The following is an 81330-nucleotide window of genomic DNA, read 5'->3' as shown; positions in this document are numbered from 1 at the left end:
CCAATTAACCAATTAACCAACCAAAATAATTCGGGTTGCAGGAAGGCGACAAGTGAAGGAGTCCCGATGAGCTTACATAAGTAAGTGATTCGGGTGACTGAGTGAAGCCAACGCACCTGCAGCTCGAAGTATGAAGGGTGATATGACAGAAGAAAGACCCGATCCTGACAGCCTGCTGGCGCTCGCCAATGAGAAGCCACGCGGGCAACTGAAAGTCTTTTTCGGCGCCTGTGCGGGCGTCGGGAAAACTTTTGCCATGTTGCAGGAAGCACAGCGCCTGCGTGCCACCGGTCTCGACGTGCTGGTTGGCGTGGTGGAAACCCACGGAAGGGAGGAAACGCAGGCGCTGCTGCCGGGGCTTTCTCTGTTACCACCGAAACGCATAAACCACCGCGGTCGTCAGGTGCAGGAATTTGACCTCGATTCCGCGCTGGCCCGCCGCCCTGCCCTGATCCTGATGGACGAACTGGCGCACAGCAATGCCGCCGGTTCGCGCCATCCGAAGCGCTGGCAGGATGTCGAAGAGTTACTCGATGCCGGAATCGACGTGTTTACCACCGTCAACGTGCAGCATCTTGAAAGCCTGAACGATGTGGTCAGCGGCGTCACCGGTATTATTATTCGCGAAACCGTTCCCGACCGTCTGTTTGATGACGCCAGCGAAGTGGTGCTGGTGGATTTGCCGCCAGACTCCCTGCGCCAGCGCCTGAAAGAAGGCAAAGTTTATATTCCCGGTCAGGCCGAACGCGCCATCGAACACTTCTTCCGTAAAGGCAATCTCATTGCCCTGCGCGAGCTTTCCCTGCGCCGCACCGCCGATCGCGTTGACGATCAGATGCGCGAATATCGCGACGATCAGGGCGTTAATCGTGTCTGGCATACCCGCGACGCACTATTGCTGTGCATTGGTCACGGCGGCGGTAATGAAAAACTGGTGCGTGTTGCGTCGCGCATGGCCGCACGTCTCGGCTGCGTCTGGCACGCGGTGTATGTAGAAACGCCACGTCTGCATCGTCTGCCGGAAGGCCAGCGACGCGCCATTTTGCACTCCCTGAAACTGGCGCAGGAACTGGGCGCGGAAACCGCCACCCTCTCCGATCCGCAGGAAGAACAGGCGATTTTGCGCTACGCCCGCGAGCATCGTCTGGGCAAAATAGTGACCGGCCGCCGCCGCGAAAAACGCTGGAAGTTCAGCGCCAGTTTTGCCGATAAACTGGCAAATATCGCGCCGGATCTCGATCTCATCGTGGTCGGACTGGAAGATTCTCCGCCCAATACGGCACGCAAAGAACAGGACTCACGCACATTCGCTGACCGCTTCAGCCGCCAGCTCTGGGGCTGCTCGCTGGCAGTGGCGCTGTGTGCGGTGATCACCGTGATGTCGCAATGGCTGGTGCCGACCTTCGATCAGGCCAACCTGGTGATGGTGTATCTGCTCGGCGTGGTGATTGTCGCGCTGTTTTATGGCCGCTGGCCGTCGGTGCTGGCGGCAGTAATCAATGTCGTCAGCTTCGATCTGTTTTTCGTCCAGCCGCGCGGCTCGCTGGCGGTCACTGATGCACAGTATCTGGTGACGTTCGGCGTCATGCTGATTGTCGGTATTCTGATCGGGAATCTGACCGCCGGTGTGCGTTATCAGGCGCGCATCGCCCGTCACCGTGAAAAACGCGCGCAGCATCTGTATGAAATGTCCAAAGGGCTGAGCCAGTCGCTGACGCCGGAAGCCATTGCGCAAACCAGCCGCCACTTTATTTCGTCCAGCCTGAATGCCAAAACCGCCATTTTGCTGCCGCAGGAGAATGGCGAACTGGCACAACCTGCCGGTGAAACCACGTCGATTGTGGTGGATGACGCCATCGCCCGCTGGAGTTTCGATAAAAAAATGCCTGCCGGTGCGGGCACCGATACCCTGCCCGGCGTGCCGTATCAGCTTTTGCCGCTGATTGCTTCCGGTGAATCGCGCGGTCTGCTGGCGGTCGAACCGCCGAATATCCGTCAGCTACTGGTGCCGGAACAGCAACGTCTGCTACAAACTTTCACCGTGCTGATTGCTAATGCCCTGGAACGTCTGCATCTGGCCGCCAGCGCGGAAACAGCAAGACTGGAAACTGAACGCGAGCAACTGCGCAACTCACTGCTTTCAGCGCTTTCCCATGACCTGCGCACACCGCTGACGGTGCTTTTCGGGCAGGCGGAAATCCTGACGCTGGATCTGGCGTCGGAAGGTTCGAAGCACGCCCCGCAGGCCAGCCAGATCCGCCAGCAGGTACTGAGCACCACACGGCTGGTGAATAATCTGCTGGATATGGCGCGCATTCAGTCCGGCGGATTTAATCTGCGCAAAGAGTGGCAGTCAGTGGAAGAAATCACCGGCAGCGCGCTGCGGATGCTTGAGCCGGTGCTGGCTCACGACCACATCGAGATAGATTTGCCGAAGGAAATGGTGCTGGTGAACTGCGACGCCAGCCTGATTGAACGGGTGCTGATCAATCTGCTGGAAAATGCCCATAAATATGCCGGAATTGGCGCGACGATTGGCATAAAAGCCACACCGCTGGATGAGTGGCTGGAGATCGAAGTCTGGGATAACGGTCCGGGAATTCCGGCCGGTGCCGAACACGCTATTTTCGAAAAATTCGCCAGGGGAAATAAAGAGTCAGCTATTCCCGGCGTGGGGTTGGGATTAGCGATTTGCCGTGCCATTATTGAGGTGCACGACGGACGTATTTGGGCGGAGAATGGCCCTGACGGCGGCGCGCGTTTCCGTTTCAGGCTGCCGCTGGAAGCCCTGCCTGAGATGGAAGCGGATATGGACACTGACATCGACGAGGCAACGTGAGCGCATCCCCGGTAAATATTTTAATTGTTGAAGACGAAAAAGAGATCCGCCGCTTTGTGCGCACGGCGCTCGAGGCGGAAGGCTTGCGGGTATTTGAAAGTGAGACGCTGCAACGCGGGCTGATTGAGGCCGGCACGCGTAAACCGGATCTGATTATTCTCGATCTCGGTTTACCGGACGGTGACGGGCTGACGTATATCCGCGATTTGCGCCACTGGAGCGCGATCCCGGTGATTGTGCTGTCGGCTCGCACGAGTGAAGAAGACAAAATTGCCGCGCTGGATGCCGGTGCCGATGATTTTCTGACCAAGCCGTTTGGCGTTGGTGAGCTGCTGGCGCGGGTTCGCGTGGCGCTGCGCCGTCATGCGGGCAGTTCACAGGAAAGTCCGCTGGTCACGTTTGCGGATGTGACGGTAGATTTGATCAACCGCCGCGTGCAGCGAAACGGGGAAGATTGTCATCTGACGCCGATTGAGTTTCGCCTGCTGGCCGAACTGCTGGCAAACAGCGGCAAAGTGATTACTCAGCGTCAGTTACTGAGCCACGTGTGGGGCCCGAATTACGTCGAACACAGCCATTATCTGCGCATCTACATGGGGCATTTGCGCCAGAAACTGGAGGCCGACGCCACCCGGCCGCGTCATTTACTGACTGAAACCGGCGTGGGCTATCGTTTTATGCCTTAGGTTCGTCAGTTTCCGGTTTGGCTTCGCCAAATTCAGCTTCCAGACTTTCCGCAGCCTGCTGCAAAATGGCACTCACCCGCACCACCTGCTCCGGCGTTAAATCCGAACGCATCATGTTGCCGCGCAGCGCGTGACGCAGGCGGTGCATCGATTCATGAATACCTTCTGCCAGATTGTTTTCACGCGGACGCTGAGCGCCAGCCAGACGGGCAAAAATCACATCCACCGCCGCCTGATGCTGCGCCAGTTCGACTTTTCCGGCTTCAGTTATCTGATAGCTTTTACGACCATTACCGGTGGCGACAGGCTCGAGGAAATCCTGCTCTTCCAGCAGCGTCAGCGTCGGGTAAATGACGCCTGGGCTTGGCACATACAGACCGGAAGACGCTTCTTCGATAGCTTTAATCAGCTCATAACCGTGGCTCGGTTTCTTCGCCACCAGCGCCAGCAGCACGCGGCGCAAATCACCGTGTTCAAACAGACGATGCACACCGCGCTCGCCACGACCACCGCGACGGCCTTCGCCACGTCCGCGACGTTCGCGCCCTTCTTCACCACGTTCTTCACCACGATGGCGGCCATCCCGGCGCAACATGTGACGCTCGCTGTGATCGCTGCGATCTGATTCATGACGGCAATGACCACGATGCCCTTCTTCCCGGCAACCGTGACCGCGGTGGCGGCCTTCAAACATTTTGCTAAACATAGTTTACGTCCTATTTAGATATATCGAATTATTTCGATATATCTAAACTAGATCGATTTTCAGAAACTGGCAAGCCGAAAAGCGCATTTAGATATATCTTTTTCGTCTCTGAACTGGCGGCAAGAAACGCGCAAAAAAAAAGCGCTGAATAATCAGCGCCTTTGATGAGAAGCAGAGAACGGCTTATTTGGCGTCGGCAAGAACCTTGCTGACGATTTCTACCGCTTCTTTCTCGATTTGTTCACGGTGTTCAGCACCGAGGAAGCTTTCACAATAAATTTTGTAGGCTTCTTCTGTACCGGACGGACGTGCCGCGAACCAGCCGTTTTTGGTCATCACTTTCAGGCCGCCGATTGACGCGCCGTTACCCGGAGCGTTGGTCAGACGGGCAGTGATCGGGTCACCGGCCAGCGTGTCGGCTTTCACCTGTTCAGGAGAAAGTTTAGACAGCGCGGCTTTCTGCGCGTGAGTTGCAGGTGCCTGAATACGGTTGTAGCTTGGCGCGCCAAAGCGGGCAGCCAGCTCGTTGTAATGTTCCTGCGGGTTCTTGCCGGTGACGGCAGTGATTTCCGCGGCCAGCAGGCACATGATGATACCGTCTTTGTCGGTAGACCACGGGGTGCCATTGAAACGCAGGAAAGAAGCCCCTGCACTTTCTTCGCCACCAAAACCGAAGCTGCCGTCAAACAGACCATCAACGAACCATTTAAAGCCTACCGGTACTTCTACCAGTTTACGGCCTAAATCTTCCACTACGCGGTCGATCATCGCGCTGGAAACCAGCGTTTTACCGACGGCAACCTCTTTGCCCCACTGCGGACGGTGCTGGAACAGGTACTGAATCGCCACCGCCAGATAATGGTTGGGGTTCATCAGACCGGCTGGCGTCACAATGCCGTGGCGGTCGTAGTCAGGGTCATTGGCAAAGGCCAGATCGAATTTATCACGCAGCGCCAGCAGACCGGCCATGGCGGATTCAGACGAGCAGTCCATGCGGATCACACCGTCGTGGTCGAGATGCATGAAACGGAAAGTCTGATCGACTTCATCGTTCACCAGCGTCAGATCCAGTTTGTAATGCTCAGCGATGCGCTGCCAGTATTCGATACCGGAACCACCGAGAGGATCCACACCCAGTTTCAGACCTGCTTTCTGAATCGCGGCCATATCAACGATGTCGGTCAGGCCTTCGATAAACGGCTGAACCAGATCCTGCGCCACCAGATGACCACTTTTCCACGCCTGATCCAGAGACTGACGTTTCACACCCGCAAGCTTCGCAGCCAGCAGTGCGTTAGCGCGTTTCTCAATCACGGAGGTCAGGTTGGTATCTGCCGGGCCACCGTTGGTCGGGTTGTATTTGATGCCGCCATCTTCCGGTGGATTGTGCGAAGGGGTGATGACGATGCCATCGGCCAGCGCGCCGCCGTTGCGGTTGTGGGTCAGGATAGCGTGAGACACCGCAGGCGTCGGCGTGAAGCCGTTGTCTTCCTGCACGATGACATCCACGCCATTCGCCGTCAGCACTTCCAGCACAGAGATAAACGCCGGTTCAGACAACGCATGTGTGTCTTTACCCACGTAGCACGGGCCGGTGGTGCCCTGCTCTTTACGCACTTCAGCAATTGCCTGAGCAATGGCCAGGATGTGCGCTTCATTAAAGCTGTGACGCAACGAACTACCGCGATGACCGGACGTGCCAAATTTCACAGCGTGTGCTGTATTAGCCGGATCCGGTTGCAGAACGTAATACTGTGACGTTAACTGCGCCACATTAATCAAATCGCTTTGCTGAGCAGGTTGCCCTGCACGGGGGTGATTAGCCACTGGCGCTTCTCCCTTACGCTGAAATTTAGAGGGTGCCGCACACTTTGTCAGTCAGTTCCGCCGGGAACTGCATGAGTTGCATGATGTGTTCGATCATGCTGCGTTTGCGACCTGTGTTGGTATTCGTAATAACCCAATACGGCGTTCCGGGAACGTGTTTAGGCTTGGTATGAATGCCGTTTTGCAGCAGGGTTTGCTGGTCACCGGCAAAATAGGTACGCGTGCGGCCTGTTAATGACTCGGTCGCAACGGCAAATTCTTTCGGGTTCAGGCCATACAAGGTCGACAGGATCAACATAAAGCGGTTCACCGCTTTGGTCTGCTCTGCGTATTCGTCAGACAGCAACAGTTCACGGACGGCGCGGACTTTATCACGCGACGTCGGTGCTGCAGCGGCGACAGGTTTTTCCTGTGCAACGGTGCCGGCAATAATGGAAGCATTCACTGTCGCGGCAGGAGCGGTCTGTCCGGCAGTAAACTTCAACATACGGCGTAAAATATCAGACGCACTTTCACCGATAGCCTGCGTGTGGCTGGCAATGTAGCGGTAGAGTTCTTCGTCAACCTCAATAGTTTTCATCTTTATCCAGTACTGTTTTTCTACTTAATTCAAAAGGATTATACAAATTTCTACACAGTAACAAACAGGGGAATTGCGCCGCGAAGCAAAAACCAGACTACTTCCCGTTTTTGCTGCATGCAGGCTCCGGCCTGTTCTTGCTTCTGGTAGTCAAATCCCGCTCAGGCATCTGGCAGAAACTTTCTGTTTTAAAAAATCATCCGCAACTCATGATAACCTAATGGAATCGTTTATCAGTATGAACTTCGCCATGAAATTACATTATCGCATGCAAGAACCTGAAGTCGCTGGCAGCCATGCCCTGCCGGTTTTGTTAATCCACGGCTTGTTCGGAACCCTTGATAATCTGGGCGTTCTGGGCCGCGACCTGAAACAACAGCATAGAGTGTTACAGGTCGATTTGCGTAACCACGGCCAGTCCGGGCGTTCTGATGAGATGTCATACGCCGCGATGGCGCAGGATTTAGCAGAAACGCTGGATGAAGTGGGTTTCCAAAAAATCATTGTTATCGGCCACTCGATGGGCGGCAAAGCAGCGATGGCGCTTACCGCGCTGATCCCTGACCGTATCGAGAAGCTGATCGCCATTGATGTCGCGCCGGTCGATTACCGCGTGCGCCGTCACGATGAGATTTTTGCGGCGATTAACGCCGTCACCGCTGCCGGATTACGTGACCGCACGTCGGCTGCCGCCTGTATGCGCGAGTATATAAAGGAAGACGGCGTGATTCAGTTTCTGCTGAAATCTTTCCAGCAGGGAGAATGGCGCTTCAACGTTCCGGTTCTGCTCAGTGAATATGAAACCATCACCGGCTGGGAAGACGTACCGGCGTGGGATCACCCGGCGTTATTTATCCGCGGCGGATTGTCGCCGTATGTGCAGGACGCTTACCGCGAAGATATTGCCCGTCAGTTCCCGCAGGCCAAAGCCTATGTCGTCGCCGGAACCGGACACTGGGTTCACGCGGAAAAACCTGAGGCCGTGCTGCGCGCTGTTCACCGTTTCATCGATGTGGACTAAGGTTTAACATCCTGGGGATAAATTGTGCAAAAAGCCTGCACAACTTAGAAAGTTATCATGAAATCAGGGCAATCAGGCGTTGTGAACCCCAGGCGCGCCAGTGTATGATTGCGCGCTATAATTTTGCCGCCCCGTTTCACTCAGGCTGAGTCGCGGGGGGTAAATTGGGTCAGGGTTTCTTAGCCCGAAATGTGTGAAACGCTCGTCAGGAATCGGCTTGCCGTTTTCCGATGTAAAAACTTCCCTGGTTGTACCGCTACCTATGGCAAAAGAACAACTGGATCGCACGACGATTGATCTGTTCGCAGATGACCGCCGTCCGGGGCGTCCAAAAACAAATCCGCTATCCCGTGATGAACAGCTCAGGATCAACAAGCGCAATCAGTTACGCCGCGATAAAGCGAGCGGTCTGCGTCGCGTGGAGCTGAAAATGAATGCCGATGCTGTTGATACGCTCAATAAGCTGGCTGAAAAACGTAACATCAGTCGTAGCGAACTGATTGAAGAGATGCTGCTGGCGCATCTTAACGGTCATGAAGGCTGATTAAAAACGGGTAACCTTTCCAGGCTACCCGTTTGTTTTTTCTTACTTATTCAACGCTAACTCTCTTCGCCCTTCTCAAAACGTTTCCCAGTTCTCAGCACTTTTCGCACTATTCGCCGAAAGCAACCCGCCCATCCCGGTATCCGGACGCAGCAACGGAGCGGAAACCGCTTTCGCTGGACGTCCCTTCACGTTGGTTACGCTATCTTTGAGTTTAAACGTGGCCACGGCGTTGTTGAGTAATGCAGCCTGTTCTTCCAGAGAAATCGCAGCCTGCGATGCCTCTTCAACCAGCGAGGCGTTCTGCTGCGTCACACTGTCCATCTGAGTGATCGCCACCGCCACCTGACCGATGCCTTTGCTTTGCTCATCAGATGCCGAAGCGATTTCCGCCATGATATCGGTGACATGCGTAATTGAGCGCACCACTTCATTCATCGTCAGACCGGCGTTTTCAACCAGTTTTGAACCGCTGTCGACGCGGGAAACCGATTCACTGATCAGGGATTCGATTTCTTTCGCCGCCTGGGCGCTGCGCTGTGCCAGATTGCGCACTTCGCTGGCGACCACCGCAAATCCACGCCCCTGTTCGCCCGCACGTGCGGCTTCAACCGCGGCGTTCAGCGCCAGAATGTTGGTCTGGAAAGCAATGCTGTTGATGACCGACGTAATTTCAGCAATTTTCTTTGAGCTGCCGGAAATGTCTTTCATGGTACTCACCACGTCCGCCACAATATTGCCTCCCTTCTGCGCCGTGCCGGAGGCTTCAATCACCAGCTGGCTGGCGTGATGTGCGTTATCGGCATTGTGTTTCACCGTCGCTGTCAGTTCTTCCATGCTGGCTGCGGTTTCTTCCAGAGCAGAAGCCTGTTCTTCGGTACGCGAAGACAAGTCATTATTGCCCGCTGAAATTTCCGATGCTCCCTGATAGATATGGTTAGTACAGTCACGGATCGTCTGCACCGTATTCACCAGACTCGCCTGCATCACATTCAGCAGCGGGATCAGTTTACCGGCGCAGTTTTTACCGAACTCTTCCATATACTGCGTCAGATCACCGCTGGCGATCACCGCGAACTGATCGCGGATTTTATCCAGCGGTTTCACCAGCGCCATCACCAGATAACGATCGGTCAGCAGCAACAGGATCAAACCAATACCAAATGCGCTCAGCTGGATCACTTTGCTCATGTAGGTCAGATGATTGGATTCATTTTGTGCGGCCTGAAAATCAACTGCAATCTGGCTGCTGACTTTTTCCATTGATGAACCAAAAGTGCGGCTCAGCGCCGGAACCGTGGTGTTGGCTAACTGGTTATAGGTGTCGATATTCTTACTGCTGGCAGCATTGAATAACGGCGTAACGCCCTGTGTCAGCAGGTTTTCCCAGCTGGTCTGCAGTTCCTGAATGGATGATTCTTCCAGGCCCGGATGGGGTACTGATTTAAAATCAGCCAGCGCCTGAGTCAGTTCATCAAGAGATTGTTTGGCGCTGTCAAAAATTTCAGGGCCTTTTGACGGGTCAGTCTGAAGCTGTGCAACCGCACGACTCAGACGCGTCACGGTACGGAAATACTGATCGTTGCCTTTGCTGATCAGCGTCATGTTGTTGACCAGTTCGGTACTGTTCCTGGTATTTTGCGTTAATGTGCCAAGTGATGTGACGGTATAAAGGGAAACACCGGCCCACATCACGCAGAAGATGCCAAGAATGGTTAATAAAGCGGCCCTGATGGTAATATTTTTTAAAAACTGCACGATATGCCTCTCTCGAAACAGGACTGTTTCTGGTCTGAGGATTGACGGGGATGCGGAGAATCAAAACAGGTAACCAGCAGGCCTACGCCCCCGGACATGTTTGAACACCTCTCCGGGCATCGATTTCTTTATTATGTTGAGATTGCTCTCGCATCATCTATCGGCGGGACATGCATAAACTTAAGGAAGGAGCCGGTTTATTTCTTCACTTTGCTTATGACCTCAGGAACCCTGTGGTTGATAAGCACACGATGGCGATAACACTTTAAAATATTGCCCGATAAACTTATTCCCCAGTTAAGAAGGCGAGCAGAAGCATATTCTCCGCCTCGCGAGTTTGGTATCATCTTCGCTATTATTGCCTGCAATGCAGGGCACTTCATTTAGAACAAGAGGTTAGATAATCTTATGGCCGTTGTAGGTATCTTCTTTGGATCCGATACAGGTAACACCGAAAACATCGCTAAAATGATCCAGAAACAATTGGGTAAAGATGTGGCTGAGGTGCATGACATTGCGAAGAGCAGCAAAGAGGATCTGGAAAAATTCGATATTTTGCTGATCGGAATTCCAACCTGGTATTACGGTGAAGCGCAGTGTGACTGGGATGACTTTTTCCCGTCGCTCGAAGAGATAGATTTCGAAGGTAAGCTGGTTGCCCTGTTTGGCTGCGGCGATCAGGAAGACTATGCCGAGTATTTCTGCGATGCACTGGGTACCGTGCGCGATATCATTGAGCCACGCGGCGCAGTGATTGTCGGACACTGGCCAACTGAAGGTTACCACTTTGAAGCATCCAAAGGCCTGGCAGATGATAAGCACTTCATCGGACTGGCAATTGACGAAGACCGTCAGCCGGAACTGACCGCTGAACGTGTTGATGCGTGGGTGAAACAGATCACAGAAGAACTCAGCCTTTCAGAAATTATCGGCTAAAACCCTGTTGGCCCTGAGGATTTATTCTACAATTGAAGGGCCAAACTATTACTGAAATTAACAATTTAACCGCTACAAAATTGTAACTTTCGGTCGTATCAAGGTACACTGAGTTCATCTGTTTTTTCTATCGATCAAGTCGTTGCATTATTAATGTGACAGGCAATTTGTGATCTTTATTAACAGGCTGTCGTTTACGAGAATGGGCACACTTCCCTTAAACGAAGAACAGTAAACGAACAATTTTGTGCCGCCGATGCCACAGGCTGCATGCCTCAACTTGATTAGCACATAGTAACAGGACTGAATCCGCATGACTGACAACAACACCGCACTGAAGAAAGCCGGCTTAAAAGTCACGCTTCCGCGCCTCAAAATCCTGGAAGTGCTGCAAGCGCCGGAAGGTCATCACGTTAGTGCGGAAGATCTGTACAAGCAACTGATTGATATGGGCGAAGAAATTGGTCTGGCCACGGTTTACCGTGTTCTGAACCAGTTTGATGATGCTGGTATCGTCACCCGTCATAACTTCGAAGGCGGCAAGTCCGTATTCGAACTGACTCAGCAACATCACCACGATCACCTGATCTGCCTGGATTGCGGTCGTGTGATTGAATTCCGTGACGAATATATTGAAGGTCGTCAGCGTGAGATTGCTAAAAAACATGGCATTAAACTGACCAACCACAGTCTGTACCTGTACGGTCACTGTGAAGCAGGCGACTGCCGTGAAGACGAATCTTTGCACAATGACAAACCTGCGCATTAATTTGCACAGCTTCGATTGTCGCAAATACTCTAAATAAACTAACCGCTGGAAAGCGGTTTTTTTATGTCTGCGTTTCACCCCGAACACAGACGCCGCTTACCGACGTAAAAAACCCCGGCAAGCCGGGGTTTCGCTTTTGATAATGATGATTTTGCCAGCTAAGGCTTTTACAAAAATCTGCTATTAGTTCGCCATTGCAGGCGCGTTATTGGATGTGATTTCCTGCCAGATTTTACCGCAATCCGCCGCATATGCCTGACCATCACCGGTTTTGCGCGCCGTCAGACAGCGCTGGTAATCCAGCACGCGTACTGTTTCCTGTTCCGCAAATTTCTGGTGTTCTTTTTCCTGTTTCAGCTTGTTCAGCAACACCTGACAGGACGCCAGTTTGTCCGGATTACCTTCTGAAGAATTAATACACGCGCGGTAGTCTTCACGCGTTTGCGAAATCTGAGCCTGATCGGCCGTTGGCGCACAGCCTGCCAACAGAACAACAGATACTGCCATCATCAGTAATTTATTCATCGACATAACGACCTCAGAAAATAGTGAATGGAGCAATAACGATGAATTTCACGTCTTTTTCATCCTGGAATATGTTGCCGTAACCCCCGCCCCAGCTCGGAATATCCGAGTGGTTGTCGTACTGGGTGTAATGCAGTTTGAACAGTGTCCCCTTCGCGCGGCCTTCCTGAATGGTGTAAAGCGCATCCAGGCTCCAGGCGCTCTCTTTCAGACGCTGGCTCTGGTCATAAGCGGCGTTGGTACTCGGTTTGGCGTCCCACGCGTAAACGTAAGAACCCCCGACGGCAAAGCCCGGCAGATCCCATTTCGCCAGATCGTAAAGTACGCCGGCGTACACCGCTTTCTCGCCGTTGGCGTTGAAGTCCGAACGGTTATCCCACCACACGTCAAGACGACCGTTGGAGGAGGAATACGTCGGGGTCATACGTTGCAGGAAGTAGCCCTGATTACCTTCCGCTTTGACCATCGTACCTTCCAGCCGCCAGTTAAACTGACCGGTGGTGTAACCGAAAGTCAGCGCCTGCAACCAGGCCATCCCGTCATACAAGCTGTTCGGATCGTTCTTATTGCTGATGCGATCTTCCGCACCGTAGAACTGGTAGCTGGTGGTCAGCGGATTGCCCATCAGATCGATTTTGTAAGACGCTTTGGCAAAATACTGATCGACGTAACTTTTAGCCTGACCAAAAGCGCCTTCCAGCACGAAGTCATTTTTGAAGTCGTATTTCGCTCCAAGAGAGTGGATGTACGAAACGCCCGTTTTCTTATCGTTCTGGCGGAAATCATCCATTTCCAGATGCCACGGAGATTTATATTCGTCCGCCCACATGTAGGAGAAACTCAACTCTCCCGGATCACCGAAGTCATGCTTGTAGCCCGCTTCCGCACCGCGGTAAGTTCCCGGCATGAAGCTCCAGTGCGGCGCAATCAGTGTCTGGCCCGTTGGCTGGATGTAGCCGGCATGTCCCCAGAATCCGCCATATTTAAATTTACCGGCGGCTTTGTACAGGCTGACCCCACTTTTATCGCCGGAGTAATCTTCGTCGTAGGCACGGTTGCTGTTGGAGAAAGCGATTTCGTTGGGATGTCCGCTTTCGCTGCTTTCGGCCATTTCAATCGCCGTAAAGGCTGCGATATCAATACCAAACATGTCCCAGGCATAGCCGGAAGAAAAATCGAGATTCAGGTTTGCGGTAGAATGCGAAAGGTTGGTTGTGTAGTCTTTGTAGTTGTCGCTCGCCGGATCCATATCCTTGCGGTCACGCTCACGCTGCCAGTAATACACACCGCCGGTCAGCGTCGAATCATCAATAAAACCTGCCGCTTTGGCATCTTCAGAAAACATCATTCCGCCACCCAATAAGGTGCCGGCAAGAGAATATAGTGCAGGTTTCAGGTAAGCCGATCCCCTGCCCCTGTTAAGGTGCTTGTGCATAGAAATTCCTCATCTTTGACTAAAAAATACCAACAAAACCCAAACGGGTATTAAAAGCGGCCGCCAAAGGCGTAACCGGTTAAATCACGTTCAAGAGTATTTTTCGCGACGCGAATTATCAATGAGTAATTACTCATTGATCGCTGAAGTATGACAAAGTGCACATAAAGATGAAAAAGTGTAACAAAAGGCTATAGGAAAGAGTTAGGCGGAGGAGTAACTAAAATAAATAACATAATCAGTAAATTGATAATTTTAAGCGTTCATTTAAACGTTTCAGCACACAAAAAACAGGGTTTAAAAGTAAACATCAAAAACACATTAATTCGCGATGAAAAACAAAATCACCATGCACCTGTCATTACTAGCAGACAGAAATAGCAGACATAAAAAAAACGCAGCCGGAGCTGCGTTTCATCAGTCGTTCAAACAAGCCATTCAGAGGCAATTACACGACGGGTTTGCTTTCCCAGGTGTCACGCAGACCAACGGTACGGTTGAACACCAGATTGTCAGCGCTTGAGTAGCGGCTGTCGGCGCAGAAGTAACCTTCACGCTCGAACTGCAGGCTGATTTCAGCCTGAGCAGCCACCAGAGAAGGCTCAACAAAACCGTGAGCAATCACCAGCGATTCCGGGTTGATCGTGGTCAGGAAGTCTTCTGCCTGGCCAGGATTCGCCACGCTGAACAGACGGTCATACAGACGGAATTCCGCCGGTTTACCTTCTGTCGCAGAAACCCAGTGGATCACACCTTTCACCTTGCGGCCATCAGCGGGATCTTTGCTCAGCGTTTCGATATCGTAAGAACAGAAGATGGTGGTGATATTGCCTTCTGCGTCTTTCTCAATGCGTTCCGCTTTGATCACATACGCATTGCGCAGACGAACTTCTTTGCCCAGCACCAGACGCTTGTACTGTTTGTTCGCTTCTTCGCGGAAATCAGCCTGATCGATGTAAATTTCGCGCGTGAACGGCACTTCGCGGGTACCCATTTCCGGCTTGCTCGGATGGTTCGGCATTTTCACCATCTGCACGTCATCACCGGTAAAGTTCTCGATGATCACTTTAACCGGATTGATAACCGCCATGGCGCGCGGTGCGTTTTCGTTCAGATCGTCACGAATACAGGATTCCAGCGCCATCATTTCGACGTTGTTATCTTGTTTCGTCACGCCGATACGACGGCAGAATTCACGGATAGACGCGGCAGTGTAGCCACGGCGACGCAGACCGGAAACGGTCGGCATACGCGGGTCATCCCAGCCTTCAACGATTTTATCCGTCACCAGCAGGTTCAGCTTACGCTTGGACATGATGGAGTATTCGAGATTCAGACGGGAGAACTCGTACTGACGCGGATGGCATGGAATGCTGATGTTATCCAGCACCCAGTCGTACAGACGACGGTTGTCCTGGAATTCCAGCGTACACAGTGAATGGGTGATCCCTTCCAGCGCATCGGAAATGCAGTGGGTGAAATCGTACATCGGGTAGATGCACCATTTGTTGCCGGTCTGATGGTGTTCTGCAAATTTGATACGGTAAATTACCGGATCACGCATCACGAAGAATGGCGAAGCCATATCGATTTTTGCACGCAGACACGCAGCGCCTTCAGCAAATTCGCCGTTACGCATTTTTTCGAACAGCGCGATGTTCTCTTCTACGCTGCGATCGCGATACGGGCTGTTTTTACCCGGCGATGTCAGGGAACCACGGTATTCGCGGATCTGATCAGGAGACAGTTCATCAACATACGCCAGACCTTTATTGATCAGTTCCAGCGCATAGGCGTGCAGCTGATCAAAATAGTCTGAAGAATAGTGAATATCACCACTCCAGTCGAAACCTAACCATTGCACGTCGTGTTTGATCGACTCAACGAATTCAATATCTTCTTTTGCCGGGTTGGTATCGTCAAAACGCAGGTTGCACTGCCCCTGATAGTCTTGCGCGATGCCAAAATTCAGGCAGATAGATTTCGCATGACCAATATGCAGATAGCCATTAGGCTCAGGCGGGAAACGGGTATGAACGGTATTGTGTTTCCCGGTCGCCAGATCTTCATCAATAATCTGACGGATAAAATTTGTTGGGCGGGCTTCTGCCTCACTCATTGTGCAATTCCTCTACGCGATATTTGACTCTACGGATAACCGCTTATGTTCCAACAAGCCACGTAAGGAAACAACCGTTAGTTGCATAAAATCGTGGTTATCTGCATGACTTCTGCTTAGAAGCAATAAAAACGCGGGAAGAGATTACTCTCTTCCCGCGACAGGGCTTTCTACTGTGAATCAATCAACAGAGTTACTTACTCTGGATCTCGAACAGTTTGGTCTGACCGGCAACCACTGAGCCGCTGGCCAGAGAAATCACACCGGTGTAATCGTCGATGTTGCTGACCACAACCGGGCTTATCATTGAGCGCGCATTGGCGTTCAGATAATCCAGATCCAGTTCCAGTACAGGCTGACCAGCGACGACCGTTGCACCTTCTTCAACCAGGCGGGTAAAGCCCTGACCGTTCAGTGCAACCGTATCAATCCCCATATGCACCACGATTTCAGCGCCGGAAGTGGTTTCCAGGCAGAACGCATGGTTGGTATTGAAGATTTTCACCACAGTACCGGCCGCAGGAGAAACGACGATTTTGTCTGTCGGACGAATAGCGACGCCATCACCGACCGCTTTGCTGGCAAATGCTTCATCAGGCACCTGATCCAGCGCAACGATGTCACCGGTTACCGGCGAAACCAGCGTCTCTACGACGGTTTTGACACTGTTCGGTACAGCCTGCGGCGCTGCTTTAACCGCAGCCACTGGCGTAACGACACCGGCAGCAATCGGGCCACGCGCCATCACTTTCTTCATGGCATCTGCCAGAGATTCTGCTTTAGCGCCGACGATAACTTGAATACTTTGTTTGTTCAGACGAACAATACCTGATGCGCCCAGACGTTTACATGCAGCGTCATCAACGGTGCCGGCATCTTTCACGTTCAGACGCAGACGGGTAATACAGGCATCAATACCTTTGAAGTTATCAGAACCACCCAGAGCACCGATGTAGCTCACAGCCAGCTGATTCAGACCTTCTTCAGTGTTGCTGTTTGCTTCAGGCTCACCGATATGATCAACGTCGTCTTCACGACCTGGCGTTTTCAGGTTGAACATACGGATGATAACGCTGAACAGAACGAAGTAGATGATGAAGAAGATCACACCCATCACCAGCAACATCCAGACGTTTTTACTTGCTGCTGGCAGGTTGTACATCAATGCATAGTCGATGGCGCCTGCAGAGAAGGAGAAGCCTGCGTGAATGCCCAGAGCGGTTGCGATGTACAGGCTGATCCCGGTCAGGATGGCGTGCACTAAGTACAGCAACGGAGCAAGGAACATGAACAGGAATTCTAATGGCTCGGTCACACCGGTCAGGAATGCAGTCACCGCGACGGACACCAGCATACCGCCTACTAACGGACGACGCTCTTTCGGTGCAGCGAAGTACATGGCACAGGCTGCGCCTGGCAGACCGAACATCATGATTGGGAAGAAGCCGGACATGAACATCCCTGCAGTGCCGTCACCCGCGTAGAAGCGGTTGATGTCACCGTGGAATATAGTACCTGCAGCGTTAGTGAAGTCACCAATCTGGAACCATGCGATAGTGTTCAGAACCTGATGCAGACCGGTTGGGATCAGCAAACGGTTAACGAAACCAAAGATACCTGCACCGAATGCGCCAGCACCTACGATCCACTCCCCGCCCGCACGGATTGCATCCTGCACCGGAGGCCAGACGTAACCGAAGATAGCGGCCAGAATCAGACAGAAGAAGCCGGTTGCGATAGGAACGAAGCGTTTCCCACCGAAGAAGCTCAGGAAGTCAGGCAGTTTGATATCAGACCAGCGGTTGTAAACCATACCGCCCACCAGACCGGTGATAATACCGGCCAGCACGCCCATGTTTACCGCAGGGTTGATGGTGATCATCGCTTTAGTCAGGATGAAGTAACCAATACCACCGGCTAATGCTGCTGCACCCGCGTTGTCTTTAGACCAGCTGGATGCCACACCAATAGCAAAAATTAATGCGAGGTTATCGAAAATCCCGCCACCGGCTTGCGCGATGAAAGGCATATTAAGAAGATCAGGCTGACCGAAACGCAGCAGTAAAGCAGCGACCGGCAGTACGGCTATCGGCAGCTGTAGCGCTCTGCCTAAACGCTGAAAGAATCCAAGAATATTCACATTTCCCCCTATCCGCCGTCAGGCGAATCACCTAAGTAGTTTAATTAGTATGGTTACTACCTTTACATTTACCGTTCCGATTTAACCAACTGCACTTATAACTAACAGCACTGCGAGTGTAAAAAGATTATTTCGTATCGCAAATTAAAACCTCTCTTTTTGTGAGAAATGTCACCAAAAAGAGGTCATAACATGCCATCAGACTGGTCAACACACAAAACTTATTTTATCATTAAAAAAATCTAGACGGCATTGTGCCAGTCATAAACCGCCGCGGTGGTTTACGCTTAACAAGACCGCCTTTGAACTGACGAACTTAGTTTTTACTTTGACTACGTATATCCGCAGTCATTGACGTTGCAGGAAGGCGGCAATCGAGTGGATCCCGATGAGCTCACACAGGTAAGTGATTCGGGTGAGCGAGAGCAGCCAACGCCCCTGCAGCGTCAAGGACAAAGGATATCAACAGTATATTCAATATTCTGAAACTAGAGGTACGTGATGAGACTTATTCCTTTAAACACCACCACTGAAGTTGGCAAATGGGCTGCACGTCATATCGTTGAACGTATTAACGCTTTCAAACCTACCGCCGACCGTCCTTTCGTTCTGGGCCTGCCTACCGGTGGTACCCCTCTCGAAGCTTACAAACATTTAATCGCCATGCATAAAGCAGGCCAGGTTAGCTTCAAGAACGTCGTCACCTTTAATATGGATGAATATGTGGGTCTGCCGCAGGAACACCCTGAGAGCTACCATACCTTCATGTATAAAAACTTCTTTGATCACGTTGATATTCCACGCGAAAATATTAACCTGCTGAATGGTAATGCACCAGACGTCGACGAAGAATGTCGCCAGTACGAAGCGAAAATTAAGTCTTACGGCAAAATTAACCTGTTCATGGGTGGCGTGGGTAACGACGGTCATATCGCGTTCAACGAACCGGCTTCATCCCTGGCTTCACGTACGCGTATCAAAACCCTGACCCATGAAACCCGTATCGCGAATTCCCGTTTCTTCGACAACGATGTGTCTCAGGTGCCAAAATTCGCCCTGACCGTTGGCGTGGGTACGCTGCTGGATGCGGAAGAAGTGATGATTCTGGTTACTGGTCACGCGAAAGCGCAGGCGCTGGAAGCCGCTGTTGAAGGTAATATCAACCACATGTGGACCATCAGTTGCCTGCAATTACACGCAAAAGCCGTTATGGTGTGTGATGAACCTTCCACCATGGAACTGAAAGTCAAAACTGTTAAATATTTCCGCGAGTTAGAAGCGGAAAATATGAAAAACCTTTAATTAACTGAGTCCCCGAAAGCATTGGAGTTGCAGCAAGGCGGCAACGGAACGAGTCTCCGGGAGCTTATTCAAGTAAGTGACCGGAGTGAGTGAAGGCAGCCAACGCTGCTGCGGCTCAAAGGATTTAGGGGAATGGGGGCATGATGTACGCATTGATTGAGGGCCGGGTCTATACCGGTCATGACGTTCTGGATAACCACGCGGTAGTGATTGCCGATGGCAAAATCGAACGTGTCTGCCCGGTGAGTGAATTGCCGGCGAATGTGGAAACCCGCAGTCTGGACGGCGCCATTCTTGCCCCCGGATTTATCGATCTGCAACTTAATGGTTGTGGCGGCGTGCAGTTCAACGATTCTCTGGAAGCCATTTCAGTAGAAACGTTAGAAATCATGCAGAAAGCCAATGAAAAATCCGGCTGTACCAGTTTCTTACCGACGCTGATCACCTGTAGCGACGACTACATGAAACACGGTATCAGCGTGATGCGCACGTATCTGGAAAAGTATCCGAACCAGGCTTTGGGTCTGCATCTGGAAGGGCCATACCTCAGCCCGGCAAAAAAAGGCACGCATAATCCAGCCTTTATCCGCCTGCCAGACAGCGCCATGATTGATTTCCTGTGCGCGAATGCTGATGTAATTACCCAACTGACGCTCGCACCGGAACAGGTTGATGCGAAATATATCCGCCAGTTGCGTGATGCAGGGATTGTAATTTCCGCTGGCCATTCAAATTCAACGTATGCTGAAGCCCGTGCCGGTTTTGCGGCAGGTATCAGCTTTGCGACGCACCTTTATAATGCAATGCCCGCCATTACCGGTCGTCAGCCAGGCCTTATTGGTGCAATCTTCGATACGCCTGAAGTGTATACCGGTGTGATTGCAGATGGTTTGCATGTGGACTGGGCCAATATCCGTAACGCGAAAAAGCTCAAAGGCGAGAAGCTGGTGCTGGTCACTGATGCCACCGCGCCAGCGGGTGCGAATATTGATGAGTTCATTTTTGCCGGTAAAACAATATACTACCGTGACGGACTCTGTGTGGACGAAAACGGTACGCTGAGCGGCTCTGCGCTGACGATGATCGAAGCGGTGCAAAACAGCGTCGAACATGTCGGAATTGCTCTGGATGAAACGCTGCGTATGGCATCGCTTTATCCGGCTCGCGCCATTGGTCTTGAAGACCAGCTTGGCAGCATCGAAGCAGGTAAAGTCGCCAACCTCACCGCGTTCACTCATGATTTTAAAATCACAAAAACTATCGTTAATGGTGACGAAGTTTAATTGAGCGGATAACAGCATTGATGACAACTGGCGGACAGCAGGCACAAATCGGCAACGTTGATCTGGTTAAGCAGTTAAACGGCGCAGCCGTTTACCGCCTGATTGACCAGCAAGGGCCCATCTCGCGCATTCAGATTGCCGACATCAGCCAGCTGGCACCCGCCAGTGTCACCAAAATTACCCGGCAATTGCTCGAGCGCGGGCTGATTAAAGAAGTAGATCAGCAGGCTTCCACGGGAGGCCGCCGCGCAATTTCCATCATTACTGAAACCCGCCCTTTCCACGCTATTGCGGTGCGCCTTGGCCGCCACGATGCAACGATTACCCTCTACGATCTCAGTGCCAAATCGCTGGCTGAACAACATTACGCCCTGCCCGAGCGCACTCAGGAAACGCTGGAGAACGCGCTGTTCGAGGCTATTGCCCAGTTCATCGAGCTGAATCAGCGTAAAATCCGCGAACTGATTGCCATTTCTGTCATCCTTCCGGGGCTGGTCGATCCTAATAAAGGAATTGTGCGCTACATGCCGCATATCAGCGTCGGTGCGTGGAAATTAGTGGATGCGCTGGAAGCAAAATTCAAAGTCACCAGTTTTGTTGGCCACGATATCCGCAGTCTGGCGCTGGCTGAGCACTATTTCGGTGCGACCCGCGACTGTCAGGACTCGATTTTGGTTCGTTTACACCGTGGTACAGGTGCAGGGATCATCGTTAACGGGCAGATTTTCCTGGGCAGCAACGGCAATGTGGGGGAAATCGGGCATATCCAAATTGATCCGCTGGGCGAACGCTGTCATTGCGGTAATTTCGGCTGTCTGGAAACCGTTGCGGCCAACGCCGCCATCGAAAATCGTGTGCGCCACCTGCTTACGCAAGGCTATGCCAGCAAACTGAGCCTGGAAGACTGTTCGATTTCCGCCATTTGTAAGGCCGCCAATCGCCACGATGCGCTAGCCACCGAAGTCATTGAGCATGTGGGCCGCCAGTTGGGTAAAGGCGTTTCGATTGCCATTAACCTGTTTAATCCGCAAAAAGTGGTGATTGCCGGTGAAATTACGGAGGCCGACAAAGTACTGCTTCCTGCGATTCAGAACTGTATTAATGCGCAGGTTCTGAAGGATTTCCGCCGCAATTTACCGGTAGTGACTTCAGCCCTGAATCATCAGTCTGCGATTGGCGCTTTTGCACTGGTCAAACGGGCGATGCTGAATGGCGTTCTGTTGCAGCGTCTGATGGAAAATTGAGACGTGCTATAGTATCAGGCTGCCAGGAATGGGACTGAAAATGTGGGTTTGGAAATCATGACAATAAAGAACGTAATTTGTGACATTGATGGCGTGCTGTTGCACGACAATACCGCAGTACCCGGCGCCGACCGTTTTCTCGCGCGAATTCAGGAACAGGGAATGCCGTTAGTGATCCTCACTAACTACCCTTCCCAGACAGCGCAGGATCTTGCTAACCGCTTCAGCGCAGCCGGTCTTGAAGTGCCTGAAAGTGCATTTTTCACCTCCGCGATGGCGACCGCCGATTTCCTGAAACGCCAGGAAGGCAAAAAAGCCTATGTCGTCGGCGAAGGCGCATTGATTCATGAACTGTATAAGGCCGGTTTCACCATTACCGATATCAACCCTGATTTCGTGATTGTTGGCGAAACCCGGTCTTACAACTGGGATATGATCCATAAAGCCGCGTATTTCGTGGCTAACGGCGCACGTTTTATCGCAACTAATCCTGATAATCACGGACACGGTTTTGTCCCGGCCTGTGGCGCGTTATGCGCACCAATCGAAAAAATCACCGGACGCCAGCCGTTTTACGTCGGTAAGCCAAGCCCTTGGATCATCCGCTCGGCGTTGAATAAAATGCAGGTGCATTCCGAAGAGACGGTCATTGTGGGTGACAATCTGCGCACCGACATACTTGCGGGCTTCCAGGCCGGTCTGGAAACCATTCTGGTACTGTCCGGCGTTTCCACGCTCAATGATATTGAGGGAATGCCGTTCCGCCCGACCTGGATTTATCCTTCCGTTGCCGATATTGACGTAATTTAACGGCCACTGATAAGTCTATGAAAACGAGCCCGGATTTGACTCCCAGCTCGTTTTTTTTTCGTCTTGCCGCCTGATTTTTATCCACTTTTCTGTTTTTTTGAATCCTCCTCAATTTTTGGCAATTAAATTAATAATTCGCTAATGAAAGCGCCATAAAACTGATGATTCGTTAAAGATCACCCTCCCTCTACCAACTATTTATCAGAATAGCGTTAAACCACTTGCACAACATGGGGGTTTTGACGCATTTTCATAGTCAGCAACGCAACAACCGCCGGTTAAAACTGCAAGAACGGCAACGTTGATCCTCATTCATAAACATAAAAATGACAGCCAGAGAAACGTCGTTAGGGAGAAAGCAATATGTGTTCAATTTTCGGTGTGCTCGATATCAAAACTGACTCCGTCGAGCTGCGCAAAAAAGCGCTGGAACTGTCGCGCCTGATGCGTCACCGCGGACCAGACTGGTCCGGCGTGTTTGCCAGCGATAAAGCGATTCTGTCGCACGAGCGTCTGTCCATCGTTGACGTGAACAACGGCGCACAGCCTCTGTACAACGCAGCACACACTCACGTTCTGGCTGTTAACGGCGAAATCTACAACCACCAGGCTCTGCGCGCAGAACTGGGCGATAAATATGAATTCCAGACCGCATCTGACTGCGAAGTTATTCTGGCGCTGTATCAGGAGAAAGGCCCTGCCTTCCTGGATGAACTGCAAGGCATGTTCGCCTTTATTCTGTATGACACAGAAAAAGACGCGTACCTGATTGGCCGTGACCATCTGGGCATTATCCCGCTGTATATGGGTTACGACGAACACGGCAACATGTATGTCGCTTCTGAAATGAAAGCACTGGTGCCGGTTTGCCGCACCATCAAAGAATTCCCGGCAGGCAGCTATCTGTGGAGCCAGGACGGAGAAATTCGCGAATATTACCAACGTGACTGGTTTGACTTCGAAAACGTCAAAGACAACGTCACTGACCCTGCGGCGCTGAAAGATGCACTGGAAGAAGCAGTGAAAAGCCATCTGATGTCTGACGTGCCTTACGGCGTGCTGCTGTCAGGTGGTCTGGATTCCTCCGTGATTTCCGCGATCACCAAGAAATTTGCGGGTCGTCGTATCGAAGATAAAGATCAAAGCGAAGCCTGGTGGCCGCAACTGCATTCCTTTGCGGTCGGTCTGGAGGGTTCTCCTGATCTCCGTGCAGCTCAGGAAGTCGCTAACCATTTAGGTACTGTGCACCACGAAATTCATTTCACCGTGCAGGAAGGTCTGGATGCTATCCGTGATGTTATCTATCACATCGAAACGTACGACGTGACGACTATCCGTGCATCAACGCCGATGTATCTGATGTCGCGTAAAATCAAAGCGATGGGCATCAAAATGGTGTTGTCTGGCGAAGGCGCAGACGAAGTGTTGGGCGGCTACCTGTATTTCCATAAAGCGCCAAACGCCAAAGAATTCCACGAAGAAACCGTGCGTAAATTGCTGGCCCTGCACATGTATGACTGTGCGCGTGCCAACAAAGCCATGTCAGCCTGGGGTGTGGAAGCCCGCGTACCGTTCCTGGACAAAAAATTCCTCGACGTTGCTATGCGTATCAACCCTAAAGACAAGATGTGCGGCAACGGCAAGATGGAAAAACATATCCTGCGTGAATGTTTCGAGTCTTACCTGCCACACAGCGTGGCATGGCGTCAGAAAGAACAATTCTCTGATGGCGTAGGTTATAGCTGGATCGATTCTTTAAAAGAAGTGGCCTCTCAGCAGATCACCGATCAACAGCTCGAAACTGCGCATTTCCGTTTCCCGTACAACACGCCGACGTCCAAAGAAGGTTACCTGTACCGCACGATTTTTGAAGAATTGTTCCCGGTCCCAAGCGCGGCGGAATGCGTGCCTGGCGGCCCTTCTGTGGCCTGTTCTTCTGCGAAAGCGATTGAGTGGGATGAAGCGTTCAAAAACATGGACGATCCATCCGGGCGCGCTGTTGGCGTGCACCAGTCCGCCTACAAATAATCTCTTCCCTGGTAAATCTCCATGTAACAAACGGGCCTGTTATGGCCCGTTTTTTTGTGGGTAAAGCCACTAAAAATAATGTCTTTTGTCCAATTAATCACCAGAGTGGTTATAAGCCAGACAAATGGACGCCATCAGGGCTTTTTCTCCAAAAAAGGTGTTGACGCAAAACGGTCATATACGCATAATGCGCCCCGCAACGCCGATGAAGGTAGCGCGAAAAAAGATGGCTACGTAGCTCAGTTGGTTAGAGCACATCACTCATAATGATGGGGTCACAGGTTCGAATCCCGTCGTAGCCACCATCTTTTTTGCGGGAGTGGCGAAATTGGTAGACGCACTAGATTTAGGTTCTAGCGCCGCAAGGTGTGCGAGTTCAAGTCTCGCCTCCCGCACCATTTCCAGACATCGGTAGCACAGTTGGGGTATCGCCAAGCGGTAAGGCACTGGTTTTTGATACCAGCATACCCTGGTTCGAATCCAGGTACCCCAGCCATACTTCTTTATGTATAATTGGTAAGCACTTGAAATTTATTATTAAGTTAGTTAAATTAGTGCTTGAAGTTTTGAAGTAAGTCAGTAAAATTTGGCTACGTAGCTCAGCTGGTTAGAGCACATCACTCATAATGATGGGGTCACAGGTTCAAATCCCGTCGTAGCCACCATTTTACTTGCAGTACACTGCTCAAAAGGTAGTGAGAAACAAAATTGGGGTGTCGCCAAGCGGTAAGGCTCTGGTTTCTGATACCAGCATACCCAGGTTCGAATCCTGGCACCCCAGCCACATTAAGAAAGCCCGCCTCGTGCGGGCTTTTTGCTATTTGTCTTTTAGTCAGCAAAAAAGAAAGGCAAACCAGTATTTCTCCGGTTTGCCCTGAGCTGATTAAATCCCTAAAGCATATTTCAGTGCTTTAGTTTTCAGTGCGCCGGCACGCTGTGCGGTCATTAACGCCAGATTACGCAACGCTTTCACCGGTGGCAGATCGTTGCTGAAGGCGGTATAGAACAAATCCATGCCGCTTTGCATCAGCAAATTATCCAGACGACGCTGACGCTGATAGCGTAACAACACTTTTTCACTGCTCCACGCCTCATCATGATCCCGCGCTTTCTCCAGCACAGACAGCAATGCTTCCACGTCACGATATCCGAGATTCACGCCCTGCCCTGCCAGCGGATTAATGGTATGCGCCGCATCGCCCACCAGCGCCAGCCCCGGTAACACGTAACGCTGAGCATGACGGCGAACCAGCGGAAACGCCCCTGCGGACAGGGCTTTCACTGTGCCCAGTCGAGCAGGGAACGCCTGCATCACTTCTGTTGTGAGCTGCTGCATATTCAGCGTTTTCAGATAACGGATACGCTGCGGACTGTCATACCAGACCAGCGAGGCCTGATTGCCGAACAGAGGCAGAAACGCCCGCGGGCCGGAAGGGAAAAATTGCTGCCAGGTGACGTCCTGATCCGGCGTTTCAGTTTCAACGTTAATCAGCATACAGTGCTGGCGGTATTCCCAGCCATCCACGCCAATGCCCGCCAGCTGCCGAACCAGTGAGTTTGCCCCGTCGGCGGCAATCACCAGTTTCGTACGCAACAAATCCCCCGTGGTCAGCTGAAGCGACCAGGTTTTATCATCGTGCTGTAAAAGATGCCGTAACTTTGCCGGACAAAAACGCGTCAGATTGGTGAGTGCGTCGAACTGCTGCCACAACGCAAGCTGCAACACACGGTTTTCGACCATGAATCCCAGCTCCGGCAATCCGAGGGATTGCGCGTCAAATTTCACCTCAGAACCGTCCACTTCCCAGGTTTCCAGGCGGCGGTACGGTACTGAGCGCATTTTCTCAACGGATTCCCATGCGCCCAGTTTCTGTAAAAAGCGAGCGGATGCACAGCCAATGGCGGAAATACGCAAATCAGCCGGTGCCGACGGGTCAAATCCGGCAGGCGCTTCATTCTCTATCAGTGCGACTTGCAGACCTTGTTTTGCCAGTCCCAGCGCCGCGGCTGCGCCGACCATGCCGCCGCCGACAATTACTGCATCAAATGTCTTCTCAGAATTATTCATTTTATTCCGGCTTTCTGTTCAGTTCATTATGCGAAGTGTACCGGATTTTTATGTCAGCATCAGGGCCTAAGCTGCTTTCCTGCACTGGTCAGCACCGGAGTGAGGGTTTACAATAGCGCCCCTGAACTATGCTATGCACTGCGGCATTGCCGATCTCACGTTCCCCGTATTGAGTACTGACACGCTGATGACTAAAAAACTGCACATAAAAACCTGGGGCTGCCAGATGAATGAATATGATTCATCTAAGATGGCTGACCTTCTCGACAGCACCCATGGTTACCAGCTGACGGATAACGCTGAAGAAGCAGACATTCTGCTGCTGAACACCTGCTCAATCAGGGAAAAAGCGCAGGAGAAAGTCTTCAGCCTGCTCGGACACTGGAAATTACTGAAGAAAAAAAATCCGGATATCATTATCGGCGTCGGTGGCTGCGTAGCCTCGCAGGAAGGCGAAATGCTGCGTAAACGCGCGCCTTGTGTTGATATCGTCTTCGGCCCGCAAACCCTGCACCGCTTGCCAGAAATGGTGAACCATGTGCGTGGCACTAAAAGTCCTGTCGTCGATATCAGTTTCCCTGAAATCGAAAAATTTGACCGGCTGCCGGAACCGCGCGCCGACGGCCCGACCGCTTTCGTTTCCATCATGGAAGGCTGCAACAAATATTGCAGCTTCTGTGTGGTGCCTTATACCCGCGGCGAAGAAGTCAGCCGCCCGTGCGATGACGTGCTGTTCGAAGTCGCCCAACTGGCCGCGCAAGGCGTACGTGAAGTCAATCTGCTGGGCCAGAACGTCAATGCGTATCGCGGCGATTCTTTTGACGGCGGCATCTGCACCTTCGCTGAACTGCTGCGTCTGGTAGCTGCCATTGACGGCATCGACCGTATCCGTTTCACCACCAGTCATCCGGTCGAATTTACCGATGACATTATCGATGTGTACAAAGACACGCCGGAAGTGGTGAGCTTCCTGCATCTGCCGATTCAGAGCGGTTCCGACCGCATTCTGACCATGATGAAACGCCCTCATACGGTGCTGGAATACAAATCGACGATCCGTAAGTTACGCGCTGCGCGTCCTGATATTCATTTCAGTTCAGATTTCATCATTGGCTTCCCTGGCGAAACCAATGAAGATTTTGAACGCACAATGGATTTGATCGCACAGGTCAATTACGACGTCAGTTTCAGCTTCATCTACTCTCCGCGCCCTGGCACACCGGCGGCGGACATGGTGGATGATGTGAGCATGGACGAGAAGAAACAGCGTCTGGCGCTGTTACAGGACAGAATCACTCAGCAGGTCATGCGTTTCAGCCGCGCCACGCTGGGCACCGTTCAGCGCATTCTGGTGGAAGGCACGTCCCGCAAGGACATTATGGAGCTGACCGGGCGTACCGAATGTAACCGCGTGGTCAACTTCGAAGGCACGCCGGATATGATCGGTAAGTTCGTGGATGTCGAAATTGTCGATGTGTATGCCAACTCACTGCGCGGTGTGGTTGTCCGCACTGAAGAACAGATGGCGCTGCGCCTGCATGAATCTCCGCAATCGGTCATCGAACGTACCCGTAAAGAAAATGAATTGGGCGTTGGAATGTATCAACCCTGAACCATAGTAATGATGTATGACCCGATATCGACAGGGCGCTCCGGCGTCCTGTTTCTTTTGAGATTTTCGCTAATACCTTCATCACAAGGGTTTAATTTTCCAGCAAAGGCCGCATATCCGGATGAAGGTCCCTGCAACTGCTGCCACGGCGCAGCATATTTTGCCAAGGGCATGTATTATTAAGTCAGGTATGGTTGACGGCTGAAAGCAGTAATCAGCCGGGTGTTTCATAAAACGTACCCGTAATAATTCGAGTTGCATAAAGTCGAGTGAATGCAGCCAACACACTCTGTAGCTTCAGTATGAAGGGTAAACTGGTCCGAAGTGACCCAAAGGATTCGTTTGAACGTTGTAACACAAGAGATTTTACTGGAGCCCGAAGACAACCAGCGTTTGCTGAGCCTGTGCGGGCCGTTTGATGACAATATCAAACAACTGGAGCGCCGGTTGGGCGTTGAAATCAACCGTCGTGATAACGCGTTTAAATTGGTCGGAAAGAGTCTGCCTGTTGCGGCAGCCGCCGACATCCTGCGTGATTTATACGTAGACACTGCGCCGCTGCGTGGTGAAATCCAGGATATCAACCCTGAAAAAATCCATCTGGCGATCAAAGAAAGCCGGGTGCTGGAACAAACCGCAGAAAGCGTGCCGGATTTCGGCAAAGCGGTCATTATCAAAACCAAACGCGGGATGGTGAAGCCGCGCACGCCAAATCAGGCGCAATACATCGCTAATATCCTCGACCACGATATCACCTTCGGGATTGGTCCTGCGGGTACGGGTAAAACCTATCTGGCCGTGGCTGCTGCGGTGGATGCGCTGGAGCGTCAGGAAGTACGCCGTATTCTGCTGACCCGCCCTGCTGTTGAAGCCGGTGAAAAGCTGGGCTTCCTGCCGGGCGATCTCAGCCAGAAAGTCGACCCGTATCTGCGCCCGCTTTATGACGCATTATTCGAAATGCTCGGTTTTGAAAAAGTGGAAAAACTGATTGAGCGCAACGTCATTGAAGTCGCCCCGCTGGCTTACATGCGTGGCCGTACGCTGAACGACGCCTTTATTATTCTCGATGAAAGCCAGAACACCTCTATCGAACAGATGAAGATGTTCCTGACCCGTATTGGTTTTAACTCCAAAGCGGTGATCACCGGTGACGTCACGCAAATCGACTTGCCGCGTCATCAGAAATCAGGGCTTCGTCATGCCATTGAAGTGCTGTCTTCCGTTGAAGAACTCAGCTTCAACTTCTTCCACAGTGAGGATGTCGTCCGTCATCCGGTGGTGGCGCGCATTGTTGTCGCGTACGAAGCCTGGGAAGAAGAAGACCAAAAACGCCGCGATGCGATTGCCGCAGAGCGTAAACATGAACACCAGAACAGCTCAACACAACAGGCCGGTCAATGAATACGGTAATTCTCGATTTACAAATTGCCTGCGAAGAACCCGCAGGTTTACCGTCTGAAAATGACTTTCAAAAGTGGCTCGAAGCTGTTCTTCCGCAATTTCAGGAAGAATCGGAAGTGACCATCCGTCTGGTCGACATCCCTGAAAGTCATGAACTGAATATGACGTATCGTGGCATGGATAAACCGACCAACGTGTTATCCTTCCCGTTCGAAGCACCTCCGGGTATGGAGATGCCACTTCTTGGCGACCTGATTATTTGTCGTCAGGTCGTTGAAAAAGAAGCAGAAGAGCAGGATAAAGAACTTCTGGCCCACTGGGCGCATATGGTGATTCACGGCAGTTTGCATTTGCTGGGCTATGACCATATCGTTGACGAAGAAGCCGAAGAAATGGAATCGATTGAAACTGAAATCATGCAGGGTTTGGGTTATCCGGATCCGTACATTTCAGAGAAAGAAGACCACTGATTTATCAGTAAACTCGCGCAGCGCCTGCCCGGTGAAGGTTTATCATCCGCAGGCGTTTCGCATAATTTTCACTAACTACGAGTAAAAAAAACCAAACGCCATGAGCGATGACCATTCACAAAATAGTGACAGCCCCAGTCCCAAGAAGGGCTTCTTTTCCCTTATCCTTAGCCAGCTTTTTCACGGTGAACCTAAAAACCGTGGCGATCTGGTTGAGCTGATCCGTGATTCAGAACAAAACGATCTGATCGACCCCGATACCCGGGACATGCTGGAAGGCGTGATGGATATCGCCGAGCAGCGCGTGCGGGACATCATGATCCCGCGTTCTCAGATGATCACGCTAAAACGCAATCAGCCGCTGGAAGAGTGCCTCGATGTCATCATCGAATCCGCACACTCACGCTTCCCGGTGATCAGCGAAGATAAGGATCACATTGAAGGCATCCTGATGGCCAAAGACCTGTTGCCGTTTATGCGCACAGAGTCTGAACCCTTCAGCATCGATAAAGTGCTGAGAACCGCGGTCGTTGTTCCTGAAAGCAAACGCGTAGACCGCATGCTGAAAGAATTCCGCTCCCAGCGTTACCACATGGCGATTGTCGTGGATGAATTCGGCGGCGTTTCCGGCCTGGTCACCATCGAAGATATTCTCGAACTGATCGTCGGCGAAATCGATGATGAGTACGACGAAGCGGAAGATCTGGATATTCGCCAGCTCAGCCGTCATACGTATACCGTCCGCGCCCTCGCGCCGATTGAAGATTTCAATGAAGTGTTCCAGACCCACTACAGTGACGACGAAGTCGATACCATTGGTGGTCTGGTGATGCAGTCATTTGGCCATTTACCGGCGCGTGGCGAAAGCATTGAAATTGACGGTTACCTGTTCAAGGTTGCGATGGCCGATAGCCGCCGTATCATTCAGGTTCACGTAAAAATACCGGACGACGCGCCGCAACCGATACTGGAAGAATAATTCTCCATGGCAATTGCCTCTTTATATCAACGCCAGTGGGTTCGCGCCCTGCTGGCGCTCTTTTTCGGTGCCTGTGGCACGCTGTCATTTTCCCCTTATGACTTCTGGCCTGCGGCGATTATTTCGCTGTGCGGTCTGCTGGCATTAACGCTCGATCGCCGTCCGGGTCAGGCCGCGTTGATCGGCTTCTTCTGGGGGATGGGACTGTTTGGCAGCGGCGTAAACTGGGTGTATGTCAGTATCGCCACCTTTGGCGGCATGCCGGAAGCGATTAACCTTTTCCTCGTCGTGTTGCTGGCAGCCTATTTGTCGCTGTACACCATGCTGTTTGCCGGATTGTTCAGCAAACTGTGGCCAAAAACCACCTGGTGGAAACTGGCTCTTGGCGCGCCCGCCCTGTGGCAGATGACTGAATTCCTGCGCGGCTGGGTATTGACCGGTTTCCCGTGGCTACAGTTTGGTTACAGCCAAATCGACGGCCCGCTTAAAGGCCTTGCCCCCATCACTGGCGTCGACGGCATCACGATTTTGCTCACTTCGCTGAGCGGCCTGATTGTGTATGCGGTGCATCAGCGTCGCATCACGCCGGGGATCATTGCTGTTGCTATGTTGCTGCTGCCGTGGCCGTTGCGCTATATCCACTGGTATCAGGAACAGACCGATAAAACGGTCGATGTGGCACTGGTTCAGGGCAATATTCCGCAGTCGATGAAGTGGGATCCAAAGGCGCTGGAAAGTGCATTGCAGACCTATCTGGATCTCAGCCGTCCGTACGTGGGCAAATCCAGCATGATCATCTGGCCGGAATCGGCGATTTCAGACATTGAATCCGATCAGCAAGGTTTCCTGAGCATGGTAGATAATATCTATCGCTCACACGGCACTCAACTCATCACCGGCATTATCGATGCACGCCGTAACGAAGAAGGCATGAAGGTGTATAACAGCGCCATCGTGCTCGGTGGGGAAAAACCGTATCGCTATCCCGACGAAAACCGTTTCAACAAGCATCATCTGGTGCCGTTCGGTGAATTCGTGCCGCTTGAAACAATTCTTCGCCCTCTGGCACCGTTCTTTGATTTGCCGATGTCAGGACTGACCAGCGGTGATTACGTGCAAAAACCGCTGGTGGTCAGCGGCCTGAATCTGACCACGGCAATATGTTATGAAGTGGTCTTCGGTGAACAGGTGCGTGATAACCTGCAACCGGACACTAATTTCCTGCTGACGATTTCCAATGATGCCTGGTTCGGACATTCCATCGGCCCGTGGCAGCATTTCCAGATGGCACGTATGCGTTCGCTCGAACTGGGTCGCCCGTTACTGCGCAGCACCAACAACGGCATTACCGCCGTGGTGAATGCGCAGGGCGATGTGACACACGAAATCCCGCAATTCACCCGTCAGGTGCTGAACGTGAAAGTCACACCGACAACCGGTATGACACCGTATGCCCGGGTGGGCTGGTGGCCGGTATGGTTCGCAACAGTAGTGATGGCGGGCGCCGCCTTGTGGCTTGGCCGTCGTAAATCCTAAGTAAACGCATTTCGCAGTGAAAACAGGCACCTCCGGGTGCCTGTTCTTTTATGTCGCACCCTGTTCTGCCCCGCTCTTCCCGCCCCCTTTTACCTGCTGCCGATTGTTGAGACTGCCGCATTTAGCGCTGCAGGAATGACGGCTAATGAAGTTAAATCGGGCTATCTGGCACGAGTCTTGCTACATCTGATTGAAAGATATCTGTTTAGTGATTTTTTGCGACGGGATGCATCATTTTGATACAAACAGGCTGATCCTCATGCACTTTTTCAGTGCACAGCCATTTGATTGCTTCGAATTGGTGCGCGTCTCGTCTCAAAAAAGAAACAATATGGTTTCATAATATTCACATTCAGCTATTTTCTAGCTTCATATGACGAGGCATTAGTACTTTCTGATCCCTGAGTTTGGATCCCTAATGACAGCAAGGAGTTGGACATGCAATTGCGCAAATTGGCATTATCAGTACTGTTGGCAAGCGTTACCGTAAGCAGCTTTGCTCACGCAGAAGAACTGACCGGTACCCTGAAAAAAATTAAAGACAACGGCGTTATCGTTGTGGGTCACCGCGAATCCTCAGTGCCCTTCTCTTATTACAATAACGAACAAAAAGTCGTGGGTTATTCACAGGACTACTCTGACGCTATCGTCGATGCCGTGAAGAAAAAACTCGACCTGCCAAACCTGCAAGTCAAGATGATGCCGATCACTTCCCAGAACCGTATCCCGCTGTTGCAAAATGGGACCTACGATTTTGAGTGCGGTTCCACCACCAACAACCTGGAACGTCAGCAACAGGCCGCGTTCTCTGACACCATCTTCGTGATTGGTACCCGCCTGCTGGTGAAAAAAGGCTCTGACATTAAAGATTTTGCTGATCTGAAAGGTAAAACTGTGGTGGTGACTTCCGGTACTACCTCAGAAGTGCTGCTCAACAAGCTTAACGAAGAGAAGAAACTGGATCTGCGCATCATCAGCGCGAAAGACCACGGTGACTCCTTCCGTACGCTGGAAACTGGCCGTGCCGTTGCCTTTATGATGGACGATGCCCTGCTGGCCGGTGAACGTGCTAAAGCCAAAAAACCTGATAACTGGGAAATCATCGGCACGCCGCAGTCCAAAGAAGCTTATGGCTGCATGATGCGTAAAGACGATGCGGAGTTCAAAAAACTGGTTGATGACACCATCGTGAAAGCGCAGACCTCCGGTGAAGCCACTAAATGGTTTGAAACCTGGTTCAAAAAACCAATTCCTCCTAAAAACCTGAACATGAACTTTGAACTGTCTGACGACATGAAAGCTCTGTTCAAAGCGCCAAACGATAAAGCGCTGTAAGAAATACCAGACAGACAGGTATAACCAAGAGAAGAGTGAAAAGTGACTAAAATATAAGGCTGGCCCACCAGCCTGTGATGATAAAGATGCGGGGTGGTCGTTCCCCACCCCGCGTTTCTTCCCATTCACTTTAGGCGGAATTACGTCATCACTCAGAGGGTAATTCATTACCCGTTTTACGGAGTTTTTATGTCAATAGATTGGAACTGGGGCATTTTTCTGCAACAAGCGCCCTTCGGCAATACCACTTATTTGGGCTGGATTTGGAATGGATTTCAGGTCACTGTCGCACTGTCAATTTGCGCATGGATCATCGCCTTCTTCGTCGGTTCTCTGTTCGGTATCTTACGAACCGTCCCCAATCGCGTCCTATCAGGCATTGGTACGTGTTACGTTGAGTTATTCCGTAACGTCCCATTGATCGTTCAGTTCTTCATCTGGTATCTGGTGGTTCCTGAATTACTGCCGGAAAATATCGGCATGTGGTTTAAATCTGAACTGGCGCCGGACGTGCAATTCTTCACCTCATCTGTGATTTGTCTCGGTTTGTTCACCGCTGCCCGCGTATGCGAGCAGGTGCGTGCTGCGATTCAGTCACTGCCAAGCGGGCAACGCAATGCGGGACTGGCGATGGGTCTGACCCTGCCACAAACCTACCGTTATGTGCTTTTGCCGAATGCTTATCGCGTGATTGTGCCGCCGATGACTTCTGAGATGGTCAACCTTGTTAAAAACTCCGCCATCGCCTCGACGATTGGTCTGGTCGATATGGCGGCACAGGCCGGTAAATTGCTGGATTACTCCGCGCATGCGTATGAGTCTTTCACTGCGATTACCCTAGCTTATGTTCTGATTAATGCCGTCATCATGCTGCTGATGCACTTTGTAGAACGGAAAGTCCGCCTGCCGGGCAACATGGGAGGTAAATAAGCATGCATGAATTTGACTGGAGTTCTGTTGGTCCCGGTCTGCCCTATCTGTGGCAAGGCATGGTCATTACGCTGAAGATTACGTCACTGGCGATTGTGGTGGGTATTTTATGGGGCACGTTGCTGGCGGTGATGCGTTTATCGACGTTTAAACCGATCAGCTGGTTTGCTTCGGCCTACGTCAATCTGTTCCGTGCCGTTCCGCTGGTGATGGTGTTGTTGTGGTTCTATCTGATTGTGCCGGGCTTTTTACAGAAAGTGCTCGGGCTGTCACCGAAAACCGATATCCGTCTGATTTCAGCGATGGTGGCATTTGCGCTGTTTGAAGCGGCCTACTATTCCGAGATCATCCGCGCAGGGATTATCAGTATCGCGCGCGGCCAGTCTTCTGCCGCACTGGCGCTGGGTATGACGCAGTGGCAGTCGATGAAGCTGGTTATATTGCCGCAGGCTTTCCGCGCAATGGTGCCGCTGCTACTGACACAGGCAATCGTATTATTCCAGGATACTTCGCTGGTGTACGTTCTGGGCCTCGCGGACTTCTTCCGCAGTGCATCCAACATTGGCGACCGCGACGGTACGCTGGTTGAGATGGTGCTGTTTGCAGGACTTATTTACTTTGTTATCAGCCTTTGTGCTTCCTTGCTGGTGCGTTATTTGAAGAAAAGGACCGTTTCATGATTTCACTGAAGAATGTTTCTAAATGGTACGGGCACTTTCAGGTGCTTACCGATTGCAGCACCGAAGTTAAAAAAGGTGAAGTTGTGGTGGTTTGCGGGCCTTCCGGCTCAGGTAAATCGACGCTGATCAAAACCGTTAACGGTCTGGAGCCGGTTCAGAAAGGCCAAATCCTGGTTAACGGCACGCCAGTGAATGATAAGAAAACCAATCTGGCGCAACTGCGTGCCAAAGTGGGCATGGTGTTCCAGCATTTTGAATTGTTCCCGCACCTTTCTATCATCGATAACCTGACGCTGGCACAGGTCAAGGTCCTGAAACGCGATAAAGCCGCAGCAAAAGACAAAGGCCTGAAATTACTGGATCGCGTCGGTTTATCCGCACATGCCAATAAGTTTCCGGGTCAGCTTTCCGGTGGTCAGCAGCAGCGTGTGGCGATTGCCCGTGCGTTATGTATGGATCCTATCGCCATGTTGTTTGACGAACCGACTTCTGCGCTTGATCCGGAAATGATCAACGAAGTGCTGGACGTGATGGTTGAACTGGCAAACGAAGGCATGACGATGATGGTGGTCACACACGAAATGGGCTTCGCCCGTAAAGTGGCTAACCGCGTGATTTTCATGGATGAAGGTAAAATTGTGGAAGACCGTAATAAAGACGATTTCTTCAATAATCCGGAATCAGACCGTGCGCGTGATTTCCTGGCGAAAATCCTGCACTGATCAGACTAGTTCCAGCAACAGGAACAAATCAGCCCCACATTTGCGGGGCTGATTATTGATAATCAAGGCTCAAACGGACGGCGCGTAAACTCTGTATGGCCGCACTTAGGACATTTGCTCAGAATTTCCGGCGTATACACCGCTAAATTGAAATGACAGTTTTCACAGACCAGATTCCCCAGCCCGACCACTTCCCCGCTGTGATAAATCCCGTGATGGCTGACATCTTTAAACACTTCTTTCCATTCCAGCTGGGTTTTGTCGGTCATATCCGCCAGCTCTTTCCACAGGCTTTCTTTAATCACCCGCATAAATACGCTGTCCGTGCCGTCATCTTCAGCTTCTGCTACTGCCTGCTGATTTTCAGAATAACTGCGCGCAAACTCATGCAGGTCGCGTCTTACCGCTGACGTTAGCTGTTCAATCTGGATTTCAGACAGTTTGCCTTCGTTTTGCAGCTCAATACGGGCATCCTGCACCAGCGCGCTGATATCACGTTCCCCATTTTTTAACCGTTCAGTGAGTGAAGCCACCAGCTGGCGGTAAGATTGCGTAATATTGCTCATAATTTCTTCTCCTTGAACTGACGTGATCATTTGCCCGACGAAAGCGCATTGACTTTATTTTAGCCGTAAATCCCTGATCCGTTGCGCAGATTATGTCGTGCCGGCTCGCAGATTATGAATATTGCGCCAATAGCGGACAGAAATCCCCTTTAGCCTTCGCTGGGTGTTGTTGCAACATCCGCTTATCAGCTATGCTATGCGGATCTTTTGATTAAAACTTTTTGAGCTACAGGCGTAGCTGTTTTCACTCACAGGACCACCGGCCGCCATGCAAGAGCAATACCGTCCAGAAGACATCGAGTCACACGTTCAGCTTCACTGGCAAGAGAAGCAAACCTTCAAAGTTACCGAACAGCCTGGCAAGGAGAAATACTACTGCCTCTCCATGTTGCCTTACCCGTCGGGTCGTCTCCATATGGGACACGTGCGCAACTACACCATCGGTGACGTGATTTCCCGTTATCAGCGTATGCTCGGCAAAAACGTTCTGCAGCCAATCGGCTGGGATGCTTTCGGCCTGCCTGCTGAAGGTGCTGCGGTGAAAAACAACACTGCGCCTGCTCCGTGGACGTACGAAAACATCGAATACATGAAGAACCAGCTTAAATTGCTGGGCTTCGGCTATGACTGGGATCGCGAAGTGGCGACCTGCAAACCGGATTATTATCGCTGGGAACAATGGTTCTTCACCAAGCTGTATGAAAAAGGCATGGTTTATAAGAAGACCTCCGCGGTGAACTGGTGCCCGCATGACCTGACCGTTCTGGCGAACGAACAGGTTATCGATGGCTGCTGCTGGCGTTGTGATACCAAAGTAGAACGCAAAGAAATTCCTCAGTGGTTTATCAAAATCACCGATTACGCCGATCAGCTGCTTAACGATCTGGACACGCTGGAAAGCTGGCCAGAGCAGGTTAAGACCATGCAGCGTAACTGGATTGGCCGTTCCGAAGGCGTGGAAATCACTTTTGACGTGGCAGACAGCGACGAAAAAGTGACGGTTTACACCACCCGTCCGGACACCTTCATGGGCGCGACTTATGTCGCCGTGGCTGCGGGTCATCCGCTGGCGCAACAGGGTGCACAAAACAATCCTGCCCTGACCGATTTCATCGATGAATGCCGCAATACCAAAGTTGCCGAAGCAGAAATGGCAACAATGGAGAAAAAAGGCATGGCAACCGGTCTGTTTGCTATTCACCCGCTGTCTGGTGAAAAGCTGCCAATCTGGGTCGCTAACTTCGTTCTGATGGAATACGGCACCGGCGCCGTGATGGCCGTTCCAGGTCATGACCAGCGTGACTGGGAATTCGCCACCAAATATGACCTGCAAATTAAACCGGTTATCCTGAATCTTGATGGCAGCCAGCCTGACGTCAGCGCAGAAGCGATGACAGAGAAAGGCACGCTGTTCAATTCAGGCGAATTTGACGGTCTGAGCCACGAAGACGGCTTTAATGCCATTGCCGACAAACTGGTTGCTCAGGGCGTAGGTCAGCGCAAAGTCAACTACCGCCTGCGCGACTGGGGTGTTTCCCGTCAGCGTTACTGGGGTGCACCAATCCCGATGATCACGCTGGAAGACGGTACCGTTATTCCTACACCAGAAGATCAACTGCCGGTTATTCTGCCGGAAGACGTCGTAATGGATGGCATCACCAGCCCGATCAAAGCCGATCCTGAGTGGGCGAAAACCACCGTGAACGGTATCCCGGGTCTGCGTGAAACCGACACCTTCGATACCTTCATGGAATCTTCCTGGTATTACGCGCGTTACACCTGCCCGCAATATGACGAAGGTATGCTGGATCCGGCTGCTGCCAACTACTGGCTGCCGGTTGATCAGTATGTCGGTGGTATCGAACACGCCATCATGCACCTGATGTATTTCCGCTTCTTCCACAAACTGATGCGTGACGCAGGTCTGGTCGATTCTGACGAACCGGCAAAACGTCTGCTGTGTCAGGGTATGGTTCTGGCTGACGCCTTCTACCACACCGGCAGCAACGGCGAACGTATCTGGGTTTCTCCGACAGATGCCACGGTTGAGCGTGACGAAAAAGGCCGCATTACTAAAGCCACTGATCCGCAGGGCCGCGAGCTGGTTTATGCCGGCATGAGCAAGATGTCCAAGTCTAAAAACAACGGCATCGACCCGCAGGTCATGGTAGATAAATACGGCGCCGATACTGTGCGTCTGTTTATGATGTTCGCTTCACCGGCTGAAATGACGCTGGAATGGCAGGAATCAGGCGTCGAAGGGGCAAACCGCTTCCTGAAACGCGTCTGGAAACTGGCCTTCGAGCACACTGCAAAAGGCGCTACCGTTGCTCTGGACGCAGCTTCTCTGAACGAAGCGCAAAAAGATCTGCGTCGCGACCTGCACAAAACGATCGCTAAAGTGACCGATGATATCGGCCGTCGTCAGACCTTTAACACCGCTATCGCAGCCGTGATGGAGCTGATGAACAAGCTGGGGCGTGCGCCGCAAGAGACCGAACAGGATCGTGCGTTGCTGCAGGAAGCGTTGCTGGCGGTTGTGCGTATGCTTTATCCGTTCACTCCACACGTTTGCTTCACCCTCTGGCAGTCACTGAAAGGTGAAGGCGATGTCGATACCGCGCCTTGGCCACAGGCTGACGAAAAGGCAATGGTTGAAGACTCTAAGCTGGTCGTGGTACAGGTGAACGGTAAAGTGCGTGCTAAAATCACCGTAGCCGCTGATGCTACCGAGCAGCAAGTGCGCGAGCGTGCGGCAGAAGAGCATTTGGTCGCAAAATATCTGGATGGGGTTACGGTTCGCAAAGTAATCTACGTCCCGGGCAAACTTCTTAACCTGGTTGTAGGTTGAGTCAAGGAGGATCTGTGCGACATCCCTTAGTGACACTGCTGCTGACCGCCGCAGTTATGGTGACAGCAGGTTGCGGATTCCATTTACGTGGAAAAACCAACGTTCCCGACGAACTGCAAACAATCGTTTTAGACAGTGGGGATCCGTATGGTCCGATGACTCGTAATATCAGGACTCAGCTGCGTCTTAGCAATGTGACCATTGTTGATGATCCAACCAAACAGCAGCGTAAGGATATTCCTTCGCTGCGCGTGGGTGCAGAGTCAGTAGGTCAAAGTACCGCGTCGATCTTCCAGGACGGTAAAACCGCTGAGTACCAGATGGAAATGAATCTGAATGCAACCGTACTGATGCCGGGTAAAGATATTTATCCAATCCACGTGAAAGTGTTCCGTTCGTTCTTTGACAACCCGTTAACGGCGCTGGCAAAAGATAACGAGCAGGACATCATTATCGATGAAATGCGTCAGCAGGCTGCACAGCAACTGATCCGTAAGTTGCTGACCGTTCATGCGTCTGAACTGCATAAAGCTGAAGATGTCGGCGGACGTGAGGTAGAAGTCATTTCTACCAGTACATCCGCTGCCAGCAAGTCGTCTGAGGATACCAAAGAGGTACCACCAACGACGTCGTCCAGCACGTCTGTAAAATGATCCGAGTTTATCCGGAACAACTTGCCGCGCAGCTCCGTGAGGGGCTGCGCGCTTGTTATGTGTTATGTGGCAACGATCCTTTGTTGCTGCAGGAAAGTCAGGACAGCATCCGCAAAGCGGCGCAGCTGGCTAATTTCGAAGAGCATTACACCTTTATCATCGATAACCATACTGAATGGGAATCAATCTTCAGCATCTGCCAGGCGCTCAGCCTTTTCGCCAGCCGTCAGACCCTGATGCTTATCCTGCCCGAAAATGGTCCGACAGCGCCGGTTGCCGAACAACTCCTTAAACTCACGACGTTATTGCATGATGACATCCTGCTGCTGTTACGCGGAACTAAGCTGACCAAAGCTCAGGAAAACAGTGCATGGTTTAAAGCGCTGAGTGACAAAGGCGTTTTCGTCAGTTGCCAGACGCCCGAACAGGCTCAGTTGCCGCGCTGGGTTTCACGCCGTGCGAAAGAGTTATCTCTGGAGCTTGATGAGCCCGCCAACCAGCTTTTGTGTTACTGCTATGAAGGCAACCTTCTGGCGTTAGCGCAGTCTCTGGAGCGCCTCTCCCTGCTTTATCCGGATGGTAAACTCACGCTGCCACGCGTGGAAGAAGCCGTGAATGATGCTGCGCATTTTACGCCATATCACTGGCTGGATGCTCTGCTTGCGGGTAAAAGTAAACGTGCCTGGCACATTTTGCGTCAGCTGCAACAGGAAGACAGCGAGCCGGTTATTTTACTGCGCACCGTACAACGTGAACTTCTGATGCTGTTGAATCTGAAACGTAAAATGGATAACACGCCACTCCGCACATTGTTTGATCAGCAAAAAGTCTGGCAAAATCGCCGGGCACTGGTGACACAGGCGCTGCAACGCTTATCGCTAGCGCAACTTTCTCAGGCCGTACGTTTACTGACTCAAATGGAAATCACGCTAAAACAAGATTACGGTCAGTCAGTCTGGTCGGAGCTTGAAAGCCTCTCCATGCTATTATGTGGAAAACCATTACCCACCCATTTCGCTGGTTTGGGTTCGTATTGAAGTCAGGTATCCGTTATGCCGCGTAACACCTCTCTTACTTCTTCCTCCGGCCCAGCACCGTTGCTGGCCTTTTTTGGCGGCACGTTCGATCCGATCCATTACGGTCATCTGAAACCGGTGGCCAGTCTGGCGAAAATCGCCGGCTTTGATCAGGTTATCCTGCTGCCTAATAATGTCCCGCCGCATCGTCCGCAGCCCGAGGCCACGGCGCAACAACGCCTGCAGATGGTTGAGCTTGCCGTCGCCGCCGATCCGCTGTTTTCGGTTGATCCCCGCGAACTGATGGTGGATACGCCCTCCTACACCATCGAGACACTTGCAACGTTACGTAAAGAACATGGCGATGATTGCCCGCTGGCGTTTATCATTGGGCAGGATTCATTGCTGACGTTACATAAATGGCACCGCTGGGCGTCACTGCTGGATTTCTGTCATCTGGTGGTGATGGCGCGTCCGGGATACAAAGAGCATCTCGATACGCCAGAATTACAGAAATGGTATGACGCCCACCGGGTGACTGATGCTGAAAAGCTGAAACAGAAACCCTGCGGATTCATTTATCAGGCCAATACGCCCCTGCTGGATATTTCAGCGACAGAAATCCGGGAACGGCGCCATGCGGGGCTAGATTGCTCAGATTTACTGCCAGCAGCGGTTGAGCACTATATTGAATCGCAGGGCTTGTACCGCCAGTAGCGAACGCGTGCTATACTGCGCCGCTTAATTTCGGCTCTCGATAACGCTACGTGACTCACCAATACAATGTATTGATTGTTAAACGTTTTAGGCTGTTTTCCTGATAACCGCTATGTTTATCCATCATGAGACTGACTGTCGCTTCGGTGCCGCACCGGCGAACGTCTTGTGGTGTCAATTGTTTCAAACATCCCCAGGGGGAACCTTTGCAAGGTAAAGCGCTCCAAGATTTTGTTGTCGATAAAGTCGACGACCTGAAAGCACAAGACATCATTGCTATTGATGTTAAAGGTAAATCAAGCATCACTGACTGCATGATTATTTGTACCGGCACATCAAGCCGCCATGTTATGTCCATCGCCGGGCATTTGGTTGAAGAAATCAAAGCCGTCGGTCTCGATGCGATGGGCGTGAAAGGCATCAACGAAGCTGACTGGGTCGTTGTCGATCTGGGCGAAGTGATCGTTCATGTTATGCAGGAAGAAAGCCGTCAGTTGTATGAGCTTGAGAAACTCTGGGGCTGATGCGTGAAGCTGCAACTTGTCGCCGTCGGCACTAAAATGCCTGACTGGGTACAAACCGGTTTTAACGATTATCTGCACCGCTTTCCTAAAGACATGCCGTTTGAACTGACTGAGGTTCCGGCAGGGAAGCGCGGGAAGAACGCAGATATCAAACGCATTCTTGAGAAAGAAGGCGAGCTGATGCTGGCCGCGGTCGGCAAAGGGAATCGCATCGTGACGCTGGATATTCCAGGGACACCGTGGGAAACCCCGCAACTGGCGCAGCAACTGGAACGCTGGAAACAGGACGGACGTAATGTCAGTCTGCTGATCGGCGGTCCGGAAGGGTTAGCTCCGGCCTGCAAGGCGGCGGCGGAACAGAGCTGGTCGCTCTCTCCGTTGACACTTCCTCACCCCCTGGTTCGGGTTCTGGTCGCGGAAAGTCTTTACCGTGCCTGGAGTATTACCACTAATCATCCATACCACCGCGAATAACGGGTGGTGAATGTCAGCAACATGAATTAAGTAGTGGGATGAAAATAGATCGTAACCCTTTTCGCGACTATACGGCTGAATCAGCCCTCTTTGTGCGCCGTGCACTGGTGGCGTTCATCGGCATTCTGCTACTTAGCGGTGTCCTGGCCTTCAATCTCTATAACCTGCAAATCGTCCGGTTTCAGGATTACCAAACCCGTTCCAACGATAACCGCATCAAGCTGGTGCCGATTGCGCCAAGCCGCGGGATTATATATGACCGCAACGGCACCCCGCTGGCGCTGAACCGGACTATTTATCAGCTGGAACTGGTGCCGGAAAAGGTTGACGATTTGCAGGCTACGCTCGAAGGCCTCAGACCGGTTGTTGATCTCACCGATGAAGATATCGAAAACTTCAAGAAAGAACGTCAGCGCTCGCGGCGTTTCACTTCAATTGCGGTAAAAACAGCCCTGACAGAAGTTCAGTCGCGCGTTTCTCCGTGAACCAGTTCCATTTCCCCGGCGTTGAAGTCAAAGGCTATCAGCGTCGCTATTACCCTTACGGCTCTGCACTGACGCACGTGATCGGCTACGTGTCGAAAATTAACGACCGCGACGTAGAACGTCTGGATAAAGACGGCATTCTCGCCAACTACGCGGCGACGCACGACATTGGTAAGCTCGGCATTGAGCGTTATTACGAAGATACCCTGCACGGTAAAACCGGCTACGAAGAGGTAGAAGTTAATAACCGCGGCCGCGTTATCCGCCAGCTTCACGAAGAACCGCCTCAGGCGGGGAAAGATATTTACCTGACTATCGACCTGCCTTTGCAGCAATACATTGAAGTATTGCTGACCGGCAGCCGTGCCGCGGTGGTGGTGACCGATCCACGCGATGGCGCGATCCGCGCGCTGGTGTCTAACCCAAGTTATGATCCGAACCTGTTTGTGGATGGCATCTCCAGCAAGGATTATAGCGGTCTTCTTAACGACCCGAACAAACCGCTGATTAACCGTACCACGCAGGGTGTTTACCCGCCGGCCTCGACCGTGAAACCGTACATTTCGGTTTCAGCACTGACCTCGGGCGTAATCACTAAAAACACGTCGTTGTTCGATCCGGGCTGGTGGCAGTTGCCGGGATCTGACAAGCGTTATCGCGACTGGAAACACTGGGGGCATGGTCGTCTGAATGTCACCAAAGCACTTGAGGAATCGGCTGATACCTTCTTCTATCAGGTGGCTTATGATATGGGGATCGACCGCCTTTCCGAGTGGATGGGTAAATTTGGTTACGGGCACTACAGCGGCATCGATTTATCGGAAGAACGCAGCGGTAATATGCCAAACCGTGACTGGAAGTTTAAACGCTTCAAAAAACCGTGGTATCAGGGCGACACCATTCCGGTCGGTATCGGTCAGGGCTACTGGACTGCAACTCCGGTCCAAATCATGAAGGCCATGACCACGCTGATTAATGACGGCAATGTCAAAACACCGCATTTACTGCTGAGTACCAAAGTTGACGGGCAGCTCGTGCCTTATAAGCAACAGGAAACCACGCAAATTGGTGATATCCATTCCGGCTATTGGGAAATTGCCAAAGACGGGATGTACGGCGTAGCTAACCGTCCAAACGGGACTGCGCGCAAATATTTTGCTGATGCGCCTTACAAAGCAGCGGCCAAATCCGGGACAGCACAAGTTTACGGTTTGAAAGCCAATGAAATCTATAATGCGCATAAAATCGCTGAGCATCTGCGTGACCATAAGCTGATGACCTCTTTCGCACCGTACGATAAACCGACCGTGGCAGTGGCCGTGGTGCTGGAGAACGGCGGTGCAGGTCCGGCAGTGGGGACCATTTCCCGCCAGATACTCGACCATATTTTACTGGGCGACAATACGACACAATTACCGGCTGACGCGCCAGCGCCACCGGGAACCGAAGGTGATTAACCGTCAATGACTGAGAACCAACAGAAAAGATCATTGTGGTCGAAAATGCATATCGACCTGACGATGTTGCTGATCATACTCGCGCTGCTGACGTACAGTGCGTTTGTCATGTGGAGCGCCAGCGGTCAGGACATGGGCATGATGGAACGTAAAATCGGCCAGATCCTGATGGGTCTGGTGATCATGCTGGTCATGGCGCAAATCCCGCCGCGCGTTTATGAAAGCTGGGCGCCCTATCTTTATATCTTCTGCGTCTTCCTGTTAGTGCTGGTAGATGCGTTCGGCAGTATCAGTAAAGGTGCACAGCGCTGGCTGGATCTGGGGATTATCAAATTCCAGCCCTCGGAACTGGCGAAGATCGCCGTGCCGCTAATGGTCGCGCGCTTTATTAACCGCGACGTCTGTCCGCCGTCACTGAAAAATACCGCTATCGCACTGGCGCTGATCTTCATCCCTACTCTGCTGGTGGCCGCGCAGCCCGATCTCGGCACCTCGATTCTGATTGCCGCCTCAGGTCTGTTTGTGCTGTTTCTTTCCGGTATGAGCTGGAAACTGATCGCCGTCGCCGCCATTCTGGTTGCCGCGTTTATCCCGATTTTGTGGTTCTTCCTGATGCACGATTATCAGCGCGACCGCGTGATGATGCTCCTCGATCCGGAAAGCGATCCGCTGGGAGCCGGCTATCATATTATTCAGTCGAAAATTGCTATCGGTTCGGGCGGACTATCCGGTAAAGGCTGGCTGCACGGTACGCAGTCACAGCTGGAATTCCTGCCGGAACGACACACCGACTTTATCTTTGCCGTACTGGCCGAAGAACTGGGCCTGATTGGCGTGCTGGTGCTGCTGGGGCTGTACCTGTGCCTGATCATGCGTGGTCTGGTGATCGCCGCCAATGCGCAAACAACTTTCGGGCGTGTCATGTCCGGCGGACTGATGCTGATTCTGTTCGTTTATGTCTTTGTTAACATCGGCATGGTCAGTGGTATTGTCCCGGTAGTTGGGGTACCTTTGCCTCTGGTCAGCTATGGCGGGTCAGCACTCATCGTGCTAATGGCAGGGTTTGGTATCGTCATGTCGATACATACTCATCGAAAAATGTTGTCAAAAAATTTATAGAGGTGAGCAATGCGTAAGGAGTGGCTTGGAGCTGTCATTATCGGTTTGCTGTTAAGTGGTTGCGCCACTGAAGATACCCAGCAACAACAACCGGCACCGCAACAAGCCTATAACGGCCCTGTGGTGGAAATCGGCGGGGCTGATCCGCGTTACGAACCTTATAATCAGGGCACGATGCAGGATTATACCGTCAACGGTAAAACCTATAAGATCATCAAAGACCCGTCTAACTTCTCTCAGGTCGGTCAGGCTGCCTGGTACGGTCAGGAAAATGGCGGCAATACCACGGCAATAGGTGAAGAATTCGACCCGAGTGCCATGACCGCCGCGCACCCGACACTGCCGATCCCAAGTTATGTTCGCGTCACCAACATGGCAACAGGCCGTATGCTGGTTGTGCGTGTTAACGACCGTGGTCCTTATGTGCCGGGCAAAATCATTGACCTGTCACAGGCGGCCGCAGATCGCCTGAATCTGACCAACAGCACTAAAGTCCGTATTGATTTCATTAATGTGGCACAAGACGGCACATTGTCCGGACCGGGTACGATTGGTACGACTGTCGCTAAACAATCTTACGCCCTGCCGTCACGTCCAAGTTTAGGTGCCAGCAGCATGGGCACGCCAACGCTGAGCGCTCAACCGGTCGATACGTCAGATGTGCGTCCGATCAGCAACAGCACCCTGAGTAATCCGAATGCTGCGCCATTAACCAATGACGAAGATAACAACGCCGCCGTAGCCTCTGCACCAGCAGCGACCACGATGTCCGGTAACAGCAGCGGCGGCGGATTTCTGAGTGCGCCAACACCTCTGCGTCAGGGAGTGTTAGAAGGCAGCGAACCGGTGGCAGCACCGGTTGCTGTCGCCAGTGCCGCGCCGGTAGCAGCAACTGCGGCCTCCGCAGCGCCTGCGCATACCACTGCCGTTCCTTCCTCGGGATTTATGGTGCAGGTTGGCGCACTGAGTAATCCTCAGAATGCGCAACTGTGGCAAAAAAGCCTCAGCCAGCGTTTCTCTGTACCCGGTAAAGTCCAGGCCAACGGCAGCACCTATCGCGTGCAGCTTGGTCCGTTCAGCACCCGCCAGCAGGCCGAACAGCTGAAACAGCGCCTGGCCAGCGAAGCTCAGCAGCAGTCTTTCGTCACTGCCAGCATGTAATTTAGAAATACGGGGCTGCGGCCCCGTATTTATCAGTGCTCTGTCTTATAAGGGCTCTGTCTTATAAGTAAAAATCAGTAAGCGCCGGTAATCGAAGATGTCTGACTTATGACTCTTCTGCTATAGTGGCGCACGTTTATCACTTACTCCCACGGATGTTGTTGTCCCGATCATGAAACTTGTAAATACTTCACGTTTAGTCAAAAGCCTCGCATTTGGCACCGTAATCACTTTAAGTGCAGCGTCCGCCTATGCCGACGATGTTAATTTAAAAACAATGATCCCTGGCGTTCCGCAAATTGATGCTGAAGCCTATGTCCTGATCGACTACAACTCCGGTAAAGTTCTGGCAGAAATGAATGCCGACGCACGCCGCGACCCTGCCAGCCTGACAAAAATGATGACCAGTTATGTGATTGGTCAGTCCATCAAAGCCGGCAAAATCTCCCCAACTGATATCGTGACCGTCGGTCAGGACGCCTGGGCAACCGGCAATCCGGTGTTCAAAGGCTCTTCCCTGATGTTCTTAAAACCAGGCGATCGCGTGCCAGTTTCTGAACTGAACCGCGGGATTATCCTGCAATCAGGTAACGACGCCTGTGTGGCGATGGCCGACCATGTCGCCGGCAGCCAGGACGCTTTCGTCGCCATCATGAACAACTACGTGAACGCGCTGGGTCTGAAAAATACCCATTTCGGTACCGTTCATGGTCTTGATGCCGCCGGTCAGTACAGCTCCGCCCGTGATATGGCGCTGATTGGTCAGGCGCTGATCCGTGATGTGCCGGAAGAATACGCCACCTATAAAGAGAAAGAATTCACCTTCAACAATATCCGCCAGATGAACCGTAACGGTTTGCTGTGGGATAACAGTCTGAATGTTGACGGCATTAAAACCGGTCACACCGATTCAGCAGGTTACAACCTGGTGGCTTCTGCAACTGAAGGCCAGATGCGTCTGATCTCTGCCGTCATGGGCGGTCACACCTACAAAGGTCGTGAAGTTGAAAGTAAAAAGCTGCTGACCTGGGGCTTCCGCTTCTTCGAAACGGTTTCTCCGCTGAAAGCCGGGAAAGAGTTTGCCTCTGAGCCAGTCTGGTTTGGCGATACCGACCGTGTGGCGCTGGGTGTCGAGAAAGATGCATACCTGACCATCCCGCGTGGCCGTATGAAAGACCTGAAAGCCAGCTACGTGCTGAACACTCCTGAACTGCACGCGCCGTTGCAGAAAAATCAGGTGGTTGGCTCAATCAACTTCCAGCTTGATGGTAAAACCATTGATGAGCGCCCTCTGGTGGTGATGAACGAAGTGAAAGAAGGCGGCTTCTTTGGTCGCATCGTGGATTACATCAAATTGATGTTCCACCACTGGTTCGGTTAAGTGGCTGCTTGAAAAAGTTTGCAACAATCCCCATATAACCGGTATAGATTATGGCTCCCGCTACGGCGGGAGTTATACTTTCAGAGACAAAACTTAATACGCTGTACAACACGCTGGAGTGCACATGAAAACCAAACTGAACGAACTGCTCGAATTCCCTTGTCCCTTTACTTACAAAGTAATGGGCCTGGCACAACCCGAGCTGGTGGACCAGGTTGTGGAAGTCGTGCAACGCCATGCGCCTGGTGACTACAATCCTCAGGTAAAACCGAGCAGTAAAGGGAATTATCACTCCGTTTCTATTACGATCACTGCCACCCACATCGATCAGGTCGAGACCCTGTACGATGAGCTGGGCAATATCGAAATTGTCCGCATGGTGCTGTAAGCCCTTTCTGACCGATACGCGCGGGAGCCACAATACTGTCGCGCGTTCTCCCCTTCCCTGACTGACGATAACTGCCGTGCAACCACATAACCCGCAAGAACGTATCGTACTGCGCCAGCTTGGCCTTCAGCCTTATGAGCCCGTTTCTCTGGCCATGCACCACTTCACTGAACACCGTAACGCTGACTCGCTTGACGAGATCTGGCTGGTTCAGCATCCGCGTGTCTTTACGCAGGGTCAGGCAGGCAAAGCTGAACATGTTCTGATGCCCGGCGATATTCCGGTTATCCAGAGTGATCGCGGCGGTCAGGTGACGTATCACGGTCCCGGTCAGCAGGTGATGTACGTGATGGTGGATCTCAAGCGCAAAAAGCTCGGCGTCCGTCAGCTGGTCACAGCTATCGAACAAACGGTGGTGGATACGCTGGCGCATTTCTCTATCGACGCTTATCCGCGTGCCGACGCGCCGGGTGTCTATGTCGATGGCAAGAAGATTTGTTCGCTTGGTCTGCGCATTCGCAAAGGCTGTTCGTTACACGGTCTGGCGCTGAATATTGATATGGATCTGGAGCCGTTCCACCGGATCAATCCCTGCGGATATGCTGGTCTCGAAATGACTCAGGCCAGTCTGGAAAAGCCGGGTTTAACAGTCGATCAGGTCATGCCTGTTCTGGTGAAATCCTTTAACCATCGCCTTGATTATCAGCAGGTTGATTATCTGCCGTGGCAGATTGAACACTATTCCTCTTCAGCGGAATGATTTTCATCGATTCAAAACTGCGTCATAAAACCTGCTGCGAAAAAATATTTACACACCATTAACACTCTCTCTCCGGCTGGGGGTGTTTGTGGAAAAAGCTAATATTTTCAATCCACTGGAATCATTACAGGGTTGGTTTTTCGAGAATTATTCTTGTTTAAGGTTAAATAATTGCAGCATTTAGCACTTCAGGCCATGACGAAGGGCTGAACGCAGGGATGCTTCAATGATATAATTTCCGCATTATTTCTACTTTTTTTGATGAATCAGCCAGTTCATTGAATGTCCTGAAAAAACTCGGGTAACGAGTGACAAACCTGGAAGCTGCGAGATTATGAGTAAACCGATTCAGATGGAACGCGGCGTCAAATACCGCGATGCAGACAAGATGGCGTTAATCCCGGTAAAAACCGTGGTCAGTGACCGGCAGGAAATGTTACGTAAGCCGGCATGGATGAAAATCAAATTACCTGCCGACTCAACGAAAATTCAGGGCATTAAATCAGCGCTGCGCAAGAACGGCCTGCATTCTGTCTGTGAAGAAGCGGCTTGTCCTAACCTTTCCGAATGCTTCAACCACGGCACCGCGACCTTCATGATCCTGGGCGCTATTTGTACCCGTCGCTGCCCGTTCTGCGACGTGGCACATGGTCGTCCGACCGCACCAGACACCAATGAGCCAGAAAAACTGGCGCAAACCATCTCGGATATGGGTCTGCGTTATGTGGTTATCACCTCTGTTGACCGTGATGATCTGCGCGACGGCGGTGCTCAGCACTTTGCTGATTGTATTACGGCAATCCGCGCGAAAAACCCGACCATCAAAATCGAAACGCTGGTACCGGATTTCCGTGGCCGTATGGATCGCGCACTGGACATTCTTAACGCCAGCCCGCCGGATGTGTTTAATCACAATCTGGAAAACGTGCCACGCGTTTACCGCCAGGTTCGTCCTGGCGCGAATTACGAATGGTCACTGACCTTGCTGCAACGCTTTAAAGAAGCGCATCCGGAAATCCCTACCAAATCTGGTCTGATGGTCGGTCTGGGTGAAACCAACGAAGAAATCATCGAAGTGATGCGCGACCTGCGTCGCCACGGTGTGACCATGCTGACGCTCGGCCAGTATTTACAGCCAAGCCGTCACCATTTGCCGGTACAACGTTACGTGAGCCCGGAAGAGTTTGACCAGATGAAAGAAGCGGCGATGGAAATGGGCTTCACCCATGCAGCCTGCGGTCCGTTCGTGCGTTCTTCTTATCACGCCGATCTGCAAGCCAAAGGCTTAGAAGTTAAATAAAGTCTTACGTGGTGCTCCGGCACTGCGTTTAATATTTTGTTACTTCTTATCGCCGAAAACAAAAAAGGTTGTTCGTGAGAACAACCTTTTTTCATGCCCGGAAAACGTGATTGAGTCAGACTCAGTCTTTGTGCTCTACGCGCTCAGCCGGTTTAGCTTCTGCTGTTTTTTCAGCAGCTGCCGGAGCCGGATCATCATTCATGGCTTTCTTGAAGCCACGCAGTGCTGCACCCAGGTCGCCGCCCAGAGAACGCAGTTTGCTGGTACCGAACAACAGAACGATCAGCACGCCGACCACCAACAATTTAGTAATACTTAGACCTTCCATACATACCTTCTTTACACTGAGTGCTGGAAAACAGCAGTGACAATTTGTCGCTATTAACGGCCATTCGCGACGTTAATACAACCCGAAAATGTAACAGAACGGATCCAGAACTGTTCGCATTATGACCATAGTGAGGTATTATGAGCGTGAATAGCCTGCTCATAAAGTAATTCTGTCTTTATTTACAGCAAAACCACTTCGTCTTTGATTTCGACCCGTTTTACACGCCCGATTAGCCCGCCCGACCATGCGATGTTTGAGGCGAAGAAAAACGGGCGGAACCGGGTTGAAATAGCAGAGTAAAACTATCGCTTTCCCGTGTTCTGCCCGCCGTTATCAGATGAAGCGGCTCAGGAATGCCTGCGTGCGAGGATGCTGAGGATTCACCAGCACCTCATCTGCCGCGCCCTGCTCAACCACCACTCCGCGATCCATAAACACCACTCGGTCCGCTGCTTCTTTCGCAAAACCGATTTCATGGGTGACCACAATCATGGTCAGCCCCTGCTGCGCCAGATCGCGCATAGTCGCAAGCACCTCGCCCACCAGTTCAGGGTCAAGCGCTGAAGTCGGTTCATCAAACAACATCAGTTTAGGTTTCACTGCCAGCGCACGGGCAATCGCGACGCGCTGTTGTTGTCCGCCGGAAAGATGGCGCGGATACGCATCGGCCTTATCGCTCAGTCCGACCTTTTGCAGCAACTCACGGGCATATTTCTCTGCGTCCTGACGGCTTTCTTTATGCACGCCGACCGGGGCTTCAATAATGTTTTGCAGTACGGTCATGTGCGGATAAAGATTGAATTGCTGAAACACCATGCCGATATCCCGGCGCTGGCGCGCAATCGCCCGTTCAGGCAATTTATGCAAACGATCGCCGCGCAGCTCATAACCGATTTGCTCACCGCCCACCATAATAGAGCCGCGATCGATATCTTCCAGATGATTAATACAGCGCAGGAATGTCGATTTACCTGAGCCTGACGGCCCGAGGATCACCACCACTTCGCTGGGTTTCACATCCAGATCAATGCCTTTCAGCACTTCATTATCGCCGTAACTTTTATGCACGTTACGGGCTGTCACCAGTGATGCCGGTTCGGATGACTGTGCGTCGGATAATAGTTGACTCATAAGTCCTCCTTTCGGGCCAGACCCGGCGAGTTAATGATCGGCGCGGTTTTTTCTTCCGCATTACCCTGACGTCGCTTCGCATTAGGCAACGTCCGGCGCGTACCCCGGGAATAATAGCGTTCTATCGCCGACTGTCCGAGATTGAGTAATGACGTGATAAACAGATACCAGATCACCGCCACCATCAGCATCGGTACCACTTCAAAGGTGCGGTTATAAATGGTTTGCACCGAATACAGCAGGTCGCCCATAGCAATAACGCTGACCAGCGACGTCGCTTTAATCATGCTGATCAGCTGATTACCGGTCGGAGGGATAATCGAACGCATCGCCTGCGGAATGATGATCCTGCGCAGCGCGCGACCACGGCTCATGCCGAACGCCTGCGCAGTTTCCGCCTGACCGTTATCCACCGATAACAAACCGGCGCGGATGATTTCCGCCATATACGCCGCTTCGTTCAGCGCCAGACCGGCAATCGCTGCCGTCAGCGGCGTGATCAGATCATTGGTATTCCAGCTCAAATATTGCGGACCAAACGGGATACCGAGCACCACCCGAGGGAACAGCGTCGACATGTTGTACCAGAACAGCAATTGCACCAGCAGCGGCGTACCGCGGAAGAACCAGATGTACAACCCTGCCAATCTTCGCAGCAGCATGCTGTCGGACAATCGGGCAATCGCCAGCATCAGGCCGATGAAAACACCGAGCACCATTGAGACTACGGTAAGGCCAAGCGTCACGCCCAGGCCTTTGATGACTGAACCTTCCGTAAACCACTGCGCCACCACATGCCATTCGAAATTGGGATTGTGAGAGACAGCCCAGAGAACATCCGCGGCAATCAGCAGCACCACTATCCAGGCAATCCAGCGACCGTAATTTTGCGGTGCATGGGAAAACTCAACGTTACGTCGTGGATCCTGCGTATAGTCGTCCTTGACAGCCGGCGTTGAACTATACGTTTTATCAGTCATTTAGCCTGCGCCTTTGCCAGGTTGATGCCCGGTGCCGGGATCATATTGCCTTCCAGCCCCCATTTTTTCATGATGATGGCGTAAGTGCCGTTATCGAACAATTTCTGATAACCGGCAAGGATCGCATCACGCACTGGGGAGTCTTTTGCCACCACGGTGCCCTGGAAGATATCGCCAAATCCGTTGGATTTACCGGTGCCGGTCAGCTCAAGCTGGCCGTTGGCTTTTTCCACGAAATAGGTCAGCGGTGCCTGAGAAGAGAAGAACGCGTCGGAACGGTTTGAGCGCACAGCCAGAATTGACGTCGGCTGATCGCTGAAAGATTGCACCGTGACTGCCGGTTTACCGTCTTTCACACACACATCCGATTGCTTGCGGATAACCTGTTCAGCAGACCCGCCCGCCATGACAGCGATGCGTTTACCGCAGGTATCATCGAGAGAAGTGATCTTTTCCGGATTACCTTTGCGTACGCCGAACACCACGTATTCTTTCACAAAATCGATGAAATCATTTTTCGCCTGACGATCCGGATAATCACCAATCGGGCCGATGCCCATCTGGTAACGACCAGCCGCCATACCGCTGAGGATGCCAGATAAACCGCTCACGGAAGCATGTTCAATTTTCACACCTAACACTTCGGCCAGCGCGTGTGCCAGATCGGCGCTTGCACCGTCCAGACCGTTTGCGCCGGTGACGATTTCATACGGAGGGAATGACCCGTTGTTCACCGACGTCATCACGCCTGACTTTTGAATATCCGCAGGTAATTTAGCGTGGATCGCCGGATCCATCGTCTGCGTCGGGATGGTCACATTTTCAGCAGCCAGGGCATTCATGGAAGATACGGAAAGTAATGCAGCAGTCAGAACAGCAGCCTGACGTAATTTTTTTGCCATCATTCTCTTATTTCCTCTGTCGAAAAAGTCGGTCTGTGAGTTTATGAATGTTGTGTATTTATAGTGAGTGCCTTCCGTGGCGGGATTCCGGATGCTTCTTTTCGAAGCTTTTTCTATGGTTTTTTCTATGGCTATTAAAAACAGCTTTAGCCTTTTATTTATAAAACAAACGCATTCCCTGGTGAGGGCGCGGTACTGCATGAAATCAGTGGCCGCCGTTGAGATCCGGCAGCGAAATCAGTCCTGACGCAATTGCGGTAAACCAAAGCGGCGGTTTGCCAGCACCGGTAACACCTTGCGGGCATGTGCCAAACGATCTTTATCCAGTTCGGCAAACACCAGCGCCGGGGCTTCTGCTGCGCGGGCAATGGCCACACCCAGCGGATCGACCACCATACTGTTGCCGATATTACGCTCGCCACACTCGCCCACTGCCACCATATAAGTGGTGTTTTCCAGTGCGCGCGCCGTGACAAGCACTTCCCAATGCATTTCTTTCAGCGGGCCTTTCACCCACGCGGCAGGCAGAACCAGCACGTCTGCGCCATCCAGCACCAGACGCCGCGCCAGTTCCGGGAAACGCACGTCATAACAGGTCATCAGGCCGATGTTAAAACCGGCGACGTTGACCAGCGGCGGCACTTCATCGCCAGCCGTAACGTTTTTCGATTCCTGTGAAGAAAAGGCATCATAAAGATGCAGCTTCTGGTATTCAGAGATAATTTCGCCATTACGGATGGAAATCAGCACGTTATAGGCGCGACCATCCGGTGCGGGCGTGTGCACGCTCATCATAGTGGTCATCTGATTGCCACGGCTGGCGGCGACCAGCTGGCTGACAAACGGGCCATCCAGAGGTTGAGCCGCTTTCAAAACCAGATCCGGATCGGTGATGTCGCGCGCCAGAATGCCTTCCGGCAATACCAGTAAATCCGCGCCCGCTTCCAGCGATTTCGCCATCAGCGCAAGACAAGTTTCGACGTTCGCTTCCCATTCGCGGGAAACGGCAAACTGACCTAATGCAACTTTCATCTTTACTCCCCTGTCGCCTGAGAATTCAGGCAAGTGGTTAGATAGTATTAGCAAATTGCGGGAACAACTCCTGCGGTGTCAGGCGCTTAGCCGTCAGCCCCTGCGCATGTAATTCATGAGCAAAATCATCGATCATTTTCTCGTTGGCCGCGTAACCGTTTGCATTCCAGTTCGCGGGTAAATCGATGACCGTACGACGTAAATCGTCCAGCAACCACGGTGTGGTATCGGCATATTTAGCACGCTTATCCATCCAGACCTGATAAGAACGGTCGATAATTTCGCTCAGTGCCTGTGGTAACCACGGGTGTTCTTCGGCCAGTGCAGGTTTGATCGCCAGCAGGTGAATGCCAGGGATGTAACCGACGCGATTAAAATAGGCCAGTTCGGCGGCACGGAAATCCGGCTGGAACTGACGGAAACCGGAGTCAGGCTTGAAGAAACCGTCAGGCATGAAGGGCGTGAAAATCGCGTCCAGCCAGCCTTCCTGCAACAACTCCATCATCGGGCGCTCTTGCGGCACCGCTTCAATACGGCCCTCACGACCGAAACCTGCCAGACGATCCACAACCGGATGCGCTTCGGTCAGACGACCGACATACCAGTTCGCATCTTCAATGCCCACGCCTTCCAGCGCCAGCAACGTGCGGGTCCAGGTATTGCCGGAATCCTGCCAGCCGGTCAGTCCGATACGTTTGCCTGCCAACTGAGAAAGTTCGGTCAGCGGGCTGTCTTCGCGGGTGATAATGCAACGCTGGCGGAAACCACGCATCAGGAAATGCGGTATTGCCAGCAAATCAGATTCGCCCCGCGCGCGCCCTTGTGCGTAGCGGCTGAAAGAGACTTCGCCCGCATCGTATTTATCGCTGCTGCCCAGATTATCGACCAGCGTACCCACGCGATCGATTTCAAGATTAAAGCCTTCCGGTTTGAGGTCGCCCAACGCCAGCGGCGTAAAATAATCCCAGTCACGAACTGCCAGCCTGATGGTAATCGTCACATCTGTCCCCTTAAGTGTCAGCATGGTTGATATGCAGAAAAACAACTGTGCGTTTACAAACCTTCCGGCAAACACACCAAATTCTTTTACGAAGGAGACCATCTTCATCGTAATGTGATTATTTTATCGCCTCCTCTGGCTAAGTTTGATACTAATGGCATAAATTAATATGTACAATAGATTCTTTGTTACTGAACAAAAGGCGAGAAAATGGCAGAAAACCCCTTCGAAAAAACGCTGGATGCACAATGGTTAGCGACGCAATTACAGGATCGTTCCATGCGGGGCATTGCAATTGAAACCGCGGCGATGATCCGCTCCGGCGTGATTGAAATCGGAACGCACCTGCCCGCCGTCCGCGAACTGGCACAGGCGCTGGGGGTCAGTCCGGCCACGGTATCCGCCGCCTGGGGGCAACTCCGCAGACAAAAAGTGATCGCCGGTCGCGGGCGTAACGGCGTCTGGGTGTGCGGGGACATGCTGTCGCCGAGACCGGCGCGGTTCGAGAAAATCGGCAATTTTGGCGAACATATCATTGCGGATCTGGCGCTGTCTTCGCCGGATCCTGAACTGCTGCCAAACCTGCTCGAAGCCATGCAACACGGCGTTGGCGCTGATAATCTCAACAGTTATCAGCGTGAGGCCATCGCGCCGTCTTTGCTTGAAGCGGCTAAACACGACTGGCCTTATGACGCGCCGGCGTTTATGTCTGCGGATGGGGGTTTTGACGGGATGAACCTGACGTTGCAAACCTTGCTGATGCAGGGTTCCGTGGTGGCTATCGAAGATCCGACCGCTACCCGTTTGCTGGATATGCTGGACAATCTGGGCGCGCAGGTCATTGCCGTGAAATGTGATGAATTCGGCCCGCTGCCGGAATCCCTGGCTCAGGCGCTGCTGAAAAATCCTTCCGCGTTTATTTATCAGCCCCGTACGCACTCACATTGCGGTCACGCCATCAATGCGGAACGTTATGCTGCGCTGGCGGAAATTCTCAGCCAGAGCAATACGCTGATCATTGAAGATGACGGCATCGGGCAATTGTCCTGTCATCCGCCGCTCAGTATGGGCAGTCGCCTGCCTGACCGGACGGTGCATGTCCGCTCCTATTCCAAAGCTTACGGGCCGGATTTGCGGCTGGCTGTTATTTCAGGATCGAAAGATTTAATCAAACAAATCAAATCATTCCGTAACTTTGGTGCCGGCTGGTCAAGCCGAATTTTACAGGAAGCACTGGCCTGGCTGATTAAAGATCCGAAAACGCAGGAAGGTATTTCGCACGCCAAAAGTGTGTATGCACAGCGCCGTAAAGCCATGTCCGATGCCTTACGCATACGCGGGATTAACATTCCCGAACGCGACGGGCTGGCGATGTGGATCCCGGTGCCATCGGAGCAGTTCGCACTGGTCACAATGGCTGCGCGGGGCATTGCCGTTCTGCCCGGCGAGCGCAGCCGCATCGGGCCGGGGCAGTTTATCCGTATCAGTACCAGTCAGGTGAAACCCGAACAGGTTGATTTAATTGCCGATGCTTTGGTTCTGGCAATGGGTGCCTGATGATTTACCGTTTTTTTAGCAAATACTTCGGCGACTCTTCGTACTGCGCCCGCGCATAGAACTGGTGGGCGCGCACGCGGCGGGTATGGCTGTGAACTTCCATACGGTCACAGCCGCGCTCCGCCGCCAGACGCTCTGCTTCATCGAGCAATTTCTGGCCGATACCGCCGCCACGACACTGATCACTGACGCATAAATAGCTGATACGGCAGAATTCTCCGGCCAGGGCGATTTGCGGGATATAGTGCAACGAGATAAATCCCACCGCTTTGCCGTCTGCCTCAGCGACCAGCAGACAACTGTCCGGGTTCGTCGCCATTTTTACCACACGTTCTGCTATGGCTTCCGGCGTGTTGGGATAATCCAAATCGCCCAGCAATTGAGCCAGAATCTGCGCGTCTGAAACAACACCTTCTCTGATTAGCATGGCATTTTCCTGGTTACATACTGTTTCTGTATAGTGGCTACACAAGCCTCAGGACGCGAGGTAAACTTAGCGCCCGGCCCTTTCTGAATTCATCTGCTTTTTTAAGGCATTACTATGTTTAGCACCTTACTTGCAGTCTTTATTGGCGGTGGTATTGGCAGCGTGGTTCGCTGGTATGTCAGCCTCAAAATGAACGGGATGAGCCCGGTTCTGCCCGTGGGTACACTGACGGTGAATCTGGTCGGCGCTTTTATTATTGGTCTGTGTATCGCCCTTTTCACCCGTCTGACTCATATTGATCCGGTGTGGAAACTGCTGATCACCACCGGTTTTTGCGGCGGTTTAACCACCTTCTCCACCTTCTCACTGGAAGTCGTGTACATGTTACAGGATGGCCGTTTTGGTGCCGCTCTGCTTAATATGGCGCTCAATCTTGCCGGTTCCCTGGCCATGACGTTACTGGCCTTCATGCTGGTCAGCTGGTTCAGCGCGCACTGATACTATCTTCCGGCGATGCTTTTTTTATGACAAAAGGCATCGCTGCCCTAAATTTGTGACACAGGTTCTTATCCTTCCGACGTTTCTTAATGTTTCCTTCATCTTCTGTACCGATAATAGCGTCAGTTCACTCTGGTCTATTTTCGAGGTATGGCATGTTTTCTGTTCCAAAAACGTCTTCTGAGCTTCTGGTTGTTGCTCTCTGTATTCTGACTGTTGTCGCTTTTTTACAGGCATACTTTGCCTGAATAACAATGCCTTGCCCGTAGTGTTATCACTTATCCCTTTTCCGTAAACGGCGCATTCCTCAGGTTTGCGCCGTTTGCATTTCAGCGTCGTGCGTAATAGCGCTGAAACTAAACGTCACTTTTCATTCCATTCATAATACAAATATTTACCTGTTCCTCCTTATTGCCTATACTTGAGAATGATCGTTCACAGTCACTGTCAGCAAAATTCTCAGGTAAATCATGCTTCACCCACAACAATGCAGTAAAGACGCGCGCATCAGCGCACGGCGCGACCAGATTATTGCCGCAGCACGCCTGTGTTTTCGCAAGCACGGCTTTCACGGTGCCGGCATGGCTGAGATCGCTAAAACTTCACTGCTCAGCGTGGGACAAATTTACCGCTATTTCGCGAATAAAGACGCCATCATCGAAGAGATTGTGCGCCGCATCGTGATGAAAAAAATCAGTCTGATGACCGGCAATGCCCACAATCTGCAGCAGGTGGCACACAATCTGGCCTACCGCCGGATTGGCAATCTCAGCGCGCCTTATAAAGAAGAACTGTGCGCGGTTCAAAAAGAACAGGCAGAAATTGACCACGCATTAATGCTGGAAGTAGCCGCAGAAGCCACCCGCAATCCTGTTGTGGAAAAGATCTGGCGCGACTCTGAAAAACAATTGTTCAACGAAGCAAAGTCTCTGCTCAGTGCCACTTTCCCGCAATTTTCAGAAGCTGAAATGACGGCCAAAGTGGAAACTTTAGCAGTGATTTGTGAAGGCACCGCATTTCGTCGACTGACGACAATTCACGCCGACGCGGAGCTTCTGGAAGCCATCTACCATCGCTACTTCCAGAGCCTCTTCGAAACGGATTTAATCACCAGCAAACCGGAATAAACCTTTACCATGAGCGCTCATCTGCAAGAAAAACGCCTCGGTTATGCCCTGGTGCTAGGCTCCCTCGCCGCACTGGGTCCCTTATGCACCGATTTATATCTTCCCGCGCTGCCAGAAATGGCAGGCGATCTGAATACCACAACCGCCAGCGCCCAACTTAGTCTGACCGCCGGTTTACTCGGCCTCGGTTTCGGCCAGTTACTGTTTGGCCCGCTGAGCGACCGCTATGGCCGTATGCGACCTTTATTATGGTCACTGGCTTTATTGCTGGCCGCGTCAGTCTGGTGCGCCGTGGCGCAGGATATCAGTCAGCTGATTGTCGCCCGTCTTTTACAAGGGATCGCCGGTGCCGGAGGTGCCGTGTTGTCACGCGCAGTCGCGAGGGATTTATATAACGGACATGAGCTGACACGTTTTTTTGCGTTGCTGATGCTGGTCAACGGGCTGGCACCGATTATCGCGCCGGTACTTGGTGGCGCCTTACTGAACTGGGTGAACTGGCGGGGAATATTCGGCGTACTGGCGTTCATTGCCATCTTACTGTTCAGCTTCTCATCGCTGAAACTGCATGAAACCTTAGCCCCCGAACGCCGTTCGCAGGGCGGCATTTTCAGCATGTTAGGCTCGGTATTTGGACTGCTGAAACACCGTCCGTTTATGGGTTTGTGCCTGACACAGGGCTTTATCATGGCAGGAATGTTTGCGTATATCGGCGCATCACCGTTTGTGCTGCAACAGATTTACCATCTCAGCCCGCAGATGTTCAGCCTCTGCTTTGCTATAAACGGCATCGGACTGGTAATTTCTGCCCAGGTGTCTACCCGCCTGAGCCGTCGTTTTGGTGAACTGGCTCTGGTGAAAGCCGGTTTAGGTATCGCCGCTGTGGCCTCCGTTGCACTGGTCATCGCTGCAAGCTTTAACGCGCCGCTGGTGATGCTGCTGATCCCGCTGTTCTTCTCGGTGATGGTGATAGGAATTATCGGCCCGAATGCCGGATCACTGGCAATGCAAAGTCAGGGGAAAAACGCAGGCAGCGCTTCTGCTCTGCTCGGGGTTTGTATGTTTGCGCTTGGCGCACTGGCGGTGCCGGTGACCGGCTTTGGCAGCCAGCCCGCGCTGTCGATGGGGCTGACCATTCTTGGCTGCTACGCGATTGCTATCCTGATGTTCATGATGCTGGTCCGCAAACCGGCGTAAACATTTCACGAATGACAGGCAAAAAAAAACCCGCTTCGGCGGGTTTTTTAGAATTCGGCTAAAGTCAGATAGCGATAACGTTAGCAGCCGACGGGCCTTTGGCACCATTGGTGATTTCGAACTCTACGCGCTGGCCTTCAGCAAGGGTTTTGAAACCGTTGCTGGAAATAGCAGAGAAATGAACGAAAACATCTTTGCTGCCATCTTCAGGGGTAATGAAACCAAAACCTTTAGATTCATTGAACCACTTAACGCTACCTTTAATCTTAGACATCAAACTTACCTTTACGTGAATGTTGGACACAAAATGTGTGTCAAATACAGTACAGCAACAGATTTCACTTTTGTCCAGAATTCTGATGGTAATAAGCGATAAAGCTCTCACTCCTGACTTTCTGTTGCTTTGTTCTGCTGTCAAAAAGGCCTTTAATCGCCTTATGACATCAACCGGTTAGAAGAATGAGTCGTCATCATTATTGAAATCGTCAGTGTCGAAATCATCATTTCCAAAACCCAAATCCGAATTATCATTGCGCAGCGAGGCATCTTCCCAGGAAGGCTGACCGCTATCAAAACTCTGATTATTGTCGAGGAAACTGCTGTCAGCCGGATTGAGATCCTGCACTGGCGGCTCTTCGATAATATTGACGATTTCCTGCGGCTGGCTGTGATGGAACATGCCGGTCAGCATATCGGCCAGCACCACACCGCCCGCGACACCGGCGGCTGTGCGCAGTGCGCTGCCTAAAAAGCCCGGCTGCTGAGGTGCGGCCTGAGCCGGAGCCTGCTGCTGCGGCTGTGCAGCATATTGTTGTTGCTGAGGCTGACTGCCCCACCCTTGCGTACCGGGAATAGGCTGGCTGCCCTGCGACGCCTGACGCTGTGGCGCAGCTTGAGAGGAGCCGCCGCCAAACAAACCGGCCAGAAAACCGCTGCTTTGCGGTTTGGCGGTTTGCGCCTGCTGTTGCAGTTGCTCATTCTGCTGTTGCAGTTCCTGCACCTGCGCATTGAGCTTGGTCAGCGCCGCTTCCTGAATAATCATCGCCTGCGCCATGTAATACGGGGCAGACGGTTGCTGACGAATATGGGCCTGAATCACACGCTCAGCTTCCGCATCACGCGGTGCTGTATTGGACTCAGCCTGTTGTAAGCGACCAAAAAGTCCGTCAATTAAACGCTGTTCTTCAGATTGCATAAATTCACCTTGTTGATGTGTCGTACGACGCCTTATACGGTATTCACCGGCGTGATAACTCTACAGTAATACAGTTACATTTTTGTATGAATTAACGGAGTGTCAACAAATGTGACGAAGGTAAAGTTGGTGCAGAAAACATGCGGAGGGATTGAAAATCCGCCTGCGGGACCACAGGCGGAATCATCAGACCTGAGAAGGACAGATGTCAGTTGTTACTTTTTCGGCGTCCAGCCCAGAATGAAATCCTGATCCGGCAGGTTAGTAAAGTTACGCACGATGTCGTGATACGTCTTCGCCGGATCCAGATCTTTGAACTGTTGCGGATAGATAAATTTCGCCAGATATTCCATGCCGACAATGTTGTAAGGATGGTTGTAGAACTGGTGATAAACGCCATACACATGGTTGGCGCTGACCGCCGGGATCTGCGCAACGCCGGTACGGGACAGCAACACTTTGGCTTGTTTATCCACATCAGCTTCATTCGCGCCATAACCGAACGGCAGAATGTGCGACACGGAACCGGAAGCCGGACGCGCAGAACCGGTCATGATGTAAACGTCCGGTTTCATGCTGATGACTTGTTCCAGAGAAACCGTGCCTGATGCGCCCGGCAGCAGTGTAGAACCAATATTATTGGCATCAACGGCCTGGATCAGTTTGCCCCAGCCTGCATTCCCATGGGTAAAGCAGCAGGAATCGTCACGCCCGGCAATCGGCTCAATGAACACATTTGGCCTGGTTTTAATCGCAGCGACGACCTTCTGAATAGCCTGGAAGTGCTCATTATAAAACGCCGTATAGGCGCGGGCATTGTCTTCCTGGTTCATCACTTTACCCAGCAGCTCAATGCTCGGCGCGGTATTTTTGGCCGGATCCAGTTCGTAATCCACGAACAGCACCGGAATATGCAGCGCAGCCAGTTTTTCCAGCACGCCAGCCTGCGCCAGCGAGTCTTTGGCACGCGTCTGGGCAATCATCAGATCCGGTTTTTTGGCGATCACCGTTTCCAGATCCACCTGCCCCTTATCGCTAAATCCCATATCGAGGATGTTTGCTGAGTCAGGCCATTTGCTTTTCAGCATGTCCCAGGTGCCGCTGTCCGTTTTCTTCAGCAGGTTATTCCACGCCACCACATGCTGGAACGGATTGGCTTTGTCCAGAACGGCCAGCGCCAGCAGATCACGCCCATCCTGCAAAATCACACGCTGCGGCGCTTTATCAATGGTGACCTTTTGCCCGGCCATATCGGTCACGGTCAGCGGATAGGTGGTAGCAAAAACGGAGAATGAGGCAGCCATCAGACCTGTAACAGACAGCACGCGAGCGGTGTTCTTTAACATGCGATTACCCGAAGATGAGAATGAATAAGAAATGATTTTGATAATTGTTATCAAGTAAGGCTGAAATAATAAACAAGGAAGGATTGGCGGGGCAATGTTTTTAGGGAGAATATTGGCGGTTAAAACATGTCGAAATATTAACGGGATACCGTTATGGCATCCCGTTTGGCTTAAGTCACCGAATCACTGCATCGGCTTTCTTTCTATGCTTTACGTCCAATGAAGTGCAACAGAAACTCACTCACCATCACGCGCTTAAACGCAGACTGCGCCTTGTCTGCCGCTGCGCTATGCCCCCCGTCGGTATTCTCATAAAAATACACATCCGGGATGCCCATTGCCTGCATTTTGGCGGCCATTTTACGTGCATGGTCAGGTCCGACGCGATCATCGCTGGTGGCAGTGGTTATCAGCACCGGCGGATATTTTTTCGTCGCATCAAGATTATGATACGGCGAAAACTCGCGGATAAACGCCCACTCTTCCGGCTTCTGCGGGTCGCCATATTCGGCAATCCACGAAGCGCCTGCCGAAATTTGCGTATAACGGTACATATCCAGCAGCGCAACTTCACAAACAATCGCCCCGAATAACTCAGGATAACGCGTCAGCATATTGCCGACCAGCAAACCACCGTTGCTGCCACCCTGCGCCGCAAGATGTGCCGGAGAGGTGATGTTGCTGGCGATGAGCGCTTTGGCGACCGAAGCGAAATCCTCATATGCCCGCAGACGGTTTTCTTTCAGTGCCGCTTTATGCCATTCCGGCCCGTATTCACCGCCGCCACGGATATTGGCGACCACAAAGACGCCGCCGCGATCCAGCCACGACACGCCGCTGACGCCGAGATAATACGGATCCAGCGAGACTTCAAAGCCGCCGTAACCATAAAGGAGCGTCGGATTTTGCCCGTCGTACACCACGTCTTTGCGACAGATAACAAAATACGGCACGCGTGTGCCGTCATCAGATTGCGCGAAATGCTGGCTGACCTGATAACGCGATGCATCAAAATGCGACGGATCCTGTTTCAGTAGTTCAGCCTCCACCTCCACACCGTTATCCAGATTACCGAGTGATAAACTCGCCGGTTGCAGGAACCCGCTGACCGTCACGAAATATTCGTTGGTGTCGTCATCCACGCCCCAGGCATGAATTTTACTCAGCTCCGGCACCTTGCCGAACGGTTCACGCCGCCATTCACCGTTTTCCGGCGTCAGCACTTCGAGGCGGTTGACCACATCGTGCGTGATACTGAGGATGATGTGATCGCTGGTGAAGGAATAACCGTTTAGCTGGTCGCGGGTTGCCGTCACACCGCTGAGGGAGGAATGCGCCCCCGGCATAAACAGCGGTTTCAGCGCGCGTTCCCCGGCCAGAAACGCCTCAAAGTTTACGGTCAGCAGCGAGCCGGAAGGCCAGGTTTCGCCGTTAATCTGCCATTCGCTGGAAGGCTGGATCAGCAGCCAGTCGCGCCAGGTACTGAATTTGGCATCCGTTGGCAGGTCAATCCGGGTCAGCTCTTTTTGCCCATTGAGCACAAAGGCCTCGCGGTGATAAAAGTCGATAACGCGCACCACAAAATCGCGTTCAAACCCTTTAAAACTGTCGTGATAACCGGCCGCCAGCATGTCTTTCTTATCGGCGCTGAATACCGTTTTGGCTTCTGAGAGCGGTGAGCCGCGCTGCCAGATTTTTACAATGCGCGGATAACCGGAATCGGTCAGCGAGCCTTCGCCAAAGTCGGTGGCGACAAACAGATGGTCGTGATCAATCCAGCCAGTACGGCTTTTGGCGACCGGCAGGAAAAATCCGTCAGAGACAAATTCCAGCGTCCGCAAATCAAACTCACGCACTTCAGAGGCATCGCCGCCATCCGGTGACAGAAAAATCAGCGCCCGGTTGAAATCTGGCTTCAGCGCGAACACACCGTGATACACCCAGTCTTTGCCTTCGGCTTTGCCCAGCGCATCGATGTCCAGCACGGTTTCCCACTTCGGCTGCGGTTTACGAAACTCGTCGAGCGTGGTTCTGCGCAGTAATCCTTTGGGATTCTGTGCATCCTGCCAGAAGTTGTACCAGTCATTGCCGCACTTTGAGACGACCGGGATCTGCTCCGGAGAGTTCAGCCCTAGCAGCACTTTCTCGCGCAGAGGCGTAAATTCACTGCCTTGTGTGAAAGCCGCCAGTGTGATGGCATTTTGTTCGTGCGCCCATTCGAGCGCTTTTTCGTTACGCAATCCTTCCAGCCAGATGAAATCATCCTCCGGCACAGATAATGAATCAGTTGTCATGATGTTCAGCCCTGAAAATCAGAAAGGATTCAGAAATACCTGTTTTATCGTTGTCATTTCAAGTCTTTTTGCTTTCGTTTTTCATTTCCAGGGTTCGTTCCGAATAAATGCATTTTGTCCTAATTAATCCATTATGCGATCTGTGAAAGTTCTTCCTGCCTCTTTTGTGAGTCAGTTCAAGCATTGAACCTATCGGAACGCCTATAAAGAAATCATTACTTTGTGATGACAAAACATGACGGACTTATGAGTTAAAAAAGAGGCAGAAAGACTCACGAGAAATCAGACAGAAACACGAAAGGAGTGAGAATATGGAATGGAAAATCATAGATATCCTGAGCATCCCTCAGACGGGGCTGAAGTATATCTGCATTCAGGCGTTCAGAAATCTGAAGCTTATCCTGTCCGTGGATAACGATTTTACCCTGAAAGCCGGTGATACCTTAGAGATCACGCCGGAAGGTTATTCCCTGAATCATCATCAGGCGCAAAGTCTGAAGATCCACAAGATGATGCCTTATTGTCAGCAACGCTGGCAGTCGCTTTCCATCCAGTAATTATTGAGAAATTAATGGAAAGAACAGAAAGACCGGTTTCTACACCGGTTTTTTTATTTGCTGTCTTCTTAAATCCGAAAGGCCATCGTGTCCGCCAAATTCCTGCTGCGGAACATCCTGCCAGCGGTCTTTGCGCGTCGCCTCATATTCCTGATTGAGCGGATAATAAATCCGGTTTTCCGGTTTATTGGCTTCCCCCACGACCAGCAACCGCACTTCCTCATCCGTGTTATTGATGAAGGTATGGCAAATCCCCGTACCGTGCGGAAACGCTACTGCGTCACCTGCGTTCAGCCGGTGCAATGTGCCGTTGATCCAGGCATCAGGATGCCCTTCCAGCACATACACAAATTCGTCTTCTGCACTTTCCGCGTGGGCATAACAGGTGCGGCGGCCAGGCAACAGGCGTTCATGATGAATGCCAATACGCGTCAGTCCGAGCGTTTTGCCGAGCGGCGCGCCAATCGACATCAGCTCGTCATCGCCAGGATAATTGCCGTCGTCAGCGCCTTCGAGCTCAGTCCAGTGACGGATAAAATCAGGTCTTTCCTTGCTCATAAAACCTCCGAGTCAGTTTTAAACTCAGTAAAGTGAAGGAGACTTCTGCTGTATTGAATAAGAACTTTGGGTCTGAACCGTTTCTTTTGGCAAGCAGGCGAAGCGGATATGCATCGTTTCGCCGTCGTCACTTTCGCCCAGCGTCTGGAATTTGCCGCTGCAGAATTCGAAGATCTTCTTGTAAGTATCCGCGCGACGCTGGCGTTCAAGTATCGAAAACACTGACGTGGTATAGCTCGCCTCGCCCTGTGCAAATGATGCATCGTAATTCGCAGGCCGGTAAGTTTCAGCGCCAACGGGTTTATCTATTGATGAGCATCCTGCCAGAACACCCGTCACTGCAACTGCTGCCACCATCATTATTTTAATATTTTTCATTTTTCATCCGGGAAAATATTTGTTCATTCGTGTATGTCGTTATGTCGCTAATAGTGTATTCAGTATAGTCAGGCGACGGCTTCTGCCCTGCCCGCGCTGCCAATACTGTTTTTACCATTACGTTTTACATTCATCAGCGCACGTTCCGCTGTCGCCAGCCACTGATGATAATCCTCATGATGTTTCGATGTCGCCACACCAATACTCAATGAACACTGAAACCCTTCATCCTGCGATAAACGAATTTCAGACGTTTTCAGTAATAACCGGTAACCGACGGCATAAGCTTCTTCCTCCGAAACGCCCGGCAGAATAACCACAAATTCATCGCCACCCAGAATAGCCGGAAAATCATTCAGCCCCGTTTCCTGACGCAAAATAGCGGAAACCGATCGCAACACATAATCGCCCGCTTCGCGCCCGAACAGATCATTCACCATTTTCAGATCGTCCACGCCCAGCACCATCAGACAGGCCAGGTCATGTTTAGAACGTTCAAATTCCAGCATCAGTCGCCGGTCAAGTAACCTTCTGTTGGGCAAACCGAGAAAAGGATCCATCAGCGCCGATTTCTCCAGCTCATGCTGTTTATCACGCAGCTTTCTTGAGATGGAATAATTGGCTGCGCTGAACGCAATAATGTAAATCGTCGAAAGAGGCAATGTCAGCCATAACGTCCGGTCAGTGACGGTGGTATAGAAGGTCATCCCGGTGAACGGCCAGCAAACAATAAATCCGATGCAGTAAAACAGCGCAGCGCGGCGCAGTAACTGCCAGCCTCCGGCAGAGAACCGGTCAGCAATGAGAATTGAGGTGATCACCGCCGAGGGCAGCAAACAAATCCCCATCTGCGCCACCCACGCACCACCGGCAATCGCATCAAACGCCAGATTTCGAAATTCAGCCTGATTGGGATGTTTAGACCGCTGGGAAATCATCATCGCGACATGTGGCCAGACAAAGGCATTCAGCGTCAGCAAAGAGATCGCAATCCAGGAAGCCCCCCTTTCCAGAAGAACGGAAAGGATCGGCAAAAAGCACAGGAACGTGCCCAGCATGCGCATAAAGTACATTCGGCGTAAGAAGCGATCTGAACGCTCGCGAACAAGGCTTTCACCGGGAGAATAATATGGCATACCTGAAGCGACTCTTAAGTTGATGTCTATTTATAGTAGTCGAGTTGCTTATGAGAGAGCTATAGAAAGCATGGGTTTCAATAGCCCGAACAGCGGGGTTTTTAGGCGTAAATCGGAGGGATTAATCGTTAATGCGCGAATTTAGGTTAAACAACGAAATCCTGACCAGTATTACCGGACAGGATTTGAGTGAACGCAGCCAAAAAACTGTGTCCTGAGGCAGGGTGGAAAATTATTTTGAGTACTGAGCGTCAGTCACTTTTTCCAGCCACTCAACCGGGCTGCCGTTCAGAGATTCGGCAATCGCGATGTGAGTCATGGCATTTTCAGGAGTAGCACCGTGCCAGTGTTTTACGCCTTCCGGGATCCACACGATATCGCCGACATTCATCTCACGGATTTCACCGCCTTCTTCCTGTAACCAGCCGCGCCCCTGCGTGATAATCAGCGTCTGACCCAGCGGATGCGTATGCCATGCGGTACGCGCACCCGGCTCGAAAGTTACTGTTGCACCGCCGACGCGGGCGGATTCTGTGCCGCTGAAAGGCGAATCGATACGCACCTTACCGGTGAAATAATTCTCCGGCCCTTTTTGTGAAGGCACAGAACCGCTTTTGGTGATTTTCATTTTATCAGTCATTTCATTCTCCGCTTCGGCACAGACTGTCGCTGGCCGTTTGATTGTCAGATAACAATATCGCCCTTAGCAGGCAGCCACCAGAGGGCTAATCAGAATGGCGTTATGAATTTTATTCATGAATGACTTACGTTAAACCTCACAGGGAGGACTTTGCTTCTTTTAGAAAAAAATAAACGCGGAGATAATCAGAGCAAGCGCTTAATAACGTGAAGGAATACGGTTAATCGTTTTTAAAATGCCTTTTTCCATAGCGATGTAACCCCCGGTTTTCAGTTGCGCGAGAATTTTCATGATGGTACTTCGCGAAAGGAAGGTACGGTTCATCACATAGGAGACAACGGTGATATTATTCCTGACCTCCTCCGTTTCATACATCAGCTCATACAGCTGATAACAAATAATTTCATACGAGGACAGCGCAGAAATCTTGGCGCAGTGATCATAAACCCGTGTGGCGGTATAAATTAATAACTGCGCCAGACTGCGCCATAAATTGTTTGCCGATACAATCTGATTCGCCAGCTCGACAGGCAGTACACTGACCTGCGAATGTTCATGGATGCGGATAAAAAGATAATCAGGATCAGTATATTGGGTACTTATTCCAAATACATACGGCGCGGATTCAGAATTTAATACCATGCCATCGATTTTACGGTGCAGCATCACGTTGCCGCTGTGTAATAAGAAGCAATTCTTTTGTTTATCAGCGGAATAACTCAGTGAGTCCCTGACATTCGTTTCGAGAATGTGTGAGACCGGAGAAAGATGTTCGATTAACATTTCAATTTCTTTCAGGGGCTTTTTGTCTCTGATACTGCAATTATCTGTAAAAAAAGGCTTTATATCTCGTTGCACGTGATTCCCTCCACGAATTTCCAGTACTACCAGGACTTTTCTAGCGCAGGGATTATGCGAAAACCCGTTAAATTATAAAGTTATTTGTGGGTGTAAAATTACACTCATAAATATCTTGTATAGATACTCACACTTCAATCAAAATCGCCGCCAGCAACCGCAGCCATAAGTATTTCCGTATCGGTTTATATCTTAGCGTTTTAGTAAGTTATTTAACTTTCAGCGGAGATTGCTTATGGCTGCCGGCACTGCAAAAAAAACATAACACATCATGGATACTTTGAATTTCAAAGTGATGGGATTTATTTACCCTAAATCCAGCACTTTATTTTCTTAGTCAGATTCATTCATTTAAAGGAATTATTATGAAAAAGAATTTAATCAGTCTCGCTGTTATTACTACCGCTATTTTTTGGGGTGCTTCAGCGATGGCGGCAGGCGGTCAGGTGAACTTTACGGGTGAAATTATCGATGCCGGTTGCGACATCGTGAATACCCCAAGCTCTCCGCTGAATGTCGTCATGGGTCAGGTGGCAAAAAGTGAATTTACCGGGGCTGGTTCTACCGCTGCACCGACCAAATTCACCCTGGTGCTGACCAACTGCCCGGCAACTGTCTCTACGGCAAAGATTAAATTTGACGGTTCCAGTGTGAATGGCGATACCAGCCTGCTCGCACTGACTCAGCAAGCAGGCGTAGCGCAAAACGTGGCGATTCAGCTGACCGATGACACCAATACTCTGGTGCCACTGTTCACTGAAACCAAAGCGTATCCGCTGACCAGCACCCAGGACAACAATCTGGAGTTCATAGCACGTTACATCGCTACGTCCGACACTGTTAACCCGGGCCCTGCTAACTCCGTCGCGAATTTCTCTGTGATTTACAACTGATCCTTCGTCGCCCTTCACCGGGCGACTGAGTTTTATTCCTGGCCGTCAGACACTGCCGGCCAGTATTTCTACGTTATCGGAAATACATTATGAAAATGTTCCCATGCACATTACTGGCCGTGACGCTGGTATGCGCCACATCCGCACAGGCCGGGGTTGTCGTCGGCGGCACGCGTCTGATCTATGACGGTGGCAAGAAGGAGTCTTCACTGAGCGTCAGTAATCCGGACAAAAAACCTTACCTGATCCAGACCTGGGTAGAGGCCGCCGGAACGGGCGCTGAGAAAGCTCCTTTTATGGTCACACCGCCGCTGTTCCGCCTCAACAGCGGACAACAGACCGTGCTTCGCGTCGTTCAGGCCGGTGGCAATCTGCCGTCTGACAAAGAATCCCTGTACTGGATGAATATCAAATCCATTCCTGCGGCGGAAAGTAATGATCATCAAAACACATTACAGATTGCGGTGAAAACCCGCATCAAGCTGATTTACCGGCCAAAAGGCGTGACGGGGGTACCGGAATCCGTGACCGGAAAGCTTCACTGGCAGCGCAACGGGAATACCTTGCAGGTGAGCAATCCGACGCCGTTTTACATGAACTTTATGCAGGTGACAGTGGGCGAAAAAGACGTGAAGGATGTGACGTTCGTCGCCCCCGGTGGCACTGCCAGTTTCTCCCTGCCCGCTGGCGCGAATGCAGGTAGCGTCAGCTGGAAAATCATCAGTGATTACGGCGGTATCGGGGATGAACATACCGCTGCCCTGTAATTCACTTTTGCAAAACCCGTCAGCACAAAACACCTGCGCCCAAACATACATATGAAGCCAGAAGGCGGCGTTATCAGCCCTTCCGGCAGGGGAATACACGGATGAATCGCCACAAACAACAGGGAAAGTCCCCATTTTCTCAGCTTTTGAACAGCCTCGCCTGTCTGATCGCCAGCCAGCTGGCCCTTTACGCTGGGACCTCTTTCGCCGTTCAGGCAGGTGAGACCTTTAACCCGGCATTGCTTGAGATTGAAAGCCCGGGTCAGGGCAGCACCGACCTGTCGGTATTTGAAACAAACTCAGGTCAGTTGCCCGGTACCTATCGCGTTGATATTTATCTCAACAATGAATTGCAGGATACCCGGGACGTGGAGTTCCATACGCAGAAAATGGCCGACGGCTCCACGGTTCTGGCGCCCTGCCTGACCCTCGCACAACTGGAAGACATGGGCATCAAAACGCCGCTGTTTCCTGAGCTGGGCAACGCGCAGACGCCCTGCGCCAATCTGGATGCCATCCCGCAGGGGACAGCCGAATTTCGCTTCAGTGCGCAGCAGCTGTTACTCAGCGTACCGCAGGCGGCGATAACGCAGAAAGCCCGCGGAAATGTACCAGAAACTCAGTGGGATAACGGCATCACTGCCGCGTTGCTCAACTACAACCTGAGCGGCGCGGACAATTCTGCCCGCAGCCACACCGGCACCAACAGCAGTACGCAATACGCCAATTTGCGCCCCGGTCTGAATATCGGCCCGTGGCGGCTGCGTAATTACACCACCTGGGAGCATGACGGCAGCGGCAAAGATAAATGGGATACCGTTTATACCTACGCCACGCGCAGCATTATTTCGCTGAAAAGTCAGATGACGATCGGGGACAGTTCTTCGCCCGCTGACATCTTTGACAGCGTGCCGTTTCGCGGCGTGCAGCTGGCATCCGACGATGACATGCTGCCGGAAAGTATGAAGGGATATGCGCCGGTGGTGCGGGGTATTGCGCGCACCAATGCGCAGGTCATCGTGCGCCAGAACGGCTACGTCATCTACCAAAGTTACGTTTCGCCCGGGGCATTTGAAATCGCGGATATGTTCCCGACCGGTGGCTCCGGCGATTTATACGTGACCATTAAAGAAGCCGATGGCAGCGAGCAGTTGCTGGTGGTGCCCTTCGCCTCATTGCCGGTGTTACAACGTGAAGGCCGCCTGAAATACAGTCTGACCGGCGGACAATATCGCGCGTATGACAACAATGTTGACGCGACACCTTTTGGTCAGGGGACGGCTATTTATGGTCTGCCTCATGGTCTGACGGCCTACGGTGGCAGCCAGTTCTCCAGTCATTATCAGTCGGTGACGCTGGGCATGGGCAAGAATCTGGGCGACTTCGGCGCCTTTTCCTCTGATCTGACGCACGCGTGGTCAGCGATGGAAAATCAGCCCCATGTCAACGGTCAGTCCCTGCGGGTGCGCTACAGCAAAAACATCGTACAGACCGGCACTAACTTCGCGATTGCAGGTTACCGTTACTCCACTGACGGTTATTACAACCTGCAGGAAGTGATGGATACCTGGCGGGATCAGAATGCTGAACTGCCTGCCGGACGACGCCGTAACCGCAGCGAAATGACCATGAGTCAAAACCTGTGGCAGGGTGCCGGGTCGTTTTCCCTGAGCTGGATTAGCGAGAATTACTGGAACAGCGGGCGTTCAATGCGCTCGGTCGGGGTCGGCTACAACAACAGCTGGCGCGGGATCAGTTACGGGCTCAATTACAGCTATAACGAAAATGCCAGCAGCAACAGTCACGATGGCACCAACGGGAAACGTGTTTACGACCGGGATCAAATCATCGGTTTCAACATCAGCGTGCCGCTGAGTTTATTCGATGCCCCGGTGTACGCCACTTACAGCTATAACACCAGCAAACAAGGAAATACCACGCATACCGTCGGGCTCAACGGTTCGGCGCTTGCTGCCAATAACCTTAACTGGAATGTGCAGGAAGGCTATGGCAGTCAGGGCACGGGAAACAGCGACAATATGAACGCCGATTACCGGGGTACCTACGGCGAAATGACTGCGGGTTATGCCTATGACCAGAACAGTCGCCGCCTGAACTATGGCGTTCAGGGCGGCATTTTGGCTCATGAAAACGGCATCACGCTCGGTCAGCCGATGGGCGAAACCCTTGCGCTGGTTCAGGCTTCCGGTGCCAGCGGTGTCAGCATCAGCAATCAGCCTGGCGTAAAAACCGACTGGCGCGGTTATGCCATCGTTCCCTACAGCAGTCCGTACCGTAAGAATCTGGTGCAACTGGACACTGAAACATTGCCTGACGATGTTGAACTGCCACAGACCACGCAGACGGTGATCCCGACCCGCGGAGCGGTCGTGCGTGCCCGTTTTGCGGCAAGCGTGGGCCTGCGCATGATGATGACATTGCAGCGCCAGAATGGCTCACCGGTACCTTTCGGTGCCACGGTCAGTGATACGGCGCAGAAGACCGCGCAAGGCTTTATTGTCGGCGACGCCGGACAGGTCTATCTGACCGGCATGGCAGAAAGCGGTTCGCTGCTGGCGAAATGGGGAAACACCCCGGCGGAACAGTGTGCCGTGCATTACAGCCTGGCAAAACCAGCGACAGACTCGACAGGCGTTCAGGTGCTGAACGCGCAATGCAGGTAAGGGAAAGGATACCGATGATGAAAATAATCAAAAAAATAGTGATGCTGGCCGGTTTACTCGCCGGTCTGAGTTTTCTTTCACCCGCCGCGCTGGCGGCCAACACCGGTTGCACCAGCTCGCCAAATATTCCGGGTGTCGCAACGCTCGGTAGTATCGCGGTGGATGCCAGTTTACCCGTTGGATCGACCATTCCCGGCACGGAGAAAGTGTTCGCTTTTGCCGGTAACTGCGCGGCAATCAGCGGCGTCCCTCAGGGCGCGGTGATCATCACCTGTTATTACGGTAACGGGACAGAAATCAGCGGTATGCCCGGCGTTTATAATACCGGCGTCAGCGGCATTGGCATTACGCTGGTCAACTCAGCCGGACAACGTGTCGTGGGGGCGGGCACGAGCTGTGATACCCGCAACACGCCGCTGGGATATATTTCCAGTACGCCAGGAAAAACATTTTCTGTCAGCATGACTCTGGCGCTGGTTAAAACCTCTGCCACCATCGGCACCGGCTCGCTTAACCAGTCGCAGACTAAATTCGGTATCGGCATGTATAACACCGGCTGGGGTCTGGGCAGTTCAACCGACAGCTCCGTTTCTTACGCGGGGAATATTATCTATCGCAGCGTTTCCTGTTCAACGGGAAGTACTGTCCCCGTTCCGCTGGGCGATATCCCGGTGAATGCTTTTACCGGTCCGGGTTCTACCGCAGGCGACAGAAACTTCTTCATTCCGGTGACCTGCGATAATCCGGTCAATATCACAGTGAGCATGAGTTCCCCTGCCTATGCGTCTAAACCTGACGGCGTGATGGCTATCACCAGCGGCACCAACAATGCGACAGGCATCGGTGTACAAATGCTTTTCAATAATATGCCGGTGACGTTTGATAGTTATTTTCAGGCTGGCGCTGTTTCAAATTCAGGTGGCACGCTGAACGCGGCATTCACTGCCCGCTATTATCAGGTCTCAGATACGGTGATCCCGGGACAAGCCAATGCCTCCGCCACTGTCACACTGGCGTATCAATAATGAAAATGAACCTGCAAAGATTTAAAATCTTATTCGCATCCGGCTGCGCATTACCCGTAATTCTGTTTTCAAATCAGGTAAGGGCTACCGATCTCGTGAATATCAACGTCACGGGGAATATCGTTGCCGCGCCCTGCTCCGTCGATACCGGTTCGGTCAGCCGGACAGTAAACTTCGGGCAATTACTCGGAACAGATTTACGTACTGCGGGTGCCGCTTCGGACTGGAAGCCCTTTCAGGTCAGACTGAACAATTGTCCCGCGACCACCGTCAGTGCAACCGCCACCTTTAGCGGCGCAGTGTATCCGGGCGACCCGACACTCTTTCTTAACAGCGGTTCTGCCGCCAATGTGGCGATTCAGGTGGTGGATGACGCCACAAAATCCAGCGTAAAAGGCAGCGGCAGTACAATGACGGTCGGTATTGATCCGGTTCAGCACAACGCCATTTTCGCCCTGGCCGGACGGGTTATCGCCCCCGCGGGCAGTGCCGGTTCGGGGGATATTAACAGCGTGATGCTCATGACGTTTACTTATCAGTAACGTTTAAATCCACTGGCGCAGTGGTGCCCGACCTGCAGAGAATTGTGCTAAATTTAAAAGAATTCTCTGTCACCCTGGCACTTGCAATGAAAGACCCTACGACGCTGAAAAGTGAACACGATACAAGCCTGCTCTATGCGACGGCTGCACTGTTTGAGAAACTCAGCCCGTATCTGGAATTCAATATAGTTCCTGCGCAGACGCGCTTTGATTTATTCAAAAACGGTACGTCATATTGTTATTTCGTCCGCAATGGCTGGTTCAGCATTCATCACAGTGCCGATCCTGTTTTACTTGGCACATTACAGTTACCGGGCATTATCGGTATAGGCGGAGCGATACCGGAATCAGCGGGTTTATATATTGAATCGAAGGTAGAATCAGAAGTGGCGATGACTACCGTTCCAGAAATGCACGCGTTAATTAATGAGCTTGATTTATGGGAGATGTTATCCAAACATATTTTCAGAATGACCGGCAGTATATTCACCAAAGGTGTATTGCTTACCGGTAATTCATCTTATGAAATCATTCGTTTTCATCTGATTGAACTGATGAATGAACCTGAGGAAATTCGTAATATTACCGTCGCCGTAACCTATGTTCAGCAAAAGACACGTCTTTCCCGCAGTACTATCATGAAAATGCTCGCCCAGTTAAAACAAGGGGGCTATGTCACCCTGGAAAACGGCATTCTCAAAAAAGTACATAAACTGCCCCTGAAATACTGAACACTCAGTCAGCCCCTCTGCGCATTATCACGGATTATCCGGCACGGGTTGCCACAGGCGACTGCGCCCGCAGGTACAGAGCGGGTCACCACACTGCCAGCACCAACCGTGCAACCATCACCCAGCGTCACGCCAGGCAAAATTATGCAACCGCCGCCAATCCAGACATCATTCCCGATACTCACCGGCTGTGCGCTGCCAATATGTTCACGCCGCAGATCAATATCCAGCGGATGTTGTGCGGTATAAATCTGCACGTCAGGCCCGATGAAAACGTTATTTCCTATCGTGACCGGTGCGCAATCGAGCAGAACAAAATTGAAATTGATGAAAACATTATTGCCGAGCGTGGTATTGATACCGTAATCAATGCGCATGCCTTTTTCGAAATGAACATTGCTGCCCACCTCACTAAAAATCGTTCTTATCAGCGCATCTTTCTCAGGCGCCTGGCGGGCACTCAGCGCATTAAACTCATCCACTTTACCGCGGGTCTGATAACGAATTTCACGTAATTCCGCATCATTGATTTGGTAATCCAAACCTTGGATCATTTTTTCTAATTCACGCATTAGCTGCTCCCTGAAAGTATTCAGCGATTACGATAACCGAAAGTTTCCAGCAGAGTAAGAGCAGGAAAGGCGCATCTATACACCATCCTGCTGCGCCGGATTTTTTGTGATCGGGATCACCAGGGACAAATGAGCCTTATCGAAGGGAAAATTTTTTACTTTTCAGTTTGCACTGAGTCCGGTCTGGCGTCAGGATTTACCCTGATTTCCCATTGGCAGTGATAAAGGCTTATCGATAATGACGACTCAGACACCTAACACACCGGTTGCGGCAGGGACAATTTTTAGCGCCGCCGGTCTGCAATTTCTGAATAAACTCGCGCAGAACAACACCCGGGACTGGTTTAAGGCTAATCAGGACGAATACGAGAACACGCTGAGAACGCCAGCGCTGCACTTTATCGAACAGATGCAGCCTGAGATTGTCGCCATTTCTCCGAGGCTGACTGCCGTCGCTAAGAAAGTCGGTGGCAGCCTGATGCGCCCGCAGCGCGACAGCCGGTTCAGCAAAGATAAAACGCCTTACAAAACCAATGTCGGCATTCAGTTTCGTCATTTTCAAGGCAAAGACGTCCATGCTCCCGGCCTCTATCTGCACATCGCCGAAGACGGTTGTTTTATTGCAGCGGGGATCTGGCATCCGGAATCGAAAGCCTTAAACGCCATCCGGGCGTGCATTGACGAGAACCCGAATGCCTATCAAAAAGCCCTTAAGACATTGCACGATAACGGGTTTGCAATGGATGGCGACAGCCTGATCCGTCCGCCAAGAGGCTACGACAATAACCACCCGCTGTTAGCTGAATTAAAACGCAAAGATTATATCGCGATCAAAAATATCGCCTTTGAAGACTTGTGCAGGCCAGATGTTGTCGATTTTTGTGCAGAACAGTTCAGGCATTGTGCGCCACTGATGGCCTATTTATGTTTTGCGCTGGAACTCGATTTCTAAGGCAGTATTTCTAAGCCAGCAGGAAATGGCGTGATGCGTTCCGGAGACTTTTTCTGTCCTCGCAGTGAGGCCTTCGTGAAGGCTTCCGGTGATGACCTGTCGCTGGTATAAAGTAATCAACCGATACTGAAATGTGACCAGAAGGGAATTTGGTGTGACCGGACGCATTGATTACCAGATTGAAAAATACCATTTTTCTGAAGCGGCAGAATCCCCTCGCCTTATCCAGCAATGGAAAGATGTGATTGCCGAATGTCAGGAAAATAAGGCGGGCGCCGCAGAGCGCCTGCGTATCGCCCTGCTCAATGTGGACTATGTCACCAGCTTTGAGCTGCCTTTCCGGCTTTTGCTTACCCGCGCGCCCCAGCTCATTGACAGCGTACGCGATGAATTGCAACTCAGTCAGAAAAATGTCCTGTTTAATGGCAAACGCTTCGGCTGCGTCTACAGCCTCAAAATGGATCTGGGCGGGATACCCGATGAGTTTCAATACCGTCTTACGACCCGTATCCGGCGCATCGATGCGACAGGAACAACGGAAGCCACTTACAGGGAAATAGCGCAACAAACCAAAGTGCCACGCGATCGTCTCCGGTTAGCACTGGAAGCAAGGCTGGAGGTCAATCCGCTGGACGGACTGTTCTGGTTCGGACTTCAGCGTATTGCGGCTGATGTTTTACGGCTGAGAAAAACGGGAATGGCGATAGCAACGTCTGAAGTCGAGGTATTTGATACGCTGACCGGGACGACAAGGCGCATTCCGGCGTACAGGCTGAAGGCGTAGTTATGCAGTCAACACTATGAATTTTAAACATTTAATCTATCTGTTGCTGATAGCCGCAGCGGCTGGCAGCGCCTGTATCCCCCACCCTTTTGTGATGTGGTTCTTAATCGTCAATCTGCTGACGCTGGTCTTTTACGGTGTGGACAAACGAGCAGCCTGTCACTCGACGAGCAGAGTTCCTGAATTCACCTTGCTGCTGCTTGGTTTTGCCGGTGGCTGGATTGGAGCGATTATTGGCCAGCAGCTTTTTCGACATAAAACGAAAAAACAGCCTTTTAAAACCTGGTTCGCCATCAGTGTGATAGTGAATCTGGTGGTTGTGGCAGGTGTGAGCTGGCTGATGAAGGATTTATTTCTTTGAAATGGTACGCCCTACAGGGCTCGAACCTGTGACCTACGGCTTAGAAGGCCGTTGCTCTATCCAACTGAGCTAAGGGCGCATTGCTTGTCCCTTTCGGGAGCGTTGCGGGTTCGGATTATACGGGCAGACCGGGACGAGTCAATGGCTTTCGAACTCTCTGCTTAATGCCTGAACAATTTGCAGATATTCCCGGACCGCCTTGCAACGTTATGTGACGGGTGTTGGCTATTTTTCAGATTTCAGCGCGGCCGCGATAACGCGGGCGGAAGCGTGATACGCCACACCTTCGTAAGCGGTCAGTTCCGGTTGCAGCGTTTGCACAATACCTTTTTTGCCGATGACCGCGGGCTGGCCGATATAAACACCCAGTTCTTCGTCCCAGGCCGAAACCGGCCAGACGCTGTGCGCATCGGACAAAATCGCATCCACCAGTCGCGCCGTCGCGGTGGCGATACCAAAACTGGTCCAGCCCTTTCCTTGCAGGATTTCCCAGCCACCGCCGCGCACGGCATCGTTCATTTTTGCCCAGTCGACGTCACGATCGCCCGCCAGTTCTGCCACAGGACGGCCGCCGAGTGTCACGGTGCTCCAGGCGACAAACTGCGATTCGCCGTGTTCCCCCATGACATAGCCGGTCACGCTTTTCGGATCGATGCCAAAGAACTCGCCGACCACGCGTTTCATGCGCGCGGTATCCAGTGACGTGCCGGTGCCAAACACCTGCGTGTCCGGGAATCCGCTGGTTTGTTGAATAATTTGCGTAATGACATCGCACGGGTTAGTGATGTTCAGGATAACGCCGCCGAAACCGCTGGCAATCACGCGCGGGATAACTTCACGCACGGCGGCGCGGGTCTCAGCGAGTTCTTCCAGACGATCTTCACGCAGTAAGGTTTTCGGGCCGACGGCGATAACTAAAACGTCGGCATCACCCAGTTCGCTATAATCGTTGGCGATGACCTGCACGCGTGAAGTGGTCAGCGACGCCATATCACGCAACTCCAGCGACTGACTGGCCGCTTTAGGTTCGTTCTCATCGAGCAAGACAATCACGTCACACAACCCCTGCGTGACCAGAGAGAATGCAACATCAGCGCCCACATGACCGGCACCGATGATCCCCACTTTGCGTGTCATTTGTTTCTTTCCTTATGATTTAAAAAGAGTCATATCTAAAATAGACACTTTTTTCGCCACTGTCTCAGGTTAAATTCTCACCCGTAATTCTGACCCGTTTAAACAAGTTATTCGCATTCAACGCCTGACAGCGCCCGCCGCTTCTGACAAAATAGGCGCATCCCCCTGCATTTATTAATTGATGGATTTATTCCCTGATGGCAGCAAAGATTATTGACGGTAAAACGATTGCGCAGCAAGTCAGAAGCGAAGTTGCGGCGCGTGTTCAACAACGACTGGCCGAAGGAAAACGTGCGCCGGGTCTGGCTGTGGTGCTGGTAGGTGAAAACCCGGCATCGCAGATTTATGTCGCCAGCAAGCGCCGTTCGTGTGAAGAGGTCGGGTTCATCTCGCGGTCTTACGATTTGCCTGCAACCACTACCGAAGGCGAGTTGCTGGATCTGATTGAAAAGCTCAATAACGACAGCGAAATCGACGGCATTCTGGTGCAACTTCCTCTGCCCGCCGGTATCGATAACATTAAAGTGCTGGAACGCATTCATCCGGACAAAGACGTCGACGGTTTCCATCCGTATAACGTTGGCCGTCTGTGCCAGCGCGC

The 81330-nt window shown here is 51.9% G+C and carries 75 protein-coding genes, 6 tRNA genes and 1 pseudogene (1 of these 82 only partly in view); 53 read left to right on the top strand and 29 right to left on the bottom strand.

Annotation, left to right across the window (positions count from 1 at the left end; translation table 11 throughout):
- The first annotated feature begins 142 nt into the window (after positions 1-142).
- A complete protein-coding gene (gene kdpD / locus UC15_RS06500; RefSeq protein WP_112287659.1) occupies positions 143-2839 on the top strand; it encodes a two-component system sensor histidine kinase KdpD in 2697 nt (898 codons plus the stop codon).
- Positions 2836-3525: a two-component system response regulator KdpE gene (gene kdpE / locus UC15_RS06495; RefSeq protein WP_112287658.1), complete on the top strand. Its 690-nt coding sequence runs from the start codon at positions 2836-2838 to the stop codon at positions 3523-3525. The genes kdpD and kdpE overlap by 4 nt, the downstream gene beginning before the upstream one ends.
- On the opposite strand, the gene UC15_RS06490 is transcribed toward kdpE, so the two are convergent.
- From UC15_RS06490 to seqA, 3 genes are all read right to left on the bottom strand, one after another.
- Entirely contained in the window at positions 3515-4231 is a 717-nt protein-coding gene (locus UC15_RS06490; RefSeq protein ID WP_112287657.1) for a PadR family transcriptional regulator, read from the bottom strand. The two genes, kdpE and UC15_RS06490, sit on opposite strands and share 11 nt — an antisense overlap.
- Before the next feature lie 183 nt (positions 4232-4414).
- Positions 4415-6058: a phosphoglucomutase (alpha-D-glucose-1,6-bisphosphate-dependent) gene (gene pgm / locus UC15_RS06485; RefSeq protein ID WP_112287656.1), complete on the bottom strand. Its 1644-nt coding sequence runs from the start codon at positions 6056-6058 to the stop codon at positions 4415-4417.
- 25 nt (positions 6059-6083) lie between these two features.
- Positions 6084-6638 (bottom strand): replication initiation negative regulator SeqA, encoded by a 555-nt coding sequence (gene seqA / locus UC15_RS06480; RefSeq protein ID WP_112287655.1) that lies wholly within the window; start codon positions 6636-6638, stop codon positions 6084-6086.
- A 238-nt stretch (positions 6639-6876) separates the two neighbouring features.
- On the opposite strand from seqA, the gene ybfF reads away from it, so the two are divergent.
- Both ybfF and ybfE read left to right on the top strand, forming a co-directional pair.
- Positions 6877-7659, top strand: a complete 783-nt coding sequence (gene ybfF / locus UC15_RS06475) for an esterase (protein WP_112287670.1) — start codon at positions 6877-6879, stop codon at positions 7657-7659.
- A 262-nt stretch (positions 7660-7921) separates the two neighbouring features.
- Positions 7922-8203 (top strand): LexA regulated protein, encoded by a 282-nt coding sequence (ybfE, locus tag UC15_RS06470; RefSeq protein WP_112287669.1) that lies wholly within the window; start codon positions 7922-7924, stop codon positions 8201-8203.
- A gap of 75 nt (positions 8204-8278) precedes the next feature.
- Here ybfE and UC15_RS06465 read toward each other — a convergent pair whose 3' ends face one another.
- Complete coding sequence (locus UC15_RS06465) at positions 8279-9961, bottom strand: methyl-accepting chemotaxis protein (protein WP_112287654.1); 1683 nt, start codon at positions 9959-9961, stop codon at positions 8279-8281.
- Between the two features lie 408 nt (positions 9962-10369).
- Between UC15_RS06465 and fldA the strand changes: the two genes are divergently transcribed.
- Positions 10370-10897: a flavodoxin FldA gene (fldA, locus tag UC15_RS06460; protein WP_112287653.1), complete on the top strand. Its 528-nt coding sequence runs from the start codon at positions 10370-10372 to the stop codon at positions 10895-10897.
- A gap of 313 nt (positions 10898-11210) precedes the next feature.
- Positions 11211-11666 carry a ferric iron uptake transcriptional regulator gene (gene fur / locus UC15_RS06455; protein WP_015698140.1) on the top strand — a complete coding sequence of 152 codons (456 nt, stop codon included), beginning with the start codon at positions 11211-11213 and terminating at the stop codon, positions 11664-11666.
- 183 nt (positions 11667-11849) lie between these two features.
- On the opposite strand, the gene chiQ is transcribed toward fur, so the two are convergent.
- The 4 genes from chiQ to nagE all read right to left on the bottom strand — a co-directional run bounded on the left by chiQ (position 11850) and on the right by nagE (position 17885).
- Positions 11850-12191, bottom strand: a complete 342-nt coding sequence (gene chiQ / locus UC15_RS06450; RefSeq protein WP_198659672.1) for a ChiQ/YbfN family lipoprotein — start codon at positions 12189-12191, stop codon at positions 11850-11852.
- A gap of 13 nt (positions 12192-12204) precedes the next feature.
- Positions 12205-13626, bottom strand: coding sequence for an OprD family outer membrane porin (locus UC15_RS06445; protein WP_112287651.1), 1422 nt, complete (start codon positions 13624-13626; stop codon positions 12205-12207).
- A 448-nt stretch (positions 13627-14074) separates the two neighbouring features.
- A complete protein-coding gene (gene glnS, locus UC15_RS06440) occupies positions 14075-15745 on the bottom strand; it encodes a glutamine--tRNA ligase (RefSeq protein ID WP_112287650.1) in 1671 nt (556 codons plus the stop codon).
- A gap of 193 nt (positions 15746-15938) precedes the next feature.
- Positions 15939-17885, bottom strand: a complete 1947-nt coding sequence (nagE, locus tag UC15_RS06435; protein ID WP_112287649.1) for a PTS N-acetyl glucosamine transporter subunit IIABC — start codon at positions 17883-17885, stop codon at positions 15939-15941.
- Between the two features lie 501 nt (positions 17886-18386).
- On the opposite strand from nagE, the gene nagB reads away from it, so the two are divergent.
- The 10 genes from nagB to UC15_RS06385 all read left to right on the top strand — a co-directional run bounded on the left by nagB (position 18387) and on the right by UC15_RS06385 (position 25336).
- A complete protein-coding gene (gene nagB / locus UC15_RS06430) occupies positions 18387-19187 on the top strand; it encodes a glucosamine-6-phosphate deaminase (RefSeq protein ID WP_112287648.1) in 801 nt (266 codons plus the stop codon).
- A 143-nt stretch (positions 19188-19330) separates the two neighbouring features.
- On the top strand, positions 19331-20470 hold the full coding sequence (nagA, locus tag UC15_RS06425) for an N-acetylglucosamine-6-phosphate deacetylase (RefSeq protein ID WP_112287647.1): 1140 nt from the start codon (positions 19331-19333) through the stop codon (positions 20468-20470).
- A gap of 20 nt (positions 20471-20490) precedes the next feature.
- Positions 20491-21714: an N-acetylglucosamine repressor gene (locus UC15_RS06420; RefSeq protein ID WP_112287646.1), complete on the top strand. Its 1224-nt coding sequence runs from the start codon at positions 20491-20493 to the stop codon at positions 21712-21714.
- A gap of 57 nt (positions 21715-21771) precedes the next feature.
- Positions 21772-22524, top strand: a complete 753-nt coding sequence (locus UC15_RS06415) for an HAD-IIA family hydrolase (RefSeq protein ID WP_112287668.1) — start codon at positions 21772-21774, stop codon at positions 22522-22524.
- A 363-nt stretch (positions 22525-22887) separates the two neighbouring features.
- Positions 22888-24552: an asparagine synthase B gene (asnB, locus tag UC15_RS06410; RefSeq protein ID WP_112287645.1), complete on the top strand. Its 1665-nt coding sequence runs from the start codon at positions 22888-22890 to the stop codon at positions 24550-24552.
- A gap of 228 nt (positions 24553-24780) precedes the next feature.
- Positions 24781-24857: transfer RNA gene (locus UC15_RS06405), tRNA-Met, on the top strand.
- 8 nt (positions 24858-24865) lie between these two features.
- A tRNA-Leu gene (locus tag UC15_RS06400) sits at positions 24866-24950 on the top strand.
- A 23-nt stretch (positions 24951-24973) separates the two neighbouring features.
- Positions 24974-25048: transfer RNA gene (locus tag UC15_RS06395), tRNA-Gln, on the top strand.
- A gap of 92 nt (positions 25049-25140) precedes the next feature.
- A tRNA-Met gene (locus UC15_RS06390) sits at positions 25141-25217 on the top strand.
- Between the two features lie 44 nt (positions 25218-25261).
- Positions 25262-25336: transfer RNA gene (locus UC15_RS06385), tRNA-Gln, on the top strand.
- A 99-nt stretch (positions 25337-25435) separates the two neighbouring features.
- Here UC15_RS06385 and ubiF read toward each other — a convergent pair.
- On the bottom strand, positions 25436-26620 hold the full coding sequence (gene ubiF / locus UC15_RS06380) for a 3-demethoxyubiquinol 3-hydroxylase (protein WP_112287644.1): 1185 nt from the start codon (positions 26618-26620) through the stop codon (positions 25436-25438).
- A 187-nt stretch (positions 26621-26807) separates the two neighbouring features.
- On the opposite strand from ubiF, the gene miaB reads away from it, so the two are divergent.
- From miaB to UC15_RS06330, 9 genes are all read left to right on the top strand, one after another.
- Positions 26808-28232 (top strand): tRNA (N6-isopentenyl adenosine(37)-C2)-methylthiotransferase MiaB, encoded by a 1425-nt coding sequence (gene miaB / locus UC15_RS06375; protein ID WP_112287667.1) that lies wholly within the window; start codon positions 26808-26810, stop codon positions 28230-28232.
- A gap of 324 nt (positions 28233-28556) precedes the next feature.
- Positions 28557-29633: a PhoH family protein gene (locus UC15_RS06365; RefSeq protein WP_112287642.1), complete on the top strand. Its 1077-nt coding sequence runs from the start codon at positions 28557-28559 to the stop codon at positions 29631-29633.
- Positions 29630-30103, top strand: a complete 474-nt coding sequence (gene ybeY / locus UC15_RS06360; protein WP_112287641.1) for an rRNA maturation RNase YbeY — start codon at positions 29630-29632, stop codon at positions 30101-30103. Before UC15_RS06365 ends, ybeY begins: the two co-directional genes overlap by 4 nt.
- A gap of 100 nt (positions 30104-30203) precedes the next feature.
- Entirely contained in the window at positions 30204-31082 is an 879-nt protein-coding gene (gene corC, locus UC15_RS06355) for a CNNM family magnesium/cobalt transport protein CorC (RefSeq protein WP_015698153.1), read from the top strand.
- A gap of 6 nt (positions 31083-31088) precedes the next feature.
- Entirely contained in the window at positions 31089-32618 is a 1530-nt protein-coding gene (gene lnt, locus UC15_RS06350) for an apolipoprotein N-acyltransferase (RefSeq protein ID WP_112287640.1), read from the top strand.
- A gap of 438 nt (positions 32619-33056) precedes the next feature.
- Positions 33057-33953, top strand: a complete 897-nt coding sequence (locus UC15_RS06345) for an amino acid ABC transporter substrate-binding protein (protein WP_112287639.1) — start codon at positions 33057-33059, stop codon at positions 33951-33953.
- Positions 33954-34142: 189 nt separating this feature from the next.
- Positions 34143-34883, top strand: coding sequence for an amino acid ABC transporter permease (locus UC15_RS06340; protein ID WP_112287638.1), 741 nt, complete (start codon positions 34143-34145; stop codon positions 34881-34883).
- A gap of 2 nt (positions 34884-34885) precedes the next feature.
- Positions 34886-35563, top strand: a complete 678-nt coding sequence (gene gltK, locus UC15_RS06335) for a glutamate/aspartate ABC transporter permease GltK (protein WP_112287637.1) — start codon at positions 34886-34888, stop codon at positions 35561-35563.
- Positions 35560-36285, top strand: coding sequence for an amino acid ABC transporter ATP-binding protein (locus UC15_RS06330; RefSeq protein WP_095921160.1), 726 nt, complete (start codon positions 35560-35562; stop codon positions 36283-36285). Before gltK ends, UC15_RS06330 begins: the two co-directional genes overlap by 4 nt.
- Positions 36286-36347: 62 nt before the next feature.
- On the opposite strand, the gene UC15_RS06325 is transcribed toward UC15_RS06330, so the two are convergent.
- On the bottom strand, positions 36348-36851 hold the full coding sequence (locus tag UC15_RS06325) for a zinc ribbon-containing protein (RefSeq protein WP_112287636.1): 504 nt from the start codon (positions 36849-36851) through the stop codon (positions 36348-36350).
- A 268-nt stretch (positions 36852-37119) separates the two neighbouring features.
- On the opposite strand from UC15_RS06325, the gene leuS reads away from it, so the two are divergent.
- The 13 genes and pseudogenes from leuS to lipA all read left to right on the top strand — a co-directional run bounded on the left by leuS (position 37120) and on the right by lipA (position 51137).
- Complete coding sequence (gene leuS, locus UC15_RS06320; RefSeq protein ID WP_112287635.1) at positions 37120-39702, top strand: leucine--tRNA ligase; 2583 nt, start codon at positions 37120-37122, stop codon at positions 39700-39702.
- Between the two features lie 14 nt (positions 39703-39716).
- Positions 39717-40355: an LPS assembly lipoprotein LptE gene (gene lptE, locus UC15_RS06315; protein WP_112287634.1), complete on the top strand. Its 639-nt coding sequence runs from the start codon at positions 39717-39719 to the stop codon at positions 40353-40355.
- Entirely contained in the window at positions 40352-41392 is a 1041-nt protein-coding gene (gene holA / locus UC15_RS06310) for a DNA polymerase III subunit delta (RefSeq protein WP_112287633.1), read from the top strand. The genes lptE and holA overlap by 4 nt, the downstream gene beginning before the upstream one ends.
- A gap of 15 nt (positions 41393-41407) precedes the next feature.
- Positions 41408-42088: a nicotinate-nucleotide adenylyltransferase gene (gene nadD / locus UC15_RS06305; RefSeq protein WP_112287632.1), complete on the top strand. Its 681-nt coding sequence runs from the start codon at positions 41408-41410 to the stop codon at positions 42086-42088.
- A gap of 206 nt (positions 42089-42294) precedes the next feature.
- Positions 42295-42612 (top strand): ribosome silencing factor, encoded by a 318-nt coding sequence (gene rsfS, locus UC15_RS06300; protein ID WP_015698163.1) that lies wholly within the window; start codon positions 42295-42297, stop codon positions 42610-42612.
- Between the two features lie 3 nt (positions 42613-42615).
- Positions 42616-43086: a 23S rRNA (pseudouridine(1915)-N(3))-methyltransferase RlmH gene (gene rlmH, locus UC15_RS06295; protein WP_112287631.1), complete on the top strand. Its 471-nt coding sequence runs from the start codon at positions 42616-42618 to the stop codon at positions 43084-43086.
- Positions 43087-43124: 38 nt separating this feature from the next.
- Positions 43125-45028, top strand: a pseudogene (gene mrdA / locus UC15_RS06290) (peptidoglycan DD-transpeptidase MrdA).
- Positions 45029-45034: 6 nt separating this feature from the next.
- On the top strand, positions 45035-46147 hold the full coding sequence (gene mrdB / locus UC15_RS06285) for a peptidoglycan glycosyltransferase MrdB (protein ID WP_112287630.1): 1113 nt from the start codon (positions 45035-45037) through the stop codon (positions 46145-46147).
- A gap of 9 nt (positions 46148-46156) precedes the next feature.
- Positions 46157-47308, top strand: coding sequence for an endolytic peptidoglycan transglycosylase RlpA (gene rlpA, locus UC15_RS06280; protein WP_112287629.1), 1152 nt, complete (start codon positions 46157-46159; stop codon positions 47306-47308).
- A gap of 172 nt (positions 47309-47480) precedes the next feature.
- Positions 47481-48689, top strand: coding sequence for a D-alanyl-D-alanine carboxypeptidase DacA (dacA, locus tag UC15_RS06275; protein WP_112287628.1), 1209 nt, complete (start codon positions 47481-47483; stop codon positions 48687-48689).
- 124 nt (positions 48690-48813) lie between these two features.
- Positions 48814-49077 carry a DUF493 family protein YbeD gene (ybeD, locus tag UC15_RS06270; RefSeq protein ID WP_013576500.1) on the top strand — a complete coding sequence of 88 codons (264 nt, stop codon included), beginning with the start codon at positions 48814-48816 and terminating at the stop codon, positions 49075-49077.
- A 76-nt stretch (positions 49078-49153) separates the two neighbouring features.
- The gene (gene lipB / locus UC15_RS06265; RefSeq protein ID WP_112287627.1) at positions 49154-49837 is read left to right on the top strand and encodes a lipoyl(octanoyl) transferase LipB; all 684 of its coding nucleotides are present in this window, start codon (positions 49154-49156) and stop codon (positions 49835-49837) included.
- A gap of 334 nt (positions 49838-50171) precedes the next feature.
- Positions 50172-51137 (top strand): lipoyl synthase, encoded by a 966-nt coding sequence (lipA, locus tag UC15_RS06260; RefSeq protein ID WP_095921145.1) that lies wholly within the window; start codon positions 50172-50174, stop codon positions 51135-51137.
- Positions 51138-51258: 121 nt separating this feature from the next.
- Here lipA and tatA read toward each other — a convergent pair whose 3' ends face one another.
- The 6 genes from tatA to UC15_RS06230 form a co-directional block, all read right to left on the bottom strand.
- The gene (tatA, locus tag UC15_RS06255) at positions 51259-51465 is read right to left on the bottom strand and encodes a Sec-independent protein translocase subunit TatA (protein WP_112287626.1); all 207 of its coding nucleotides are present in this window, start codon (positions 51463-51465) and stop codon (positions 51259-51261) included.
- Between the two features lie 336 nt (positions 51466-51801).
- Positions 51802-52599 (bottom strand): amino acid ABC transporter ATP-binding protein, encoded by a 798-nt coding sequence (locus tag UC15_RS06250; RefSeq protein ID WP_112287625.1) that lies wholly within the window; start codon positions 52597-52599, stop codon positions 51802-51804.
- Positions 52596-53579, bottom strand: a complete 984-nt coding sequence (locus tag UC15_RS06245; protein ID WP_112287624.1) for an amino acid ABC transporter permease — start codon at positions 53577-53579, stop codon at positions 52596-52598. Before UC15_RS06245 ends, UC15_RS06250 begins: the two co-directional genes overlap by 4 nt.
- Entirely contained in the window at positions 53576-54484 is a 909-nt protein-coding gene (locus tag UC15_RS06240; protein WP_112287623.1) for an ABC transporter substrate-binding protein, read from the bottom strand. Before UC15_RS06240 ends, UC15_RS06245 begins: the two co-directional genes overlap by 4 nt.
- Before the next feature lie 234 nt (positions 54485-54718).
- Positions 54719-55513 carry a deaminated glutathione amidase gene (locus UC15_RS06235; RefSeq protein ID WP_112287622.1) on the bottom strand — a complete coding sequence of 265 codons (795 nt, stop codon included), beginning with the start codon at positions 55511-55513 and terminating at the stop codon, positions 54719-54721.
- A gap of 37 nt (positions 55514-55550) precedes the next feature.
- Entirely contained in the window at positions 55551-56513 is a 963-nt protein-coding gene (locus UC15_RS06230) for a nitrate ABC transporter substrate-binding protein (RefSeq protein WP_112287666.1), read from the bottom strand.
- A 210-nt stretch (positions 56514-56723) separates the two neighbouring features.
- Here UC15_RS06230 and UC15_RS06225 point away from each other — a divergent pair, with 210 nt between their 5' ends.
- Positions 56724-58070: an aminotransferase class I/II-fold pyridoxal phosphate-dependent enzyme gene (locus UC15_RS06225; protein ID WP_112287621.1), complete on the top strand. Its 1347-nt coding sequence runs from the start codon at positions 56724-56726 to the stop codon at positions 58068-58070.
- Between the two features lie 4 nt (positions 58071-58074).
- On the opposite strand, the gene UC15_RS06220 is transcribed toward UC15_RS06225, so the two are convergent.
- Entirely contained in the window at positions 58075-58497 is a 423-nt protein-coding gene (locus tag UC15_RS06220; protein WP_112287620.1) for a GNAT family N-acetyltransferase, read from the bottom strand.
- 114 nt (positions 58498-58611) lie between these two features.
- Between UC15_RS06220 and crcB the strand changes: the two genes are divergently transcribed.
- From crcB to UC15_RS06205, 3 genes are all read left to right on the top strand, one after another.
- A complete protein-coding gene (crcB, locus tag UC15_RS06215; protein ID WP_112287619.1) occupies positions 58612-58995 on the top strand; it encodes a fluoride efflux transporter CrcB in 384 nt (127 codons plus the stop codon).
- A gap of 470 nt (positions 58996-59465) precedes the next feature.
- A complete protein-coding gene (locus UC15_RS06210; protein WP_112287618.1) occupies positions 59466-60122 on the top strand; it encodes a TetR family transcriptional regulator in 657 nt (218 codons plus the stop codon).
- 9 nt (positions 60123-60131) lie between these two features.
- The gene (locus UC15_RS06205; RefSeq protein WP_112287617.1) at positions 60132-61319 is read left to right on the top strand and encodes a multidrug effflux MFS transporter; all 1188 of its coding nucleotides are present in this window, start codon (positions 60132-60134) and stop codon (positions 61317-61319) included.
- A gap of 64 nt (positions 61320-61383) precedes the next feature.
- Here UC15_RS06205 and cspE read toward each other — a convergent pair whose 3' ends face one another.
- The 4 genes from cspE to UC15_RS06185 form a co-directional block, all read right to left on the bottom strand.
- Positions 61384-61593, bottom strand: a complete 210-nt coding sequence (gene cspE / locus UC15_RS06200) for a transcription antiterminator/RNA stability regulator CspE (protein WP_009636912.1) — start codon at positions 61591-61593, stop codon at positions 61384-61386.
- Between the two features lie 177 nt (positions 61594-61770).
- Positions 61771-62514, bottom strand: a complete 744-nt coding sequence (locus UC15_RS06195) for a DUF2076 domain-containing protein (RefSeq protein ID WP_112287616.1) — start codon at positions 62512-62514, stop codon at positions 61771-61773.
- Between the two features lie 215 nt (positions 62515-62729).
- A complete protein-coding gene (locus tag UC15_RS06190) occupies positions 62730-63860 on the bottom strand; it encodes an ABC transporter substrate-binding protein (protein ID WP_112287615.1) in 1131 nt (376 codons plus the stop codon).
- A gap of 203 nt (positions 63861-64063) precedes the next feature.
- Positions 64064-66154, bottom strand: coding sequence for a prolyl oligopeptidase family protein (locus UC15_RS06185; protein ID WP_112287614.1), 2091 nt, complete (start codon positions 66152-66154; stop codon positions 64064-64066).
- Positions 66155-66465: 311 nt separating this feature from the next.
- Between UC15_RS06185 and UC15_RS06180 the strand changes: the two genes are divergently transcribed.
- On the top strand, positions 66466-66711 hold the full coding sequence (locus UC15_RS06180; protein WP_112287613.1) for a hypothetical protein: 246 nt from the start codon (positions 66466-66468) through the stop codon (positions 66709-66711).
- 39 nt (positions 66712-66750) lie between these two features.
- Here the strand turns inward: UC15_RS06180 and UC15_RS06175 are convergent, their stop codons facing one another.
- The 5 genes from UC15_RS06175 to UC15_RS06155 form a co-directional block, all read right to left on the bottom strand.
- Positions 66751-67269 (bottom strand): cupin domain-containing protein, encoded by a 519-nt coding sequence (locus UC15_RS06175; RefSeq protein ID WP_112287612.1) that lies wholly within the window; start codon positions 67267-67269, stop codon positions 66751-66753.
- 24 nt (positions 67270-67293) lie between these two features.
- Positions 67294-67647, bottom strand: a complete 354-nt coding sequence (locus UC15_RS06170) for a hypothetical protein (RefSeq protein ID WP_112287611.1) — start codon at positions 67645-67647, stop codon at positions 67294-67296.
- A 68-nt stretch (positions 67648-67715) separates the two neighbouring features.
- Positions 67716-68783, bottom strand: coding sequence for a diguanylate cyclase (locus UC15_RS06165; RefSeq protein WP_112287610.1), 1068 nt, complete (start codon positions 68781-68783; stop codon positions 67716-67718).
- A 232-nt stretch (positions 68784-69015) separates the two neighbouring features.
- The gene (locus UC15_RS06160; protein ID WP_112287665.1) at positions 69016-69411 is read right to left on the bottom strand and encodes a cupin domain-containing protein; all 396 of its coding nucleotides are present in this window, start codon (positions 69409-69411) and stop codon (positions 69016-69018) included.
- Positions 69412-69621: 210 nt separating this feature from the next.
- Positions 69622-70206: a helix-turn-helix domain-containing protein gene (locus UC15_RS06155; protein ID WP_112287609.1), complete on the bottom strand. Its 585-nt coding sequence runs from the start codon at positions 70204-70206 to the stop codon at positions 69622-69624.
- A 440-nt stretch (positions 70207-70646) separates the two neighbouring features.
- Between UC15_RS06155 and UC15_RS06150 the strand changes: the two genes are divergently transcribed.
- From UC15_RS06150 to UC15_RS06125, 6 genes are all read left to right on the top strand, one after another.
- Entirely contained in the window at positions 70647-71174 is a 528-nt protein-coding gene (locus UC15_RS06150) for a fimbrial protein (protein ID WP_112287608.1), read from the top strand.
- Between the two features lie 89 nt (positions 71175-71263).
- Positions 71264-71941: a molecular chaperone gene (locus tag UC15_RS06145; RefSeq protein ID WP_112287607.1), complete on the top strand. Its 678-nt coding sequence runs from the start codon at positions 71264-71266 to the stop codon at positions 71939-71941.
- 101 nt (positions 71942-72042) lie between these two features.
- A complete protein-coding gene (locus UC15_RS06140; protein ID WP_112287606.1) occupies positions 72043-74625 on the top strand; it encodes a fimbria/pilus outer membrane usher protein in 2583 nt (860 codons plus the stop codon).
- A 17-nt stretch (positions 74626-74642) separates the two neighbouring features.
- Positions 74643-75650 (top strand): fimbrial protein, encoded by a 1008-nt coding sequence (locus UC15_RS06135; protein WP_112287605.1) that lies wholly within the window; start codon positions 74643-74645, stop codon positions 75648-75650.
- A 95-nt stretch (positions 75651-75745) separates the two neighbouring features.
- A complete protein-coding gene (locus UC15_RS06130) occupies positions 75746-76192 on the top strand; it encodes a fimbrial protein (protein ID WP_157960965.1) in 447 nt (148 codons plus the stop codon).
- 23 nt (positions 76193-76215) lie between these two features.
- Entirely contained in the window at positions 76216-76923 is a 708-nt protein-coding gene (locus tag UC15_RS06125) for a helix-turn-helix domain-containing protein (RefSeq protein ID WP_232829824.1), read from the top strand.
- 8 nt (positions 76924-76931) lie between these two features.
- Here UC15_RS06125 and UC15_RS06120 read toward each other — a convergent pair whose 3' ends face one another.
- Positions 76932-77495 (bottom strand): sugar O-acetyltransferase, encoded by a 564-nt coding sequence (locus UC15_RS06120; RefSeq protein ID WP_112287602.1) that lies wholly within the window; start codon positions 77493-77495, stop codon positions 76932-76934.
- 238 nt (positions 77496-77733) lie between these two features.
- Between UC15_RS06120 and UC15_RS06115 the strand changes: the two genes are divergently transcribed.
- From UC15_RS06115 to UC15_RS06105, 3 genes are all read left to right on the top strand, one after another.
- Entirely contained in the window at positions 77734-78447 is a 714-nt protein-coding gene (locus UC15_RS06115) for a DUF2461 domain-containing protein (RefSeq protein ID WP_112287601.1), read from the top strand.
- Between the two features lie 154 nt (positions 78448-78601).
- A complete protein-coding gene (locus tag UC15_RS06110) occupies positions 78602-79231 on the top strand; it encodes a DNA-binding protein (RefSeq protein ID WP_112287600.1) in 630 nt (209 codons plus the stop codon).
- Positions 79232-79247: 16 nt separating this feature from the next.
- Positions 79248-79592 (top strand): DUF1294 domain-containing protein, encoded by a 345-nt coding sequence (locus UC15_RS06105; protein ID WP_112287599.1) that lies wholly within the window; start codon positions 79248-79250, stop codon positions 79590-79592.
- Between the two features lie 2 nt (positions 79593-79594).
- Here the strand turns inward: UC15_RS06105 and UC15_RS06100 are convergent.
- Positions 79595-79671, bottom strand: a tRNA-Arg gene (locus tag UC15_RS06100).
- A gap of 146 nt (positions 79672-79817) precedes the next feature.
- Complete coding sequence (locus tag UC15_RS06095; RefSeq protein ID WP_112287598.1) at positions 79818-80729, bottom strand: L-lactate dehydrogenase; 912 nt, start codon at positions 80727-80729, stop codon at positions 79818-79820.
- Between the two features lie 197 nt (positions 80730-80926).
- Here UC15_RS06095 and folD point away from each other — a divergent pair, with 197 nt between their 5' ends.
- Positions 80927-81330, top strand: partial view of a bifunctional methylenetetrahydrofolate dehydrogenase/methenyltetrahydrofolate cyclohydrolase FolD gene (gene folD / locus UC15_RS06090; protein WP_095925051.1) — the 5' end (the start) only. The gene runs 469 nt beyond the window's last position; 404 of the gene's 873 nt are visible here — the first part of the coding sequence; it begins with the start codon at positions 80927-80929; its stop codon lies off the right edge, out of view.

It is taken from the genome of Rahnella sp. AN3-3W3, assembly GCF_003263545.1.
In the GTDB taxonomy this organism is placed as follows: domain Bacteria; phylum Pseudomonadota; class Gammaproteobacteria; order Enterobacterales; family Enterobacteriaceae; genus Rahnella; species Rahnella variigena.
Note: the sequence above shows the minus strand (reverse complement) of the source record. Positions and strands in the feature narration are given on the sequence as shown.

What these genes read in the sequence shown, in the direction of transcription:
- cspE (WP_009636912.1), bottom strand. Translation starts at nt 61,593, where the DNA reads ATGTCTAAGATTAAAGGTAGCGTTAAGTGGTTCAATGAATCTAAAGGT.
- UC15_RS06210 (WP_112287618.1), top strand. Translation starts at nt 59,466, where the DNA reads ATGCTTCACCCACAACAATGCAGTAAAGACGCGCGCATCAGCGCACGG.
- crcB (WP_112287619.1), top strand. Translation starts at nt 58,612, where the DNA reads ATGTTTAGCACCTTACTTGCAGTCTTTATTGGCGGTGGTATTGGCAGC.
- chiQ (WP_198659672.1), bottom strand. Translation starts at nt 12,191, where the DNA reads ATGAATAAATTACTGATGATGGCAGTATCTGTTGTTCTGTTGGCAGGC.
- asnB (WP_112287645.1), top strand. Translation starts at nt 22,888, where the DNA reads ATGTGTTCAATTTTCGGTGTGCTCGATATCAAAACTGACTCCGTCGAG.
- UC15_RS06150 (WP_112287608.1), top strand. Translation starts at nt 70,647, where the DNA reads ATGAAAAAGAATTTAATCAGTCTCGCTGTTATTACTACCGCTATTTTT.
- UC15_RS06155 (WP_112287609.1), bottom strand. Translation starts at nt 70,206, where the DNA reads ATGTTAATCGAACATCTTTCTCCGGTCTCACACATTCTCGAAACGAAT.
- UC15_RS06135 (WP_112287605.1), top strand. Translation starts at nt 74,643, where the DNA reads ATGAAAATAATCAAAAAAATAGTGATGCTGGCCGGTTTACTCGCCGGT.
- UC15_RS06240 (WP_112287623.1), bottom strand. Translation starts at nt 54,484, where the DNA reads ATGATGGCAAAAAAATTACGTCAGGCTGCTGTTCTGACTGCTGCATTA.
- UC15_RS06420 (WP_112287646.1), top strand. Translation starts at nt 20,491, where the DNA reads ATGACAACTGGCGGACAGCAGGCACAAATCGGCAACGTTGATCTGGTT.
- UC15_RS06225 (WP_112287621.1), top strand. Translation starts at nt 56,724, where the DNA reads ATGGCAGAAAACCCCTTCGAAAAAACGCTGGATGCACAATGGTTAGCG.
- UC15_RS06190 (WP_112287615.1), bottom strand. Translation starts at nt 63,860, where the DNA reads ATGTTAAAGAACACCGCTCGCGTGCTGTCTGTTACAGGTCTGATGGCT.
- lipA (WP_095921145.1), top strand. Translation starts at nt 50,172, where the DNA reads ATGAGTAAACCGATTCAGATGGAACGCGGCGTCAAATACCGCGATGCA.
- UC15_RS06220 (WP_112287620.1), bottom strand. Translation starts at nt 58,497, where the DNA reads ATGCTAATCAGAGAAGGTGTTGTTTCAGACGCGCAGATTCTGGCTCAA.
- UC15_RS06205 (WP_112287617.1), top strand. Translation starts at nt 60,132, where the DNA reads ATGAGCGCTCATCTGCAAGAAAAACGCCTCGGTTATGCCCTGGTGCTA.
- miaB (WP_112287667.1), top strand. Translation starts at nt 26,808, where the DNA reads ATGACTAAAAAACTGCACATAAAAACCTGGGGCTGCCAGATGAATGAA.
- gltK (WP_112287637.1), top strand. Translation starts at nt 34,886, where the DNA reads ATGCATGAATTTGACTGGAGTTCTGTTGGTCCCGGTCTGCCCTATCTG.
- rlpA (WP_112287629.1), top strand. Translation starts at nt 46,157, where the DNA reads ATGCGTAAGGAGTGGCTTGGAGCTGTCATTATCGGTTTGCTGTTAAGT.
- UC15_RS06095 (WP_112287598.1), bottom strand. Translation starts at nt 80,729, where the DNA reads ATGACACGCAAAGTGGGGATCATCGGTGCCGGTCATGTGGGCGCTGAT.
- UC15_RS06165 (WP_112287610.1), bottom strand. Translation starts at nt 68,783, where the DNA reads ATGCCATATTATTCTCCCGGTGAAAGCCTTGTTCGCGAGCGTTCAGAT.
- holA (WP_112287633.1), top strand. Translation starts at nt 40,352, where the DNA reads ATGATCCGAGTTTATCCGGAACAACTTGCCGCGCAGCTCCGTGAGGGG.
- UC15_RS06445 (WP_112287651.1), bottom strand. Translation starts at nt 13,626, where the DNA reads ATGCACAAGCACCTTAACAGGGGCAGGGGATCGGCTTACCTGAAACCT.
- kdpD (WP_112287659.1), top strand. Translation starts at nt 143, where the DNA reads ATGACAGAAGAAAGACCCGATCCTGACAGCCTGCTGGCGCTCGCCAAT.
- UC15_RS06345 (WP_112287639.1), top strand. Translation starts at nt 33,057, where the DNA reads ATGCAATTGCGCAAATTGGCATTATCAGTACTGTTGGCAAGCGTTACC.
- ybeD (WP_013576500.1), top strand. Translation starts at nt 48,814, where the DNA reads ATGAAAACCAAACTGAACGAACTGCTCGAATTCCCTTGTCCCTTTACT.
- UC15_RS06330 (WP_095921160.1), top strand. Translation starts at nt 35,560, where the DNA reads ATGATTTCACTGAAGAATGTTTCTAAATGGTACGGGCACTTTCAGGTG.
- UC15_RS06105 (WP_112287599.1), top strand. Translation starts at nt 79,248, where the DNA reads ATGAATTTTAAACATTTAATCTATCTGTTGCTGATAGCCGCAGCGGCT.
- UC15_RS06195 (WP_112287616.1), bottom strand. Translation starts at nt 62,514, where the DNA reads ATGCAATCTGAAGAACAGCGTTTAATTGACGGACTTTTTGGTCGCTTA.
- leuS (WP_112287635.1), top strand. Translation starts at nt 37,120, where the DNA reads ATGCAAGAGCAATACCGTCCAGAAGACATCGAGTCACACGTTCAGCTT.
- fur (WP_015698140.1), top strand. Translation starts at nt 11,211, where the DNA reads ATGACTGACAACAACACCGCACTGAAGAAAGCCGGCTTAAAAGTCACG.
- nagB (WP_112287648.1), top strand. Translation starts at nt 18,387, where the DNA reads ATGAGACTTATTCCTTTAAACACCACCACTGAAGTTGGCAAATGGGCT.
- ubiF (WP_112287644.1), bottom strand. Translation starts at nt 26,620, where the DNA reads ATGAATAATTCTGAGAAGACATTTGATGCAGTAATTGTCGGCGGCGGC.
- UC15_RS06180 (WP_112287613.1), top strand. Translation starts at nt 66,466, where the DNA reads ATGGAATGGAAAATCATAGATATCCTGAGCATCCCTCAGACGGGGCTG.
- ybfE (WP_112287669.1), top strand. Translation starts at nt 7,922, where the DNA reads ATGGCAAAAGAACAACTGGATCGCACGACGATTGATCTGTTCGCAGAT.
- nagA (WP_112287647.1), top strand. Translation starts at nt 19,331, where the DNA reads ATGTACGCATTGATTGAGGGCCGGGTCTATACCGGTCATGACGTTCTG.
- corC (WP_015698153.1), top strand. Translation starts at nt 30,204, where the DNA reads ATGAGCGATGACCATTCACAAAATAGTGACAGCCCCAGTCCCAAGAAG.
- UC15_RS06490 (WP_112287657.1), bottom strand. Translation starts at nt 4,231, where the DNA reads ATGTTTAGCAAAATGTTTGAAGGCCGCCACCGCGGTCACGGTTGCCGG.
- nadD (WP_112287632.1), top strand. Translation starts at nt 41,408, where the DNA reads ATGCCGCGTAACACCTCTCTTACTTCTTCCTCCGGCCCAGCACCGTTG.
- fldA (WP_112287653.1), top strand. Translation starts at nt 10,370, where the DNA reads ATGGCCGTTGTAGGTATCTTCTTTGGATCCGATACAGGTAACACCGAA.
- UC15_RS06170 (WP_112287611.1), bottom strand. Translation starts at nt 67,647, where the DNA reads ATGAAAAATATTAAAATAATGATGGTGGCAGCAGTTGCAGTGACGGGT.
- mrdB (WP_112287630.1), top strand. Translation starts at nt 45,035, where the DNA reads ATGACTGAGAACCAACAGAAAAGATCATTGTGGTCGAAAATGCATATC.
- UC15_RS06325 (WP_112287636.1), bottom strand. Translation starts at nt 36,851, where the DNA reads ATGAGCAATATTACGCAATCTTACCGCCAGCTGGTGGCTTCACTCACT.
- UC15_RS06175 (WP_112287612.1), bottom strand. Translation starts at nt 67,269, where the DNA reads ATGAGCAAGGAAAGACCTGATTTTATCCGTCACTGGACTGAGCTCGAA.
- UC15_RS06340 (WP_112287638.1), top strand. Translation starts at nt 34,143, where the DNA reads ATGTCAATAGATTGGAACTGGGGCATTTTTCTGCAACAAGCGCCCTTC.
- glnS (WP_112287650.1), bottom strand. Translation starts at nt 15,745, where the DNA reads ATGAGTGAGGCAGAAGCCCGCCCAACAAATTTTATCCGTCAGATTATT.
- ybeY (WP_112287641.1), top strand. Translation starts at nt 29,630, where the DNA reads ATGAATACGGTAATTCTCGATTTACAAATTGCCTGCGAAGAACCCGCA.
- lnt (WP_112287640.1), top strand. Translation starts at nt 31,089, where the DNA reads ATGGCAATTGCCTCTTTATATCAACGCCAGTGGGTTCGCGCCCTGCTG.
- UC15_RS06140 (WP_112287606.1), top strand. Translation starts at nt 72,043, where the DNA reads ATGAATCGCCACAAACAACAGGGAAAGTCCCCATTTTCTCAGCTTTTG.
- UC15_RS06235 (WP_112287622.1), bottom strand. Translation starts at nt 55,513, where the DNA reads ATGAAAGTTGCATTAGGTCAGTTTGCCGTTTCCCGCGAATGGGAAGCG.
- UC15_RS06245 (WP_112287624.1), bottom strand. Translation starts at nt 53,579, where the DNA reads ATGACTGATAAAACGTATAGTTCAACGCCGGCTGTCAAGGACGACTAT.
- UC15_RS06250 (WP_112287625.1), bottom strand. Translation starts at nt 52,599, where the DNA reads ATGAGTCAACTATTATCCGACGCACAGTCATCCGAACCGGCATCACTG.
- UC15_RS06145 (WP_112287607.1), top strand. Translation starts at nt 71,264, where the DNA reads ATGAAAATGTTCCCATGCACATTACTGGCCGTGACGCTGGTATGCGCC.
- seqA (WP_112287655.1), bottom strand. Translation starts at nt 6,638, where the DNA reads ATGAAAACTATTGAGGTTGACGAAGAACTCTACCGCTACATTGCCAGC.
- UC15_RS06415 (WP_112287668.1), top strand. Translation starts at nt 21,772, where the DNA reads ATGACAATAAAGAACGTAATTTGTGACATTGATGGCGTGCTGTTGCAC.
- UC15_RS06160 (WP_112287665.1), bottom strand. Translation starts at nt 69,411, where the DNA reads ATGAAAATCACCAAAAGCGGTTCTGTGCCTTCACAAAAAGGGCCGGAG.
- ybfF (WP_112287670.1), top strand. Translation starts at nt 6,877, where the DNA reads ATGAACTTCGCCATGAAATTACATTATCGCATGCAAGAACCTGAAGTC.
- UC15_RS06185 (WP_112287614.1), bottom strand. Translation starts at nt 66,154, where the DNA reads ATGACAACTGATTCATTATCTGTGCCGGAGGATGATTTCATCTGGCTG.
- UC15_RS06115 (WP_112287601.1), top strand. Translation starts at nt 77,734, where the DNA reads ATGACGACTCAGACACCTAACACACCGGTTGCGGCAGGGACAATTTTT.
- UC15_RS06120 (WP_112287602.1), bottom strand. Translation starts at nt 77,495, where the DNA reads ATGCGTGAATTAGAAAAAATGATCCAAGGTTTGGATTACCAAATCAAT.
- dacA (WP_112287628.1), top strand. Translation starts at nt 47,481, where the DNA reads ATGAAACTTGTAAATACTTCACGTTTAGTCAAAAGCCTCGCATTTGGC.
- tatA (WP_112287626.1), bottom strand. Translation starts at nt 51,465, where the DNA reads ATGGAAGGTCTAAGTATTACTAAATTGTTGGTGGTCGGCGTGCTGATC.